Annotated in this window: 64 protein-coding genes, 1 rRNA gene and 1 pseudogene (1 of these 66 running past the window's edge); 36 read left to right on the plus strand and 30 right to left on the minus strand. The window is 67.4% G+C overall.

The window, feature by feature from the left end; translation table 11 throughout:
• The 5 genes from ACFFJK_RS09800 to ACFFJK_RS09820 all read left to right on the plus strand — a co-directional run.
• Positions 1–1,780, plus strand: partial view of a xanthine dehydrogenase family protein molybdopterin-binding subunit gene (locus tag ACFFJK_RS09800; RefSeq protein WP_379678924.1) — the 3' portion only. It extends 539 nt beyond the left edge of the window; 1,780 of the gene's 2,319 nt are visible here — the last part of the coding sequence; its start codon lies beyond the left edge, outside the window; its stop codon occupies positions 1,778–1,780.
• A 276-nt stretch (positions 1,781–2,056) separates the two neighbouring features.
• Positions 2,057–3,034 (plus strand): tripartite tricarboxylate transporter substrate binding protein BugD, encoded by a 978-nt coding sequence (locus ACFFJK_RS09805; protein WP_379678925.1) that lies wholly within the window; start codon positions 2,057–2,059, stop codon positions 3,032–3,034.
• A gap of 107 nt (positions 3,035–3,141) precedes the next feature.
• On the plus strand, positions 3,142–3,618 hold the full coding sequence (locus ACFFJK_RS09810; protein WP_379678926.1) for a tripartite tricarboxylate transporter TctB family protein: 477 nt from the start codon (positions 3,142–3,144) through the stop codon (positions 3,616–3,618).
• 3 nt (positions 3,619–3,621) lie between these two features.
• Complete coding sequence (locus ACFFJK_RS09815; protein ID WP_379678927.1) at positions 3,622–5,124, plus strand: tripartite tricarboxylate transporter permease; 1,503 nt, start codon at positions 3,622–3,624, stop codon at positions 5,122–5,124.
• A gap of 444 nt (positions 5,125–5,568) precedes the next feature.
• On the plus strand, positions 5,569–7,188 hold the full coding sequence (locus ACFFJK_RS09820) for a S8 family serine peptidase (protein ID WP_379678928.1): 1,620 nt from the start codon (positions 5,569–5,571) through the stop codon (positions 7,186–7,188).
• A 125-nt stretch (positions 7,189–7,313) separates the two neighbouring features.
• Here the strand turns inward: ACFFJK_RS09820 and ACFFJK_RS09825 are convergent, their stop codons facing one another.
• The 3 genes from ACFFJK_RS09825 to ACFFJK_RS09835 all read right to left on the minus strand — a co-directional run bounded on the left by ACFFJK_RS09825 (position 7,314) and on the right by ACFFJK_RS09835 (position 11,235).
• Entirely contained in the window at positions 7,314–7,922 is a 609-nt protein-coding gene (locus tag ACFFJK_RS09825) for a PH domain-containing protein (RefSeq protein WP_379678929.1), read from the minus strand.
• Between the two features lie 75 nt (positions 7,923–7,997).
• On the minus strand, positions 7,998–10,412 hold the full coding sequence (locus ACFFJK_RS09830; protein ID WP_379678930.1) for a DNA polymerase II: 2,415 nt from the start codon (positions 10,410–10,412) through the stop codon (positions 7,998–8,000).
• Positions 10,413–10,434: 22 nt separating this feature from the next.
• The gene (locus ACFFJK_RS09835) at positions 10,435–11,235 is read right to left on the minus strand and encodes a ferritin-like domain-containing protein (protein WP_379678931.1); all 801 of its coding nucleotides are present in this window, start codon (positions 11,233–11,235) and stop codon (positions 10,435–10,437) included.
• Between the two features lie 138 nt (positions 11,236–11,373).
• Between ACFFJK_RS09835 and ACFFJK_RS09840 the strand changes: the two genes are divergently transcribed.
• Positions 11,374–11,943, plus strand: coding sequence for a cysteine hydrolase family protein (locus tag ACFFJK_RS09840; protein WP_379678932.1), 570 nt, complete (start codon positions 11,374–11,376; stop codon positions 11,941–11,943).
• Positions 11,944–12,058: 115 nt separating this feature from the next.
• Positions 12,059–12,619 carry a hypothetical protein gene (locus ACFFJK_RS09845; protein ID WP_379678933.1) on the plus strand — a complete coding sequence of 187 codons (561 nt, stop codon included), beginning with the start codon at positions 12,059–12,061 and terminating at the stop codon, positions 12,617–12,619.
• Between the two features lie 23 nt (positions 12,620–12,642).
• On the opposite strand, the gene ACFFJK_RS09850 is transcribed toward ACFFJK_RS09845, so the two are convergent.
• Both ACFFJK_RS09850 and ACFFJK_RS09855 read right to left on the minus strand, forming a co-directional pair.
• Positions 12,643–13,440 (minus strand): LytR/AlgR family response regulator transcription factor, encoded by a 798-nt coding sequence (locus tag ACFFJK_RS09850; RefSeq protein WP_379678934.1) that lies wholly within the window; start codon positions 13,438–13,440, stop codon positions 12,643–12,645.
• On the minus strand, positions 13,437–14,552 hold the full coding sequence (locus ACFFJK_RS09855; RefSeq protein ID WP_379678935.1) for a sensor histidine kinase: 1,116 nt from the start codon (positions 14,550–14,552) through the stop codon (positions 13,437–13,439). Before ACFFJK_RS09855 ends, ACFFJK_RS09850 begins: the two co-directional genes overlap by 4 nt.
• Before the next feature lie 354 nt (positions 14,553–14,906).
• Between ACFFJK_RS09855 and ACFFJK_RS09860 the strand changes: the two genes are divergently transcribed.
• From ACFFJK_RS09860 to ACFFJK_RS09870, 3 genes are read left to right on the plus strand one after another with little or no spacing between them, the layout of a single operon-like run.
• Positions 14,907–16,070 (plus strand): exo-alpha-sialidase, encoded by a 1,164-nt coding sequence (locus ACFFJK_RS09860; RefSeq protein WP_379678936.1) that lies wholly within the window; start codon positions 14,907–14,909, stop codon positions 16,068–16,070.
• Complete coding sequence (locus tag ACFFJK_RS09865) at positions 16,071–16,793, plus strand: hypothetical protein (RefSeq protein ID WP_379678937.1); 723 nt, start codon at positions 16,071–16,073, stop codon at positions 16,791–16,793.
• A 5-nt stretch (positions 16,794–16,798) separates the two neighbouring features.
• Positions 16,799–17,641, plus strand: a complete 843-nt coding sequence (locus tag ACFFJK_RS09870) for a hypothetical protein (RefSeq protein WP_379678938.1) — start codon at positions 16,799–16,801, stop codon at positions 17,639–17,641.
• Positions 17,642–17,791: 150 nt separating this feature from the next.
• Here the strand turns inward: ACFFJK_RS09870 and ACFFJK_RS09875 are convergent, their stop codons facing one another.
• The gene (locus ACFFJK_RS09875; RefSeq protein ID WP_379678939.1) at positions 17,792–20,290 is read right to left on the minus strand and encodes a TonB-dependent receptor plug domain-containing protein; all 2,499 of its coding nucleotides are present in this window, start codon (positions 20,288–20,290) and stop codon (positions 17,792–17,794) included.
• Between the two features lie 213 nt (positions 20,291–20,503).
• On the opposite strand from ACFFJK_RS09875, the gene ACFFJK_RS09880 reads away from it, so the two are divergent.
• The 3 genes from ACFFJK_RS09880 to ACFFJK_RS09890 all read left to right on the plus strand — a co-directional run bounded on the left by ACFFJK_RS09880 (position 20,504) and on the right by ACFFJK_RS09890 (position 23,748).
• Entirely contained in the window at positions 20,504–21,400 is an 897-nt protein-coding gene (locus ACFFJK_RS09880; RefSeq protein ID WP_379678940.1) for an alpha/beta fold hydrolase, read from the plus strand.
• A gap of 283 nt (positions 21,401–21,683) precedes the next feature.
• Positions 21,684–23,096 carry an APC family permease gene (locus tag ACFFJK_RS09885; protein WP_379678941.1) on the plus strand — a complete coding sequence of 471 codons (1,413 nt, stop codon included), beginning with the start codon at positions 21,684–21,686 and terminating at the stop codon, positions 23,094–23,096.
• Positions 23,097–23,154: 58 nt separating this feature from the next.
• The gene (locus ACFFJK_RS09890; protein ID WP_379678942.1) at positions 23,155–23,748 is read left to right on the plus strand and encodes an SAM-dependent methyltransferase; all 594 of its coding nucleotides are present in this window, start codon (positions 23,155–23,157) and stop codon (positions 23,746–23,748) included.
• A gap of 4 nt (positions 23,749–23,752) precedes the next feature.
• Here ACFFJK_RS09890 and ACFFJK_RS09895 read toward each other — a convergent pair whose 3' ends face one another.
• Positions 23,753–24,895, minus strand: a complete 1,143-nt coding sequence (locus tag ACFFJK_RS09895) for an MBL fold metallo-hydrolase (protein WP_379678943.1) — start codon at positions 24,893–24,895, stop codon at positions 23,753–23,755.
• Here ACFFJK_RS09895 and ACFFJK_RS09900 point away from each other — a divergent pair.
• Together ACFFJK_RS09900 and zwf are read left to right on the plus strand one after the other, a co-directional pair.
• The gene (locus ACFFJK_RS09900; RefSeq protein WP_379678944.1) at positions 24,894–25,133 is read left to right on the plus strand and encodes a hypothetical protein; all 240 of its coding nucleotides are present in this window, start codon (positions 24,894–24,896) and stop codon (positions 25,131–25,133) included. The two genes, ACFFJK_RS09895 and ACFFJK_RS09900, sit on opposite strands and share 2 nt — an antisense overlap.
• 252 nt (positions 25,134–25,385) lie before the next feature.
• Entirely contained in the window at positions 25,386–26,852 is a 1,467-nt protein-coding gene (gene zwf / locus ACFFJK_RS09905; protein ID WP_379678945.1) for a glucose-6-phosphate dehydrogenase, read from the plus strand.
• A gap of 11 nt (positions 26,853–26,863) precedes the next feature.
• On the opposite strand, the gene ACFFJK_RS09910 is transcribed toward zwf, so the two are convergent.
• A complete protein-coding gene (locus ACFFJK_RS09910) occupies positions 26,864–27,238 on the minus strand; it encodes a DUF2784 domain-containing protein (protein WP_379678946.1) in 375 nt (124 codons plus the stop codon).
• A 156-nt stretch (positions 27,239–27,394) separates the two neighbouring features.
• On the opposite strand from ACFFJK_RS09910, the gene ACFFJK_RS09915 reads away from it, so the two are divergent.
• A complete protein-coding gene (locus tag ACFFJK_RS09915; protein WP_379678947.1) occupies positions 27,395–28,471 on the plus strand; it encodes an alpha/beta fold hydrolase in 1,077 nt (358 codons plus the stop codon).
• A 228-nt stretch (positions 28,472–28,699) separates the two neighbouring features.
• Here the strand turns inward: ACFFJK_RS09915 and ACFFJK_RS09920 are convergent, their stop codons facing one another.
• Positions 28,700–30,157 (minus strand): SLC13 family permease, encoded by a 1,458-nt coding sequence (locus ACFFJK_RS09920; protein WP_379678948.1) that lies wholly within the window; start codon positions 30,155–30,157, stop codon positions 28,700–28,702.
• Between the two features lie 220 nt (positions 30,158–30,377).
• Here ACFFJK_RS09920 and ACFFJK_RS09925 point away from each other — a divergent pair, with 220 nt between their 5' ends.
• Positions 30,378–31,310: a PDC sensor domain-containing protein gene (locus tag ACFFJK_RS09925; protein WP_379678949.1), complete on the plus strand. Its 933-nt coding sequence runs from the start codon at positions 30,378–30,380 to the stop codon at positions 31,308–31,310.
• A 357-nt stretch (positions 31,311–31,667) separates the two neighbouring features.
• Positions 31,668–33,107, plus strand: a pseudogene (locus ACFFJK_RS09930) (putative bifunctional diguanylate cyclase/phosphodiesterase).
• 14 nt (positions 33,108–33,121) lie between these two features.
• On the opposite strand, the gene ACFFJK_RS09935 reads toward ACFFJK_RS09930, so the two are convergent.
• From ACFFJK_RS09935 to paoA, 7 genes are all read right to left on the minus strand, one after another.
• A complete protein-coding gene (locus ACFFJK_RS09935; protein ID WP_379678950.1) occupies positions 33,122–33,259 on the minus strand; it encodes a hypothetical protein in 138 nt (45 codons plus the stop codon).
• Between the two features lie 63 nt (positions 33,260–33,322).
• Positions 33,323–33,517 (minus strand): type II toxin-antitoxin system antitoxin, encoded by a 195-nt coding sequence (locus ACFFJK_RS09940; protein WP_379678951.1) that lies wholly within the window; start codon positions 33,515–33,517, stop codon positions 33,323–33,325.
• Positions 33,518–33,529: 12 nt separating this feature from the next.
• On the minus strand, positions 33,530–34,426 hold the full coding sequence (locus ACFFJK_RS09945; RefSeq protein WP_379678952.1) for an SPFH domain-containing protein: 897 nt from the start codon (positions 34,424–34,426) through the stop codon (positions 33,530–33,532).
• Positions 34,427–34,548: 122 nt separating this feature from the next.
• A complete protein-coding gene (locus tag ACFFJK_RS09950; RefSeq protein WP_379678953.1) occupies positions 34,549–34,905 on the minus strand; it encodes a translation initiation factor Sui1 in 357 nt (118 codons plus the stop codon).
• Between the two features lie 145 nt (positions 34,906–35,050).
• Entirely contained in the window at positions 35,051–37,255 is a 2,205-nt protein-coding gene (paoC, locus tag ACFFJK_RS09955; protein ID WP_379678954.1) for an aldehyde oxidoreductase molybdenum-binding subunit PaoC, read from the minus strand.
• A 12-nt stretch (positions 37,256–37,267) separates the two neighbouring features.
• Positions 37,268–38,230 (minus strand): FAD binding domain-containing protein, encoded by a 963-nt coding sequence (locus ACFFJK_RS09960; RefSeq protein WP_379678955.1) that lies wholly within the window; start codon positions 38,228–38,230, stop codon positions 37,268–37,270.
• Positions 38,227–38,907 carry an aldehyde dehydrogenase iron-sulfur subunit PaoA gene (gene paoA / locus ACFFJK_RS09965; protein ID WP_379678956.1) on the minus strand — a complete coding sequence of 227 codons (681 nt, stop codon included), beginning with the start codon at positions 38,905–38,907 and terminating at the stop codon, positions 38,227–38,229. The genes ACFFJK_RS09960 and paoA overlap by 4 nt, the downstream gene beginning before the upstream one ends.
• 315 nt (positions 38,908–39,222) lie before the next feature.
• Between paoA and ACFFJK_RS09970 the strand changes: the two genes are divergently transcribed.
• From ACFFJK_RS09970 to ACFFJK_RS09980, 3 genes are all read left to right on the plus strand, one after another.
• Positions 39,223–39,918, plus strand: coding sequence for a trimeric intracellular cation channel family protein (locus ACFFJK_RS09970; RefSeq protein ID WP_379678957.1), 696 nt, complete (start codon positions 39,223–39,225; stop codon positions 39,916–39,918).
• Positions 39,919–40,051: 133 nt separating this feature from the next.
• On the plus strand, positions 40,052–40,972 hold the full coding sequence (locus ACFFJK_RS09975) for an alpha/beta hydrolase (RefSeq protein ID WP_379678958.1): 921 nt from the start codon (positions 40,052–40,054) through the stop codon (positions 40,970–40,972).
• Between the two features lie 36 nt (positions 40,973–41,008).
• Positions 41,009–42,061 carry a UDP-glucose--hexose-1-phosphate uridylyltransferase gene (locus ACFFJK_RS09980; protein WP_379678959.1) on the plus strand — a complete coding sequence of 351 codons (1,053 nt, stop codon included), beginning with the start codon at positions 41,009–41,011 and terminating at the stop codon, positions 42,059–42,061.
• Between the two features lie 63 nt (positions 42,062–42,124).
• Here the strand turns inward: ACFFJK_RS09980 and ACFFJK_RS09985 are convergent, their stop codons facing one another.
• On the minus strand, positions 42,125–43,441 hold the full coding sequence (locus ACFFJK_RS09985) for an MFS transporter (protein WP_379678960.1): 1,317 nt from the start codon (positions 43,439–43,441) through the stop codon (positions 42,125–42,127).
• 292 nt (positions 43,442–43,733) lie between these two features.
• Here ACFFJK_RS09985 and ACFFJK_RS09990 point away from each other — a divergent pair, with 292 nt between their 5' ends.
• Together ACFFJK_RS09990 and ACFFJK_RS09995 are read left to right on the plus strand one after the other, a co-directional pair.
• A complete protein-coding gene (locus tag ACFFJK_RS09990) occupies positions 43,734–46,076 on the plus strand; it encodes a family 43 glycosylhydrolase (RefSeq protein ID WP_379678961.1) in 2,343 nt (780 codons plus the stop codon).
• A gap of 30 nt (positions 46,077–46,106) precedes the next feature.
• Positions 46,107–46,664 carry a PEP-CTERM sorting domain-containing protein gene (locus tag ACFFJK_RS09995; RefSeq protein ID WP_379678962.1) on the plus strand — a complete coding sequence of 186 codons (558 nt, stop codon included), beginning with the start codon at positions 46,107–46,109 and terminating at the stop codon, positions 46,662–46,664.
• Positions 46,665–46,695: 31 nt separating this feature from the next.
• On the opposite strand, the gene ACFFJK_RS10000 is transcribed toward ACFFJK_RS09995, so the two are convergent.
• The 3 genes from ACFFJK_RS10000 to ACFFJK_RS10010 form a co-directional block, all read right to left on the minus strand.
• Positions 46,696–47,274 (minus strand): hypothetical protein, encoded by a 579-nt coding sequence (locus ACFFJK_RS10000; RefSeq protein WP_379678963.1) that lies wholly within the window; start codon positions 47,272–47,274, stop codon positions 46,696–46,698.
• A 136-nt stretch (positions 47,275–47,410) separates the two neighbouring features.
• Positions 47,411–48,856: an NAD-dependent succinate-semialdehyde dehydrogenase gene (locus ACFFJK_RS10005; RefSeq protein WP_379678964.1), complete on the minus strand. Its 1,446-nt coding sequence runs from the start codon at positions 48,854–48,856 to the stop codon at positions 47,411–47,413.
• 89 nt (positions 48,857–48,945) lie between these two features.
• Entirely contained in the window at positions 48,946–51,237 is a 2,292-nt protein-coding gene (locus ACFFJK_RS10010; protein ID WP_379678965.1) for an ATP-binding protein, read from the minus strand.
• 113 nt (positions 51,238–51,350) lie between these two features.
• On the opposite strand from ACFFJK_RS10010, the gene ACFFJK_RS10015 reads away from it, so the two are divergent.
• The 6 genes from ACFFJK_RS10015 (at position 51,351) to ACFFJK_RS10040 (ending at position 63,136) form a co-directional block, all read left to right on the plus strand.
• Positions 51,351–51,680, plus strand: a complete 330-nt coding sequence (locus ACFFJK_RS10015; RefSeq protein WP_379678966.1) for a hypothetical protein — start codon at positions 51,351–51,353, stop codon at positions 51,678–51,680.
• Positions 51,681–51,991: 311 nt separating this feature from the next.
• Entirely contained in the window at positions 51,992–52,513 is a 522-nt protein-coding gene (locus ACFFJK_RS10020) for a phage tail protein (protein ID WP_379678967.1), read from the plus strand.
• Between the two features lie 29 nt (positions 52,514–52,542).
• Complete coding sequence (locus tag ACFFJK_RS10025; protein WP_379678968.1) at positions 52,543–53,037, plus strand: phage tail protein; 495 nt, start codon at positions 52,543–52,545, stop codon at positions 53,035–53,037.
• Between the two features lie 13 nt (positions 53,038–53,050).
• Positions 53,051–53,584: a phage tail protein gene (locus ACFFJK_RS10030; RefSeq protein ID WP_379678969.1), complete on the plus strand. Its 534-nt coding sequence runs from the start codon at positions 53,051–53,053 to the stop codon at positions 53,582–53,584.
• 88 nt (positions 53,585–53,672) lie between these two features.
• Positions 53,673–62,126 carry an Ig-like domain-containing protein gene (locus ACFFJK_RS10035; RefSeq protein ID WP_379678970.1) on the plus strand — a complete coding sequence of 2,818 codons (8,454 nt, stop codon included), beginning with the start codon at positions 53,673–53,675 and terminating at the stop codon, positions 62,124–62,126.
• Positions 62,114–63,136, plus strand: a complete 1,023-nt coding sequence (locus ACFFJK_RS10040; RefSeq protein WP_379678971.1) for an SAM-dependent methyltransferase — start codon at positions 62,114–62,116, stop codon at positions 63,134–63,136. Before ACFFJK_RS10035 ends, ACFFJK_RS10040 begins: the two co-directional genes overlap by 13 nt.
• Positions 63,137–63,142: 6 nt before the next feature.
• Here ACFFJK_RS10040 and ACFFJK_RS10045 read toward each other — a convergent pair whose 3' ends face one another.
• The 5 genes from ACFFJK_RS10045 to ACFFJK_RS10065 all read right to left on the minus strand — a co-directional run bounded on the left by ACFFJK_RS10045 (position 63,143) and on the right by ACFFJK_RS10065 (position 67,036).
• On the minus strand, positions 63,143–63,616 hold the full coding sequence (locus ACFFJK_RS10045) for a GNAT family N-acetyltransferase (protein ID WP_379678972.1): 474 nt from the start codon (positions 63,614–63,616) through the stop codon (positions 63,143–63,145).
• A gap of 66 nt (positions 63,617–63,682) precedes the next feature.
• Positions 63,683–64,816, minus strand: a complete 1,134-nt coding sequence (gene lldD, locus ACFFJK_RS10050; RefSeq protein ID WP_379678973.1) for an FMN-dependent L-lactate dehydrogenase LldD — start codon at positions 64,814–64,816, stop codon at positions 63,683–63,685.
• 167 nt (positions 64,817–64,983) lie between these two features.
• Positions 64,984–65,184 carry a hypothetical protein gene (locus ACFFJK_RS10055; protein ID WP_379678974.1) on the minus strand — a complete coding sequence of 67 codons (201 nt, stop codon included), beginning with the start codon at positions 65,182–65,184 and terminating at the stop codon, positions 64,984–64,986.
• Positions 65,185–65,297: 113 nt separating this feature from the next.
• A complete protein-coding gene (locus ACFFJK_RS10060) occupies positions 65,298–66,188 on the minus strand; it encodes an SMP-30/gluconolactonase/LRE family protein (RefSeq protein WP_379678975.1) in 891 nt (296 codons plus the stop codon).
• Positions 66,185–67,036 carry a LysR substrate-binding domain-containing protein gene (locus ACFFJK_RS10065; protein ID WP_379678976.1) on the minus strand — a complete coding sequence of 284 codons (852 nt, stop codon included), beginning with the start codon at positions 67,034–67,036 and terminating at the stop codon, positions 66,185–66,187. Before ACFFJK_RS10065 ends, ACFFJK_RS10060 begins: the two co-directional genes overlap by 4 nt.
• 123 nt (positions 67,037–67,159) lie before the next feature.
• Here ACFFJK_RS10065 and ACFFJK_RS10070 point away from each other — a divergent pair, with 123 nt between their 5' ends.
• Positions 67,160–68,032, plus strand: coding sequence for an alpha/beta fold hydrolase (locus ACFFJK_RS10070; protein ID WP_379678977.1), 873 nt, complete (start codon positions 67,160–67,162; stop codon positions 68,030–68,032).
• Positions 68,033–68,166: 134 nt separating this feature from the next.
• Positions 68,167–68,592, plus strand: coding sequence for a universal stress protein (locus tag ACFFJK_RS10075; protein ID WP_379678978.1), 426 nt, complete (start codon positions 68,167–68,169; stop codon positions 68,590–68,592).
• 58 nt (positions 68,593–68,650) lie between these two features.
• Here the strand turns inward: ACFFJK_RS10075 and ACFFJK_RS10080 are convergent, their stop codons facing one another.
• Positions 68,651–70,876, minus strand: coding sequence for an NADP-dependent malic enzyme (locus ACFFJK_RS10080; protein ID WP_379678979.1), 2,226 nt, complete (start codon positions 70,874–70,876; stop codon positions 68,651–68,653).
• A gap of 298 nt (positions 70,877–71,174) precedes the next feature.
• Between ACFFJK_RS10080 and ACFFJK_RS10085 the strand changes: the two genes are divergently transcribed.
• Positions 71,175–71,936 (plus strand): 3-keto-disaccharide hydrolase, encoded by a 762-nt coding sequence (locus ACFFJK_RS10085; protein ID WP_379678980.1) that lies wholly within the window; start codon positions 71,175–71,177, stop codon positions 71,934–71,936.
• Positions 71,937–72,129: 193 nt separating this feature from the next.
• Complete coding sequence (locus ACFFJK_RS10090; protein WP_379678981.1) at positions 72,130–74,193, plus strand: GDSL-type esterase/lipase family protein; 2,064 nt, start codon at positions 72,130–72,132, stop codon at positions 74,191–74,193.
• Positions 74,194–74,209: 16 nt separating this feature from the next.
• Here the strand turns inward: ACFFJK_RS10090 and ACFFJK_RS10095 are convergent, their stop codons facing one another.
• Positions 74,210–76,414, minus strand: a complete 2,205-nt coding sequence (locus tag ACFFJK_RS10095) for an OsmC domain/YcaO domain-containing protein (protein WP_379678982.1) — start codon at positions 76,412–76,414, stop codon at positions 74,210–74,212.
• Between the two features lie 310 nt (positions 76,415–76,724).
• Between ACFFJK_RS10095 and ACFFJK_RS10100 the strand changes: the two genes are divergently transcribed.
• On the plus strand, positions 76,725–78,845 hold the full coding sequence (locus tag ACFFJK_RS10100; protein WP_379678983.1) for a putative bifunctional diguanylate cyclase/phosphodiesterase: 2,121 nt from the start codon (positions 76,725–76,727) through the stop codon (positions 78,843–78,845).
• Positions 78,846–78,866: 21 nt separating this feature from the next.
• Here ACFFJK_RS10100 and ACFFJK_RS10105 read toward each other — a convergent pair whose 3' ends face one another.
• A complete protein-coding gene (locus tag ACFFJK_RS10105; protein WP_379678984.1) occupies positions 78,867–80,219 on the minus strand; it encodes an MFS transporter in 1,353 nt (450 codons plus the stop codon).
• 183 nt (positions 80,220–80,402) lie between these two features.
• Between ACFFJK_RS10105 and ACFFJK_RS10110 the strand changes: the two genes are divergently transcribed.
• The gene (locus tag ACFFJK_RS10110) at positions 80,403–82,544 is read left to right on the plus strand and encodes a sensor histidine kinase (protein WP_379678985.1); all 2,142 of its coding nucleotides are present in this window, start codon (positions 80,403–80,405) and stop codon (positions 82,542–82,544) included.
• Positions 82,541–83,140 (plus strand): response regulator transcription factor, encoded by a 600-nt coding sequence (locus tag ACFFJK_RS10115; protein ID WP_379678986.1) that lies wholly within the window; start codon positions 82,541–82,543, stop codon positions 83,138–83,140. Before ACFFJK_RS10110 ends, ACFFJK_RS10115 begins: the two co-directional genes overlap by 4 nt.
• A 10-nt stretch (positions 83,141–83,150) precedes the next feature.
• Here the strand turns inward: ACFFJK_RS10115 and ACFFJK_RS10120 are convergent, their stop codons facing one another.
• Entirely contained in the window at positions 83,151–83,612 is a 462-nt protein-coding gene (locus tag ACFFJK_RS10120) for a universal stress protein (RefSeq protein ID WP_379678987.1), read from the minus strand.
• Positions 83,613–83,936: 324 nt separating this feature from the next.
• A 5S ribosomal RNA gene (gene rrf, locus ACFFJK_RS10125) occupies positions 83,937–84,049 on the minus strand.
• Positions 84,050–84,241 lie beyond the last annotated feature (192 nt).

An 84,241-nucleotide genomic window follows, 5' to 3' on the forward strand; every position in this document is an offset into this window, starting at 1 on the left:
CGCCGACAAGGCGTACGAAGCGGCGCCGGTGAAGATCGCATCGCAGTTCTACCATGGCGTCGAACACCACAACCCGATGGAGATGCATGCGACCACGGTGGTGCGCGGCGAGGACGGCCACCTGACCATCTACGACAAGACCCAGAGCTCGCAGAACAACCGCTGGTACGTCTCGCGCGCCTTCGGCCTGCCGAAGGACAAGGTCACCGTGCGCAATCCCTACGTCGGCGGCGCCTTCGGCTCCGGCCTGCGCCCGCAATACCAGCTGACGCTGGCCGTGATGGCCGCACTGCACCTGGAATGCTCGGTGCGCGTGGTGCTCACCCGCCAGCAGATGTTCAGCTTCGGGCACCGTCCGGAAACCTGGCAGAAGGTGCAGCTGGCCGCCAACGAGGACGGCAAGCTGCAGGCCATCGTGCACGAGGCGATCCAGGAAACCTCGCGCCTGGAGGACTACGTCGAGGTGGTGGTGAACTGGTCCGGCCAGCTCTACGCCTGCGACAACATCAAGCTGGGCTACAAGCTGGTGGCGCACGACCGCCACTCCCCTATCGACATGCGCGCGCCCGGCGCCGCCCACGGCATGCACGCGCTCGAGGTGGCGATGGACGAACTGGCCTACAAGCTGCGCATGGATCCGCTTGAACTGCGGCGCATCAACTACGCCGACAGGAATCCGCTCGAGGGCAAGCCCTATTCCAGCAAGGAGCTCGGCCAGTGCTACGACAAGGGCGCGCAGCGCTTCGGCTGGGCCGGGCGGCCGATCGAGCCGCGCTCGATGCGCGACGGGGACGAACTGATCGGCTGGGGCATGGCGACCGGCATGTGGGATTCGCTGGTGATGGTGGCGCGCGTGAGCGCGCAGCTGCATGCGGACGGGCGCCTGGTGGTCAGCAGCGCCGCTTCCGACATCGGCACCGGCACCTATACCGTCATGTCCATGATCGCGGCGGAGAGCATGGGCCTGCCCATGGAACAGGTGAGCTTCCAGCTGGGCGACTCGACCCTGCCGTTCGCGCCGGTCGAAGGCGGTTCCTCGCACGTGGCCACCGTCGGCGGCGGCGTGCACGGCGCCTGCGACAAGCTCAAGAAGCGCCTGATCCGCATGGCGAAGGCGATGCCGGGTTCGCCGCTGGCGAAGGCGCGGCCGCAGGACATCGCCTTCGAGGACGGCGCCATGATGCTGCGTCACCGTCCCGAGACCGCCGTCCCGCTGGGCGCCGTGCTGGCGGCAAGCGGCCTCGACCGTCTCGAGGAAAAGTTCATGATGACGCCGCAGATGCTCAAGCAGCGCAAGTACACGCGCGCCGTGCACTCGGCCGTGTTCTGCGAAGTGCGCGTCAACGAAAAGCTCGGCATCGTGCGCGTCACGCGCGTGGTCAATGCGGTCGCGGCCGGCCGCATCATCAGCGCCAAGACCGCCGCCAGCCAGATCGTCGGTGGCGTCGTGTGGGGCATCAGCCACGCCCTGCACGAGGAAAGCTTCACCGACCACCGTTTCGGCCGCTTCATGAACCACAACTATGCCGAGTACCACGTGGCCACCAACGCGGACGTGCACGACATCGAGGTGATCTTCGCCGACGAGGACGACCGCGTGGTCAGCAGGCAGCTCGGGGCCAAGGGCGTCGGCGAGATCGGCATCGTCTCGACCTCGGCCGCGATCGCCAATGCGATCTTCCATGCGACCGGGCGCCGCATCCGCAGCACGCCCATCACCCCGGACAAGATCCTGCTGGGCGACCACGAGATCCCGGTGCCGGAACCGAAGCAGGCTTGATCGCATGGCCGCCCACCATCTGGTGGGCCGTCTTTTTTTGGCCAATCATGCGGTCCGCCTGCGCCAGATCATCACGTGAGTTTTTTCAAAAAAATTTACGACTGTGTCATACGCATTTTCACGTAGTTGCAAATCTAACCATTTGCTGGTACAACAACTCTTGCGTATGTACGCGCTCCATGCAAGCCGGCTGGATTTCGCCGCGGCCCGCCCTCGAGTGCGTCTTGCGTCGCCAATACACATAACGAGCGAACACGAGCTTAGAGGACGACACCGATGAAAACCACTTTCCTGCGCACCGTCGCGGCCATCGCCCTGGCCGCCACCGCGCTGGGCGCTTCGGCCCAGAACTACCCGACCAGGACCATCACGATGATCGTGCCGTTCGCCGCCGGCGGGCCGACCGACACCGTCGCGCGCCTGGTTGCCCAGTCGATGGGCAAGACGCTCAAGCAACAGATCATCGTCGAGAACGTCGGCGGCGCCGGCGGCACCATCGGCGCGGCACGCGCGGCCAAGGCCGCGCCGGACGGCTACACCATCTTCCTGCACCACATCGGGCACTCGACCGCACCGGCCCTGTACCGCAAGCTGAGCTACAAGGCGATGGACAGCTTCGAGCCGATCGGCCTGGTCACCGACGTGCCGATGACGCTGATTGCGAAGCAGAACTTCCCCGCCAAGGACTTCCGCGAACTGCTGGCCTACGTGAAGGCAAACAAGGCCAAGGTCACCTACGCCAACGCCGGCCTGGGCTCGGCGTCGCACCTGTGCGGCATGCTGCTACAGACCGCCATCGGCGTCCAGCTGACCACGGTGCCATACAAGGGCACCGGCCCGGCCATGAACGACATGCTGGGCGGTAAGGTGGACCTCATGTGCGACCAGACCACCAACACCACCAGCCAGATCAAGAGCGGCAAGGTCAAGGTCTACGGCGTGACCACCAAGGCGCGCCTGGCCTCGATGCCCAACGTGCCGACCCTGAGCGAGGCCGGCCTGCCCGGCTTCGAGGTGGCGGTGTGGCACGGCCTGTACGCGCCGAAGGGCACGCCGAAGCCGGCCGTCGACAGCCTCTCGAATGCCCTGCGCGCGGCGCTGAAGGACCCCACCGTCAAGCAGCGTTTCGCCGACCTCGGCACCGAGCCCGTGGCCGATGAGCGCGCCCGTCCGGAAGCCCTGCGCGCCCACCTGAAGGCCGAGATCGGCCGCTGGGGCCCGATCATCACCAAGGCAGGCCAGTACGCCGACTGATCCCTGCCGGTGCCGGCATCGGCCCGCATCGGCAGCAGCGGGCAGCGCGGCCAGGCCGGCCGCGCTGCCCTTCGACATAACCGGTAATACGCAACAAGGGGTTCGCAGTGGCTTCCATCGTCCGCCATCCGAAGAATTTCTGGATCGGCATCATCTTCCTGTGTTTCGGCCTCGCGGCCATCTGGTTCATCCAGGACAACGAGATGGGCAGCGCCGGCCGCATGGGCCCGGCGTACTTCCCGACCGTTCTCGGCGCCCTGCTCGCGCTTGTCGGGCTGGCAGGCATCATCCGCTCATTCGTCGGCCGCAGCCTCGGCGCGCATGACGCCATCGGCAAGTTCCACATCAAGAACATCGTCATCATCCTGGCCGCGGTGATCCTGTTCGGCGTGCTGATGCGCGGCGCCGGCCTGGGCGTGGCCGCCTTCGTGCTGGTGTTCCTGAGCGCTTATGCCAGCGACCGCTTCAAGCTGGTACCCACGCTGGTCCTGGCCGCCGGGCTCAGCCTGTTTGCCATCCTGCTGTTCGTCCAGCTGCTCGGCTTGCCGATGCCGGTCATCGGCCCCTGGCTGGGAGGGACGTAAGACATGGAGATCTTTACCAACCTCGGCCTGGGCCTGGAAACCGCCTTCACCCTGACCAACCTGTTCTACTGCCTGGTGGGCGTATTCGTCGGCACCGCCGTCGGCGTGCTGCCGGGCCTCGGCCCCATCGCCACCATCGCAATGCTGCTGCCGGTCACCTTCGGCCTGCCGCCGGTCTCGGCCCTCATCATGCTGGCGGGTATCTACTACGGCGCGCAGTATGGCGGCTCGACCACCGCCATCCTGGTCAACCTGCCGGGCGAATCGTCTTCGGTCGTGACGGCCCTCGACGGTTACCAGATGGCGCGCAACGGCAACGCCGGCAAGGCACTGGCCACCGCCGCCATCGGCTCCTTCTTCGCCGGCACCGTTGCCACCGTCCTGCTCGCGCTGTTCGCGCCGCCCCTCGCGGACCTCGCGCTGCAGTTCGGCCCCGCGGAATACTTCTCGCTGATGGTGCTGGGCCTGGTGGCCTCGGTGGTGCTGGCAAGCGGTTCGCTGCTCAACGCGATCGGCATGGTGATCCTCGGCCTGCTGCTGGGACTGATCGGCACCGACGTCAATTCCGGCGCGCAGCGCTACACCTTCGACCTGCCCGAGCTGGCCGACGGCATCAACTTCGTCATCGTCGCCATGGGCATGTTCGGCATCGGCGAAATCATCCGCAACCTGGAGCACGGCGAGGACCGCAGCATCCTGATGAAGAAGGTGAAGGGCCTGATGTTGACCAGGGAGGATTTCAAACGCATCATCGCCCCGGTCTTCCGCGGCACTTTCCTCGGCTCGGCCCTGGGTATCCTGCCGGGCGGCGGCGCCATGCTGGCCTCGTTCTCGGCCTACTCGATCGAGAAGAAGATCTCGAAGAATTCGGCGCAGTTCGGCAAGGGCGCCATCGAAGGCGTGGCGGCGCCGGAATCGGCGAACAACGCGGGCGCCCAGACCTCGTTCATCCCGATGCTCACCCTCGGCATCCCGTCCAATCCGGTGATGGCCCTGATGATCGGCGCGATGATCATCCAGGGCATCCAGCCCGGGCCGGCCGTGATGTCCGAGCAACCGGCGCTGTTCTGGGGCCTGATCGTCTCGATGTGGTTCGGTAACCTGTTCCTCGTCATCCTGAACCTGCCGCTGATCGGCCTGTGGGTCAAGATGATCCTGGTGCCCTACCACCGCCTGTATCCGGCGATCCTGATGTTCTGCGCGATCGGGGTGTTCAGCCTGAACAACAACGAGTTCGACATCTGGCTCATGGCCCTGTTCGGCCTGTTCGGCTACATCTGCGCCAAGCTGGGCGCCGAACCGGCCCCGATGCTGCTCGGCTACATCATCGGGCCGATGATGGAAGAATACCTGCGCCGCGCGCTGCTGCTCTCGCACAGCGACCCGATGGTATTCATCACCAGCCCGATCAGCGCGACGATGCTGGCGATGGCGGCCATCGCGCTCGGCATCGTACTGTTGCCGTCGCTGCGCAGGAAGCGCGAGGAAGCCTTCCACGAAGAGTGATGATGCCGCGACCACGAAAAGCCGCCCTGCCTGGGCGGCTTTTCCATGCTGCGCTCCACAGCCCACTTGCATCGGTGCAAACGCTTGGGCTTCCACGACGTTGCCCTTGAATTAAGTTTTCGCACACCCCGGAACCTGTAATCGACCGGCCCACACAACCAACCCCACCCCCGCAGCGACCTGCCGCAGTGATCGCGCAGCAGAATATTCAACGTTCCGGGCGGCACATAATGCGAACGACTGCCTTTTCCTGCCGCGCCTGTCAACGTTTTTAATCGCTGTGCATGTTTCAATACACTTATCGAACATTGCCCGGAAATGTGGTTGACGGTGACACGCCCTTCCCCCTAGGATCGCTCTGTGCCGAGCTCGCCATGCCTATCCGGCATGCGCCGACGAAGCAGGCCACGTCGTTTTTACAACATGACAAGATTGGGGACATACATGAAATATCGCACCACCGCGCTTTCGCTCACTACCCTTTCAATGCTGTGCTCGGTTGCCGTGCTTGGGCTGGCTTCCAGCACCGCCAGCGCCGCGCCGCAAGCCCGCTACATCGTCGGCTTCAAGGACGGCGCCGACAATGACGCGAAGGCTGCGGTTGTCCGCGCACGCGGCAACGTGAAGCGCAAGATCCGTGGCATGAACGCCATGTCGGTCGAACTGGCCGCCGAGCAGGTCAACGCACTGCGCAGCGACAAGAACGTCGCCTACGTCGAAGTCGACCCGCCGCGCTACCTGCCGTCGATGGAAATGAGCCCGGACTACACCAGCTCGACGGAGCTGAGCGCTGCTGCGAACCCGGCTTCCGGCAAGAGCTATTTCCTGGGCCAGGTGGTCCCGTATGGCATCACCATGACCCAGGCCGACCAGCTGCCGAACGGCGGCTCCAAGACCGGCAACCGCAAGATCTGCATCATCGATTCGGGCTACGACCGCAGCCACGAGGACCTGAACAACAACGGCGTCGTGACCGGCCAGTACGACTCGGGCACCGGCTGGTGGCACACCGACGAGAACGGCCACGGCACCCACGTGGCGGGCACCATCGCAGCCCTCAACAACAATGGCGTCGGTGTGGTGGGCGTCATCCCGAACCGCCAGCTGAAGCTGCACATCGTCAAGGTGTTCGGTGCCGACGGCTGGGCCTATTCGTCCGAATTGGCCGACGCGGCAAACCAGTGCGGCGAAGCCGGCGCGAACATCATCAGCATGTCCTTGAGCGGCCCGGCGCCGAGCGCCACCGAGCAGGCCGCGTTCGATGCGCTGGCGGCCAAGGGCATCCTGTCGTTCGCCGCTTCCAGCAACGCCGGCACCACCGCGCCGCGCTGGCCGGCCGGCTACCAGAGCGTCGTCTCGGTGGGCGCACTCGACAGCGACAAGAACTGGGCAAGCTTCTCGAACTACAACCCGAATGTGGAACTGTCGGCGCCGGGCGTGCGTGTCCTGTCGACCGTGCCGATGGGCACCGCGCTGGTATCGTCGCTGACCGTTGGCGCCAGCACCTATGAAGTCGGCTCGGTCACCGGTTCGCCGCGTGCGACCGTCACCGCGCCGCTGGCCGACTTCGGCTTCGGCGGCTCGGTCAATCCGGCGATGGCCGGCAAGGTCTGCCTGATCTCGCGTGGCGCAGGACTGGCCTTTGGCGTCAAGGTCGCCAACTGCCAGGCCAGCGGCGGCGTCGGCGCCATCCTGTACAACAACGTGCCCGGCAGCCTGACGCCGACCCTGGGCGATACCGTGACCTCGATTCCGTCGGTTGCTGCGTCGCAGGCCGAAGGCGCCGCCATGCTCGCGCAGGTGGGCCAGTCGGCGACCGTCTCGGTCAAGGTCGGCAACTACGACTACTTCAACGGCACCTCGATGGCAACGCCGCACGCTTCCGCGGTTGCTGCGCTGGTGTGGAGCTACTTCCCGCAGTGCAGCGCTGCCCAGATCCGCAGCACGCTGGCCAAGTCGGCAGAGGACCTGGGCGCCCCGGGCCGCGACGACAAGTACGGCTACGGCCTGGTGAGGGCGCGGGCTGCCTACGACCGCATCGCCTCGATGGGTTGCAATAACTAAGGCAGGAAGCATGTTCCGGCGGCCCGGTCGATTTGTCGGCCGGGCCGTTTTTCATGTGCGACAGGACAATCGCTCCAGGCCAGCGTGCTCGCCCTTCCCTGTTGTTGACGGCGGCACGCCGACCTTCAGTTGTGAATGTACTTGGCGAACACGTCGCTGTAATCGCGCCTGGTGTGGGTGTCGAGCATCGCCGTGTTCAGGGCTTCCAGCAGTTCGCCATACTGGGTGACGAGACTGCCCGCGCCCGGCGCGATGTTCAGCTTGTGCACCGAGGCCGTGGCCTCCAGCGCCCGCAGCGCATTCTCGCGGCATACCGCCTCGCGCCGCTGCTGCTTTCCGATCGAGATCAGGGCTTTATAGATGTCCTTGAGCTGTTCGATGAACGCCTTCTTGACGTCGATGGAAAACGGCGTGTTGTCCAGGCTGAACTTGAGCTCGACGTCCATGTCCAGCGTGCCGGCGGTCTCGATGCTGACGCCGGAGACCTGGTAGGTCGCATAATCGTAGCGCTTGATCGCGCGTTTCGCCGACACCGCCGAATCGCCGTCCACGTGGATCAGCGCCAGGTTGGTGAAGCAGTATTCGTCCTTCTTGCTCTTGATGAGGAAGAAGATCTGCTCGCCGTCTTCGCTGAAGAGGTAATCGTCCGCATCGACCTTGCTGTAGTCCGCGGGCCCGACGATGACGCCGATATCGCTGATGCCCAGTGCTTCCGCTGCCAGTTTCTTGAACATGATCGCCCTCGCGTGATGAAAGTGGCTACATTAACACCGTTTGGCTACAGCAAATGCGCATGCGCCGCGCGGTCGCTAGAACAGCGCGCCCTGCGGGCTGGTCAGCCGCGAAAAGCTGTCGCCGAGAAAAGGCAGGATCGCGTCGGCGATCGGCTCCAGCTGCCTGGTCAGGTAGTGCTCGTAGTCGATGGGCGAACGGCGCAGCTCGAGCGGCTCCGGTCCGCTAGTGGTCATCACGTAGCGGATCCACCCGCCGTTGCGGTACTGCGCCGGGCGTCCCTGCCCCGTATGGTAGGCGTCGGCCATGCGCGCGGCGCGCACATGCGGCGGTACGTTGCGCTCGTAGTCGTCCAGCGCGCGGCGCAGGCGCTTGCGGTAGACCAGCAGCGCGTCCAGCTCCCCGCGTAGGGTGCGCGCCACGTAGTCGGCCACCCACGCCTCGTAGGGCTGGTTCTTGAAGATGCGCAGGTACAGCTCCTGCTGGAACTGCTGCGCCAGCGGCGACCAGTCGGTGCGCACCGTCTCCAGCCCCTTGTACACCATTTCCTCGCTGCCGTCCGGGTGCGTCACCAGGCCGGCGTAGCGCTTCTTGCTGCCTTCGTCCGAGCCGCGCACGGTCGGCATCAGGAAGCGCCGGTAGTGGGTATCGAACTCCAGCTCGAGCGCGCATTCCAGGCCGTATTCGTCGCGCAGGTGGTCGCACCACCAGTCGTTGACGTGCTCGACCAGCGAGCGGCCGATGCGCTCGGCCTCGTCCTGCGCATGCGCGCGGCCCAGCCACACGAAGGTCGAATCGGTATCGCCGTAGATCACCTGGTAGCCCCGTTCCTCGATCAGCGCGCGCGTGCGGTGCATGATCTCGTGGCCGCGCATCGTGATCGACGAGGCCAGGCGCGGGTCGAAGAAGCGGCAGCCGCTCGAGCCCAGCACGCCATAGAACGCGTTCATGATGATCTTCAGCGACTGCGACAGCGGCGCGTTGCGCTCGCGCTTGGCCGCTTCGCGCCCCTCCCACACCTGGCGCACGATGCCGGGCAGGCAGTGGCGGGTGCGCGAGAAGCGCCCGCCGCGAAAACCCGGCACGGTCGCCGCGGCCGGCTCGGCCAGGCCCACGACCAGCCCGACCGGGTCGATCAGGAAGGTGCGGATGATGGACGGATACAGGCTCTTGTAGTCGAGCACCACCACCGAATCGTACAGGCCCGAACGCGAGTCCATGACGAAGCCGCCGGGGCTGTCGCCCGCAGCCACATCCCCCAGGTTGGGCGCGACGAAGCCCTGGCGGTGCATCAGCGGCATGTAGCGGTGCTCGAAAGCGGCGACCGAACCGCCCATGCGGTCCACCGCCAGCCCGGTGACGCTGGCGCGCTCGAGCAGGAAGGGAATCAGGCCGGTCTTGTCGAAGATGCGGGTGACGAGTTCGCAATCCTTCAGGTTGTAGGTCGCCAGCGCCGGCTTGTCCTGCTCGAACATGCGGTTGATCTCGTCCATGCGGCTGTACGGATTGTCGATCGCCTTGCCTTCCCCGAGCAGGGCCTGCGCCACCGACTCCAGGCTGAACGAGGGAAAGCTCCAGGTCGCCGAGCGCAGCGCTTCGATCCCGTCGATGACCAGGCGCCCGGCGATGGACACGAAGAAGTGCTCCTGCCGCCCATGCGCGCGGTGCTCGATGGCGCTACCGTCGCGCCCCAGGCGCAGCGGCCGGCTCAAGCGCTCGGCGGCGGCCACCAGCATGCGGAAATCGAACTGGATCACGTTCCAGCCGATGATGGCGTCCGGGTCGTGGCGCGCGACCCACTCCTCGAGCCGGTCGAGCAGCGCCAGCCGGCTCTCGCAATATTCGAGTGCGAAATCCAGCGCGAGGCCGGCATGCGCGCTGCCGTTGGGCGCGCCCAGCATGTAGACCTGGCGCTGGCCGCAGCCTTCGATCGCGATCGAATACAGCTCGCCATGCTGGTTGGTCTCGATGTCGAGGGAGGCCAGGCGCAACCGCGGCCGGTAGCCGCCGCCCGGTTTCAGTGCGCCGCGGATGCACCCGGGATCCGTGCCATCGGGGCTGCCGTAAACCTGCACCGGCGCCGTGATGAAGCGCTCCATCAGGTAGCGCTCGGGCGGGCGCACGTCGGCCTCGTAGACATCGACCCCGAACTCGCGCAGCCGCTTCTCGATGCGCAGCAGCTGGCGGTACTGGCGGCAGTACAGGCCAAGGACGGGCCGGTGGCGGAAATCGCACAGCGCCAGTTCGCGCAGTTCGCAGCCGCGCTCCCCGGCGACCACCAGTTCGGCGGCGGCGCGCTGCTCGATCGGGATGAAGGCCACCGATGGCTGCGGCGGCAGGCGCACGCAGCGCGGGCCGCTGTCCGTCGCCAGCCAGAATGCGACTTCGGTGCCGGCGTCGCCGTCGCGCCAGTGGCGCGTCAGCAGGAAGCCCTGCAGCGGCGGCGCCCTGTCCGCCTCTGCCGGCACTGCCGGTTGTGCGGTGGAGTCCATGGAAATCGTGCCTTGCCTCGGTTCAGGCAAGGCGCGCCAGTTCCGCCTCGCTGAAGCCGGCCTGGCGCCGCGCGTCGAGGTTGAACGGGCCTTTCAGCACCGGCGCCTTGTATCGGACGGTCAGCTCGGCATAGGTGGACACCGGCTCGAGTCCGCGCAGGCCGCACAGATGCAGGTACCAGCGGTTGCCGATCTCGACATGCCCGACTTCGTCGCGCAGCAGCACGTCGAGGATGGCCGCCGCCTCCAGGTCGCCGGCCTGCGCCAGCTTGGCGCGCAGCGGCGGGATCGCGTCCAGGCCGCGCGCTTCCAGCGTGCGCGGCACCAGCGCCATACGGGCCAGCACGTCGCCCGTGGTCTTCTCGACCATCTCCCACAGGCTGTCGTGCCCGGGAAAATCGCCATACCGGAAGCCGAGGGTGGCCAGGTGCCCGCACAACATGTCGAAATGGAGGGATTCCTCGCTCGCCACCCGAAGCCAATCAAGGTAATAATCCTGCGGCATGCCGGGGAAACGCCAGAGCGCGTCGAGCGCCAGGTTGATGGCGTTGAACTCGATATGGGCCAGCGCATGCACCAGCATGGCGCGGCCCTCGACCGTTGCCATCGAGCGGCGACCGACCAGGCGCGGCGGCACCAGTTCGGGTCTGGCCGGACGGCCGGGGATGCCCTCCGGGGCAACAAGCTCCGTCTTGCTGTCCACCGTCCAGTATCCGGCGCGGCAGGCAGCAGCCAGCGCCGCCACGCCGGCGGTCTTGCTTGCGGGGTCGGTCTCGAGCAGGGCGTGCAGAGCGCATGCGCGAAGTTCCAGCGGGTGCGCCATCTTGTTCGCCTTCGGTGAAAAATCGAAGGCGATAGTGTATCAAACGGCCATCCCGCCTGTGGTGGAAATCGTTGCGCAGTCCAGCGTGCCGTTCCTGGGTTACCATGACAGGATTACAACCAGGCCAGGCCAACCGCCATGCACCCCGACCTTCCCGCCCTGATCATCGTCGACATGCAACGCTGCATGGCCTGCGCGGCCGCCGGCACCCGTAACAACCCTGAAGCAGAGGACAACATCGCTTCCCTGCTGCGCGGGTGGCGTGCGTGCGGCGCCCCGGCGGTCCACGTGCGCCACATCTCGCGCGACCCGGCGTCGGGTTTCGCGCCCGGCCAGCCCGGCGCGCTGTTCCAGCCGGCCTTCGAACCGGCGCCCGGCGAGCACGTCGTCGAGAAGAACGTACCGGATGCCTTCGTCCATTCCGGACTCGAACGCTGGCTGCGGGTGCGCGGCATCGAACGCCTGGTGGTTGCCGGCGTCAGCACCAACATCTCGGTCGAGTGCAGCGTACGCAGCGCCGGCAACCTCGGATTCTCGGTCACGGTGGCCGCAGATGCCACCTTCGCCTTCGCGCGCCGCGACCACGCCGGCGCCATGCGCAGCGCGGACGAGGTGCACGCGATGTCGCTGGCGAACCTGGACGGCGAGTACGCCGCCCTCGCCTCCACGCGCGACATCCTGCAGGGTTTCGTCCGGTCTTTTGGGTAAGCACAAAGCGGTAAATACTTTACCCTTGGGGCATTGTGGCAAGGCTGACAAGCTTGCTACCATGGATGTCCTGCTCGACTCCCGCCACCGCCGCCAACCACGAAGGAACCGTGTCATGCTCGCACCTGCCCTCCAGTCGCGCCTCCTCTTGACCGCCGCCGCCTTCGTCCTCGAGGCCGTGCACCTCGGGTGGGAGCACGTCCGCGGCGGGGTGGCGGCGCACCACCTGCTGAACCGGGCCGACCTGCCTTCGGTTTCCAACTGGTGGGGCCTGCTGGTGGTGCCGCTCCTGGTATGGCTGCTGGTCGGGCGCATCCAGCGCCGCGGTGCGACGCTGGTGCAGGCCGGCAGCCGCGAGCGTTTCCGCACGCTGGTCCGGGTCCGCTTCACGGTAACCCTGCTGTGGGGCGCGGCGCTGGCCCTCGCGTTCGAGCTGGGCCACCCCGCTGCCGGCTTTCTCTTCTTCGGCGCCTTTGCCGGCGCCCTGTTCCTGCACCTCTACCGGGCCGAATACGTGCTCGGTATCGCGCTGGGGATGACCTTCACCTTCGGCGCCGTGCTGCCGCTGCTGGTCGCAACAGTCCTTGCCGGCCTGTCCTTCGCGGCCCACCTGCTGCTGGGCGCCCTGCTGCGCCCTGGCCGCGGGGGCAGCCCGCGCGGCATCGGCCTGCCTTGACCTGCGGCACCGCCGCTGCCGCGTCACATCTGCCGGAACAGGTGGGCGTAGACCGGGCTGACCCGGTGCTTTTCGGGGCGGTTGCGCAGGTTGAGCATGACCTTGCCCATCGTGTCGCGCCCGGCGCTGGCCACGCAGCCGATGTTCACCACCGTGCTGCGGTTGATCTGCCGGAACTGGTCCGGGTCCAGTTGCGGAACCAGTTCCTTGAGCGGCACGCGGATCAGGGCCTCGCTGTCGGCCGTGGCCACGTTGACGTATTTGTCGAGCGCCTGGAAGAACACGACCTCGCCCACCGGAATCATGCGCACCATGTTGCCCACGGCCGCGCGCACGATGGTCAAACGCTCGGGCGCCGGGGCCGGCACCAGGGCCTGCAGCCGGCCGACCAGTTGCGCCAGCGGGTCCGCCGAGGGAACCTGCGCATCCCCGTGGGGCCTGGCCAGCAGAGCCTGCAGCCGCTCGACCGTACGCGCCAGGCGCGTATCGCTGACCGGCTTGAGCACATAGTCGGCGGCCGCCTGCTCGAAAGCCTGGACGGCATAGTCGTCATAGGCCGTGACGAACACCACGTGCGGGAACGGGGCCGGTCCTTCCCAGCGCTCGGCCAGCTCTTCCGCCGCCTCGATGCCGGTCTGGCCGGGCATCCTGATGTCCAGGAACAGCACGTCCGGGCGCAGCGCCAGCGCCTGTTCCACGGCGGCGACGCCGTTCGGCGCCGTGCCGGCGATCTCCAGCCCGGGCCACAGCCGCTGCAGGCTGCGGGCGAGGGTCGCGGCGAGGATCGGTTCGTCTTCTGCAATGAGGGCGCGGATGGTCATGGGGTCTCCAGGGGAAGGGTGAGGCGGACCACGGTGCCGTGGGGCTGTCCGGGTGCCAGCAGGATCGCGGCGCGGTCGCCGTACAGCGCGTGCAGGCGTTCGCGGGTGGTGGATACGCCCACCCCGCCGCCGGGCGCGCGTCCGGCGGCACCTGGACCGTGGTCGAGACCCAGTCCGGTGTCGGCCACGCGGATGTCGAGCACGCCGTCGCGCGCCTCGGCCGCGATCACCACCTCGCCGCCGTCGATCTTCGGCTCCAGGCCGTGCACGATCGCATTCTCGACCAGCGGCTGGAGCAGCATCGGCGGCAGCTTCGCGCCGCGCAGGCGGGCAGGCAAGTCGAGGCGGTAGGCAAGACGCTCGCCCATGCGTACTCCCATCAGGCCGAGATAGGCTTCCATCGCGGCGAATTCCTCGCCCAGCGTCGTGCTCTCGGAGCGCGATGCACCGAGCGTGGCGCGCAGGTACTGGATCAACTGGTCGAGCATGGTGCCGGCGCGCTGCGGGTCCAGTGCGATCAGTCCCTGCAGGTTGGCAAGCGTATTGAACAGCATGTGGGGCTCGATCTGGGCCTGCAACAGCCGCAGTTGCGCCTGCAGCGCCTGGCGCTCGATGGTTTCGGCGCGTAGCTGCGCCTCTGCCCTCTCCCGCGCGATGCGCGCCAGGCGTTCGCGGTGGACCACCAGGAGTGTCATGACGCCCATCCCGAGAAGGGTGAAGCCGATCATGCTGATCCCTCCGGGCGTGGGGTAGGCAGCAAGGCCCGGCGTCTTCTGGCCGAGCAGCATGGCGCCCGCGTGAATGCCTGCGAAATGCGCCAACGGCGCCACTCCCAGCATGACCGCCGCCAGGGACAGCCAACCGAGCGGCCGTGTTTCGAGGTCGGGCCAGAACAGCAGCCGCGCGCCATCGACGAGCGCGAAGCCCGGCAGGCCGATGCACAGCGAGAACACGAGTTGTTCGAACAGGGATTCGGGCTTGCCGGCCACCAGCGCGATCACGAGTGCGCCGAGGGCGCTGATGACCGCGGCCAGGAGCAGGTCGCGTAACAGCGTCGCGGCGAGCGGCGGCAGGCGCGGGGCGGGTGGTGCGGGACGGGTGAGGGTCGTCATCTGGTGCGGTTCTTCGCTTGTGCCAATTGCAACGGTGCCTGCATTCTGCCGAGACGCGTCACCGACCGCAAGCCGGGTGCGACGAAGCGCCGCGGGGACGCCGTGAACCGCGCTGCCGGCGGGCCGGAATGTGGTGCGCCGGTCGCGGCATCCGGCATGGAGGGGGCTTGCGCTGTCGCAAACCCTGACTTTTCCTGTAGGATAACGCCTTTGCTCGGTAACAGCCCGGCTGGCACTCCTGAAAGAGAAGCATGGAACCATGCGTTCCGCCGGCGGCGCGCGCCCTGCTACCCCCTATTTTCACCAACAGAACGTCGGGAACCTGGCCGCCGCCGGTTCCCCGAGATGGAGCCTATGGAGCGTTCCCTGCAATCGCGCGGCCCTGCGCGCAGCCGTACCGCGCTGGCCTGCGCCGGCATGGTCCTGGCGGTCGCGGCCGCCGAAGCCGTCCGCTGGTCCCGCAGCGCGCAGGCCGCGGCCGCGCCGTCCCCGGTCCAGGCCGTACTGCCGGGGCGCGCGCACCTGCAAGAGCTGTCCCGTTCACTGATCCCGATGCCGCACAACACCCCGTCGGCCCATGCCAGCGCCCTGGCCACGCTGCCCGGCGACCGCATGCTGACCTTCTGGTGGGCCGGCAGCCGCGAGAGCGGCCCCGACGTCAAGGTCTATGCCTCGCAGTGGGCCGACGGAAAATGGGGCCAGCCATGGGAAGTCGCCAGCCGCGCGTCGCTGGGCAAGGCGCTCGGCTTCGGCGTGCGCCGGATCGGCAACCCGGTGTCCTGGACCGCGCCTGACGGCAGGATCCACCTGTACGTCGTGGCCACCGGCCTGGGCGGCTGGGCGGCCTCGCGCGTGGTCCACATGGTGTCCAGCACCGAAGGCGCGACATTCGACGTCAGGCGCGTGCTGCCGATGACGCCCCTGTTCAACACCAGCGTGCTGGTGCGGACTTCGGCTGTGGGCCTGGCGAACGGCGGCTGGTGGCTGCCGGTGTACTTCGAGATCGGGATCAAGTATCCGATGCTGATGGCCTTCGACGCCCATGGCGAACCGACCGGCCTGGGGCGCATCGGCGAACGCACCACCACGCTGCAGCCGGCGATCGTACCGGTCTCCGCCACCGAAGTACGCGCCTGGATGCGCGACGCCAGCGACGAGCGCCGGATCCAGCATGCCTTGAGCCGCGACGGCGGCGCCAGCTGGCAGGACCTGCCCGCCCTCGACCTGCCGAACGAGAGCACCTCGGTGGCGGCGCTGCGCCTGGCCAACGGCGAGTTCCTGATGCTGCACAACCACATCCTGGAAGGCGGCTCCTCGCGCAGCCTGCTGCGCCTGTCGCTGTCCCGGGACGGTCATGCCTGGCGCACCGTGGCCGACGTGGCCAGCGGCGGCGCCGGCGACGAATTTTCCTATCCGACGATGCAGCAGGTCGGCAACGAGCTGCACATCACCTATACCCACCAGCGCCAGGCGATCGCACATCACCGGTACCGGATCAGCATCGGGGAGAACATCTGAATGAGCTTGCCTGACTTGTCCTGGCAGTTCCTCTACGGCCGCCTGGCCTGGGCGCTGGTCTTCGCCGCCGTCGTGGTCGCGGCCTGGCCCGCGCGTCGCCTGCCGCGCCCCGCGCTCGCCGCCATCGTGGGCGTGTCCGGGCTCCTGATGGCCTTGCCGGGCGAGGCCTCGCCGGCCTGGCACCTGGGCCTGGCCTTCCAGTACCCGAGCGCCCTGCTGGCCGGCTTGTGCGGCGCCGCGCTGCTTGCCCGCTGGCGCGGACAGCCGGTCGTCGCCATGCCGCGAGCGCTGGCCGGACTGCTGGCGGCGGCCGGCCTGGTCCTCTATCTCGACGCCTTCGGCCTGTTCGCGCTTGGCATCTACTACGCCGGCTTCGGCCCGTCGGCGGCGCCCTTGTGCGCGCTGCTGCTGGCCATGGCAGCGGCCATCGCGCTCGTGCGCGGTATCGCGCGGCCGCAGGCGGCCGTCCTGCTCGGCGCGGTGCTGCTGTTCTCGCTGGCGCGCCTGCCGAGCGGCAACCTGTGGGACGCGCTGCTCGATCCACTGCTGTGGGGCTGGGCAGTCGTCTCCCTGGCCGCCCATGCGCTGCGCGCCGTGCGCAGCCAGGCGATCGGCCCGCGCGCCGTGGCCGCGCCGGTGGCTGCGCCCGCAGTCGCCGCGCACCATGACCAACCGGCCCTGCACGCTGTAGGCGCCGAACCGTTTTCACCCATCAAGGAGTAGTGTTTTTGTCTAACAAGAAGTGGCATACCCATCCCGTCATCGCCACCGGGATCGCAATCAACGTGTTCGTGCTGGTGCTCGCCCTCATCTGGGTGGACGACAGCGCCAAGCTGTGGCGCCTGCTGATCGAAGACGGCATCGTCGAATGGATGCAGTTCCTCTGCTTTGCCGTCACGTCCGGCCTGCTCGCCTTCGTCTTCATGGACCGCCTGAAGTCCAGGGCACCCCGTACCGGGGCCGCCAGGCTCGAACTGCTGGTGCTGGGCGGCCTGTCCGCGCTGGTCGCGCTGGCCGCGCTCGAAGAGATCAGCTGGTTCCAGCGCGTCCTGGACGTCAAATCGCCGGACTTCTTCGCGGCGAACAACCGCCAGGCCGAGACCAATATCCATAACCTGGCCCTGGGCGACGGCAACCTGCACAAGGACGTACTGCTGAAGATCATCTTCATCACCGGCATGGCGCACAACCTGATCCTGCCGATCGTCGCGCGCTTCAAGCCGGGCGTCCAGCGCTGGATCGAATCGGTCGGCGTGTACCTGCCGCCGCTGTCGGCCTCGATCCCCTACCTGGTGCTGGTGGCGCTGTCGCACCTGCTGGTGGACCACCCGCGCAAGGGCGAACTGGGCGAGCTGTTCGGGGCCGTGCATTACATGGCGACCGTGTTCGCCGCCTACTTCGTCGGCGTGGGCTATGGGCGAGCACCGCTGTTCCAGAATGCGCCGGACGCGCGCCGCCTGTCGCAGCTGTTCGCGCTGCTGATGGCTTTCCTGCTGCTGGTGGGATTCCTGCTGAGCGCCGGCGCCGGCGCCGGTGCTGCGGCGGCGGCCGGCTTCGGCGTCCCGGACTGAGCGCAGCCTGAAACAGCGGTGGCGCACTGAGTGGCACACTGAGTGACGCACCTGCTGGCGCCAGCGCGCCGGTAACGCCCGCGGCCCTGCCCGCCATCCTGGCCGGCAGGGCCGCGCTGTTTTCAGGACCCGTGGTTTAGAACCCGTGGTTCAGAATCCATAATTCGCGCGGGCGTAGATGAAGCGTCCCGAACGGCCGAACGGCGCGTAGTTGGCGAACGGCGTGTTGCCGGTCGTGTTGAGCGCCGGCGGCTGGGTCTCCGGATACTGGTCGAACAGGTTGTCCGCGCCCAGCGCCAGGGTCAGCTTCGGCGTGACCGCATAGCGGCCCTCGACGTCGACCACGGTCCTGGCGCCCATCCAGAAGTCCAGCGCCGGCGTGGTCCCCGGCGACAGCACCTTGCCGTAGCGGGTGGCGCGCATGGTCGCGCCCCACTGGCCGAGTTTCCAATTGGCGTTCGCGCTGATCTTGTTTGCCGGCTGCCCCTTCTCGAGCGACAGCACGTTGAGGCGGTCGAACAGCACCGGCGCCGGATTGAGCGCGGCCAGCTGCGCCGTCACCGGCACCCTGGTCACTTTCGTCTCGGTGAAGTTGCCCGCCACCGTGAAGTCGACGCTGCCGGCGGCGCCCATCTTCATCGGCCAGCTCACCACGACGTCCACGCCCTTGGTGGTGGTGTCGACGCCGTTGATGAAGAAGCGGCCGCCGCCCACGCCGATGAAGCCCTGCGACGCGATGTAGTTGCGCACGTTGGCCTGGGTCAGGTTCTCGGACAGGATGATGCGGTCCTCGATGTCGATGCGGTAGGCGTCGATCGTGATGTTGAATGGATCGAAGCGCAGCACCGCGCCGAGCGAGGCGTTCACCGACTTCTCGGCTTCCAGCGGCCTGGCGCCGAGGGCAACCGCCACCGGGTCGCTCGGCTTGAAGGTGGTGATCTCGAAGGGCACGCCGTTGATGAAGTTGGTCGAGGTGGCGGTGAAGTTCTGCTGCTGCGGCGACGGCGCGCGGAACCCGTTCTGCACGGCGCCGCGCAGCGCGACGGCGCGGCTGAAGTCGTAGCGCGCCGACAGCTTGCCGGCCACGCTGTTGCCGAAGTCCGAATAGCGCTCGGCGCGCACGGCGCTTGACACCAGCAGTTGCGGCGTCAGGTTCGCTTCCATGTCGACGAAGGCGCCGATCGCGTTGCCGTGGGCGTCCACCTCGTTGGCCGGGCGGAAGCCCGGGAAGACCTGGGCGCCCGGCGCCGCCGGCGTGCCGTTCGGGAGCACCTGGCCGCCGTAGCGGTACGAGTCGGGCTCGCCGGCGAACAGCTCGTAGCCTTCGCGCCGCGCTTCGGTACCGACCGCGATGTTCAGCGGCGAGGCCAGGCCGGCGACGTCCAGGCTGCGCACGCCGGTCAGGTTGAACACCAGCTGGTCATAGGCATAGCCGCCGGCATAGAACTCGGTCTTGCTGGACGGCCCGATCGAGCGGTTCAGCGTATTCTGGATCTCGTACTGCATCTTGTTCCTGCCGTAGCCGAGCGAGGCGTCCATGTCCCAGCTGCCCAGGGTCCAGGTGACGCCGCCGGTGGCGGAGTAATCGTCGACGGTCGGCGCGATGACCGGCAGGAAGCCGTTCGGGTAGATCGACGGGATGTTGCGCGCATCCTGCGGCGGGCGGAAGAACCCGCCCGAGCGTGCCTCGCGGTTCTGGTAGCTTGCCCAGCCGTAGAGCTTGACGCCGCCGCCCAGGTTGGTGCCGGCGTTGGCGAACAGCGTTGCCTGCTCCATCTCCGGGTCGCCGTACCAGGCGTTGAAGCGGTTGATGGTCAGTTCGCGCGGATCGAAAGCGCCATTGGCCAGGCGCGGGTATTGCTGGCGCATGTCGTAGCCGCTGCGCTCGGTGCGGTGCTGGTCGCGGTATTCGGCGGCGATGGTGAGATAGCCGTCCTGGCCGAGGGCCAGGCCCTTCCACAGGCTGACGGTGGCGGTCTGGCCGTCGGTGCGCTCGCGCGAGTTCGGCGCGGTCCAGCTTGCGCCGGCCGGCGCGACGTCGTTCCACAGCTCGTATTCGGTCTTGCGCGCGCCATAGGTGACGCTCGCCTCGCCGCCGCTGCGGTCGGTGCGCAGGCGCAGGTTGACCACGCCGGAGATCGCGTCCGAGCCGTACTGCGCGGCTGCGCCGTCGCGCAGCACTTCGACGCTTTTCACGATGGCGGTCGGAATGGTGTTCATGTCCACCGCCGCCGAACCGCGCCCGATCGAGCCGTTGACGTTGACCAGCGAGGAGGCGTGGCGGCGCTTGGAGTTCACCAGCACCAGGGTCTGGTCCGGCGCCATGCCGCGCAGGGTGGCGGGACGGATGGTGTCGGTGCCGTCGGTGATGGCCGGGCGCGGGAAGTTCAGCGAGGGCAGCGCCATCGACAGCGCCTGGTTCATCTCGGTGCTGCCGACATTCTTGAGCGTGTCGGCCGAGATGATGTCGACCGGGGCGGCGGTGTCGAGCGCGGTGCGGTTGGCGACGCGGGTGCCGGTCACCACGACGGTGGCCGCCGCCGCGGGGTCGGTCGACACGGCAGCAGCCTCCTGCGCGTGGGTGACGCTTGAGAACAGCGAAGCGATGGCAAGGGCGATGACCGTCTTTTCCGTTACGTGTTTCTGCATCTTGGGTTTCCTCTTGTTGTTGGTGCGTGGCTTGCTGCCGCGGCGCTGGACGCGAAGGCGCGATTCGATACTGCTGGGCGCGGCTAGGGATGTCAATTCGTAAAGTTTGCAGTTGAGCATATTTACAACAGTTAACTGAACGTCAGGTCCGTGTAAGTCTGCAGCGTTCCCTTTTGCTACACTTGGCATTCGCACTGTCCCGAACGAGCACCCATGGATGATTTGCTGTTTCCCGGATTCCAGCGCCTGCACCTCGAAGTCGAACCCGGTATCGCCATCGCCGGCGTCGCCGGCGGTTCCGGCCCGCCGCTGCTGCTGCTGCACGGCCATCCGCAGACCCACGCCATCTGGCACAAGGTGGCGCCGGCGCTGGCCGAGCGCTTCACCGTCGTCGCCTGCGACCTGCGCGGCTACGGCGATTCGTCGAAGCCGCCCGGCGCACCCGGCCACGCCAACTACAGCAAGCGCAGCATGGCCGCCGACATGCTGCGCGTGATGCGCCAGCTCGGCTTCGGGAGCTTCCGCGTCATGGCGCACGACCGCGGCGCCCGGGTGGCGCACCGCCTGATGGCCGACCATCCGGCGGCGGTCGAGCGCGCGGTCCTGCTCGACATCGCCCCGACGCTGGCGATGTACGAAGGTACGACGCAGGCGTTTGCGCGCGCCTACTGGCACTGGTTCTTCCTGATCCAGCCCGCGCCGCTGCCCGAGCGCCTGATCGAGGCCGATCCGCAAGCCTACCTGCGCGACGTGATGGGGCGCCGCAGCGCCGGCCTGGCGCCATTCCACGCGCACGCGCTGGCCGAGTATGCGCGCTGCCTGGCCCTGCCCGGCACGGCCCACGGCATCTGCGAAGACTACCGCGCCGCCGCCGGCATCGACCTCGAGCACGACCGGGCCGACCGCGACGCCGGCCGCCGCATCGGCCAGCCCTTGCTGGTGCTGTGGGGCGGCCAGGGCGTGGTGCAGCGTTGCTTCGATCCGCTCGCACTGTGGCATGCGGTGGCGGCCCGGGCCGAGGGCGAAGCGCTACCCTGTGGACATTACATCCCCGAAGAAGCGCCGCAGGCCCTGCTGGCGCGCGCCCTGCCCTTCCTCCTGGACCAGTAGCGGACGGCGGTGGCGCCCGCGGGTGACACCTGGAGCGGGAAGCGGAAAACCATCGCCGCCGCACCGGACGCGACACCGGCCTGGCGTCCCATGCGGCCCCTGGTCCGGATGGAAAATGCGCCATTGCCCGATGCCACGGTTCAGCCGCGCGCCACCCCCGAAAGCGCTTCCCTATAATCGGTCGCCGCAGGAGCGCTCGCTCTTGAACGATCCTGTGCACGATGCGTCACGGCGCCGGCGCGCTCCATGCCGGCAGGTTCCCACCTTCTGAATGATCGGCACCATGGACCGTACCGATGTGGACCGATTTGTATCAAGCGCCGACGGCAGCCAGCCGCGCCGCCTGCTCGGCCTGCGCCAGGCCATCGCCCTGATCGTCGGCGTCGTCATCGGCGCCGGCATCTTCAAGTCGCCCTCCATCGTCGCCGGCCTCAGCGGCAGCGCCGAGTGGATGTTCGCGATGTGGATCCTGGGCGGCGTGATCTCGCTGATCGGCGCGCTGTGCTACGCCGAGCTGACCACGGCCTATCCGCATCCCGGCGGCGACTACCATTTCCTGCACCGCGCATTCGGCCGCTCCACCGCCTTCCTGTTCGGCTGGGCCCGCTTCGCCGTGATCACGACCGGGTCGATCGCCCTGCTGGCCTTCGTCTTCGGCGACTACATGCAGCAGGCCGCGCCGCTCACCATGCTGCCCGCGGGCTGGGGCGCGCCCGCCTATGCCTGCGCCGTCATCGTCATCCTGTCGATCGTGAACCTGCGCGGCCTGCGCGCCGGCGCCGGCACCCAGATGTGGCTGACCCTCACCGAGATCGGCGGCCTGCTGCTGCTCGTGCTGGCGGCCGCCATCTTCGCCGAGCCCGCCGCCCCGGCCGCCGCCACGTCCACCGTCGCGACCGCCGCTCCCGTCTCGTTCGGCATGGCCATGGTGTTCGTGCTGCTCACCTACGGCGGCTGGAACGAGGCCGCCTACATCAGCGCCGAGCTGCGCGGCGGCGCCGCCAGCATGGTGCGGGCGCTGACACTGTCGATCCTCATCATCACGGTGCTCTACCTGATGGTCACCTGGGCCTGCCTGCACGTCCTCGGCATGCAAGGCATGGCCGGCTCCGACGCGCTTGCCGCCGACGTCATGGGCCGCGCTTTCGGCAGTTCAGGAGAGAAGGTGATCTCGGTACTGGTCGCGGTCTCGGCGCTCACCTCGATCAACGCCACCATGATCGTCGGCGCCCGTACCGGCTTCGCGATGGGCCGCGACTGGCGCCAGCTGGGGCGCCTGGGCCAATGGGACGAGGAGCGCAGCTCGCCGGCGGTTGCCATGACGATCCAATGCGCCGCCGCCCTCGTGCTGGTGGGCGTCGGCGTGGCCTTCGGCAGCGGCTTCAAGGCCATGGTCGAGTTCACCGCGCCGGTGTTCTGGCTGTTCTTCCTGCTCAGCGGCCTGTCGCTGTTCATGCTGCGCCGCCGCGAGCCGAACCTGCCGCGCCCGTTCAAGGTGCCGCTGTATCCCCTGCTTCCGCTGCTGTTCTGCGCAACCTGCGCCTACATGCTCTGGTCCAGCCTGTCGTACGTGTACAGCCAATCGCTCGGCGGGCTCAACGCGGCCTGGATCGGTGTCGCCGTCCTCGCCAGCGGCCTGCTCCTGCTGCTCTTCGTCCGCAGCAAGGCCGAAGCGCCGGAACGAACCCATTCCTGATGTGCATTCCCGAACGTGATTCCCGAAACTGACCGATCCCACCTGAAGGAGAGAGCCGATGAACACCGATTCACGCCGCCGCACCCTGCTGCTGTCCGCCGCCGCCACCGCGGGGATGTCCCTCGTTCCCGCGCGCTCGCTGCTCGCGCAAGACCTGTATGAACCGTCCCGCCTCGACGTGCCCTATGTGCCGACCCCGCAGGAAGTCGTCGACCGCATGCTGGCCATGGGAAAAGTAGGCAAGAACGACGTGCTGTACGACCTTGGCTGCGGCGACGGGCGCATCGTCGTCACGGCGGCCAAGGTCCATGGGGCGCGCGGCACCGGCATCGACCTGAACCCGGTGCGCATCGCGGAGGCGCAGGAGAACGCGAAGAAGGCAGGCGTCGCCGACCGCGTGAACTTCAGGGTCGGCGACCTGTTCAAGACCGATGTCTCGCCGGCCTCCGTGGTGACCCTGTACCTGCTGCCCACCGTGAACGTCAAGCTGCGTCCGCGCCTGTGGCAGCAGCTGAAGGTCGGCACCCGCGTCGTGTCGCACGCCTTCGACATGGGCCCCGAATGGCCGCCGGAGCAGCAGGACGAAGTGGACGGCCGCACCATCTACTACTGGACGATCACGCAGGCGAACAAACGCGCCGTGAAAGCCTGAGCGCTTATTCCGCCAACGCGGCCGCGGCGGCGGGCTTCGCCTCGCCCGCCACCCGGTGCAAACCGTCGCGCGCCACCGGCCGGAAGGTCTCGCCATGGCGCATCACGAAGAAGGCGTCGTCCGCCACGCCCTGGGCCGCGCGCGCCGTGGCCAGGTCGCGCGGCGCCTGGTCCAGCCTTTCCTGGCCCATCGGGAACGTCCCCCAATGCATGCCGACGCTGTGCCGCACGCGCAGTTCACGGTGGATGCGCACCGCTTCGTCGGGGCTGACGTGCGAATTGCGGTACCACACCGGCTGGTAGGCGCCGATGCCGATCGCCGCCAGGTCGAATCCGTCGAACCGGGCGGCGATGTCCTGGATATCCTTCGAGTAACCGAGGTCGCCCGAGAAGAAGAACGAGAAGCCGGGCCGGGTCACGGCCCAGGCGCCCCACAGGGTCTCGTTGCGGTCCCAGGGTGAGCGCGCCGACCAGTGGTGGACCGGCAGCAGATGCAGCTCCAGGTCGCCCAGCGCAGCCTTGTCCCACCAGTCGAGCCGCTGGATGCGCGACCGGTCGCCACCGGTGACGTTTTTCGCCAGCCACAGGTCGACGCCAAGGGGCGCATACAGCATCGGCGGCCCGCCCTTCTGGCGGTACAGCGCCCGCAGCGACTCCTGCGACAGGTGGTCGTAGTGCGAATGGCTGATCAGGACGGCGTCGATGTGGGGCAGATCCGCCAGCGCCACGCCGGGCGGCTGGTGGCGTTTCGGGCCGGCAAACGGCAGCGGGGAGGCGCGCTCGTCGAACACCGGGTCGAACAGGAGATTGACGCCGTTTCCGGGCTGGAACAGGAAGGTGGCATGGCCGATCCAGGTCAGGGCCGGCTCGCTGCGGTTCGCATGCAGGAAGCCAAGGTCCGGCTGCGCGGTCGGGATCGGCGCCAGCGGCGCGCGCTCGGAGCCGTCCGAACTCCAGTTGCGCAGGCGATTGGCCCAGCCCTCGAAGAAGCCGACCTGCGGACGCTGGTAAGCCGGGTTCGACGGGTAATTGTTGGCGAAGCCTTGCGGCCGGTGGTGCGTCTTGCCGGCGTCGTAGTAGGGATTCACATGCGTGCATCCGGCAAGGAGGGAGACGGTGAGGACGGCAACGCAGGTGGACAGGCGCATGGAAGACAGGGTGCTGGTGGAAAACGACGAGTATAAGGGATCGCGCACGCGGCAGCGGCCGAGCGCCCTGCCGGGCGCGGCCCTGCAAACAGCATTTGCATTAATTGCAATTAGGGCAAAGAATATTTGCATGACGGCCCGTCTCGCCGCATTTCTCCTGCCTGCACCATGCAGCCTTTCCGGTTCAACCAATACCGCCGAGCAAATTGCCGTTTCCTTATCGTTGTCCAGGATGTAAGCTAGAGGGTCCGGCGCGGGCCAGCCTGCGCGCCGGGTCCGCCCGCAGCCCACCCGCGCCCCGGGCACTCCTGGCCGGCCACAAGCCGGCACGACGCGTGCGCGTGCGCTGTCATTCTGCTACCGTATCGTCGACGCCGGCGGTAGACCGGCGCGGCACTGCCTGCGTCCCGGCCACAAGGCCCGCGGCGCGGACATGGCGAGGAGCCCATCGGGTGCCGACACTTCTTCTTTAACTTATTTGGCAATTGACATGACCCCTTCGACAGACACTGATACCGGTCTCCCCCTCGACATGATCATCTTCGGCGGCGTGGGCGACCTGGCGATGCGCAAGCTCCTCCCTGCGCTCTACATGGCTTACCTGCACGGCAACCTGCCGGCCTCGACCCGCATCATCTCCACCGGGCGCCAGGAGTTCGACCGCGAAGCCTACCTCGCCCATGTCGAAGAGCATTCGCGCTCCTTCATCGCCAGCGCCAACTTCAACGAGAAGACCTGGGACGGCTACCTGAAGCTGCTCGAGTATGTCCGGCTCGACGTGCAGGCCGCCCCCGATTTCGGCGCCCTGGCCCAGGCCGCGCGTCCCGGCGCCCAGCGCGTGTTCTACCTGGCCACCGCGCCGGCGCTGTTCACCACCATCTGCGACAAGCTCGCCGCCGGCGGCCTGGTCGATGCCAACGCCCGCGTCGTGCTCGAGAAGCCGCTCGGGCGCGACCTGGCCTCCGCGGTCGAGATCAACGAGGCGGTAGGCAGGCATTTCGCCGAATCGCAGATCTACCGCATCGACCACTACCTCGGCAAGGAAACCGTGCAGAACCTGATGGTGCTGCGCTTCGGTAACTCCATCCTGGAACCGCTGTGGCGCGCCCCGAACATTTCCAGCGTGCAGATCACGGTGGCCGAGGAAGTGGGCGTGGGCAGCCGCGCCGGCTTCTACGACAGCACCGGCGCCATGCGCGACATGGTGCAGAACCACCTGCTGCAACTGCTGTGCATCGTCGCCATGGAGCCGCCCACCTCGCTGTCACCCGACGCCGTGCGCGACGAGAAACTGAAGGTGCTGCGCTCGCTGCGCCGCTTCACGCTGGCCGACATCGCGCGCGACACCATCCGTGGCCAGTACACCCGCGGCGTGAGCGGCAACCAGGAAGTGGGCGGCTACCTCGAGGAAAAGAACGTCCCGCCCGACAGCAAGACCGAGACCTTCGTCGCCCTGCGCACCCACATCGACACCTGGCGCTGGTCGAAGGTGCCGTTCTACCTGCGCACCGGCAAGCGCATGCAGCGCCGTTCCTCGAAGATCGTGGTCGAGTTCACCAACCCGCCCTTCCCGCTGTTCCCGGACATGCCGGGCGGCGTGGCCAACCGCCTGGTCATCGAACTGCAGCCGGAAGAAGCCATCAAGCTGCAGATCATGGCCAAGCAGCCGGGCAGCGGCATGCAGATGCAGCAGGTCGCCCTGAACCTGGACCTGCAGTCGGCTTTCCAGCAACGCCGCGCCGAGGCTTACGAGCGCCTCCTGATCGACGTCGTGCGCGGCCGCCTGACCCACTTCATGCGCCGCGACGAACTGGAGGCGGCCTGGGCCTGGGCCGACCCGATCATCGAAGGCTGGGCAACCCTGGACGAGAAGCCGCATCCTTATCCGGCCGGCTCCTGGGGCCCGGCCGAATCCTTCGCCCTGCTGGCCCGCGACGGGCATGCCTGGGTCGAATAAGGATCGGGGCGCTAGTGCGCCGGACGCACCGTCCGGCGCCGCCACATCCAGCCGTACAGGCCCAGGTTGACGAGCAGCACCGCGGCCGCCAGCACATACTGGATGCCGCGCGTCAGCTCACCCGGGTAGATCATCGGCAGCAGGTAATGCTCGACGAAGCCGCCGTTGTAGCCCCCTTCGCCGGCCAGCAGGCGCAGGCTGTTCTCGGCGTAGGTCAGCGGGCACACCGCGCCGAACAGCTCGATCCCGATGCCCCAGGCAACCGCCGCCAGGTGCACCGGCGTCAAGCGTGGCCGGCGCGCTACCAGCAGCGCGCCGAACATCACGAACAGGATGAAAGCGGCGTGCAGCAGCAGGACGGCGTCGGCCAACAGTCGGTATTCCATGAGCACGATTCAATGATGATTGGAAATGCTTTCAGGTTTGCTCCTGACCCTCCAGTTTAGCGCGCCGCAAAGGCCGGCGTCATCACCCTCGCGCACGATTGGAAGCAGGACGCGACTGGCGTAAAGTGGCGTGTTCCTGAACCAGAAGAGACTCCCATGCACGCGTTGAATTTGCCTTCCTTCGCTGCCTTCGGCGCAGCCGCCCTCAAGAACATGGACCGCACGCGCCAGGCGCGCGGCAAGATGCTCGACCGCGCCGGCTACGGCCCGCAGGAAACGCCCTCGACCATCCTGCACACCGAACCCGGCCTGAACCTGCGCCGCTACGAACCCGAGGAGGCCGACGGCCCGCCGGTGCTGCTGGTGCCGGCGCCGATCAAGCGCTCCTACATCTGGGACCTGGCTCCCGAGCTCAGCGTCGTGCGGCGCTGGCTGGCGCGCGGCTACCGCGTCTACCTGGTCGAGTGGACCCCGGTGCCGGACAGCGACGACTTCGGCCTGGACGACTATGGCGGCCGCCTGCTCGCCGCCTGCCAGCGCGCGATCGAAGCCGACAGCGGGCACGAGGAGCTGACCATCGCCGGCCATTCGCTGGGCGGCATCCTGGCCGCGATCTACAGCTGCCTGCATCCGGAACGGGTGGCCGCCACGGTCCTGCTCGAGTCGCCCCTGCATGTCGAGCCCAGGAGCTGCTGCTTCACGCCGCTCATCAACCAAGCGCCCCATGCGCGCCACATCGCCGACACCTTCAAGCAGGTGCCGGGCGTGTTCCTCAACCTGATGAGCGCGATGGCCGAGCCGCAGGCCTTCCAGTGGGAACGGATCACCGACCGCTACCTGTCGATGGGCGACCCGCAGGCGATCAAGACCCACATGCGCGTGGAACGCTGGACCCACGACGAGTTCGCCCTGCCCGGCCGGCTGTTCACCGACATCGTGGAATCGCTCTACCGCAACGACGAGTTCATGCAGGGCACGCTCCGGATCGGCGAGCGCACCATCGGCCCGCGTGACCTGCGCGCGCCCCTGGTCAGCGTGGTCGACCCGCGCAGCAAGGTCATTCCCTGGGAGGCAATGGTGCCCTTCCACGAAGCGACCAGCAGCGACAGGAAGCTGCTGCTGCGCTACGGCGGCGATATCGGCGTCAACCTGCAGCACGTGGGCGTGCTGGTCGGGCGCAGCGCCCATGCCGCGATCTGGCCGGCCATTCTCGACTGGCTGGAAGACGCGTGAAGCCGCGCCGCCCGGGCGGGCGGTGACAACGCACACGGGCACGCCTGGGCGATGTCTGGAAACGGCCACGCTATCGGCTGGCCGCCGATCCACAATGGGAAAAAAGCGTCACATTTGCCATGCGCTTGGCAACCTACAAGCGCGCAGGGTCGTGCTCGTGGAGATGAAAGCGCGCCATGTGGTCTCTCTTCCCTTTACCTGAATACGAAGCCCGAATTTATCCCTCTTTTAACTCCAGAGCACTCTGATCAGGAAGACGACCAGCAAAGTAATGAACACCGTGCCAACCACATTCAGAAAAAGTCCGGCGCGGATCATGGACTGGATTTTCATATGCCCGGTCGCAAAGACAATGGCATTGGGCGGGGTCGCCACCGGCATCATGAATGCGCAGCTTGCCGCAATGGCGGCAGGGACAGTGATCAGAAGCGGGTCGACACCCAGGGAGACCGCAAGGGCACCTAGCAGGGGCAGGAAGGCAGCTGCGGTTGCGGTGTTGGATGTGATCTCGGTCAGAAAGATAATCACCAGCACGACGATTCCGACCAGCAGTAGCAGCGGAAGTATGTTGAACACAGACAACTGCGTGGCGATCCACTCGGCCAGGCCGGAACTCTTGACCACGCCTGCCAGCGCCAGGCCGCCACCGAAAAGAAGCAGTACGCCCCATGGCAGCTTTTGCGCTGCCTCCCAGTCCAGCAAGCGCGTGTTGCCGCCGGTGCCGCTTGGCACGAGAAATAGTGTGATGCCGGCAATCAAGGCAACCGCTGTGTCAGACAGCCATGCGACGCCGACGTCATTCAGCACAGGGCGCGCTATCCAGGCTGCGGCAGCGGCAGCAAAGACGACGCCCACGCGACGCTCCGCGGGGCTGAGTGGCCCCAGCCGCGCCAACTCGCCGCGCAGCACACCGGCACTGTCGCCACCCGTGCGGAACTTGAAGCCGCCGCGCGTAAGCCACCACCAGGCAATGGCCATCATGCCTACGCTGACCGGCAAGCCTATCGCCATCCACTGCGCGAAACCGATGTCGATTTCGTGATTCTTCGAAAGATAGCCAGCCAGCAGTGCATTCGGCGGCGTGCCTATCAGGGTCGCGACGCCGCCTATGCTTGCGGCGTAGGCGATTGCCAGCAGCAGCGCGGTGGCATAGCGCTGTGTCTCCGCCTTGTCGTTATCCGCCGCCAGAAGGCTGACGACGGACAGGCCGATCGGCAGCATCATGATGGCGGTCGCCGTATTGGAAACCCACATGCTGAGAAATCCGGTGGCGATCATGAAGCCGCCGATCTGGTTTTTCGGCTGCGATCCCACCAGTAGCAGCACGCGAAGCGCGATACGGCGGTGCAGGTTCCATCGCTGCATGGCAATGCCCAGCAGGAAGCCGCCAAGAAAAAGAAAGATGATCGGATCGCCGTAATTGGCTGTTGTCACATCAAGCTTCGCAATGCCAAGCATGGGCACAAGCACGATGGGAAGCAGCGAGGTGACGGGGATAGGAATGGCTTCGGTCGCCCACCAGGTCGCCATCATCAGCGCAAGACCGACGCAGTGCCAGGCAGCGACGGGCATTGCCGCAGGGGCAGGCGTAAGCAGCGCCATCAACAGCCAAGCCGGGCCAAGCCACAGGCCTATTCTCGCAGCCGGCGACAACGGGGCATTTTCCTGGGTGCGCACATCGCTCATCATCTTTCCTTTTATGCTGTGTGTTTGACAACGCTAACAGGATGAAGGCAGTTGCGCCGCACTCTGCAGCGCCCCGGGCCAGGTCTTGGCTTTGCTTCGACTGGCGCCGGCGCCACGTTCGCCGGGCATGTAGCCGGGCACCACTACCCATATCGCAGTATTGCTGGCCGATCGGGGGTGTATGATGGTCGCGCCAGACTGTTGTCCATGGAGGTTCGGGATGGCCTTGCGCTCCGTCCGCAAGCTGCGCCGCGGCTTGGTCGTACTCGCGATCGCCTTGCCGGCACTGTACGCGGTGTCGGCCACGATCGCGATCGTGCGCGACCATCGCTCGACCATCGGGCAGGCCGAGTCGGATATGCGCAACATCGCTGCCGCTCTCCATGAGCATGCCATGCGTACCTTCGGCGAAGCCGATACCCGCCTGCGTGTCGCCATTGCCGAGATCGAGCGGCGCGAACTCCGGCCGACGCCGGCGGACCAGGGCGCGCTGCATGACATCCTGGTCAGGGCGGGGAGCCATTCGCCGCTGGCCGGCAGCATGGGCGTGATGGCGCCCGACGGCTGGATACACGCCAGTGCCGCCGCCTATCCGATGCGTCCGACAGATGGCCGCGACCGCGACTATTACATTTACCTGACATCGCACCAGGGCCGCGGGATGTATGTGTCGCGTCCGGTCAGCTCCCGCCTGAGCGGCAGGTGGGTCATCCCGGTGGCGCGCAGGGTGGACCATCCGGACGGTTCGCTGAAAATGATCGTCAACTTCGGTGTCGACATGGAGTATTTCGATCATTTCTACCGCAGCCTGCGCCTGGGCGAAAGCGGCCGGCTCCTGCTGGTGCGCCGGGATGGCTGGGTCATCGTGGAAACCCCTCTCACCCAAGGCGTGGTGGACCGCAACCTGGGAAGCACGCCTCCCTTTCTCGCGCTCAAGCACGTTTCCCTCGGCGCCTACCAGACCGAACGCAGTGCGCTTGACGGCACCGCCCGCCTGGTCGGCCATGCCAGCCTGGCGCGCTCGCCGGTCATCGCGGTGGCCAGCATCGCGCGCGACGAAGTGTTGCAACCCTGGGTGGTGCGCAGCTGGCAATTCGCCGGACTTGGCGCGCTGTCCACGATCCTGTTGCTGGGCCTGCTGCGCTTCCTGTAGCTGCGCCTGGCCGACCTGGAAGCGGCACAGCAAGGCCTGGCGCGGCGCAACGACGACCTGGACGCCGCCCGCCGCCGCTTCCAGGAGCTGGTCGACGGCATCGACGGGATCGTCTGGGAGGCCGCGTTACCGGATTTTCGCTTCACGTACGTGAGCGGCAATGCCGAAACGATCTCCGGCTACAAGGCCGAGCAGTGGATCGACGATCCCCGGTTCTGGCACGACCGCCTGTGCACCGCGCCGGACGGCAAGCGCACGGAACCCGTCCTGAGCGTCGCGGGTGCCCGGCTGGTCAAGCCGGTGGAGCACCATATCGTCACCCCCCAAGGCAGGGAGGTTTGGTTGCGAAGCAACATCATGCTTGCAGACAGCCATGCCGGACAGTTGCATGTGCGCGGGGTAACGACCGATATCACGCCCCAGAAGGCCTTCGAGCTGCAGTTGTTCGAGGCGATCCACGTCGATCCCCTGACCAGGCTGCCGAGCCGGCGCGCTCTGGCCGAACACGTCGAACACGCCCTGGTGCTGGCGCAACACAAGCGCTCGGTGGCGGCGATCGTCCTGATCGACGTCGACAATTTCAGCAACGTGAACGACAGCCTCGGACACGAGCCTGGCGACGAAGTGCTGCTCCAGGTGGCGCAGCGCCTGCGCGACTGCCTGGAACCGGCCGACGTGCTCGCCCGCATGGGCGGGGACGAGTTTGCCGTCATGATGGAGGAGGTCGGTCCGGGGGCGCTCAAGGTGGAGCATCTGGTCGAAAGGGTCCATGCTTCGCTCTCGCAAGCAATGACGATCGAGGGCCGCAAGCTCTACCTGACGGTCAGCATGGGCATTGCCATGTTCCCCCAGGACGGACCGGACTACCAGACGCTGATACGCAATGCCGATACGGCCCTGTCCCGTGCCAAGGCGGCCGGGCGCAACGGGTGGCAGTTCTTCGACAGCTCGATGGCGCGCCAGGTCGAGCACCGGCTGGACATGGAATCGGCATTGCGGCACGCGATCGAGCACGACGAGTTCCGCCTGCACTACCAGCCCCAGCGCTCGCTCCAGGATGGCAGCATCGTCGGTGCCGAAGCCCTGGTGCGCTGGGACCGCCCGGGTGTGGGCATGGTGCCGCCCCAGGAGTTCATCCGCCTGGCCGAGGAAAACGGCTTCATCGTCGGGCTGGGCAGTTGGGTGCTGCGGGCGGCGTGCTGCCAGGCGGCGGACTGGCGCAAGGCCGGTTTGCACCTGCGCATTGCGGTGAACATCTCGGGTATCCAGTTGTAGCAGGAGGATTTCGTGGACCAGGTGCAGCGCGCGCTCGCGCTGTCCGGCCTGCCGCCGCATCGCCTCGAACTCGAGATCACCGAAGGCGCCTTCGTCTCCGATGTCCCCGGCGCACTGGACAAGCTGTCCCAGGTCAAGGCCCTGGGCGTGGAACTGGCCGTGGACGACTTCGGCACCGGCTACTCGTCGCTGTCCTACCTGAAGCAGATGCCGGTGGACCGCCTGAAGATCGACCAGAGTTTTGTACGCGACATCCCCGGCGACGCCGACGACTGCGCCATCGTGCGCGCGATCCTGGCGATGGCATCGAACCTGAAACTGCAGGTCATCGCCGAAGGAGTCGAGTCGGAGGACCAGCTGGAGTTCCTTCGCCACGAAGGCTGCCAGGAAATCCAGGGATTCTTCCTGTCCCCGCCGGTCAGTCCCGACAACTTTGTTGCGCATTTCCTGGCCGCCGGGCGTGCCGTGGGCCCTCGCCCCGTCCTCGCCCGCTTTCCCGAGCGCTCTCCCCACAAACCATGATCCGACGACCGACCTCACGGCCGGTCCTCGGGCCTATCCTCGAGATACTCCCGCAGTTCCTTTTCGAAGGTCTTGCGATCGTTCGCATTGACGTAGAGGACCCAGCCCACGACGAGCAGCAGGAGGATCGAGCACATCAGCATGGTCAGCATGGCGCCTGGACTGGAATCGGGATTTGCCAGTGTACCCGGGACCGGCGCGCGTCCGGAGCACGGCTACTCCTCCGGAGAGCCCTCGTCCTTGCTTCCCGTTTCGATATGCTTCACGCCGCGCCGGGCAAGCGCCTCCCTCAGCAGATATTCTATTTCTGCGTTTACGCTGCGCAAATCCCTTGCGGCGAGACGCTGCAGTTCTTCCCACAGTGCCGGGTCGATCCGCAGGGGAAAGGCTTTTTTACCAGGACTTGCCATGCTCTTCGGCTGCTAGTTGTACAGGGTGCCGGTGTTGACGATGGGCTGGGTTTCCTTGTCCGAACACAGCACCACCAGCAGATTGCTGACCATCGCCGCCTTGCGCTCGTCGTCGAGCTCGACGATGCCGCGCTCGGACAATCCCTTCAGCGCCGCTTCCACCATGCTCACCGCGCCGTGCACGATCTTGGCGCGGGCACTGATGATCGCCTCGGCCTGCTGGCGGCGCAGCATGACCTGGGCGATTTCGGCAGCATACGCCAGGTGGGTGAGCTTCGCATCGAGCACTTCCACGCCGGCCGCCTCGAAACGCGCCTGCAGTTCGGACTTCAGCGCATCGGCGACCACATCCATGCCGGCGCGCAGCGTGGTTTCGCCTGCAGGCAAGTCTTCTCCCTCGTCGTAGGCATACTGCGAGGCCAGGTGGCGCAGCGCGGCTTCGGCCTGGATCGAGACGTAGCGCTCGAAATCGTCCACCTCGAATACGGCCTGGGCGGTGTCGCGCACGCGCCAGACGACGGCCGCGCTGATCTCGACCGGGTTGCCGCGCTTGTCGTTGACCTTGAGCGTCGGGGCATTGAAGTTCCGGGCACGCAACGAGAGGCGCCGCTTGACGTACAGGGGGAAGGCCCAACGCAGGCCTTCGCTGCGGTCGGTGCCGATGTACTTGCCGAACAGGGTCAGGATCGCGCTTTCGTTCGGCTGCAGCATGAACAGGCCCGTCAGGCACAGGATGCCCGCCAGTCCCAGCAACAGGCTGCCGACGATGAAGCCCAGGCCGCCGGTCGCCTCGACGCCGCTCTTGAAGAGGTAAACGGCGCCGAGCAGCAGGACGATCCCGGCACCGGCCGCCAGGTAGCCATTCGCGGATGAGAACGCCTTTTCACGGCGCGTAGGTGCTGCATGCATGCTCGACTCCTCCCAGGTAAGTAACATCAAAGTGATATCACTTTAAGATCACAGGAAATTATTGTCAAGCAATTTTGTAAAGACAGAGACCGGCGCCCCAGCCCCGTGCGGCGCTGCCCGGTTCAGCCCCCGGCGCGCTTCGGATCGTGGCCATGTTTTCGGAGTTCATCCATGACCTTGTCGCAGTGGTCGCCCTGCACTTCGATCACCCCGTCCTTCACCGTGCCGCCGGAGCCGCATGCCGTGCGCAACCCCTTGCCGAGCACGGCCAGCGCGACCGGGTCGAGCGCCAATCCCTTGACCAGGGTGACGCTCTTGCCTCCCCTGCCCTTGGTCTGGCGCGAGACGCGCACCACGCCGTCGCCGGCGGGCGCGGCTTTTGCCTTGCAGGTGCAATCGAGGATCGGGCGCCGGCATGCGGGGCACATCCTGCCGCTTTCGGTGGAATAGACGAGACCGCCTTCTGAACGATGCTTCATTTGACTCTGGAGTGGGTGGATTGCAGATCGCGCGAGTCTAGCAGAGCGCCGTAGGGTGGCCGGGTTTTCCCGGCCGCGCGTTCGACTCCGGTGCGCTCTGCCGCAGTGCATCGGCGCGCCGGACGCGCGGCCGGCACAGATGCGCCTACACCACGGCCGGCATCTTCGCCAGCAGCTTGTCGAGCGTCACCGGATAGTCGCGCACCCGGATGCCGGTGGCGTTGTAGATCGCATTCGCCACCGCCGCGCCGACCCCGCACAGTCCCAGTTCGCCGACGCCCTTGGCCTTCATCGGCGAGGACATCGGGTCGGACTCGTCGAGGAAGATGACTTCCTGGTGCGGGATGTCGGCATGCACCGGCACTTCGTAGCCGGCCAGGTCGTGGTTGACGAAAAAGCCGAGCCGCTTGTCGACCACCAGGTCTTCCATGATGGCGCCGCCCACGCCCATCGTCATCGCGCCGATCACCTGGCTGCGCGCCGCCTTCGGGTTCAGGATGCGGCCGGCCGCGCACACGGCCAGCATGCGGCGCACCCGGATCTCGGCCGTGGCCACGTCCACGCCGACTTCCACGAAGTGGGCGCCGAACGTGGACTGCTGCCACTTCTTGTCGATGTCGCCGCCGTACTCCATGGTGTCTTCGCCCACCAGTTCGCCTGCCTCGGCCGCCTGGCGCAGGGGCACCGAGCGCCCGCCGGCGCGCACGCTGCCGTCGACGAATTCGGCATTCGTCGGGTCCAGGCCCAGCCTTGCGGCGGCGGCCTCGCGCAGCTTGACGCAGGCGGCATACACCCCGGCGGTGGAGCTGTTGGCGCCCCACTGCCCGCCCGAGCCGGCCGATATCGGAAAGTCCGAGTCGCCCAGTTTGACCGTCACGCGGTCGATCGGCACGCCCATCATCTCGGCCGCGGTCTGGGCGATGATGGTATAGCTGCCGGTGCCGATGTCGGTCATGTCGGTTTCCACCGTGATGGCGCCGTCGCGCGCCAGGCGCACCCGCGCCGCCGACTTCATCACCAGGTTGTTGCGGAAGGCCGAGGCCACGCCCATGCCCACCAGCCAGCGGCCGTCGCGGGTCTTGCCCGGGGTCGCGCTGCGCTTGTTCCAGCCGAACCGGTCGGCGCCCTGGCGCAGGCATTCCACGAAGCGCCGCTGCGAGAATTTCTTCCCCGGGTTTTCGGGATCGGTCGTGGTGTCGTTTACGATGCGCAGCATCACCGGGTCCATCCCGAGCTTCTCGGCCAGCTCGTCGACCGCGATCTCCAGGCACATCATGCCCGGCGCCTCGCCCGGCGCGCGCATGGCGTTCGCTTCCGGCAGGTCCAGTCTCGCCAGCCGCAGGCGGGTCATGCGGTCGGCGCCGGCATACAGCAGGCGCGTCTGCTGCACCGCCGTCTCCGGCTGGCCGCCCGGCAGGTCGCCCGACCAGCTTTCGTGGGCGATGGCCGTGATGCGGCCTTCGCGGGTGGCGCCGATGCGGATGCGCTGGATGGTCGCCGGGCGGTGCGTGGTGTTGTTCATCAGGAGCGCGCGCTGCAGCGCCACCTTCACCGGCCTGCCGGCCGCCCGGCTGCCCAAGGCAGCGAGCAAGGCTTCCGAACGCAGGAACAGCTTGCCGCCGAAGCCGCCGCCGACGTAGGGCGAGACCATGCGCACGTTCTCCTCGGGGATGCCGAGGGTCTTGGCCAGGTCCTTCTTGCCCCAGTTGATCATCTGGTTCGAGGTGTAGACGGTGAGCTTCGGGCCTTCCCAGTACGCCACCGAGGCATGCGGCTCCATCATCGCGTGCGACTGGTCGGGCGTGGTGTAGGTGGCGTCGAGCTTCACCGGGGCGTTGGCGAAACCGCGCTCGAAGTTGCCGATGCCGGAGTCGGGCTGGTCCTTCTCGGCCGGCTTGACGGCGCTGCCCTTGGCCTTGGCCAGGTCGTAGGCGCCGTCCTGCTTCGCGTAGTCGATTTTCAGCAGGGTGGCGGCGGCGCGCGCCTGCTCGAAGGTCTCGGCCACCACCACGGCCACCGCCTGGTGGTAGTGCTGCACTTCCGGGCCGGCCAGCAGCCGCGCGGTGTTGAAGTTGCCCTTTCCGATCTTGCCGGCGTTCTCGTAGGTGACCACGGCGATCACGCCCGGCGCCGCCTTGACTGCGCTGCTGTCGATGCGCGTGATGCGGCCCTTGGGGATGCTGGCGCCGACCACGTAGCCGACGGCGGCGTTCGGCACGAGCTTGTGCTGTTCGTAGGCGTACGGCGCGGTGCCGGTGGTCTTGAGCGGTCCGTCGATGCGGTCGAGCGGTTTGCCCACGACCTTCATCTGGTCGATCGGGTTGGTGCCTGCGGGGACGGTGAATTTCATCTTGTTGGCCTCTTAAGCGGCTCGGGGCGCGCGCGCCTCGAGCAGGATCGCCTCCAGGGTGCGCTGCACGAGCGGGACCTTGAATGCGTTTTCTTCGGTCGTGCGCGCGCCGGCCAGCAACTGGTCCGTCACCGCCTTGCCGCCGCGCGGCATGGCGCTTTCGGCTGCAGGCACGCGCCAGGGCTTGTGGGCGACGCCGCCGAGCGCGACGCGGCCGCTGCCGTCCGGCTGCACCACCGCCGCCACCGACACCAGGGCGAAAGCGTAGGACGCGCGGTCGCGCACCTTGCGATAGAAATGCCTGCCCCCGAGCGGCTTGGGCAGCGTTACGGCCGTGATCAGCTCCCCCGAAACGAGATTGTTCTCGAGGTGCGGGGTGTTGCCCGGCAGGCGGTAGAAATCCGCGATCGGGATCACGCGGGTGGCGCCTTGCGGGTTGACCGTCTCGACGCGCGCGTCGAGCAGCATCATGGCCACCGCCATGTCGCTCGGATGCGTCGCGATGCAGGCATTGCTCTGGCCGACGATCGCGTGGCCGCGCGTATAGCCGCCGATCGCCGAGCAGCCGCTGCCCGGCACCCGCTTGTTGCAGGGCATGTTGGTGTCGTAGAAGTACGGGCAGCGGGTGCGCTGCAGCAGGTTGCCGGCGGTGCTCGCCTTGTTGCGCAGCTGGCCCGAGGCGCCGGCCAGCAGCGCGCGCGACAGCACCGCGTAGTCGCGCCGCACGCGGGCGTCGGCCGCCAGGTCGCCGTTGAGCACCAGGGCGCCCACGCGCAGGCCGCCGTCGGGTGTGGCGTCGATTCGATCCAGGCCGAGGTGGTTGACGTCCACCAGGTGCGGCGGCGTCTCGATCTCGAGCTTCATCAGGTCGAGCAGGTTGGTGCCGCCGGCGATGAAGCGCGCGCCCGGCGTTTGCGCCACCGCGGCGGCGGCTTCGGCCGGGGTGCGCGCGCGCTGGTAGGTGAAGGCCTTCATGCCTTGCCTCCCGCGCCGCTCGTCGCCGCCACCTCGGTAATCGCATCGACGATGTTGGAATAGGCGCCGCAGCGGCAGATGTTGCCGCTCATGCGTTCGCGCAGTTCGTCGGCCGAGAACATCGGCTGCGCGTTCAGGTCGGCCGTGACATGGCTGGGCATGCCGCGCTTGATCTCGTCGAGCACGCCGACCGCGGAACAGATCTGCCCCGGGGTGCAATACCCGCACTGGTAGCCGTCGTGCTTGACGAAGGCCGCCTGCAGCGGATGCAGCTTGTCCGGGGTGCCGAGCCCCTCGATGGTCGTGATCTCCGCGCCGTCGTGCATCACGGCCAGGCTCAGGCAGGAGTTGATGCGGCGGCCGTCGACGATGACGGTGCAGGCGCCGCACTGGCCCTGGTCGCAACCCTTCTTGGTGCCGGTCAGTTGCAGGTGCTCGCGCAGCGCGTCGAGGAGCGAGGTGCGGGTGTCGAGTTCCAGTTCGCGGCGCTGGCCGTTGACGCGCAGGCTGACCTTCATCGCCACCGGCGGGCGCGCCGTGGCGCCCGGCGCAGGGTGAGCGATCGGGCTGGTGGCCTGGGCGCTTGCCACGGCCGGGATGGCTGCCGCGGTCGCGGTCATGGCGCCGCTGATGAGCAGGCCACGCCGGGTCTGGTTGATATGGGTGGAGTCGTCCATGGGGCTCCTGGTCGGGGACTGAATAGGGGGACCTTATCCTGGGATAAGAGGCTTGCATGGATGTTAAGGTTATTTCACCGCGCCATTCATGCGGCTGACAGAATAGGCTTATGAATTCCGCTCATAAATTGCCGTCAATCATGAGCTGCACACATCAATCCGGCGCACGCGAATGTCGCCTTCCCGGTCCGCGCGCGCGCCACGCGCAAGCCGCGTTGCCGCCTGTGGCGGCCCCATCCCCGGAGGCACTATACTGCGGTGTTGACCGGCCGGCACGTCCGCCGCGCCGGGCTGAACCCATCACCAGGAGTGTCCTTGTTTGCTGTCCTTTCGCTCGACATGGGCGCCGCCATGAAAACCCTCGTGTTGACGCTCGACCTGATCGGCACCTTCGTGTTCGCCCTCAGCGGCGCCGCCGCCGGCGTGCGGCGCCGCGTCGACATCTTCGGGGTGCTGGTGCTCTCGTTCGTGGCGGCCACGTCGGGGGGTATCGTGCGCGACCTCTTGATCGGCGCCACGCCGCCGGCGGCGATCAGCGATTGGCGCTACCTGGGGGTGTCGTTGCTGGCGGGCCTGACCATCTTCTTCTGGCATCCGACCGTGGAGCGCCTGCGCACGCCGGTGCAGGTTTTCGACGCGGCCGGCCTGGCGCTGTTCTGCGTCGCAGGCGCGCAGAAAGCCCTGGTCTTCGGCCTCGAACCTGAAATGGCCGCCCTGCTCGGCATGCTGACCGGAATCGGGGGCGGCATCGCCCGCGACGTGCTGCTCAACGAAGTGCCGTCGGTGATGCGCGCCGACGTCTACGCCGTGGCAGCGCTGGCCGGGGCCACGGTGGTGGTGGCCGGCGACGCCTTGTCGCTGCCGACTGCGCCGGTCGCCTGTGCCGGCGCCGCGCTGTGCTTCGGCCTGCGCATGGCCGCGCTCCGCTACGACTGGCAGCTGCCGGTCGCCCCCATCCAGGATGCGGGCGAGGCCAACGACGGGACCGCCGACCGCCGCGATTCGCGCTGAGTACCGCCACCTCGTCCCATGGCCGCCTGGCCATTGCGTTCGGCCGCGTCCGCCGGACCGGCAAGCCGGCGTCAGGCATGCGGCCGCTGATCTATCATGCGGGGCGGAGAGGAATGGACCCAGGAGACCCGCGATGGAACAGTTCAAGCCCGGCTGGGCGGCAGCGCCCCACGTCATGCCGCTATGGCCCGAAGGCGTGCCGGACGCCCGGGCCGGCGTCGGGCCGGAAACGATCGACAATGGCCGCGTTGCCGGCGTCGTCGATCCCGACCTGAGGATGTTCATGCCCGCCGTCGACCGGCCGAACGGCACCGCCGTCATCGTCTGCCCCGGCGGCGGCTACGAATTGCTGGGAATGGACCGCGAGGGCGACCAGTATGCTCGCTGGCTCGGCACCCTCGGCATCACCGCATTCGTGCTCAAGTACCGCCTCCGCGACTACGGCCACCCGGCGCCGCTGCGGGACGTGCTGCGCGCGCTGCGCATGGTGCGCTCGCAGGCGGCGCGCCTGAACGTACACCCGGAGCGGATCGGCGTGATGGGCAGCTCGGCCGGCGGCCACCTGGCCGCGGTCGCCGGCACCCTGTTCGACCATCCGCTCGGGCGCACCGGCGCGGAACTCGACAACGTGAGCGCGCGGCCCGACTTCCTGCTGCTCATGTACCCGGTGATCGCCATGGAAGGCGCGGCGGCGCACGCCGGTTCGCGCAGGGCCCTGCTCGGCCCCGCCCCCGCGCCGGCGGACGTGTCACTGATGTCGGTGGCGCGCCAGGTGACGGCGCGGACGCCGCCCACGCTCCTGATCCATACCCAGGCCGACCAGTCGGTGCCGGTCGAGAACAGCATCCTGTTCTACCAGGCGCTCACGGCCGCGCAGGTGCCGGCGGAAATGTATCTGTTCGAACAGGGCGCGCACGGCATCGGGATGCGCGACGGACTGGGCACCGCGTCAGGCTGGCCGCGCCGCGCCGAGCAATGGCTGCGCGCGCGCGGCTTGCTGGATGCGTGTCCGATTGGCGCAGGCGAAAACGCGACCGGCATCGTTCCCGATTAAGATGCGGGAGCCACGAAACCAACCGGAAGGAGATCCATGTTCACCGCACCCGAACACCCGCACCGCCGTTTCAACGCCCTGAGCGGCGAATGGGTACTGGTATCGCCACACCGCGCCAAGCGTCCCTGGCAGGGACAGCAGGAAGCGGTCGACCGCAGCGTCCGGCCCGCGCACGATCCGGGCTGCTACTTGTGCGCCGGAAACCTGCGCGTCAACGGCGAACGCAACCCGCCCTACGAGGGGACCTACGTCTTCACCAACGACTTCGCCGCGGTGGCGCCCGATACGCCCGAGGCGGCGGCCAGCGACGATCCGCTGTTCCAGGGCATGAGCGTGCGCGGCACCAGCCGCGTGATCTGCTTCTCGCCGGACCACGGCAAGTCGCTGCCCGAACTGGACCTGGCGGCGATCCGCGGCGTGGTGGACACCTGGGCCGCCCAGAGCGCGGAGCTGGGCGCGGCCTACCGCTGGGTGCAGGTGTTCGAGAACAAGGGTGCGGTGATGGGCTGCTCCAACCCGCATCCGCACGGCCAGGTCTGGGCGACCAGCTACGTGCCCGACCTGCCGGCCAAGGAAGACCGCCGCCAGCGCGAGTATTTCGCCGCCCACGGACAGGCGCTCCTGCTCGACTACGCACGGCGCGAAGCCGAAGCCGGCGAACGGGTGGTGGTCGCCACCGAGCACTGGCTCGCGGTGGTGCCCTACTGGGCCGGCTGGCCGTTCGAGACCCTGCTGCTGCCGCGCTTCCCGGTGCAGCGCCTCGAAGACCTGCAGGACGCCCAGCGCGACGACCTGGCGCTGGCGCTGCAGCGCCTGACGACCCGCTACGACAACCTGTTCCAGACCTCCTTCCCGTACTCGATGGGCTGGCACGGCGCGCCCTACGAGGACGGCGACCAGCGCCCCTGGCAGCTGCACGCCCACTTCTTCCCGCCCCTGCTGCGCTCGGCCTCGGTGCGCAAGTTCATGGTCGGCTTCGAGATGCTGGCCGAGGCCCAGCGCGACCTGACGCCCGAGCAGGCGGCGGCGCGCCTGCGCGAACAGTCCGAGGTCCACTACCTGCACGCCGGCGAGGCGCCGGGGGCATGATGCACGGTGCGGCGGCCAGGCCCCGCCCGCCGCCGCACGCACCCGCGTCCGGTCCGGGAACGTTCACTCCAGGGCGCGGTTGCGCGACTCCACGTCGACGTGGTGGATCGCCAGCGCGCCGATGACCAGGAAGCCGGCGAGCATGGCCAGCGCCAGCGTGAAATGCGTCGCCATCACCGGCGCCACGATCGAGGGCGCGAACAGGCCGCCGAAGCGCGCCACGGCGCCCGCCGTGCCCATCCCGCTGGCGCGCAGGTCGGTCGGGTACACCTCGGGCGTGAAGGCGTACAGCGCGCCCCAGGTGCCCAGCAGCGCAAAGCTCATCAGGAGGGTCGAGCCGACCACCACCCAGGTGGCGTCGCCGAGGCTGTAGAACATGCAGCCCACGGCGCTCAGCAACAGGAAGCCGACCAGCGTCGGCTTGCGTCCCCAGCGTTCCACCCCATAGGCCGACAGCGCAAAGCCCGGCAGCTGCACCAGTGCCAGCACGATCAGGAACTCCTGGCCGCGCATGAAGCCGAAGCCCTCGGCGCTCAGCCGCACCGGCAGGTAGACGAACACGCCATAGTAGGCGATCGAAATGAGCGCCCAGGCCACGAACAGCGACAGGCTCCTGCGCCGCAGCTTCCCGGCGAACAGCGCCAGCAGCGACTGCTTGGCCGGTGCGTCCGGCTGCAGCCTCGGGATCGCCGTCCCGTTGCCGTTGACCCGCGCCACACGCTCCAGCACCGCGCGCGCCTGCTCCCCCATGCCGCTGCGATTGAGGTACATGGGCGACTCGGGTATGTACAGGCGCAGCACGACGCCGACCAGCGCCGGCAGGCCGGTGACGAAAAAGATGACGCGCCAGGCATCGTCCCCCCAGCGCAGCGCCACCAGGGCCAGCACGGCCAGCATGATGGTCCCGACCGCCCAGAACGATTCGAGCAGCACCAGCCAGCGCCCGCGCCGGTCGCTCGGCAGGAATTCCGCCATCATCGTGTAGTCCACCGGGAGCGTGCCGCCCACGCCGATGCCGGTCAGGAAGCGCAGCACCAGCAGCCAGGTGAAATCCGGCGCGAACGCCGACGCCACGCCGAAGCAGGCGTCGAGCACCACCGCGGCCATCAGCACCGGCCGGCGCCCGATCCGGTCCGCCATGCGCCCGAACACGAAGGCGCCGAGCAGCATCCCGACGAAGAACACCGTGCCGGTTTCGAGCGCCTGCGGCACCGGGATCCCGAAGGTCTTCGCGATCGAGGGGGCGCTGAACCCGATCGACAGCACCTGCATGGCGTCGGCCATCCAGACCAGGCCGAAGATCAGGAACAGGCGGTACTGGAACTTTCCCACGCCTGCCGCCTGAATGCCCTGTTCCACGGTGATGGGTGCGCTCGACATCTTTCCTCCGCTTTCACGATGTTGTGATTTTTACACATTCCTGCAGGTAGCCCTGCTCGCTTGACAGGGGCAGTGTGCGGGAACGCGCGGTCGAGGTCGGTGCAGTGGGCGACAGAGCGCGCGCAACATCGGGCGCCCGCGCGACGCGCGCGGGCCGCATACCGATATCGGTATCGCCCGCCGCTTTAATGTCATTGGTAAGAATGCAAAAATTTCTGCAATCTAGGCGGCAGCTTGCACCCGCGGCCCGGCCGGCCCGGCGCAAGGACAATAACGATACCGGAGACATGTCATGAACAAGACCCTTTCGCTGTGGGGGCTGGGGGCGCTATTGGCCTCGGCCCTGCTCGCCCCGGATGCCGCCGCCCAGGCGGGATTCACCCCGATCACCTTCAAGAACGCTTCCGTGCACGATCCATCGGTGGTCAAGGCGGGGGACACGTATTACGTGTTCGGCTCCCACCTTGCGGCCGCGAAGTCCACCGACCTGATGAACTGGCAGCAGCTGACGGACGGCGTCAGCGCCACCAACCCGCTGTTCCTGAACGGCTCGGCCAACGTGTTCACCGAACTGGCCGAGACCTTCAGCTGGGCCCAGTCGAACACGCTGTGGGCGGCGGACGTCAGGCAGCTGGCGGACGGCAGGTTCTACATGTATTACAACGCCTGCAAGGGCGACTCGCCCCGTTCCGCCATGGGCCTGGCCGTCGCCGACCGCATCGAAGGCCCGTATGTCGACAAGGGCATCTTCCTGCGCTCCGGCATGTGGGGCCAGGCCAGCCACGACGGCACGGTGTACGACGCCATGAAGCACCCGAACGCGGTCGATCCGCACGTGTTCTCCGACAATGCGGGCCGGCTGTGGATGATCTACGGTTCCTACTCGGGCGGCATCTTCATCATGCAGATGAACCCGACGAACGGCATGCCCCTGCCGGGCCAGGGATACGGCAAGCGCCTCATGGGCGGCAACCACGCCCGCATCGAGGGCGCGTTCGTGATGTACAGCCCGGCCACGGCCTACTATTACCTGTTCACCTCCTTCGGTGGCCTGGACGCCACCGGCGGCTACAACATGCGCGTGGCGCGCTCGCGCAATCCCGACGGCCCCTACCTGGACGCGCAGGGCAAGGACATGGCGGGCGTGCGCTCGGATCCGGCCAAACCGCTGTTCGACGACGCCTCGATCGCGCCCTACGGCGTCAAGCTGATGGGGAACTACCTGTTCGAGCGCAAGCTCGGCGAGCCCGGCACCGGCATCGGTACCGGCTACGTCTCTCCCGGCCACAACTCGGCCTACTACGACGCCGCGACCGGCAAGCACTTCCTCGTGTTCCACACCCGCTTCCCCGAGCGCGGCGAGCAGCACGAGATCCGGGTCCACCAGATGCTGATGAACGCGGACGGCTGGCCGGTGGTCGCGCCCTACCGCTACGCAAAGGAGAAAGCGGTGGCGGTACGCCGCGAGTTCGTGGCCGGCGACTACCTGTTCGTCAACCATGGCAAGGACATCTCGGCCGCCATCAAGCGGTCGCAGCACGTCACGCTGGCAGCCAACGGCGCGGTGACCGGCGCGGTGACCGGCACCTGGGCCCTTGTCGGCGCCAACGGGGTCGAGCTGCGCCTGCAGGGCGCCGCCACGCCCTACAAGGGCGCGTTCCTGAGCCAATGGGACGAAACCTCGAAGAGCTACGTGATGACCCTGTCGGCCCTGTCGGGCGAAGGCGTGGCGGTATTCGGCAGCCGCCTGCTGCCGCGCACCGATGCCCAGGTGGTCAACGCAATCCATGCGGAGCTCAGCCTGGGCAACACGTCGGCGGTAAGCACCGACCTGAGCCTGCCGACTTCCGGTGCGCGCGGTTCGACCATCACCTGGACCTCGTCCAACCCGGCCGTGGTGAGCCATACCGGCGTCGTCAATGCAGCCGCCGGCGACGTCACCCTCACCTTGAGCGCGCGCATCGCCAAGGGCACGGCCAGCGCCGTCAAGACCTTCACCGTCACCGTGCGCAAGGCGGGCGGACTGCTGGCGCATTATGCCTTCGACGGCAACCTGCACGACGCGACCGGCACGTCGGGCCCGGGTGTCGTGGTCGGCAGCCGGATCGACGCCGCCGGCGGCAGCATCGGGTATGAGGCCGGCGTGAAAGGCAATGCCGCCGTCTTCAACGGCGCCAGCGGCATCCGCCTGCCGAACGGCCTGATCGCGTCGAACAACTACACCGTCGCACTCTGGCTCAAGCCGGCGCAGCTGACGGCGTTCTCGACCACCTTCTTCGGCGCGCGCACGACGGATTCGTGGATCAGCCTGCTGCCGATGGGGCACGATTTCGTCAACGGCGCATCGATGCTGTGGTCGGGCACCGCCTGGTACGACGCGGGACTGGGCATGAACATCCCCGTCGGCCGCTGGTCGCACCTCGCGTTCAGCGTGCGCAACGGCGCCGTGAATGTCTATGTCAACGGGGTGAAACGCTTCAGCGGGACCAACTTCCCCAACGTCTTCACCAATACCGGCGGCGTGTTCGCGCTGGGCGTGAACTGGTGGGATACGCCGTACAAAGGGTCAATGGACGACCTGCGCATCTACGGCAGCGCGCTCGGCGACGCCGACGTTGCGGCCCTGGCCCGCTGACCGCCACATTCAACCATCGAGGACCACCACATGAAGAACATCGTTTTCTCCCTCCTGATGCTGTTCGCCTCGGCGGGCGCCCCCGCCGCCGTCATCGGATTCGACGACCTGCCCGGCGACGAGACCGAGGTCATCCCCGACGGCTACCGGGGTTTCGACTGGATCAACCTGGGCGCGATCCGGGCCGATGCCTATCCCGGCAGCGGCTATGCGGCGGGCACCGTCTCGTACGCCAACACCGCCTTCAACCGCGACGGCGGCACCGCCGCGATCGCCCGGATGGGCGGTTTCGATTTCGTCGGGGCCTGGTTCACGTCGGCCTGGCTCGACCAGGAGCTGGCCTTCGAGGGGTGGCGCAAGGGCGAGCTGCTGTATTCCACCGACGTGTCGTACGTGCTGGACACCGTCACGCCCCGGTGGATCGGTCTCGGCTGGTCGGGCATCGACACCCTGGTCATCTACAACAGCAGCGGCACGCAATGGGCCATGGATGATTTCACGGTCCCGGAGCCGGCCTCGCTCGGCCTGTTCGCGACGGCCCTGGCGGGGCTGGCGGCGACACGCGGACGCAGGAAAGCCCGCCGCTGAGCCTCGGGATGCGCGCGGCCTTGTGCCGGGCTCATCCTTCGCTGCCGTAGTCGGCCTTGGCTGCCAGCACGCGCGCCAGCGCCGACTCCGGGTCCAGGCCGGCCATCATGAGGTTGATGATTTCCTGCTTGTCTTCCTGCGCCACCTTCGCGCAAGCGGCGCGGTGCGAGCAGAAATAGGCGTACCAGGCCACGTCCGCCGGCCGTTCCTTGCGCGGCTTGAAGCGCGCCGGGATCGCCGCCCGGGCGGCAGCGGCATGCGCCGCCAGTTGCGCGTCGGCGCCGGACCAGTCGACGCCCGCCACGGCGCGCCGCTCGGCCTCCCAGTCTCCCTGGTAGCCAGGAGCGGGCCGCATGGTCGCCCTGTTCACCGCGAGGCAGGCCAGGTTGGGGTAGCCGTATGTGCGGCAGAAGTCTTCGACGAAGCGCAGTTTCATGCCGATGCCCACCGGGACGGCACGGCCGAGGGTCGCGTCCCTCGGATGCAACTGGCGCGCCAGCGTGAGCAGGTCGGCATAGGCGATCGGCGCGCCCTGCGCCGACCCGGCGTGCCGCGCGAGCGCCTCGAACACCCGCAGACCGACGTCGATGTCGGTGATCGTGAATTTCATGTCCGCGTCGGTGCCGCTCCCCATTCCCTACTCCCTGTACAAGAAAAAAAAAGCCTGCACGTGCAGGCTTTCCTCCATCGTGCAGTGCGGCGCCGGCCGCCATCTTACACGCTTGTTTGCAAACTTATTTGCAAACCTATACGCCCACCATCGATACCGCCTTGGTATTCAGGTAGGCTTCCAGCGCTTCCGGACCGCCTTCCGAGCCGTAGCCGGAATCCTTGATGCCGCCGAACGGCAGCTCGGCGCTCGGCGTGGCCGGCTGGTTAATCCACAGCATGCCGACTTCCACGCGGTTCATCAGGAGCTGGGCGTTCTTGATCGAACGGGTGAAGGCATAGCCGGCCAGGCCGTACGGCAGGCGGTTGGCCTCGTTGATTGCTTCTTCCAGGCTGTCGAAACCGCGGATCGCCGCCACTGGACCGAAGGGCTCGTCGTTGAACACGCTTGCCTCGAGCGGCACGTCGGCCAGGATGGTCGGCGCGAAGAAGTTGCCGGCGTCGCCGACGCGCTGGCCGCCGGTCGCGACGGTGGCGCCCTTGGCCTGGGCGTCCTCCACCACCTGCGCCATTGCCGTCAGACGGCGCGCGTTGGCCAGCGGACCGAGGGTCGTGCCTTCGACCAGGCCGTCGCCGATCTTCAGGCTTTCGGCATGGCGCACCAGGGCCTGGGTGAACTCGTCCTTGATGGCCTTGTGCACCAGGAAGCGGGTCGGCGAGATGCACACCTGGCCCGCATTGCGGAACTTGGCGGCGCCGGCGGCCTTGACGGCCAGCGCCACGTCCGCGTCCTCGGCGATGATGACCGGCGCATGGCCGCCCAGTTCCATCGTCACGCGCTTCATGTGGGCGCCGGCCAGGGCGGCCAGCTGCTTGCCGACCGGGGTCGAACCGGTGAAGGTGACCTTGCGGATGACCGGGTGCGGGATCAGGTAGCCGGAGATCTCGGCAGGGTCGCCGAACACCAGGCCCACCACGCCCGGCGGCACGCCGGCGTCGACGAAGCACTGCAGCAGCGCTGCCGGAGACGCCGGGGTTTCTTCCGGTGCCTTGCACAGGAAGGAGCAGCCGGTCGCCAGCGCGGCGGCGAGCTTGCGGACGATCTGGTTGATCGGGAAGTTCCAGGGCGTGAACGCCGCGACCGGACCGACCGGCTCCTTCAGCACCAGTTGCTGGGCCGCCGGGTTGCGCGACGGGACGATGCGGCCGTACACGCGCATGCCTTCGGCGGCGAACCAGTCGATGATCTCGGCGCCGGCCAGCGCTTCCATTTTTGCTTCGGCCAGCGGCTTGCCCTGCTCCTGGGTCAGCAGGCGTGCGATGTCGCCCGCGCGCTCGCGCAGCAGGTTGGCGGCGCGGCGCATGGTGGCGGCACGCTCGGCCGCAGGCACGAAGCGCCAGGCCTCGAAGCCCTTCTGGGCAGCGGCCAGGGCGCGGTCCAGGTCCGCGATGCTGGCGTGGGCCACGGTGCCGATCGGCTGCCCGGTGGCCGGATTCAGCACCGGGATCGTCTTTCCGCCAGTGGCGTCGCTCCATTCGTTGGCGATGAGAAGTCGGGTGTCGGGATAGCTGGAAGTCGTCATGGGCCTCGGTTCCTGTGTTTGGTAACTGGTAATCCAATAATGATACCCGGTGTGCGGGTGCCTTGCAGGCACGAGCACGGACCGCTTTTTCAAACGCAAGGTCTGCTGGCCGCCGTTGCCGTGCTCGCCAGGATACGGTCGAGTGCCGCGATATCGACCGGCTTGACGAAATGGTGGTCGAAGCCGGCTGCGAACGCGGTCTGCCTGTCGTGCACCTGCCCGTAGCCTGTGAGCGCAACCAGGACCGCGTCCTTGCTGCCGCTCGCCCGGCGCAGCCGGCGCGCCAGTTCGTAGCCATCCATGTCCGGCAGGCCGATGTCGAGGATGTAGAGCGCGTACGGCGCATCCTGGCTATGCCGGATGGCGTTGTGGGCATCCGCCATGACCGTCACCTGGTGTCCCTTGGCTTCCAGCAGGTTGGCGAGCATGCGCGCGGCATCGACGTTGTCGTCGACGACCATGAGCCGTACCGGTTCGGCCCGCACGCCTGTGTCGTCCGGCGGCGCGCCGGCCTCAGCCGCCTGCGCCGAGGATTGCGGCAAGGACGCGGACGAAGGTGTGGACGAAGGTGCGGACGAAGGCGCCGGCGGGGACAAGGGCAGGCTCAGGGTGAAGCATGCGCCTTTGCCGATGCCGTCGCTATGGACTTCCACCTGCCCGCCATGCAGCGCCATGATGCTGCGCACGAGTGCCAGCCCGAGCCCGAGTCCGCCCTGCGAGCGGTCGGCGCTACGCCGCGCCTGCTTGAAGAGATCGAACACCTGGGGCAGCAGTTCGGGATCGATGCCGATGCCGTTGTCGGTCACGCTCAGGACCAGGTCCTGGCCGCGGACATCCACCGCAAGCACGATGTTGCCGCCCTCCGGCGTGTATTTTGCAGCGTTGGCCAGCAGGTTGGTGACGACCTGGATCAGGCGGTTCTGGTCGCCCGAGACGACCGCATGCGGTGTCCGCACGTCGAGCCGGAATGCGTGCCGGCGCGACAGCATCAAGGGTTCGACCTGCTCGGCGGCGCCTTTCACCACCGCGCCGATCTCGACCCGGGCCTGTTCGATGGACACCAGCCCGCGGGTGACCCGCGACACGTCGAGCAGGTCATGGATCAGGGACTTCAGGTGCTCGACCTGGCGGGTGATGATCTCGCCCGTACGCTGCAAGGTGGCCTCGCTGCGCCCCGGCAGCTTGAGCATGTGCGCGGCGGCGGCAATCGGGGCAAGCGGGTTGCGCAGCTCGTGGGCCAGCATGGCGAGGAACTCGTCCTTCGCGCTGTTCTGGTTCTCCGCGGCCCGCCGCGCCTCGCGCTCGCTGCGCAGCAGCTGCTCGCGTTCGCGCTCGAGCGCCTGCCTCGCCTGGTTTTCCGCCTCGATCTTCATGCCGGCGTCGCGCAAGGCGCGCTGCAGCGCGTCGGCTTCGACCACGCCGGATGCCTCGACGGCCGGTATCTTGCCCTGCTCCAGCGATTTCGCCGCCGCCAGGGTCAGGTTGAAGGAACCGGTGATGCGCCGGGCAAACACGACGATGCCCAGTATGGCGCCGCCGAACGCGACCGCCAGCACCAGTGCGGCGATGACCGTGGCGGTACGCGCCGGGCTGTTGATCTCCTCGATCGGCGCCGCGATCGCCACCGTCCAGTCGGCGCGGGTGGTATGCGTGAAGGTGTTGTACGCCCAGAAGCCGTCGCGCGTCAGGTTCCTGATCCTTCCGCTCGTCTGGGCGCGGGAAGCTTCGTACAGCGCGGGGACCACCCGCGTTCCGACAAACTCCTTTTCGCGCAGATTGCGGGCAATGCTGATGCCATCGGTCCCGAACACACCCACCACCCAGGTGCCCGGCAGGTCCACGGAATGCAGCAGGCGCGTGATGTGGCTGACATGGAAGGTATGGGACAGCAGGTATTGGCGCCCGCTTGCGGTCCTGACCGGCAGGTTGACCGACACCACCTTCCACTTGCCGGCGCGCCCCTCGCGCAGGTCCGACACGCTGGGCTTTTGCAGTGCGATCGCGCTTGACACCCATGGGTTCGGTCCTTCGTCGAACACCGTGCCGTAGGGATGGTGCGTATGCATCAGCATGCGGCCCTCCATGTCGTACAGGACGGCCCAGGACTCCGAGGACGTCAGCGTCTGGCGCATGAGCGAATACAGGGACAGGAAATCTTCCTGCGACATCGGCTCGGTCTGGCCGATGACGCGCAGGGCGCCTTCGGAACTGGCGAGCTGCTTGTCGATCGACAGCGCGATGAACCTGGCTTTCTCCTCGACGTTACTGAGGCGCGCTTCCTTTTCCTTTTGCAATAGCAGGGTCAGCCCCCACGCGGACAGGGCAAGGAGCGGGATGAGGACCGTCAGGATGATGGCCGCAAGATAAGTGCGCGTTTTCATTTATAGTCGGAACTGTGATGGCCGCGCTGCAGACCCTTTGACGACGCCGGCCTTCCCTGAGCAGGGGCAACTGCCTGAATCACGGATTCTATCAGGCAAGTTAAAGGCGTGCCATGCGGCAGAAGGATACGGGCAAGGAAGGCTTGCTGCCAAGCTGCATGGCTGGCAGCTACCGGGCAGGCAAGCCCGCCGATACGATGCGCCATCGTCATGCAGTTCGACTTTCTCAACCGAGACAGTGCCGCTGGAAATTAGTTGCTATATTGGCATCAATTTACTGCCGACTGACGCCTGCGACCTCCGCCGTTTTCCACACAAGAAAGTATCGTCGTTTGATATATCTCAATATCTCAAGACAAGCGAAACTGTTTATCCCTCAAGCCATAAAAACCGTATTGGGAGTACATAAAGCCAGTGCTTCCAATCCTGCACTTTCCCAGTAATGCCGGGCACTACCAGCTGCTTCCTCCGAAAAACGGGCTACAAAAATCGTCCATCCCGCTGCTTTGTAAATGAAACACACAAGCGATTTTTTACATTTGATCTGCGCAAGTGTTCAAAAGCCACATATTTCCACGTTGTATTCCATTCCCAAAAGAAAACTGGTTAGAATCGCGCTCGCAGCCTCTGAAATTATCAAAGGTAAATAGTTAGCATACGAATGTAGTTTCCATGCCAGGGCTTGCAATATTGTTCAGATAACTTAATTGCATTGACACGCTGGATTCGTTTCTATCTTAATAAAGGGATAAGAATGAGCGATCACTATGTCGGAGAAATCCGCATGTTTGCCGGGAACTATGCCCCTGAGGGATGGGCAATGTGTAATGGGCAGGTTCTTCCGATTTCGGGTAACGAAGCGCTCTTTTCGCTGATCGGTCCGATCTACGGTGGTGATGGCCAGGCAACATTCGCTCTCCCGGACATGCGCGGCAGGGTGCCGATCAGCGCGGGCACTGCCGCCAGGACCGGGACCAGTTATATCCTCGGGCAGTCCGCCGGGACCGAAACTGTCACGCTGAGCAGTGTCGAACTTGCGCCGCATACCCATCCCGTCAACGCGCAGTCGGTGCCTGGCACTGTCAGCACTCCGACCAACGGCTATTGGGCTACTGTGGCCGTTACCGCGTATGAGAGGCCCGGCGCGCCGCCCCTGTCGGGCATGAGCGCCCGGGCCATCTCCATCGAAGGCGGCGGCCAAGCCCACGACAACATGATGCCGTACATGACGCTTACGTTCATCATCGCGCTTTCAGGTATTTACCCGTCCACCTAATCCAGCAGCGCACCACAGGAGAACTATCCATGTCCGATTTCTTTCTGGGCGAGATCCGATTATTTCCCTATGACCGGATTCCTTCCGGCTGGCTGCCTTGCAAGGGCCAGGCGCTGCAAATCAGGCAGAACGCCGCCTTGTTTTCGCTGCTCGGCACGAATTACGGTGGCGACGGCGTAAATACCTTCAACCTGCCCGACCTTAGGGGACAAGTTCCCATGTGCGCCGGTCCGAATAATTCCCTCGGCGCGGCCGGCGGCGAGGAGGCCCACACGCTGACGGTCGACGAGATGCCGCAACACACCCATCAGGTGACGGCATCGACGGGAGAGGCCTCCACTCCCTCCCCCGTTGACAACACCTGGGCCGTCGTCGCCAACGCATATGCACCGGCCGCGAACGTCCAGATGGCGCCGGACGCGCTAACCGTTGCCGGGGGCGGAAAGGCACACAACAACATGCAGCCCTACCTGACACTCAACCTGTGCATTGCCACCGTCGGTATTTTCCCGCCTCGACAATAAGGAGCGCCTGAACATGGATTCATACATCGGCGAAGTACGCATTTTTTGCGGCACCTATCCGCCTAACGGCTGGGCGGACTGCAATGGCCAGGAGCTGCCCCTCGCGCAATACCAGGCGTTGTATGCGGTCATCGGGAACATGTACGGCGGGACGCAGGACCGGACCTTTGCCCTGCCCAACCTGAACGGCCTTGTTCCCCTGCACCAGGGAGCCGGTCCGGGCCTGACGCCGCGGGCCATCGCCCAGACCGGCGGCGCCGCCGCCGTCGCCCTGACCACAAGCCAGATGCCTTTCCATGGACACGTCCCGCAAGCGCTGGACAACCAGGGGACCCAGACCGACCCGAGCGGAGCGGTCTGGGCCAAGCCCCCAAAGGCCGGCCGTCCGGCACGCGACATGCCAGAGTTCGATGCGACGCTCAATACATCCATGAACGCGCTGGCGCTGGGTCCGGCGGGCGCCAGCCAGCCACACAATAACCTCCAGCCCTACGTGCCGGTACGTTACATCATCTGCCTGGACGGCGAATTCCCCGTCAGGCCGTAGGCACCAACGCACCGTAGCATCCATGCACGGGTTCCCGGCGGCGCCAGCGCCGCCGGGACGTTCCTGTTAATCATTTCTCCCTCCTGCCATGAGCGAGTCCATGCCGTCCCCCACCCTGCCATCCGAAGCTGAAGCGCTTGTGCCCGTCCCTGTGCCGGACGTGATCGTATTTATCGAGACCGACGTACCTGACTATCGATCCCTGCTGGCAGGTCTGGCGCCGGGCACCGAAGTCCACGTGCTCGATCCCGGCGAGGATGGTGTGGCACGCATGGCGCAGGTGCTGGACGGGCGCAACGGGATCGATGCGCTGCATCTCGTTTCGCATGGCAGGGAAGGCGCGGTATCGGTCGGCTCCACGCTGCTGACCGCGGATAGCCTGCCGGCCCACGCCGATGCACTGGCCGTCATCCGTGCCGCGCTTGCTCCGGGAGCCGACATCCTGCTGTACGGTTGCGACGTGGGGGCGGGCACGAACGGCGCTGCCTTCGTCGCGGCACTGGCGCAGGCTACCGGCGCCGACGTCGGCGCCTCGACCAACTCCACTGGCGCTGCGAGCCTCGGCGGCGATTGGGTGCTCGAGCGCACCACCGGCACGATTGCTTCCTACAAGCCCTTCTCGCTGGACGCGCTCGGCAGCTATGCCGGCGTCCTCGGCACCCCAGGCACTTATGGCACCGCGAACGGGACCTATGAGTTTGGCGGCGACATCGGCGCCCCCGATTCCGGCGGTACCGGTTTCGTCAGCTATTCGGACAAATTCGTTATCAGCAACGGCGTCATGGACGGCGGTCCAGGCATGATCTGGTACGACAGTGGGGTCAGTTCCAGCGCGACGATGGTAATCAAGGCAGAAGGCGGCTCGATCACCAAAACCTTTACCTTCCAGGACCTGACGTTCTCATTTCCAGCCTGGGGCAACAGCAACATCTCGCTGTATTCACTAAACGCTCTGTCGATCATTACCAAGAACGTTGACAACCGCGAAACGATCCATACCATGACCGGCTCGTATGCCCCAGGAACGACAACGCCGTTCACGGCCAGCTCGGTTATCAATAACAACAGCCTGTTCACGGATACGGGTGTCGTGTCGGTCACCGTCAACTGGACTATAGCCGCCGATCCGAAATACCCGAACACACCGGGCCTCGAGGCGTCCAACTTGGATTTTCGCAGCATCAGGATCGCCGACGTCAGCGCCACCAATCCCCCGGCAGCGCCGAGCGCGCCCGACCTTGCGGTCGGCTCGGACACCGGCATCTCCGTCACCGACAACATCACCCGGGACAGCCTCCTGTCCTTCAGTGGGACCAGCGCGTCGGCAGACAACGGGGCCCTGGTGCGGGTGTTCGTCGACAGGAACCACAACGGCATCTACGATGCAGGTATCGACGCCACCGCCACGGCTACTACCAGCAACGGTAGCTGGAGCGTTAACGGCATCGACGTCTCGGCCCTGGGCGACGGCAGCTACAAGGTCTACGCCCAGGTCACCTCGGCCACCGGCAACCTCACCAGCACGCGCAGCGCCGCGCTCGACCTCACCCTGGACCGCACCGCGCCGACACTGGCGATCAGCAGCAGCAGGACCATGCTCAAGGCCGGCGAAACCGCCGTCATCACCTTCACCTTCAGCGAGGACCCCGGCTCGACCTTCACCTGGAACGGCAGCAGCGGCGACGTGGTCGTCAGCGGCGGCACGCTCGGCGCGATTTCCGGCACCGGCCTGACCCGTACGGCCACCTTCACGCCGGCCCCGGGCGTGGACGGCGGCACGGCCAGCATCAGCGTGCCCGGCGCTGCCTACGCCGACGTCGCCGGCAACCCGGGCGGCGGCGCCGCCATGCCCGCGCTCAGCTTCGATACCCTGGCCCCGGCCGTGAGCGCGATCACCCGCGTGGGCCCGGCCACCAGCAACGCCACCACGGCAACCTACTCCGTCACCTTCGACAGCAGCGTGACCGGCGTGGACGCGAGCGACTTCCTGCTGAGCACCACCGGCACGGTGGCCGGCAGCATCGCCGCGGTCAGCGGCAGCGGCGCCGCCTACACCGTCACCGTCAACAACATCAGCGGCGACGGCAGCATGCGCCTCGACCTGAGGAATTCCGGCACCGGCATCGCCGACGCAGCCGGCAACCCGGCGGCCGGATTCACCGGGGGCCAAGCGATCGTCTTCGACCACACCGCTCCTGCCGTCAGCTCGGTCGCGGTGCCGGCCAACGCCACCTACCGGGTCGGCGACACCCTCGACTTCACCCTGCATTTCAACGAAGCCGTCACGGTCGACACCGGCAGCGGCACGCCGTCGATCGGCGTCGCGCTCGACACCGGCGGCACGGTGCAGGCGCATTATGTGGGCGGCTCGGGCAGCACCGCGCTGACCTTCCGCTACACGGTCGCCAACGGCCATGCGGACCATAACGGCATCGCCCTGGCCGGCAACATTTCGCTCAACGGCGGCGCGATCCGGGACATGGTGGGCAACGCGGCCGCACTGGGGCTCAACGGCGTCGGCGCCACCACCGGCGTGCTGGTGTCGGCGGTGGCCCCCAGCGTGACCGCGATCGCCCGCGCCGGCGCCGCGCTCACCAGCGCCACCAGCGTCGAGTTCACCGTCACCTTCTCCGAAAGCGTGACCGGCGTCGACCTCAGCGACTTCACCCTCGCCGGCGACGGTGTGAGCGGCGACCTGGTCTCGCTCAGGGGCAGCGGCAGCACCTATACCGTCACCGTGGACAACATCAGCGGCGACGGCGTCCTGCGGCTGGACCTGAATGCCGGCGCCACCGGCATCGTCGGCGCCAGCGGCGAAGCCATCGCCGGCGGCTACAGCGCCGGCCAGGTCTATACGGTCGACCAGACCGCGCCGGTCCTGGCCAGCCCCGTCTCGCTCTCGGACACGGCGCTCAGGATCGGCGACAGCGCCACCGTCACCTTCAGCTTCACCGAGGCCGTGGCCGGCTTCACCGCCGCCGACGTCACTGTGCCGAACGGCACGCTGCTGAATCTGTTCTCGGGCGATGGCGGCCGCACCTGGACCGGAACACTGGTCCCGCAAGCCGGCGCCAGCGCCGCCGACAACGTCCTGACCCTGGACTACGCCGGCATTACCGACCTGGCCGGCAATGCCGGCGTGGGCGTCGCCTACAGCGAGAACTACCGGGTCGACACCGTGCGTCCCTCACTGGCCAGCGGCATCGCGATCTCCGACACGACGCTGGCCATCGGCGGCAGCGCCACGGTCAGCTTCGTCTTCACCGAGGCGGTCACCGGTTTCACGGCCGCCAATGTGAGCGTACCGAACGGCACGCTGTCGAACCTGGCATCGAACGATGGCGGCATCACCTGGACCGCCACCCTGCTGCCTGGCGCGGGCGCCACCGACGCCGGCAACGTCCTTACCCTGGACTACAGCGGCATCGCCGACCTGGCGGGCAATCCGGGGACCGGCACTGTCAGCAGCGGCAATTACACGGTCGACACCGTGCGCCCGTCCCTGGCGTCGAGCATCGCCATTTCCGATACGGCGCTGCGTGCCGGCGACAGCGCCACCGTCACGTTCACCTTCACCGAAGCAGTCGCCGGCTTCACGTCCGACGACGTCACCGTCCCGAACGGCACGCTGTCGAACCTGGCCTCGAACGACGGCATCACCTGGACCGCGACGCTGGTCCCGCACGCCGGCACCAGCAGCGCCGCGAACGTATTGACCCTGAGCTATGCCGGCATCAGCGACCTGGCCGGCAATGCGGGCGTGGGCACCGTGGACAGCGGCAACTACACGGTCGACACCATGCGGCCGAGCCTGGCCTCTCCCATCTCGATCTCCGATACGGCGCTGAAGATCGGCGACGGCGCGACCGTCACGTTTACCTTCACCGAGCCGGTCTGGGGCTTCACGGTCGACGACGTGACCGTCCCCAACGGCACGCTGTCCGACCTGAGCTCGTTCGATGGCGGCGTCACCTGGACCGCGACCCTGCTGCCGGCCGCCGGCGCCAGCGCCACGGACAACGTGTTGACCCTGGACTACAGCGGCATCGCCAACCTCGCCGGCAACGCCGGCGTGGGCACGGCCAGCAGCCCCGGCTACGCGGTCGACACCGTGCGGCCAAGCCTGGCATCGAGCATCACGATCTCGGACACGGCCCTCAAGATCGGCGACAGCGCCACCGTCACCTTCGCGTTCTCCGAGCCGGTCACCGGTTTCACCGTCCACGATGTCACCGTGCCCAACGGCACCTTGCAGGACCTGGCCACGAACGACGGCGGCCTCACCTGGACCGCGACCCTGCTGCCTGCCGCAGGCGCCACCAGCGCAACCAACGTCCTGACGCTGAACTATGCGGGCATCACCGACCTCGCCGGCAACCCCGGCACCGGCACCGCCACGGGCGGCAACTACGCGGTCGATACCGTGCGGCCAAGCCTGGCCTCGTCCATCACGATTTCCGATACCGCCCTGAAGATCGGCGACGGCGCCACCGTCACCTTCACCTTCACCGAAGCGGTCGCCGGCTTCACGGCCGACGACGTGACCGTCCCGAACGGCACGCTGTCGAACCTGGCATCGAACGATGGCGGCATTACCTGGACCGCAAGCCTGCTGCCCGCTGCCGGCGTGGTGGACGCCACCAACGTCCTGCGCCTGGACTATGCGGGCATCACCGACCTGGCGGGCAACGCGGGCGTCGGCACCGTCGACAGCGCCAACTACGCCGTCGACACGGCCGTGCCGCTGCTGGCCTCGCCCATCGCGATCTCCGATACCGCACTCAAGGCGGACGACAGCGCCACCGTCACCTTCACCTTCACCGAAGCGGTGACCGGCTTCACGGTCGACGACGTGACCGTGCCCAACGGCACGCTGTCGAACCTGGCGTCGAGCGATGGCGGCATCACCTGGACCGCAACCCTGACACCTGCTGCCGGCGCCAGCGGCGCCGGCAACGTGCTGACGCTGCACTATGCGGGCATCGCCAACCTCGCCGGCAACGCCGGCGTGGGCACGGCCAGCAGCCCCGGCTACGCGGTCGACACCGTGCGGCCAAGCCTGGCTTCAAGCATCACGATCTCGGACACGGCCCTCAAGATCGGCGACAGCGCCACCGTCACGTTCACCTTCACCGAGGCGGTCGCCGGCTTCACGGTCGACGCCGTGACTGTAGCGAACGGGTCGCTGTCGAACCTGTCCACCAGCGACGGGGGCATCACCTGGACCGCCACGCTGGCGCCGGATGCCGGCGTTAGCAGCGCCGGCAACGTGCTTACCCTGGACTATGCCGGCATCAGCGACCTGGCAGGCAATGCGGGCATCGGAAGCGCCACCAGCGGCAGCTACGCGGTGAACACCGTGCGTCCGAGCCTGGCTTCGTCCATCACGATCTCCGACACGGCCCTGAAGATCGGCGACAGCGCCACCGTCACGTTCACCTTCACCGAGGCGGTGACCGGCTTCACGGTCGACGACGTGACCGTGCCCAACGGCACCCTGTCGAACCTGGCGTCCGGCGACGGCGGGGTCACCTGGACCGCGACCCTGCTGCCCGCCGCCGGCGCCAGCGCCGCCGGCAACGTGTTGAGCCTGGACTACGGCGGCATCGCCAACCTGGCCGGGAACACCGGCGCGGGCACCGCCGCCAGCGCCAGCTACGCGGTCGACACCGTCGCCCCCACGCTCGCCATCACGGCCAGCGCGTCGGCGCTCAAGGCCGGCGAGGCGGCGACGATCACCTTCACCTTCAGCGAAGACCCGGGCACCAGCTTTGCATGGGACGGCGCCAGCGGCGACGTTGTCGTGAGCGGCGGCACCCTGGACGCGATTTCCGGCACCGGCCTGACGCGCACGGCCACCTTCACGCCCACCGCCGGCATCGACGCGGGCACGGCCGGCATCACCGTGGCCGCCGGGCGCTACCAGGACGCGGCCGGCAACCCGGGCGGCGCGGCCAGCATGCCTTCGCTGTCCTTCGACACCCGCGCGCCGGACGCGCCGCAACTGGCGCTGGACCAGGACACCGGCAACGCCGGCGATCGGGTCACCAGCGACGGCACGGTACGGGTTTCGAACCTGGAAGCCGGCGCACGCTGGGAATACAGCCTCGATGGGGGCACGAACTGGCTCACCGCCAGCGGCGACACCTTCGACACGGGCGGCGACGGCCAGAAATCGGTCCTGGTCCGCCAGACCGACGCGGCCGGCAATCCGAGCCAAGCCAGCGCCGCGCTGGAATACACGCTCGACACGCTCGCGCCGACCGCCACCGTCACGCTGTCGGACACCGACCTGGGCATCGGCGAAACGGCGCAACTGACGGTGCGCTTCAGTGAAGCCGTCAGCGGCTTCACCGCCGCCGCGGTCACTGCGCCGAACGGAACCCTGGGCAGCTTCGCCAGCAGCGACGGCGGACGCACCTGGATCGCGACCTTCACGCCCGCTGCCAACACCACGGTAGGGGCAAACACCGTCACGGTCAGCCTGGCGGACGTGAGCGACGCCGCCGGCAACCGCGGCGCCGGCAGCATCGTCTCCGCGCCGTATGCGGTCCGGACCACCCCGGCGCTGTCGGAACCGCCGCCCGTGCAGGCCACGGTCGACGGCGTGCCGGTCCTTGTCACGACGGGCCCGGCCGATCCGGTCACGGGCATTTCCAGCACGGTGGTGACCGTGCCGGTCACCGGCGCGGCGCGCGCGGACGATCCGGCTTCCGCCCACGGCAACCTGGCCGACATCCCGCTGGGCCTGGGCACGGCGAACGGACCGCGCACCGAACTCCTGGTGAGCCTCCCGACCGGCACCGGCATGCAGGCCGAAGGCCCGTCGGCCCTGCTGAACAATGCCCAGGCCCTGCTCGACCTGATCCGCCGCATCGAGAACAAGACCTCGGCAGGATCCAGCACCCAGGCCGACATGAAAGGACAGGGCAGCGGCTTCCTCGCCGGCCTGGCGCCGACGACGGTACTGGAGACCAAGACACTGGTGCTCACGAGCGAGCCAGGATCGGCCGCGCCACAAACCATCCTGATCAACGGCAGTTCGACCACGCCTGCCAACGGTGGCCAGAACGCCACCGCGATCGGCCTGGTGATCGACACCACCGCGCTGCCGGCCGGCAGCGTGCTGCAACTGAACAACGTCGACTTCGCCGCCATCGTCGGCGCCGCCACCCTGCGCGGCGGCGAGGGCCGCAACCACGTCACGGGCGACGACGCCAGCCAGAACATCTTCCTCGGCGCGGACGACGACGTGCTCTCGGGCGGCGGCGGTGACGACATCATCGGCAGCGCCGGCGGCGACGACGTGCTCGACGGCGGCGACGGCAACGACATCGTGGTGGGGGGCATCGGCAACGACTTCCTGATCGGCGGCGCCGGCGACGACGTGCTGCAAGGCGGACGCAGCAGCCAGGGTGCATGGCAGTTCTACCTCGACGCCAACGGCACCCTGAGCTCGCGCCACGAGACCGTGCTGTTCGCACCGGGCCAGCATGAAACCGTGCCGCTCGCCGAACTGAACGCCTCAGCCGCCGGCCTGTCGTTCCTGGGCGCGGAGAAGGCTTCCTTGTCCTCGCTGTCGCTCCTGTACCACGCCGCGTTCGGCCGCGCGCCGGACCTGCCGGGCCTGACCTACTGGGCCCACGGCGGCGCTGCGACCGACACCGTGGCCCGGCTGTTCCTGGAATCGCCGGAATGGCCGGCCGCCCATCCCTCCCCGCTGTCCGACACGGCCTTCGTGGAAGTCCTGTACCACAACGCGCTCGGCCGTGCGCCCGACAGTGCCGGGCTGGCCTACTGGAGCGCGCAGCTGGCAGGCGGCGCCGCGGCGCCCGCCATGAGCCGCGCCCAGGTGCTGCAGGCGATCGCCCAGAGCGCCGAGCACAAGGAGGTGTGGAACACGCCGAACGGCTACCTGATCGGCGAGGCCACGGTGGGCGTCGAGAACGACTGGATCGCCGGCAGCGGCGACGACCGCCTGTTCGGCGGTCCGGGCAGCGACGTGCTGGTGGGCGGCGACGGCATCGATACCGCCGTATATACCGGCAAGACGGCCGACTACAAGTTCATCATCGATCGCCAGGGTCACCTGAAAGTGGCCGACAAGGCCAACAGCGACCTCGACCAGCTGTTCGGCATCGAAAAGGGCGAGTTCGACGATGGGACGCTCGATCTGGGCTTCCTCCAAGGGAACCTGACGACGCTGAAACAGATTGGCCTGCTGTACCAGACGGTGCTCGACCGCGCGGGCGACATCCCGGGTTTCCAGTGGTGGGTAGAGCAGAACCTCGACAAGACCCGGCTGGTGGAGGGTTTCGTCGGGTCGGAAGAGTACAAGGCGCGCTACGACGGGCTCAGCGATACCGCCTTCGTCCAGGCGCTGTACGACCACTCGGGCCTGGACGGCAGCGCAGCCGGCGGCCAGGCGGGCTGGGTGAACTACCTGTCCACCCACACCCGGGCCCAGCTGATCGGAAGCTGGATCGAGATGGACGAGGTCACGAACGCCCAGTTCGCCGGACACGGCCTGTGGCTGGTCTGATGCCTGCGGCCACTACCGCGTCAACGCAGCTCGGCCCGGTGCGCGAGCTCGCCCGCGCGATCCTGGCGGCCGGTCCCGACCTGCGCGAGGCCATCGGGCCGGTCGAGGAACTGCGCCTGCTGGCCGAACGCCTCTCGGGCATGGACATGACGGTCCGGCTCAACGTCGGCGACGGCCAGACCTGGCTGCCCTCCGGCCTCGCGGTATCGCCCGTGACGGCAGCCCTGTGCGCGCGCGAGTTCCTGAGGAGCGCCGCTTTCATTCAGGGCGCCGCCAAGGCGCTGGAACAGGCGGCGGCACACTGCGGCGACAGGCCGGTGCGGGTGCTGTATGCCGGCTGCGGTCCGTTTGCCTTCCTGCTGCTGCCCCTGTTGGCCTTGTGGCCGGCGCATCGGGCGCAATTCACCATGCTCGACATCCATGAAGCGGCGCTGGCGCCGGCGCGCGCACTGGTGTCGGCCCTGGGCCTGGAGGCCGGCGTGGCCGCATGGGTGCGGGCCGACGCCGCAACGCTTCGTCTCGACCCGGCCGCCTTGCCGGACGTGATCGTGAGCGAAACCATGAGCGCAGCGCTCAAGCACGAGCCGCAGGTCGCGATCGTGCGCAACCTGCTCGGCCAGGCGCCGCATGCCCTGATGGTGCCGGCCGAAGTGCGGGTCGGTTGCGCGCTGTGCGAGCGGCCCGACAGCAGCGCACCCTGGCGCGAAGCGGCCATCCTGGGCCGGGTGTTCACGCTGGATGCCGCCGCGGCGGCGGCCTGGGACGCGGCACCAGGCGCGACGCTGCCGGGGAGCACGATCACCCTGCCGGCCGTGCTCGCACCGCACAACACACTGCGCCTGCTGACCGACATTGTCGTCTTCGACGACATCGTGCTGGGACAGGGCGACTGCAGCCTGAACACGCCGCGCTTCCTGCCCGGAAAACCGGGCTTCGCGGGTAGCCAGCGCCTGCAATTTTCCTACCGGCTGGGAGCCGATCCGGGCATCGACTGGACAGTCGCACCCTGAGCCTGGCTAGGCGCGCCAGCGCAGCTGCAGGCTGGCGGCGTCTTCGCCTTCCACGGCGAAGCCCAGCGCCAGGTACAGCCGGCGCGCGCCGGCGTTGTCCTTGCGTACCCCCAGCGTCACGTCGCGCCCTTCCAGGGCCGCCTGCCGCTGCAGGCGGCGCAGCGCCTCGCTTGCCACGCCACGCCCGCGCGCCCACGGTATGACCGCGATATCGACCACCCGCAGGGCGCCGGCGGCGTCGGCCGTGACCAGGCGGCCCGCCGCGATCCCGTCCAGTTCCAGCACCTGGTACAGCGCATCGGGATAGCTGTTGCGATAGCCGGCCGCCTGCGCCTGCTGCTGCATGGCGACGATCGCGTCGATGTAGCGCGGATCGGCAAGCATCGCCTGCAGGTCGGCGCGGGTGGAGCGGTACAGCTCGACGAAGAATGCCTGGTCGGCCGGTCCGGCGGGCCGGATGTGGAGCGGGACGGAAGTCATGGCAGCCATGTCACGATACTGAGCATTTGGACACAGTATCACAGCCATCGCCCGGGTGCAGGACGCTCAACGCGCCAGCAGGTGCGGCCCGATCTCGCGCACCGATTGCACGCCCGTCAGGACCATGTTGGTGCGCAAGTCCTTTTCCATGATGGCCAGCAGGCGTTCGACTCCGGCCTGCCCCTGGGTCGCCAGCGCATACACGAAGGCGCGGCCGATCAGCACCCCGTCGGCGCCCAGCGCCAGCATGCGGAACACATCGGTGCCGGTGCGCACGCCGCCGTCGGCGAAGATCGTCATCTGCCCTTTCACGGCCTCGGCGATCGAGGGAAGCGCGTGCGCGCTGGACGGGGCGCCGTCCAGCTGGCGCCCGCCATGGTTCGACACCACGATGCCGTCGGCGCCGAAGGCCAGCGCATCGCGCGCATCTTCCGGGTCGAGGATGCCCTTGATGACGAGCCTGCCCTGCCACTCGTCGCGTATCCACTGCAGGTCCTGCCAGGCGATGCCCGGGTCGAAGTTCGCGCCAAGCCAGCCGATGTAGTCCGCCAGGCCGGTGGCATTGCCGCGGTAGGCGGAGATATTCCCGAGGTCGTGCGGACGGCCGAACAGGCCCACGTCCCAGGCCCAGCGTGGACGCGTCATGGCCTGCAGCACCCGCCGCAGCGGGCCGTTGGGGCCGCTCATGCCGCTATGGGCGTCGCGGTAGCGCGCGCCGGGCACCGGCATGTCCACCGTGAACACCAGGGTCGTCGAGCCCAGCTCCCAGGCGCGCCGCATCACGTCGCGCATGAAGCCGCGGTCCTTCAGCACGTACAGCTGGAACCAGATCGGCTTCGAGGCCTGCGCCGCCACCTCGGACAGCGGGCAGACCGAGACGGTGGACTGGATGAAGGGGATGTTGCGGTGGCAGGCGGCGCGCACCGCCTGCACCTCGCCGCGGCGCGCATACATGCCGGTCAGGCCGACCGGGGCCAGCGCGATCGGCAGCGCGTATTCCCGGCCGAACCACTTCACCCCCAGGTCCAGCTGCTCGGAGCCGCGCAGCACACGCTGGCGCAGCCTGACCGCCTGCAGATCGTCGACGTTGCTGCGCAGCGTCTGCTCGGCGCCGGCGCCGCCGTCGAGGTAGTGGAACAGGAAAGGCGGCAGCCGGCGGCGTGCCGCTTCGCGAAAGTCGGTGGCGGACGAAATGATCATGAAAGGTGGATGTGCGAATCGGATCCACACAGTGTATGCCGGGGGGCGCCTGAGCGTCCATCTTCCTCTGATTGTGGCCCGAAGGCGTGCCCGGCGCCAGGCCGGAACTCACGAACATCACCGAGCCGCCCCCGACGATGTACCCGGCCGCACGCCGGAACCCGGCTCTAGGACACGAGCCCGGCAAACGCCCGGGTTGCCAGCGTAACCGCCTGGACGATCAGCTTCGTGCCGAACCATGCAAGCACGACGATCATGGCCAGCTGGATGATGCGCAAAGGCAGTTCGTGGCCGCGCCAGCGGCGGCCGAAGCGCAAGGGGCGCTGGAACGGGATGGGAAGATGCAGGGATGCCGGCCGAAGTTTCATGATGGTCTCCACTTCAAAGCTCTTGTCTTGTCGAGGCCAGCATACTCCTTGATCGGCCCGGCTGCAAACGCGCGGGCCGTGGTCGTGCGCGCGCCGTCCGGATGACCGCCGGCTCAGCCGAGGGCCAGCACGTTGTGCGGCAGGCCCGGCGTATCGACGCGGAAGGCGAACAGGCCGCCGGCCAGCGGCTGGGCGGCGCGCTGCTCCGGCGACAGGCCCTTCCACGCCGTGGTGACGTAGGCAGTGCACAGGTCGTCGCCGCCGAAGGCCAGCTTGGTGATGTTTGAACACGGGAAACGGACGGCGCCCACCAGCCGCCCGGCGGCCGTATACCGCTCGATGCGGCCGGCGCCGAACAGCGCGATCCACAGGTGGCCCTCGCTGTCGACCGCCATGCCGTCCGGACGACTGCCTTCCGGCAGCTGGAGGAAGACGCGCTTGTTGGCGAGCAGCCCGCCGGCGCGCGGGTCGAAGGCGAGGTCGAAAGCGTATACGCGGCGCAGCGGCGTGTCCGTGTGATACAGGGTCCGGCCGTCCGGGCTGATGGCCGGGCCGTTGGTGATGATGTAGCCGTCGTCGGCGCGCGCCAGCGCGCCATCCCGGTCGAGCCGGTACAGCGCGCCGGTCGGCCGCACCTGGCCGTCGTCCATCGAACCGAACCACAGGTTGCCGCCGGCATCCACGTAGCCGTCGTTGAAGCGGTTGCCCGGCAGGTCTTCCTCGACCCTGCGCAAGGGCGTGAACTCGCCGGTCGCCTCGCTCATGCGGTACAGGCCGTCTTCCAGCGCGCAGACCAGGCTGCCGCTTGCTGCCGGCACCACGAAGCCGGGCTGGCCCGGCGCTTCCCAGCTGCGCCGCCGGCTGCCGTCCGCGGCGCAGCGGTGGATGCGCCCGCCCTTGATGTCGACGAAGTACACCGAGCGCGTCGCCGCATGCCACAGCGCGCCCTCGCCCAGGTGGGCGCCAGCGTCCCAGATGCATTCCGGTTCCATCAAGCGGTTCATCGGCGCAGCTCCGCCATGATTTTCTCGGCCATGAAGTCGCAGGGCGGACGGCGCGACTTCGTGCTGCGCGCGAGGATGACCTCCAGCGCATCGATCTCCGGCAAGCCCTGCGCCTGGCCCAGCAGGCTCAGATGCGCCGGGACCGCACAGCGCGCCAGCGGCGCGATCGCGAGCCCCGCCTCCACCATGCTCAGCAGCCCCATCAGGCTCGGGCTCTCGTACGAGGTCCGGTAAGGGATCGCGGCGCGCTCCAGGCTGCGGATCGCGTTCTCGCGCGCCACGCTGCCGGGCAGGAAGACGGCGATCGGCAACGGCCGCTCGCGCCAGATCTCGTGCACGCTGGGCGAGGCCGCCCACACCATCGGCTCGAAGCGGACGAACTCGCCGGACAGGCCTTTCACGCGCGTGGCGCAGACCAGGTCCACCGACCCGTCCTTCACCATCGGCGCGAGCGCCACGCTCGGCAGCCCGACCACCTGGATCTCCACCTTCGGATAGGTGGCGGAAAACTTCTTGAGGATCGGCGGCAGCAGCGAGGACGCATAGTCGTCGGGGACGCCGAGAACCACGCGCCCGGTCACGTCGGGCCGGACCACCGCGGCCCAGGCTTCGTCGCGCAGCGCGAGCATGCGCCGCGCGAAGCTCAGGAGCACTTCGCCGTCCTGCGTCGGCGTGACGCTGCGCGAGCGACGCACGAACAGCGGCTTGCCGAGCGCGTTTTCGAGGGTCTTGATCTGCATGCTCACCGCCGATTGCGAACGGTGCACGACTTCGGCCGCGCGGCTGATGTTGCCGGTATCGGCCACCGCCACGATCATGGCCAGGACGTCCAGGTCGAGTGCTTTCAAGGGTATCGGCTCGGCTCGTGAAAAAAGGGGGGAACGGGTATCAGATAATCAGATGGATACCTTCAATATTATGCGATTTTCTTAAGTAACGCCATCGTGCATAGTAGTGGAAAGGAGCCAACCATGAACGCACCAGCTGATCCACGCATCTTCGCAGTCCCCGAATTGTGCTTTGCCCGCATCCCGTCCGGTGCCCGTGTCCCCTACGTGGCCGCCGGCTCCGGGGAGCCGCTGCTGTTCGTCCACGGTTCGCTGTGCGACTACCGCTACTGGAACAGCCAGGCGGACGTCCTTTCCAGGGATTTCTTCTGCGTGTCGGTCAGCCTCAGCCACTACTGGCCGGGCGGCGACGGCCATGCCGGGGGAACGTTCGGCTGGAAGACGCACGTCGCCGAGCTCGCCGAATTCATCGCCGCGATGAACGTGGGCCCGGTGCACCTGGTGGGCCACTCGCGCGGGGCGTGCGTCGCGTTCCACCTGGCGCGCGAGTATCCGGAGCTGGTCAGGACGCTGACGCTGGCCGATCCCGCCGGCCCCGTGCATACCGAGGGGGACCAGGCGGCAGCGCCGCCCGCCGCAACCGACCTGCTGCGCGCCCGGGTGGCCGAGCTGATCGATGGCGGCGCGATCGACGCCGGCCTGGAGCTGTTCGTCGACTCGGTCAGCATGCCCGGCATCTGGCGCAAGAGCCCGGCCTCGTTCCGCACGATGGCGACCGCCAACGCGTCCACGCTGCCGAAGCAGTTCCGCGATCCCTTGCCGGCCTATACCCGCGCAGCGGCGGCCGGCATCGCGTGCCGCACCCTGCTCGTCGAAGGGCAGCGAAGCCCGCGCATGTACCGCGACAACGTGGAAAAGCTGGCCGGCTGGATCGGGCACGTCGACAAGCGCACCATCCTGGGCGCGTCGCACGGGATGAACGTCACCCATGCGGCGGCGTTCAACCGCCTGCTCCGTGCCTTCGTGGGAAGCACCTGGAACAAGCGCCCGGAATAAGCGTGCGGATCGGGCGCGCGGATCCTCTGCCGGCGCGCCATGGACGAGCGAACGCGACCCCGGTGCGGGATCGGGTACACTGGCGGCGACACGCCGCTCCACGATCCTGTGGACGACCTTACCCGGGAGACGCCATGAACAAGGTATTGATTCCATGCGACGGGTCGGACAGCGCATTGCGCGCCGTGCGCCACGCCGCCGAAGGGCTTGGGAGAAGCTCGCCGCCGAGCCTGCAGTTGCTGCACGTGATCGAGCCCATGACGGCTGTGACCCTGTCCGAGGCCTTCGCCGCGCAGGGCCTGGACGACCGCTTCCCGCCGCAGGCCGCGCAGGCCCTGCAGCCGGCCATCTCCGCCCTCGACGCGGCCGGAGTTCCCTACACCCTCCATTGCCGCTTCGGCGAGCCCGCAACCGAGATTGCAGCCCATGCGCGCGAGACCGGTTGCGATGCGATCGTGATGGGCACGCGCGGGCGCGGCGCCCTGGCGAGCCTCGTGATCGGATCGGTCGCCATGCGCGTGGTACAGCAGGTCGACATCCCCGTGACACTGGTGAAGTGAGGTCCTGCCGGAAGTAGATGAAGATGCACGCCGGTTTGCCCCGGCGTGCACCCAGCGGTCAGCGCACGCCTGCCACTGCAAGCGCCGTCATGTTGACGATGCGGCGCACGGTCGCACTCGGGCTCAGGATGTGCACCGCCTTGGCCGCGCCCAGCAGGATCGGACCGACGGTGACGCCCTTGCCCGCCGCCACCTTCAGCACGTTGAACAGGATGTTCGCGGCATCCAGCGAAGGCATCACCAGGAGATTGGCGCTGCCGGCAAACCCGCCGGGGTCCGCCGCTTCTCCCGCCGGCTGGTACAGGCGCCGGATTTCCTCGGACAGTGCGGCGTCGCCGTGCACCTCGCCGATCAAGGCCAGTTCCGGCGCGCTTTCAGCCAGCAGCGCGCGCGCTTCGCGCATCTTGCGCGCCGAGGGACGCTCGGACGAACCGAAGATCGAATGCGACAGCAGCGCCGCCTTGGGCTCGAGCCCGAAATGGCGCAATTCGGTCGCGGCCAGGCGCGTGATGTCCGCCAGTTCCTGCGCCGACGGATTGTCGTTGACGTAGGTGTCGGTGATGAACAGGGTCAGCTTGTCCAGCACCAGCGCATTCATCGCCGCCAGCACGCCGGCGCCCGGCGCGGTGCCGATCACGTCGCGCACGTGCGCCAGGTGACTGTCGTAGGTGCCCGCCATGCCGCAGATCAGGGCGTCGACCTCGCCGGACTGCAGCAGGCGCGTACCCTGGAGGGTCGCATCGCCGCTGCCATCCGGTTCGGCCAGCACGTAGTCGACGTCGCGCTTCAGGCGCAGGCCGGACTGCTTCACCGCCGTCTCCACCGCCTGTGCGGTACCGATCAGCACCGGCTTGGCCAGGCCTGCGTCGACCACGGTCTGCACCGCGCGCAGCACGCGCCCGTCGGCGCCTTCGGCGTAGGCGACGCGGCGCGGGGCCGCCTTGGCCTTGGCGAACACCGGCTTCATGAAGAAACCGGTGTGGTAGATCATCTCGCCCAGGCGCGCCCGGTAGGCGTCCATGTCGGCGATCGGGCGCGTGGCCACGCCGGAGCTTGCCGCGGCTTCGGCGACGGCCGGGGCGATGGCCGCCATCAGGCGCGGGTCGAAGGGTTTCGGGATGATGTATTCCGGGCCGAACGTCAGGTCCTGGCCGGCATAGGCTTCGGCCACGGTGTCGTTGGCCTCGGCCTCGGCCAGGCGCGCGATCGCGCCCACGCAGGCCAGCTTCATCTCGTCGGTGATGCGCGTCGCGCCGCAGTCCAGCGCGCCACGGAAGATGTAGGGGAAGCACAGCACGTTGTTCACCTGGTTCGGGTAGTCCGAACGGCCGGTCGCCACGATGCAGTCCGGGCGGGCGGCCTTGGCCACTTCCGGGCGGATCTCCGGTTCCGGATTGGCCAGGGCCAGGATCACCGGCTTGTCCGCCATGGTTTTCACCATCTCGGCGCTCAGCACGCCGGCCGTGGAGCAGCCCAGGAACACGTCGGCATCCTTGACGATATCGGCCAAGGTACGCGCAGGGGTGTCCTGCGCATAGCGCGCCTTGTTGGCTTCCATGTTGGCCTCGCGGCCCTGCCAGATCACGCCCTTGGAGTCCGTGACGAAGATGTTCTCCTGCTTCACGCCCAGGCTCACCATCATGTCCAGGCAGGCGATCGCCGCGGCGCCGGCGCCGGAGGCGGCCAGCTTGACGCTGCCGATGTCCTTGCCCACCACCTTCAGCGCGTTGAGCAGGGCCGCGCTCGAGATGATCGCGGTGCCGTGCTGGTCGTCGTGGAAGACCGGGATGTTCATGCGCTCGCGCAGCTTCTTCTCGATGTAGAAGCACTCGGGCGCCTTGATGTCCTCGAGGTTGATGCCGCCCACCGTCGGCTCGAGCATGGCGATGGCATCGACCAGCTTGTCCGGATCGTTCTCCGCCAGTTCCAGGTCGAACACGTCGACACCGGCAAATTTCTTGAACAGGCAGCCTTTGCCCTCCATCACCGGCTTCGATGCCAGCGGGCCGATGTTGCCCAGGCCGAGCACGGCGGTGCCGTTGCTGATCACTGCCACCAGGTTGGCGCGCGAGGTGTACTCGGCGGCCATGTTCGGGTCGGCGGCGATCTCCTCGCAGGCATAGGCCACGCCGGGCGAATAGGCCAGCGACAGGTCGCGCTGGTTGGACAGGGGTTTGGTCGCGACGACCTCGATCTTGCCGCGCACCGGACTGCGATGGTATTCGAGCGCATCTGCGCGCAATTGGGTGTCGTCGTTCCCGCTGAGATCGCTCTCACTGCTCATGTTCGTTCCTAAAAAAGTTATGTCAATCCGGCCTGCCCGGCATGGGCAGGCTGCTCCACCGTTCGCTGTGCCCGGCCGCCGCGCGCTGCGGGGGCGGCCGGATGGGTGTGAACATGGACTAGCATAGCTGCAAAAATAATATCCTGCTTGCAGGTTGGCGTGACAAGGCCACGGACGACGCCCCGGCGCATGCAAGCAGCATGGGCACGGACGCGGGCAGGCCACCGCATGCGTCCACCGCCACCGGGTCCAGTCCGGCGTGCTATTCTTTTTTCCTTTTTATCCATCAGGGCAGGCCATGATTGCAAAAACGGGGGTGGTGATGTTCGGATTGGCGCTGCTGCTTCCGGTGGCGGCCCAGGACCGGCAGCAGCCGGACCCGAAGGACACCGAAGTGTGGGGCGCACAGCCCAGGCGCGTCGCTCCCGGCGCCTCATCCGGCGCGCCATCCGACGCGATCGTGCTGTTCGATGGCGGGGACCTGCGCGAATGGGTATCCGCCGCTACGCCCGGCAAGCCGGCCGACTGGATCGTGGCGGGCGGCGTCCTCACGGTCCGCGGCGGGAGCGGAGACATCCAGACCAGGCGCCTGTTCACGGACTACCAGATCCACCTCGAGTGGCGCGTGCCCGCTTCGCTCGCCGGGAACGGCCAGGCCAGGGGCAACAGTGGCCTGTTCCTCGCCTCGACCGGCGCCGGCAGCGGCTACGAGATCCAGATCCTCGACTGCGCCGACAACCAGACCTATGCGAACGGGCAGGCGGCGAGCATCTACAAGCAGCACATCCCGCTGGTGAACGCCTGCGCCGCGGCCGGCGAATGGCAGGCCTACGATGTCATCTGGACCGCCCCGCGCTTCTCCAGCGACGGCGCACTGGTCTCGCCCGCCCATGTGACAGTGCTGCACAACGGCGTGCTGGTGCAGCACCATGTCGCCCTCCAGGGCGAGACGGTGTATGCGGGCAAGCCGTCGTACCGCAGGCACGGGCCGGCGCCGATCAAGCTGCAGGACCATGGCGATGCGGTCAGCTTCCGGAACATCTGGGTGCGGCCGCTCTGACTCCCGCTGCCCATCCGAACCCGGCGCCGCCGCTCGCTCGCAACTCGCGAAATTGCCAGATGTTCACACCACATGCAATACTCCAGCATTCCCGGCCGCGCCGTGCCTGACCCCCATGCCTCGTATGTACGCAGCCTGCCCACTCCATCCAGTCTCCAACCCGCAGAAACGGCACGGTCGATCCGGCGCCGCCATGCGTAGCGCATTCACTGCCCTGTTGTTCTGCCTCCTCGCGCTCGCCGCGTTGCCGGCGCACGCATGGGAGCCAGCGCCGCCGCAGGCGCTGCGCTTCAATTTCACGAACCAGCCCATGCCGGGCGCCATCCAGGTCAAGTGGAGCGCGCGCGACGGCGTGCCCCTGTTCGACGCCGCCACCGGCCATGGTTTCGTGGACCGCACCGGCGCCCTGCCCGCGCGGCCGGTGCATACCGCCGGGATCCGCAGCGATGGCACGGGCTTCGTGATCGCCGAGCCTAGCTTCGAGGCCGAGAAGAACTACGAGAAGGACCATTACAACAACTACGGCATGGCCTTCCGCATCAAGGCCGCGCCGGGCGCCTATGCCATTCGCGTGCGCACCACCTCGGGCGCCGACGACACCATCGTGTCGGTCACCGGCATGCAGACCAGCCGCCTGGCGCCCGGCGTGTTCTGGGATGCGGCGGGCCTGCTGCCGAACCGGACGACCGTCACCGCGCAAGGAAAGGAATGGTCCTACCGCTACGTCAATGGACGCGATTTCATCGATATCGAAATCGAACCGAAGCGCCCGCATGTACCGGTCGGGGTCGAGGAAATCAGCATCACCCCGATCGCAGCGCAGACCAGGCCGGCGGGTGTGCTGCCCGCCATTTACACGCTGGGCGATTCGACGGTCAAATCCTACACCTTCGACGAAGCCCCGATGAGCGGCTGGGGCCAGGTGTTCGACAAGCTGTTCGACCCGCGCAAGGTGCGCGTGCTGAACTACTCGATGGGCGGGCGGTCGTTCCGCAACGCCTACGCCGAAGGGCGGTTGAACGACCTGCTGCTGGCCGGGCACGTCGGCGACATCGTCATGATCCAGTTCGGCCACAACGACGAGAGCGAAGACGAGATGCGCCGCTTCGGACGGGGCTCGACCGAGGCAATGTACGAAACCTTCATCACGCAGTTCTACCTGCCCGCGATCCGCGCGCGCGGCATGGTCCCGGTGTTCGTGACGCCGATGTCGCGCGTGAACGGCAATGCCCGGCCGGGCGAAGCCTATGTGAACTCGTTCAGGAAGCGGCGCTTCCCCGACCTGATGAAGAAGCTGGGCGCGGCCCACGGCGTCACGGTGGTCGACCTGAATGCGCGCAGCGTCGACTTCTACAACCAGACCGGCGTGCCCGCCATCACGGCGATGGTGATGGCGATCGAGGCCGGCGAGACGCCCGGCAAGACCAACGACGGCAGCTATGCCAACGGCCACCCCGCCAACAAGATCGACGGCACCCACTTCCGGGAATCGCTGTCGAAGCAGTACGCGCGGATCGTCGCCACCGAACTGGCGCAGCTCGCACAACAGGGGGACAGGGTCGCGTCCGGCATCGCCGCGCAGCTCAGGAGCGAGGTGCGGGCCGCCATCGGCGCCGGCGACTGGTCCGCAATCCATCCCGAGATCGCGCGCGACATCGCCAGCGGAGACAACGCGTATTACCGGGACCAGATCGAGAAACTGCTGCAACTGGGCGCATTGCGCAAGGACGCCCAGGGCAACTTCCACCCGCAGCAGCCGATGCAGACGCGCGAATTCGTGGCGGCGCTCGGCACCGTGATGGGCCTGGACGCGAGCGCACTGGCCCGGCAGGCGAAGATAACCCGGGACGGGCCGCTCACGCGCGAAGCCATGGGCGCGGTCCTGCTGGACGCCTACCGGGCGAAGTTCAGCGCCCCGCCGAAGTACATGACCGACTACAACGGCAAGACGGTGCTCCCCGGCGCGCCGGGCTACGACCCCAACCTCGACAGCGGTGCGCAGGGGGCGATGTATTACCCGCTGGTCCGTTGGGACGGCTTGCTCGATACGGGCGACGTGTCGGCGCCCTACGCGGCCAGGCTCAAGGAAGCGTACGAACTCGGCCTGATACGCTCGGAAGCGGGCATTGCACGCGGGCGCATGGTCAACGGACGCCTGCTGGAACCGACGGCCACCGTCACCCGCGCCAAGGCCGCCAAGGCCTTGTACTTCATGTGGGTGCTGGCGCAGCCGCCGAAAGCCGAAAACGACGGGTAGCGGCTACGCCCCGGGCTTACCTGGATGCGGCCGCGGCCTTGGCCCGCGCCGCATGCAGTTTCCGGTAGCTGTCGAGCAGGCGGTGGTGCCGGTCGAGGCCTTCCAGCTTCGTGCTGGTCGGCGTCAGGCCGTGGAAGCGCACGCTGCCGTCCACCGAGCCCAGCACCGCATCCATGCGCGCGTTGCCATACATGCGGCGGAAGTTGACGACGTAGTCGTCCAGCTCCAGTTCGTCATCGAGCACCACTTCCAGCACCACGTTCATCGCCTGGTAGAACAGGCGGCGTTCGACGGTGTTGTCGTTGTACTGCAGGAAGGCGCCCACCAGCTCGTGCGCCTCGTCGAATTGCTGCAGGGCGAGGTTGATCAGGAGCCGCAGCTCGAGCACCGTGAGCTGTCCCCAGTCCGTGTTCTCGTCGAACTCGATGCCGATCAGGCTGGCGATGTCGGAGTACTCGTCCAGCTCGTTGTTTTCCAGGCGCTCGAGCAGTGCCGCCAGGGCGGCATCGTCCAGGCGATGCAGGTTCAGGATATCTTCGCGGAACAACAGCGACTTGTTGGTGTTGTCCCAGACCAGGTCTTCGGCCGGGTAGATCTCCGAATAGCCGGGCACCAGGATCCGGCAGGCGACAGCGCCCAGCTGGTCGTACACCGCCGTATAGACCTCCTTGCCCATGTCTTCGAGAATGCCGAGCAGGGTCGCGGCTTCCTCGGCATTGGAATCCTTGCCCCGCGCCGAAAAGTCCCATTCGACAAAATCGAAATCGGCCCTGGCGCTGAAGAAGCGCCACGACACCACCCCGCTGGAATCGATGAAGTGCTCGACGAAGTTGTACGGTTCGGTCACCGCCTCGCTGGCGAAGGTGGGCTGCGGCAGGTCGTTCAGGCCTTCGAAGCTGCGCCCCTGCAGCAGTTCCGTCAGGCTGCGCTCCAGCGCCACCTCGAAGCTCGGGTGCGCGCCGAACGAGGCAAAGACGCCGCCGGTGCGCGGGTTCATCAGGGTCACGCACATGACCGGATAGGTCCCGCCCAGCGACGCATCCTTGACCAGCACCGGGAAGCCCTGCTCTTCCAGCCCCTTGATGCCGGCCAGGATGCCGGGATACTTCGCCAGCACGTCCTGCGGCACGTCCGGCAGGGCGAGCTCGCCTTCCAGGATTTCGCGCTTGACTGCCCGCTCGAAGATCTCGGAAAGGCACTGGACTTGCGCTTCGGCAAGCGTATTGCCGGCACTCATGCCATTGCTGGCGTACAGGTTCTCGACCAGGTTGGACGGGAAATAGACCACTTCACCGTCGGAATGCCGTAGGAACGGCAGGGAGACGATGCCGCGCTCGACGTTACCGGAGTTGGTATCGATCAGGTGCGAGCCGCGCAGTTCGCCATCCGGGTCGTAGATCGGCAGGCAGTACGCGTCGAGGATTCCGCTCGGGATCGCATCGTCGGGTCCGGGCTTGAACCAGCGCTCGTTCGGATAATGGACGAAGGGCGCGTTGGCGATGTCTTCGCCCCAGTACACGCCGGCGTAGAAATGGTTGTTGTTCAGGCGCTCGATATATTCGCCCAGGGCCGACGCCAGCGCGCTTTCCTTCGTCGCTCCCTTGCCGTTGGTAAAGCACATCGGCGAGTGCGCGTCGCGGATGTGCAGCGACCACACGTTCGGGACGATGTTGCGCCACGACGCGATCTCGATCTTGATGCCCCAGCTCGCCAGCATGCCCGACATGTTGGCAATGGTCTGCTCCAGCGGCAGGTCCTTGCCCGGGATGTAGGTGGCCGACTCGGCACCGGGCTGCAGGGTCAGCAGCGCCTGGGCGTCGGCATCCAGGTTCTCGACCTCTTCGATCACGAACTCGGGACCGGTCTGCACCACTTTTTTCACGGTGCAGCGGTCGATCGAGCGCAGGATGCCCTGGCGGTCCTTGTCGGAGATATCCGGCGGCAGCTCGACCTGGATCTTGAAAATCTGCTGGTAGCGGTTTTCCGGGTCGACGATATTATTCTGCGACAGGCGGATATTCTCGGTCGGGATATTGCGGGTGTCGCAGTACAACTTCACGAAGTATGCCGCGCACAAGGCCGACGAGGCCAGGAAATAATCGAAGGGGCCGGGGGCCGAGCCGTCGCCTTTATAGCGGATAGGCTGGTCGGCGATGACCGTGAAGTCATCGAACTTGGCTTCGAGACGCAGCTTGTCGAGGAAGTTGACTTTGATTTCCATGAAAATTCCAAATAAACGCTTGAATGGTTGTCGCCGCGCGAAGCGGGCATTCCCGCGGTACGGCATAAGCGAGCTATGCAGCCCTGCCGAACAGGGCCTGACAGGTACGGCGTGATGGCGACGAGGGGAACACGATGCATGCTGACGAGAGAGGACCAGTATGCTAGCAGATTCCAGCGCGCGGAAGGCAGCTTCGCGGCATGCAAGGAGCCCGTGCACGGGTCAGGCGCGCGCCAGCGGATACCGGACCTGCTAGCATCCCGCCATTGGCTCGCTAATCATCTTGCCGTCTTGCGCGATCCGGACCGCCATGCCCCACACTACCCCAGCGGACGTACTGCGTTATCCCGACGCGCTGCACGACCACCTGCCGGCGGGCGTCGTCGTGCATGCCGCGGACGGCCGCATCGTGTCGGCCAACCGCCTGGCCCAGGAACTGCTGGGCCGTACCGAAGCCGAGCTGCTCGAGGCGCATACCGGCGCAAGCGCCTGGACCATCCTCCGCGAGGATGGGTCTCCCATGTCCCCCGAGGAATTCCCCGCGAACGTCGTGCTGAACACGGGCCGGAAACTGTCCGGTCTCGTCGGCGGCATCGTCAGCTCAGGTTCGACGACCTGGCTGCTGTGTAACGCCTATCCCGAGTTCGACGAAGCCGGAAACATCCAGCAGGTGGTGGTCTGCTTCACCGATTGCACCGCGCTGAAACATGCCCAGGAATCGCTGGCGAAATCCGAGGAGAGGTTGAGGCTGGTGCTCAAGGGCTCCACCGACGCTCCCTGGGACTGGGACCTGCTCACCGGTGAAGTGTATTACTCGGAGCGCTGGTGGAACATGCTCGGTTACCCCAGCGGCGAAGGCGTCGACGATTCCAGCGCCTGGCGAGGTCTCCTGCACCCGGACGACGACGCCATGATCGCGGACTACCTCGTGGACCTGCTGCCCAGCCGGCGCGAAGGCTACAGCCTGGAGTTCCGGCTGCGCCACGTGGATGGCCACTACGTGCCGGTGCTGTCGCGCGGCTACGTCCTGCGTGACGACACCGGCCGGGCCTTGCGCATCTCGGGCGTGAACACCGACCTCACCGAGCGCAAGCGCACCGAGCGGCGCATCTACGAGCTGGCCTACTACGATCACCTCACCGGCCTGCCGAACCGCCGCTTCCTGCTCGAGGAGCTGGAGCACGTCCTGGCGCGCGGCCGGCGCTCGGGCCACTACAGTGCCCTGCTCTACCTCGACCTGGACAACTTCAAGCTGCTCAACGACACGATGGGGCACGACATGGGCGACATGCTGCTGCGCCAGGCGGCCCACCGGCTGCGCTGCACGGTCCGCCACAGCGACCAGCTTGCCCGGCTCGGCGGCGACGAATTCGTCGTCGTGCTCGAGGGCCTGGACTATTCGGCGCGAGGGGCGGCGGCCGAGGCGGAGCGTGCCGTGAGCAAGATCCTTTCCGCCCTGGGCGAGCCCTATCAGCTCGACGCGCTCCTGTTCAAGAGCACGGCAAGCATCGGCATTGCGCTATTCAACGGCGTGGACGCCAAGGTCGAGACGCTGCTGAAGCAGGCCGACCTGGCAATGTATCGCGCCAAGGCCGACGGGCGCGGGATCGCACGCTTCTTCGACCGCAGCATGCAGGATGCGGCAGACCGCCGCGCCGCATTCGAGGGCGCGATGCGCAATGGCCTCTCGCTGGGCCAGTTCCGCCTGTTCTGCCAGCCCCAGTTCGACGCCCGGGGACGCTTGAGGGGCGCGGAAGTCCTGGTGCGCTGGCAACGTGGGGAGCACGACCTGATCGGCCCCGAGCATTTCATCGGTTTCGCCGAAGAGTCGGGCCTCATCCTTCCGCTTGGCGAGCATGTGCTGAATGAGACCTGCCGCGCGCTCGCCCGCTGGCAGGACGACTCCACGCTCGGGCGCCTGAAGCTGGCGGTGAATGTGAGCGTACACCAGATGCGGCACCCCGATTTCCCTTCCGCCGTCGCCGGCATCCTGGACGGCACCGGGGCCCCCGCCGGGAGGCTGTGCCTGGAGCTGACCGAAAGCGTGTTTGCCGAGGACATGCACGAGATCAGCGGCCGCATGCACCAGCTCCGCGCGCACGGCATCTGCTTCTCGCTCGACGACTTCGGCACCGGCTACTCCTCGCTGGCCTATCTCAAGCGCTTCCCGCTCTCGGAACTGAAGATTGACCGCTCCTTCGTACGCGACGTCAGTACCGACGCCGGCTCGGCATCGATCGTCGAGGCCATCATCGCGCTGGCGCGCAAGCTCAAGCTCGATATCGTCGCCGAGGGCGTCGAGCACGAGGCACAACGCAGTTTCCTGGTTCATGGCGGCTGTTCCTCGATGCAGGGCTTCCTGCTAGGCCGCCCTCTTCCGCTGGCGGAGTTCGAGCACCAGTACAGCGCCGCCGGGGTCGGGCATGCCTGACGGTAGGGCTCTACCGGGACCTCAGTGGCCCCTCGCCTCCGCATCGATCCGGGAATTGGCCGCGGTGTCCCGCATGAACCAGCAGACCACCAGGGTGCAAGCGATCACGCCGGTGGCGTACCAGTAGAAGCCGCTTTCCAGGTCAATCGACTTGAACCACAGGGCCATGTACTCGGCCGTTCCGCCGAACACCGACACCGCGAAAGCGTACGGCACGCCGACACCGGTGGCCCGGATGCTGGCCGGGAACATCTCGGCCTTGACCAGCGCGTTGATCGAGGTGTAGCCGGACACGATGATCCAGGCGCAGGCGATCAGCGCGAAGGCCTCCCATGGGCCGCTGGCATTGCGGATGGCCGTAAGCAGCGGCACGGTGAAGAGCGTGCCGAGCAAGGCGAAGCCCACCAGCAGGGGACGGCGGCCGATCCGGTCGGACAGCGCGCCGTACAGGGGTTGCAGGCACATGGCGAACAGCAGCGAGCCCGCGGAAACCGCCGTGGTCTGGGCATCGGTGAGGCCGACGGACAGGCGCAGGAATTTCTGCATGTAGGTGGTGTAGACATAGAAGGCCAGCGTGCCGCCCATCGTCAGGCCGATCACCAGCAACACCTCTTTCGGATGCTGAGCCAGTTGGCGCAGTCCGCCCATCGGCTTGGCCTTCTTGCGCGCGGCTTCGAAGGAATCGGTCTCCGGCATGTTGTGACGCATGGTCAGGGCCAGCACGGCGAGGGTGGCGCCGATAAAGAACGGGATCCGCCAGCCCCAGGCGCGCAGTTGCTCGTCGGAGAGCAGGAAGCGCTGCAGGACGAGCAGGAGCAGCAGCGCCAGCAACTGGCCGCCGATCAGCGTGACGTACTGGAAGCTGGCGTAGAAGCCGCGATGCTTCGAATCCGCCATTTCCGACAGATAGGTGGCGCTGGCGCCGTACTCGCCGCCGAGGCTGAGGCCTTGCAGCAGGCGCGCCAGCAGCAGGATGCAGGGCGACAGGATGCCGGCGGTGGCGTAGGTCGGCGCGCAGGCGATCAGGAGCGAGCCGAAGCACATGAGCAGGACCGAGGCCATCAGGGCCGTCCTGCGGCCGCGCCGGTCGGCCAGGCGGCCGAACAGGATGCCGCCGAGCGGTCGCACAAAAAATCCAAGGGCAAAGATGCCGGCCGTGGACATCATTTGCGCGGTCGTGTCCTGGGCCGGGAAGAACGAGCTCGCGAAGTACAACGCGAACGCCGAATAGCAGTAGAAGTCGAACCACTCGACCAGGTTGCCGGACGAGCCGACGAAGATTGCGCGCAGGCGCTTGCCGGAAATGCGCTCGCCGGCAGCGGCGGCGCCGGCGGTGCGGCCGCCGGCAGCCGGCCTCGTTGTGACTGTCGTCATTGTTGTCTCCTGTGATCGACGGGCGATCGATGCATCATCCCGTTCCTGGCCGCTACTATCCCGCTCGGCAGTGCAACGCGCATCCGCAACTTCGGCGCTGCCGCCTCCGTAAAACTACGCAGAGGTGTTCCAAACCGCCCTTGTAACTGTTATCGTCTCGCGATCTGATCCTTAGGAAATGGAATGACCAGCTGGTTCACTGCGCGTCATTGGCGCGGGTTCGCCGCAGCCGCGGCAGCGCTGGTCCTGGTCGTGGCGACGGGACACTGGGCCGAACAGCGCGAGCTGCAGACCCAGATGGAAGCCTTGCGCCAGGCCGCGGCCGCGCACGCGCTGGGACTGCGCGGGCTGGTCGAGAAACACGACTTCCTGCCGCACGCGGCGGCGCGCCACCCGGGCGTGCATGCGCTGCTGCGCGCCCCGCGCGATGCGGCCCTGCAGGCGCGCGTCAACGACTATTTTGCCGACCTGCAGGCGACCACCGGCGCCGCCGCCCTGTACCTGGTCGACCGCGACGGGCTGACGCTTTCCGCCAGCAACTGGAACACGCCGTCGAGCTTCGTCGGCCAGTACTACCGCCAGCGCGCCTACTTCGAGGATGCCGTGCAGGGCCGCCGTGGATTCTTCTATGGCCTCGGCCTGACCACCGGACAGTCCGGCCTGTTCATCGCCGAGCCCGTGCGGGTGGAAGGCGCCATCCTCGGCGTGGTGGTGGTCAAGATCAGCCTGGAAGCGCTGCAGGCCACGTGGATGCGCGTCGCCGATCCGGTGCTGCTCAGGGACAGCCGCGGCATCGTCTTCCTGAGCGGCGAGCCCGCGTGGCTGTTCCACAGCGTACGCCCCGTTTCCGCGCTTGACGCGCGCTGGATCGCCGAACACGAGCAGTACGCCGATCGCGCGCGTTTCGATCTCCTGCCATGGACGGTGGAGGCGCGCCACGACGCCTCCGCCTTCGTGCTGCGCACCGTCGTGCAGGGGCGCCGCAGGAACCTGCTGGCGCTCGACACGCCGCTGCCGGAGCTCGGCTGGACCCTGACGAACACGACCGACATGAAGGAAGTACAGCAGGCGCGCCGGGCCGCGCGCACGCTCACCGCGCTGGCCCTTGCGCTGCTGCTGCTCGGCGTGCTGTACTGGCGCCTGCGCGAAAAGCGCTTCGTCGAGCAGCGCGCCGCGCGCCTGGAACTGGAACGCCGGGTGGAAGAACGCACCCGCGACCTGCAGGAAGCGCACGCCTTCCGCAAGGCGATGGAAGATTCCCTGCTCGTGGGCATGCGCGCCCGCGATCCGGATGGCAAGATCATCTACGTCAATCCTGCGTTCTGCGCCATGGTCGGCTACAGTGCCGAAGACTTGCTCGGTTGCCGGCCGCCCTACCCCTACTGGCATCCGGACGACCTGGACAAGCAGGCCCGCGAGAGCGACGATGCGCTGCAAGGACGCGCCGCGCCCCACGGCTTCGAATCGCGCCTCCGGCACAAGGACGGCCATGACGTCATCACGATGGTCTACAGCGCCCCACTGGTCGACGCGCAGGGCGTGCACCAGGGCACGATGAGTTCGGTCGTGGACATCACCGCACAAAAACAGGCCCAAGCCCGGCAGCGCGACCAGGAGCTGCGCCTGCAGCGCAGCGCCCGGCTGGCGAGCGTCGGCGAGATGGCCTCGACGCTGGCGCACGAACTCAACCAGCCGCTGATGGCCTTGTCCAATTTCGCGGTGGCGGCGCGCGCGCTGGCCGCGCACGGCTCACCGGACATGCTGGGCAACGCGCTCGACGAGATCGTCGGGCAGTCCAAGCGCGCGAGCGAAATCGTCAAGCGGGTGCGCGCTTTCATCAACCCGCAACGGGGCCAGTACGAAAGCCTGGCGATGGAGAGCGTCATCCTGCATGCGGAAACGCTGCTGAAGCCGGAACTGCAGCGCCAGGGTGTCGGCCTGGATGTCAGGGTGGACCCCGCGCTGGACGACGCCGGCGTCCTGGTGCGGGGGGACCGGGTCCTGCTCGAGCAAGTCCTCGTCAACCTGATCCAGAATGCGATGCAGGCCGTGCAGGACCAGCCGCCCCACCGCCGCTGCATCGCGCTTTCCTGCCGCGCTACCCGGCAGGGGCTGTGCACCAGCGTCGCCGACCAGGGCCCGGGAATTCCGCCAGCGCAGCTGGAACAGGTGTTCGCTCCGTTTTTCACCACCAAGCCCGACGGTCTCGGCCTGGGCTTGAACATCTGCCGCACCATCGTCGAGGCCCACGGCGGCGTCATCACCGTCGAAAACGGCGCCGACGGCGGCGCCATTTTTTCCTTCACGCTCCCCACCGTCCCATGAAAGAGATGCCCTTGATGCTCTACGTCGTCGACGACGACGAGGCCCTGCGCCGTTCGCTGTTCCTGCTGCTGTTCTCCCAGGGGCTCGCCGTCCAGGCCTTCGAATCCGGCGAGGCCTTCCTGGAAGCGGTGGACATGCGCCAGCCGGGCTGCGTGATCCTCGACCTGCGCATGGGCGGCATGAGCGGCCTGGCCGTGTTCGAACGCCTGCTGGCCGCGCACAGCCCCCTCGTGACCCTGTTCCTGTCCGCGCACGGCGACATCCCGACCGCGCTGGAAGCGGTCCGGCGCGGCGCCTACGACTGGGTGGAAAAACCCGACACCCAGCAACTGCTGGACAAGCTCCCCGCCGCCACCACGCTGGCGCGCGCACGCGCCCAGGCCCTGCGGATGTGGGCCGAACTAACGCCACGCGAGCGCGAGGTGGCCCGGCTCGTGGGCCTCGGCCAGCCCAACAAGGAGATCGCACGCGTACTCGTTCCTCCCTGCAGCCACCGCTCGGTGGAGACGCACCGCGCCAACATCTTCAGCAAACTGAAGTGCGCCAATGACAACGAGCTCGGGCGGTGGCTGGCGGCGCATCCGTGGCTGGATTGAGGAGGACCGGCTACGTGGCGCTGGCGCCCGCTCCCGGTCGCAGGACCATGACCGGAACCGGTGCGTGAGCCAGCACAGCCTGCGTGACGCTACCGGCCAGTAACCTGCTCAAGCCGCGCCGGCCGTGCGAGCCCATCACGATCAGGTCGCAGCCGTGCTCACGCGCGGCCCCGACGATCGCCTGCGCCGTGTCCGGCATGAAGCTGGCGATGGGGGTACACGCGATCCCGGCGGCACGGGCGCGCTCGGCAACGGCAGCGGCGAAACCATGGGCGTGCTCCAGCAGCTCATTCACCTGCTGGCCCGGGTCCACCACCATGGCCGCCTCGACCGACGGGATGGCGGGCGCGGGCTCGGCGATCGACAGCGCGACGATCGCGCTGCCGCAGGCCCGGGCAAGTTCAATGGCGGCGTCGACGGCCTGCCCGGAGATGGGCGAGCCATCGGTTGGCACGAGTATGCGCTTGTACATGATTTGTCCTCCAGAGCCGAAGTGTCATCGACGGTGCACCATCACCGGAATTACGCTGCGGATGAGCACCTTCTGCGTCTCGCTGCCCGGCAGCATCCCTTGCATGTAGGTAGCGAACCGGGCTGCGCTGCTGAGATTGAACTCAGTGTGTCCGAGTCGCTCAAGTTTTTGTTTGATTCAGGTCAAGCAAAAAACTAACTGTCGCAAGATCCACTTCGCTCCAGCGTGGTGATCTTTCATCGTTGCATGACGCATGGCGCAGTTTCGTGCGCCCAAAGCAAAAAACCCCGCAGAGATCACTCTGCGGGGTTTTTCATATAACTAGCCTGACGATAACCTACTTTCACACTGGTTGCAGCACTATCATCGGCGCAAAGTCGTTTCACGGTCCTGTTCGGGATGGGAAGGGGTGGGACCGACTTGCTATGGTCATCAGGCTTTGACTTGTAAGAGAGTTGACCAGTTGGCCAACATCCCTGCAATCCGGAAGAAGTATGTTTTTATTCTTGGGGTAATTCGTATCAACAAGCACGCGCTGTATTTCCTGACCTGGCATGACTGCCAAGGTTATAGGGACAAGCCGTACGGGCAATTAGTACTGGTTAGCTTAATGCATTACTGCACTTCCA

It is taken from the genome of Massilia consociata, from assembly GCF_042432755.1.
GTDB classification, from domain to species: domain Bacteria; phylum Pseudomonadota; class Gammaproteobacteria; order Burkholderiales; family Burkholderiaceae_D; genus Telluria; species Telluria consociata.

Coding starts and splice junctions, on each gene's coding strand:
- ACFFJK_RS09980 (WP_379678959.1), top strand. CDS start 41,009: ATGTTCACCGCACCCGAACACCCGCACCGCCGTTTCAACGCCCTGAGC.
- ACFFJK_RS09950 (WP_379678953.1), bottom strand. CDS start 34,905: ATGAAGCATCGTTCAGAAGGCGGTCTCGTCTATTCCACCGAAAGCGGC.
- ACFFJK_RS10045 (WP_379678972.1), bottom strand. CDS start 63,616: ATGACTTCCGTCCCGCTCCACATCCGGCCCGCCGGACCGGCCGACCAG.
- ACFFJK_RS09850 (WP_379678934.1), bottom strand. CDS start 13,440: ATGACCATCCGCGCCCTCATTGCAGAAGACGAACCGATCCTCGCCGCG.
- ACFFJK_RS10060 (WP_379678975.1), bottom strand. CDS start 66,188: ATGAACCGCTTGATGGAACCGGAATGCATCTGGGACGCTGGCGCCCAC.
- ACFFJK_RS10085 (WP_379678980.1), top strand. CDS start 71,175: ATGATTGCAAAAACGGGGGTGGTGATGTTCGGATTGGCGCTGCTGCTT.
- ACFFJK_RS10105 (WP_379678984.1), bottom strand. CDS start 80,219: ATGACGACAGTCACAACGAGGCCGGCTGCCGGCGGCCGCACCGCCGGC.
- ACFFJK_RS10075 (WP_379678978.1), top strand. CDS start 68,167: ATGAACAAGGTATTGATTCCATGCGACGGGTCGGACAGCGCATTGCGC.
- ACFFJK_RS10000 (WP_379678963.1), bottom strand. CDS start 47,274: ATGAAATTCACGATCACCGACATCGACGTCGGTCTGCGGGTGTTCGAG.
- ACFFJK_RS09840 (WP_379678932.1), top strand. CDS start 11,374: ATGCACCCCGACCTTCCCGCCCTGATCATCGTCGACATGCAACGCTGC.
- ACFFJK_RS10035 (WP_379678970.1), top strand. CDS start 53,673: ATGAGCGAGTCCATGCCGTCCCCCACCCTGCCATCCGAAGCTGAAGCG.
- ACFFJK_RS09815 (WP_379678927.1), top strand. CDS start 3,622: ATGGAGATCTTTACCAACCTCGGCCTGGGCCTGGAAACCGCCTTCACC.
- ACFFJK_RS09885 (WP_379678941.1), top strand. CDS start 21,684: ATGGACCGTACCGATGTGGACCGATTTGTATCAAGCGCCGACGGCAGC.
- ACFFJK_RS10005 (WP_379678964.1), bottom strand. CDS start 48,856: ATGACGACTTCCAGCTATCCCGACACCCGACTTCTCATCGCCAACGAA.
- ACFFJK_RS09875 (WP_379678939.1), bottom strand. CDS start 20,290: ATGCAGAAACACGTAACGGAAAAGACGGTCATCGCCCTTGCCATCGCT.
- ACFFJK_RS09895 (WP_379678943.1), bottom strand. CDS start 24,895: ATGCGCCTGTCCACCTGCGTTGCCGTCCTCACCGTCTCCCTCCTTGCC.
- ACFFJK_RS10030 (WP_379678969.1), top strand. CDS start 53,051: ATGGATTCATACATCGGCGAAGTACGCATTTTTTGCGGCACCTATCCG.
- ACFFJK_RS10010 (WP_379678965.1), bottom strand. CDS start 51,237: ATGAAAACGCGCACTTATCTTGCGGCCATCATCCTGACGGTCCTCATC.
- ACFFJK_RS09860 (WP_379678936.1), top strand. CDS start 14,907: ATGGAGCGTTCCCTGCAATCGCGCGGCCCTGCGCGCAGCCGTACCGCG.
- ACFFJK_RS09845 (WP_379678933.1), top strand. CDS start 12,059: ATGCTCGCACCTGCCCTCCAGTCGCGCCTCCTCTTGACCGCCGCCGCC.
- ACFFJK_RS10055 (WP_379678974.1), bottom strand. CDS start 65,184: ATGAAACTTCGGCCGGCATCCCTGCATCTTCCCATCCCGTTCCAGCGC.
- ACFFJK_RS10120 (WP_379678987.1), bottom strand. CDS start 83,612: ATGTACAAGCGCATACTCGTGCCAACCGATGGCTCGCCCATCTCCGGG.
- ACFFJK_RS09960 (WP_379678955.1), bottom strand. CDS start 38,230: ATGAAGGCCTTCACCTACCAGCGCGCGCGCACCCCGGCCGAAGCCGCC.
- ACFFJK_RS09880 (WP_379678940.1), top strand. CDS start 20,504: ATGGATGATTTGCTGTTTCCCGGATTCCAGCGCCTGCACCTCGAAGTC.
- ACFFJK_RS09935 (WP_379678950.1), bottom strand. CDS start 33,259: ATGCTGACCATGCTGATGTGCTCGATCCTCCTGCTGCTCGTCGTGGGC.
- ACFFJK_RS10090 (WP_379678981.1), top strand. CDS start 72,130: ATGCGTAGCGCATTCACTGCCCTGTTGTTCTGCCTCCTCGCGCTCGCC.
- ACFFJK_RS09975 (WP_379678958.1), top strand. CDS start 40,052: ATGGAACAGTTCAAGCCCGGCTGGGCGGCAGCGCCCCACGTCATGCCG.
- lldD (WP_379678973.1), bottom strand. CDS start 64,816: ATGATCATTTCGTCCGCCACCGACTTTCGCGAAGCGGCACGCCGCCGG.
- ACFFJK_RS09910 (WP_379678946.1), bottom strand. CDS start 27,238: ATGGAATACCGACTGTTGGCCGACGCCGTCCTGCTGCTGCACGCCGCT.
- ACFFJK_RS09920 (WP_379678948.1), bottom strand. CDS start 30,157: ATGAGCGATGTGCGCACCCAGGAAAATGCCCCGTTGTCGCCGGCTGCG.
- ACFFJK_RS10095 (WP_379678982.1), bottom strand. CDS start 76,414: ATGGAAATCAAAGTCAACTTCCTCGACAAGCTGCGTCTCGAAGCCAAG.
- ACFFJK_RS10080 (WP_379678979.1), bottom strand. CDS start 70,876: ATGAGCAGTGAGAGCGATCTCAGCGGGAACGACGACACCCAATTGCGC.
- ACFFJK_RS10100 (WP_379678983.1), top strand. CDS start 76,725: ATGCCCCACACTACCCCAGCGGACGTACTGCGTTATCCCGACGCGCTG.
- ACFFJK_RS09825 (WP_379678929.1), bottom strand. CDS start 7,922: ATGTTCAAGAAACTGGCAGCGGAAGCACTGGGCATCAGCGATATCGGC.
- ACFFJK_RS09945 (WP_379678952.1), bottom strand. CDS start 34,426: ATGCATGCAGCACCTACGCGCCGTGAAAAGGCGTTCTCATCCGCGAAT.
- ACFFJK_RS10070 (WP_379678977.1), top strand. CDS start 67,160: ATGAACGCACCAGCTGATCCACGCATCTTCGCAGTCCCCGAATTGTGC.
- ACFFJK_RS10020 (WP_379678967.1), top strand. CDS start 51,992: ATGAGCGATCACTATGTCGGAGAAATCCGCATGTTTGCCGGGAACTAT.
- paoA (WP_379678956.1), bottom strand. CDS start 38,907: ATGGACGACTCCACCCATATCAACCAGACCCGGCGTGGCCTGCTCATC.
- ACFFJK_RS09820 (WP_379678928.1), top strand. CDS start 5,569: ATGAAATATCGCACCACCGCGCTTTCGCTCACTACCCTTTCAATGCTG.
- ACFFJK_RS09985 (WP_379678960.1), bottom strand. CDS start 43,441: ATGTCGAGCGCACCCATCACCGTGGAACAGGGCATTCAGGCGGCAGGC.
- ACFFJK_RS09830 (WP_379678930.1), bottom strand. CDS start 10,412: ATGGACTCCACCGCACAACCGGCAGTGCCGGCAGAGGCGGACAGGGCG.
- ACFFJK_RS09925 (WP_379678949.1), top strand. CDS start 30,378: ATGGCCTTGCGCTCCGTCCGCAAGCTGCGCCGCGGCTTGGTCGTACTC.
- ACFFJK_RS09900 (WP_379678944.1), top strand. CDS start 24,894: ATGGAAGACAGGGTGCTGGTGGAAAACGACGAGTATAAGGGATCGCGC.
- ACFFJK_RS10025 (WP_379678968.1), top strand. CDS start 52,543: ATGTCCGATTTCTTTCTGGGCGAGATCCGATTATTTCCCTATGACCGG.
- paoC (WP_379678954.1), bottom strand. CDS start 37,255: ATGAAATTCACCGTCCCCGCAGGCACCAACCCGATCGACCAGATGAAG.
- ACFFJK_RS09940 (WP_379678951.1), bottom strand. CDS start 33,517: ATGGCAAGTCCTGGTAAAAAAGCCTTTCCCCTGCGGATCGACCCGGCA.
- ACFFJK_RS09990 (WP_379678961.1), top strand. CDS start 43,734: ATGAACAAGACCCTTTCGCTGTGGGGGCTGGGGGCGCTATTGGCCTCG.
- ACFFJK_RS09805 (WP_379678925.1), top strand. CDS start 2,057: ATGAAAACCACTTTCCTGCGCACCGTCGCGGCCATCGCCCTGGCCGCC.
- ACFFJK_RS10015 (WP_379678966.1), top strand. CDS start 51,351: ATGCGGCAGAAGGATACGGGCAAGGAAGGCTTGCTGCCAAGCTGCATG.
- ACFFJK_RS09855 (WP_379678935.1), bottom strand. CDS start 14,552: ATGACGACCCTCACCCGTCCCGCACCACCCGCCCCGCGCCTGCCGCCG.
- ACFFJK_RS09835 (WP_379678931.1), bottom strand. CDS start 11,235: ATGGCGCACCCGCTGGAACTTCGCGCATGCGCTCTGCACGCCCTGCTC.
- zwf (WP_379678945.1), top strand. CDS start 25,386: ATGACCCCTTCGACAGACACTGATACCGGTCTCCCCCTCGACATGATC.
- ACFFJK_RS09915 (WP_379678947.1), top strand. CDS start 27,395: ATGCACGCGTTGAATTTGCCTTCCTTCGCTGCCTTCGGCGCAGCCGCC.
- ACFFJK_RS09890 (WP_379678942.1), top strand. CDS start 23,155: ATGAACACCGATTCACGCCGCCGCACCCTGCTGCTGTCCGCCGCCGCC.
- ACFFJK_RS09865 (WP_379678937.1), top strand. CDS start 16,071: ATGAGCTTGCCTGACTTGTCCTGGCAGTTCCTCTACGGCCGCCTGGCC.
- ACFFJK_RS10115 (WP_379678986.1), top strand. CDS start 82,541: ATGAAAGAGATGCCCTTGATGCTCTACGTCGTCGACGACGACGAGGCC.
- ACFFJK_RS10110 (WP_379678985.1), top strand. CDS start 80,403: ATGACCAGCTGGTTCACTGCGCGTCATTGGCGCGGGTTCGCCGCAGCC.
- ACFFJK_RS09995 (WP_379678962.1), top strand. CDS start 46,107: ATGAAGAACATCGTTTTCTCCCTCCTGATGCTGTTCGCCTCGGCGGGC.